This window comes from Mycobacterium sp. 155 (assembly GCF_000373905.1).
Lineage (GTDB): Bacteria > Actinomycetota > Actinomycetes > Mycobacteriales > Mycobacteriaceae > Mycobacterium.
In genome coordinates, this window is sequence record NZ_KB892705.1 from 4,199,065 (window position 1) to 4,313,947 (window position 114,883).

A 114,883-nucleotide genomic window follows, 5' to 3' on the forward strand; every position below is an offset into this window, starting at 1 on the left:
GCTGCGGCGCGGGGCGATGCTTATGGTGATTCAGGGCACAATGCCGTCAGCGTCGGATCTATGACGCATGCCTGGCTGATCACCGGCCCGCCGGGCTCGGGTCGGTCGGTGGCGGCGTTGTGTTTTGCGGCCGCACTGCAGTGCACGTCGGACGGGACACCCGGGTGCGGTCAGTGCCGTGCCTGCACGACGACGATGGCCGGTACACACGCCGATGTGCGGCGCATCGTCCCCGAGGGGCTGTCCATCGCGGTCAAGGAGATGCGTGAGATCGTCCAGATCGCCTCACGGCGTCCCGGCACCGGGCGCTGGCAGATCGTGGTGATCGAGGACGCTGACCGGCTCACCGAGGGTGCGGCAAATGCCTTGCTCAAGGTGGTGGAGGAGCCGCCGTCGTCGACGGTGTTCCTGCTGTGCGCGCCGTCGGTGGATCCCGAGGACATCGCGATCACGCTGCGCTCGCGCTGCCGGCACGTGGCGTTGACGACGCCGGGCGTGGACGCCATCGCCGACGTGCTGATCACCGGCGACGGCTTGCCCGCCGACGATGCCCGCTGGGCGGCTTCGGTCAGCGGTGGGCACGTTGGGCGGGCTCGGCGGCTCGCCACCGATCCCGAGGCCAGGGAGCGCCGGATGCGGGCACTGAGCCTGGCCCGGGACGCCGCCACACCGTCGCGGGCCTATGCGGCCGCCGAGGAGATGGTGGCGGTCGCCGAGGCCGAGGCGTTGGCGTTGACGGCTGGTCGCAACGAGACCGAGACCGATGAGCTGAAGACCGCGCTGGGTGCCGGCGGTACCGGCAAGGGCACCGCGGGCACACTGCGCGGTGCTGCCGGAGCGCTCAAGGAGCTGGAGAAGCGGCAGAAATCCCGGCAGACCCGGGCGTCACGCGACGCGCTGGATCGGGCCCTGATCGACCTTGCGACCTATTTCCGCGACGCGCTGCTGGTGTCCTCGGGAGCGGCCGGTGTGACGGCCAACCACCCGGACATGGCCGAGAAGGTCGCGGCGATGGCCGCACACGCATCACCGGACAAACTGTTGCGCTGCATCGAGGCAGTGCTGGAATGCCGCGAGGCCCTGGCTGTCAACGTCAAACCGAAGTTCGCCGTCGACGCCATGGTCGCCACCGTCGGGCAGGCCCTGCGTGGTTGAGTTGGGTCTGGGCAGGACGCTGCCGTAGACTCATGCCGCCCGTGACGATGGCTCATCGCGACGGGCAGCGCCACCTTAGCTCAGTCGGTAGAGCGATTCACTCGTAATGAATAGGTCGGGGGTTCGATTCCCCCAGGTGGCTCCATCTCTCCAGCGTGGGAGCGAACGGGCAGTGCCGTAGCACCTACCTCGGCGCCAGGAATCCAACCGGCCCGGGGGAGATGCAGACCGACAGCGCGGCGGTGTTGGCCCGCACGAGAATTGCGTCGCCGGCACCGGGCAGCCGGACGAACACCCGGTTGAGCCCCGGATGCACGGGCACCTTGGTTTCGGGTCCTTCAGGCAGGGACATGATCAGTGAACCATCGCTGTTGGCCAGGTAGTTGATCTCGGCGGTCCAATCAGCCGGCAGTAGTGGGCCGTCCAGCGGCATGCGGACGGGAGCGTCGGGCTGGACCAGGAAGCCGCAGTGCGGCGCAGGCCCTTCGGCGATGCTGCGCACCCAGGTCACGACGGCTGGTAGGAGCTCTCCCGCGCGGTCGAACATGCGGAGTTCGGTTGTCGCCGAGGCGAATTCGGGGCGCGCGCGGACGAGCGCGAACATGTGGCTGGCAAGGTTCTCCGGATAGGCCACCCGTTGCAGGATCAGCGGGTCGACCTCCTGGTCCAGCTGTGGCGCCGAGGACGCCATTGCCAGCCCCGCCTGCGCATTGGCCAGGTAGGCCGGCACCGGGCTGTCGCGCCACACCCTCAGGAACGTCGCGGTCGAGTACAGGCTGCTGCCCACGAAAGCGATGGCCACGCCCGCACATACGACTGTCCTTGCTCGTGAGGCGTCGAGCACAGGCGTCACCCGGTTCGGCGCACAGAAGCCCACCGCGGCCAGCAGAGCCAGCACCACCACGAGATCGGGCAGGTAGCGCAGCGTCTGTGCGAGCTCCAGCGCGGTGAACCGCGACGACCGCATCAGATAGATGGGTATCTGACAGGCAATCGCATAGCCCAAGGCCACCGCCAGCACAGGCCAGATCCGCTGCTTGCGAACCAGCACCGCGGCCACCGCCGCGGCAAGCACCACCCAACCCAGCGCCATAACGGCAACCGGCGGGGTGGCCCACGGCGACGCCGGCGCCCAGCGCTGCCAGGCCCAGGGTCCGCCGGCCAGGCCCGGCACGATGCCGTGCGTGAACGAGCGGCTCAGCAGATCCCAGGTCATGCCGAGGTCGAAACTCCAGCGCTTCTGATTGACGACGACGAGGTACACGCCGATCCACGCGACCGTCAGCGCCAGGCACGTCGTCCACAACCGAAGACCGCGTAGCCAGACGTCCCGAAGCCCGAACGTCGACGTCACGTGGCCCAGCAGGGCGACGACGGCGAAGGCGACGAACGGGATCACCGCGGCCTTCTCGAAGAACAGCAAGCCGCCGAGGTAGACCAGCGCACCGATCACGGCATGCCGCGCGGCTCCCGTGCGCACCAGCAGGACCGCTTCACCACACACCCAGGCCAGCGCCGCCAGCATGGGCAGCGAGTTCAGCGCGGCGGCCCACCAGGCGAACCCGGGCACGCCCAGCGGGGTGAAGAGTGCGAACGTGAGCGGCACGAGCAGCACCGGTCGCCAGCCGAGGATCGCCCACAGCGCCCTCAGCAGTGCAAGTGAAGCGAGCAATTGCAGTACCACCAGGCTCACCGCGGGCCCCACCCAGTTCAGCGGTGCCAGCCGCGTGATCACCCCGGAGACCAGGAACGCGCCGGGCATGACGTGGCCGTCGTGATCGTCGAAGAGATACCCCGCGGACAGCAGGTTCTGGGTGCCGGCGCGGCCGACGAGGATGAGGTCGTCCCAGTAGAAATAGCCGCCGAACGCGAGCACGCCTCGAACCATGAGCTGCGCCACGATCAGTGCGGCGGCGGTACGGGCGACCCAGTTCACTCTTGCCGACTGTACGGTGTCATCGTGCGGACACTGGTGACAGGCGCGGCAGGTTTTATCGGATCGACGCTGGTGGATCGGCTGTTGGCCGACGGGCACAGCGTCGCCGGTTTGGATGATCTGAGCACCGGGCGGGTGGACAACCTGCAGGATGCCGAGAACAACGCGAACTTCGAGTTCATCAAGGCCGACATCGTCGACGCCGACCTCGCGGGGCTGCTGGCCGACGTCAAGCCCGAGGTGGTGTTCCACCTGGCGGCCCAGATCTCGGTGAAGCGCTCGGTGGACGATCCGCAGCTCGACGCCACGGTCAATGTCGTCGGCACTGTCCGCCTGGCCGAGGCGGCCCGTCAGGCTGGCGTCCGCAAAGTGGTGCACACCTCGTCGGGCGGTTCGGTCTACGGCACTCCGCCGATCTACCCGACCAGCGAGGACATCGCGACGAACCCGGCGTCGCCGTACGCAGCGAGCAAGGTCGCCGGCGAGGTCTACCTCAACACGTTCCGCAACCTTTACGGCCTGGACTGCTCCCACATCGCGCCGGCCAACGTCTACGGGCCGCGCCAGGACCCGCACGGTGAGGCGGGTGTGGTCGCGATCTTCGCCCAGGGCCTGCTGGCGGGCCGCCCGACGAAGATCTTCGGTGACGGCACCGACACCCGCGATTACGTGTTCGTCGACGATGTGGTCGACGCGTTCGTGAAAGCGTCGGGCGCCGAGGGTGGCGGCCTGCGGTTCAACATCGGCACGGGCATCGAAACCTCAACGAGGGATCTGCACACCGTGATGGCCAAAGCGGTCGGGGTGCCGGACGAGCCGGAGATGCATCCGCCGCGGTTGGGGGATCTGCGTCGCTCGAAGCTCGACTCCAGCCGGGCGAAAAGCCTGCTGGGCTGGCAGCCGCAGGTCGAGCTCGCGACCGGCGTGGAGCGCACGGTTGACTTTTTCCGGACCCGGCAGACCGAATCCGCAAAAAGATTGTGAGTGCTCACTTTCTAAGCTAGCGTGGCGTTATGACCTACGACGTCATCGTTCGCGACGGTCTGTGGTTCGACGGCACCGGCGCACCGCCACAGGTCCGAACGCTGGGTATCCGTAACGGCATCGTCGCGGCGGTGTCGACGAAGCCGCTCGACGAGACCGACTGTCCCGAGGTGATCGACGCGGCCGGAAAGTGGGTTGTGCCCGGCTTCATCGATGTGCACACCCACTACGACGCCGAGGTCCTGCTCGACCCCGGCCTGCGGGAATCGGTGCGCCACGGCGTGACCACCGTGCTGCTGGGCATGTGTTCGCTGTCGACCGTCTACGCCGACAACGAGGACGCCGCCGACCTGTTCAGCCGCGTCGAGGCGGTGCCGCGCAAGTTCGTCCTAGGAGCGCTGGAACAGCACCGTAAGTGGACGAATCCGACCGAGTACATCCATGCCATCGACGCGCTGCCGCTCGGTCCCAACGTCGCGTCCATGCTGGGGCATTCCGATCTGCGCGCCTCGGTGCTCGGCCTGGACCGCGCCACCACCAGAAACGTGACCCCGACCGATGCCGAACTCGAGACCATGGCGGCCAAGCTCGGGGAGGCTCTTGAGGCAGGCATGCTCGGCATGTCGGGCATGGACGCCGCGATCGACAAACTCGACGGCGACCGGTTCCGGTCGCGTGCTCTGCCCTCGACATTCGCGACCTGGCGGGAACGCCGCAGGCTCATCAAGGTTCTGCGGGAGCATGGCCGGGTGTTGCAGAGCGCGCCCAACGTCGCCAAGGCGCAAGAGGCGCTGAACTTCTTCCTGGAGAGCAGCAGCTGGTTCGGCCGCCGCCGTGGCGTGCGGATGAGTCTGCTGGTTTCGGCCGACGCCAAGTCAGCGCCGGGCGCTGTGCATGTGCTCGGGCCGGGTACCCGGCTGCTCAACAGGATCCTGGCTGCCAAGGTGCGGTTTCAGCACCTGCCGGTGCCGTTCGAATTGTATTCGGACGGAATAGATCTGCCGGTGTTCGAGGAGTTCGGTGCCGGCACCGCCGCACTGCACCTGCGTGATCAGTTGGAGCGCAACAAGCTGCTGGCCGATCCGGAGTACCGGCGCCGGTTCCACCGGTCGTTCGACCGCCGTCGGCTCGGTCCGACGTTGTGGCACCGTGATTTCCACGACGCCACCATCGTCGAATGCCCCGATGCGACGCTGATCGGCAAGAGCTTCGGGCAGATCGCCGACGAGCGGGGCATCCACCCGCTCGACGCGTTCCTTGATGTATTAGTGAGCAACGGCGAAAGAAATGTGCGGTGGACCACCATCGTGGCCAACGCCCGGCCCAAGCAGCTCGACAAGCTGGCCAAGGAGCCGTCGGTGCACATGGGCTTCTCGGATGCCGGTGCGCACCTGCGCAATATGGCGTTCTACAACTACCCGCTGCGGCTGCTCAAGCGGGTTCGTGACGCGCAGCTGGCCGGGCGGCCGTTCCTGACCACGACGCGTGCCGTGCACCGGTTGACCGAGGAGGTGGCCGACTGGTTCGGTGTCGACGCCGGCACCCTGCGTCAGGGCGATCGCGCTGACTTCGTGGTGATCGACCCGGCCGGGCTCAATGACGAGGTGGACGCCTACCACGAGGAATCGGTACCGTTCTACGGCGGCTTGAGCCGGATGGTCAACCGCAACGACGACGCGATCGTCGCGACGGCCGTCAACGGTGCCGTGGTATTCCGCAACGGCCAGTTCCGCGAAGGCTACGGCGACACCGTGAAGTCCGGCCGCTACCTGCGTGCCCCGGGCGCCGAACGACCTGTCGCGCAATCGGTCTGAGATGGCCAGAACCCAGCAGCAGCGTCGCGAGGAGACCGTTGCCCGGCTCCTCGACGCAGGCATCGACACCATCGTCGAAGTGGGTTACGCACGCGCGTCGGCCTCGGTGATCGCCAAGCGGGCCAAGGTCTCCGACGGTGCGCTGTTCCGGCATTTTCCGACCATGAGCGACTTCATGGCGGCGACGGCTCACGAGGTGGCACGCCGTCAGCTTGAGCTGGGCAGCAAGTTGCTCGCGCAGATCCCCGCCGAACAACCGCCGTTGTATGCGGTGCTGACGATCCTGCGGGACATCGCGGGTAGCGACACCAACACCGTGTGGCACGAGCTGATGGTGGCGGCCCGCACCGACGAAAAGCTGCGGGGCACACTGCAAACCGTGCTTGCCGAGTACGTCGAGAACATCTACCAAACCGCCAAGCTCGCGCCGGGGGCCGAGCAGATCCCCGAGGATGCGTTCGCCGCGGTGCTCGCCGTCGTACTCAACACCTTCGACGGTGCTGCCATTGTTCGCCGGGTATTGCCGCAACCCGAGCTCGAGGACTCCCGGATCACGCTGTTGACGGCGCTGCTCAGCCGTCAGTAGGCACTTGGGCGTTCTGCAACGCGACCGCGCGGGCCAGCCTGGCGTACTTGAGTTCGAGGTCTTTGAACCGCAGGTAGGTCGACAGTGTCGTGAACACAAACGCGATGATCAGCACGTACTCCATGAGGTCCGTACCACGTTTGACGCCAAGCCAATTCGCGACGACCGTGGTGTCGTCGGGCCGCAGGATCGCGTAGATGCCCGCTATCACGAACAGTACGAAGCCGACCTTCACCCACGCCTTCGACCGCGCGCTGCGGCGCGAGTTCAGCAGGTACATCAGCAGTGCCAGCACGGATCCGATCAGCAGCGCCTGCATCCAGTTCACCGGGACAACCTCCTGCGTAACAGCCCGTCGAAGACGATGTTGACCCCGTTGAGCAGTGGCTGCCCCTTGGACTTCGAATAGTCGGTGTAGAGGATCTCCACCGGTTCTTCGGCCACCCGCCAATGCTTTTCGTGTGCCATGGCGATGAACTCCCCGGCATGGCTCATGCCGTTCATGGTGAGGTTCAGCTCGTCGGCGACCTTCTTGTCGAACACCCGCAGCCCGTTGTGAGCATCGGTTAGCCCGAGTGCACGGCTCTGCGGGCTCAGAGCCGCCGCGGCCCGCAGAATGATCCGCTTCAACGGCGGGGTCTGTGTGACCACACCGGCGAACCGCGTGCCGACCACCAGATCGACGTCGTCGGTGTCGAGCCGGTCGATCATCCGGATCACGTCTTTGACCTGGTGCTGACCATCGGCGTCGAACGTGGCGAACACCCTGGCGCCGGGACGGCTGCGGGCGTACTCGACACCGGTCTGGATGGCCGCGCCCTGGCCGAGGTTCACCGGGTGGGGGACGACGTGCGCGCCGGCACGCAGTGCGGCGGCGGCCGTGTCGTCGCGGCTGCCGTCGTCGACGCAAACCACGTTGGGGAAGACCGAGCGAACGTCGGAGATGACGTCACCGATGATGGTCGCCTCGTTGAAGGCGGGAATGACGATCCAGACGTCGTGGTAGCGCATGTCGATGGGCACCAAACTACTACGCGGGTGGCACTGATGCCCGGCGCAGCGCGCCCAGGTGGACGGCGATTCCCACCAGCGGCGCACACAGCAGGGCGATCACCGTGCGGGTTTGCAGGCCTACCGGCAGCAGCAACAGCGCCACCGCGGCCACCGTGGCGATGATCCAGCCCGCCGCGTAGGCGCGGTGCAGCGCGGCCGCGACGGCTGCCGCGCCGGTGAGAGTCAGCATTGCGATCGCGACGGCGGCGGCGGTCAACCAGGCCAGCAGTGCGCCTTCGGCGCGGTATTCGGGACCGAAGGCCACCACCAGCAGCCACGGGCCGAGCAGCCCGGCGGCCAGCACCCCGATCGCGCCGAGTCCGGCCACCACGGCGGCCGGCGCCAGCAGGGCCCGCAACCGGGCGTCACGCTGGTCGACGAAGTGCGCGATCAGATTGCCCTGCATCGCGGTCAGCGGTACCAGCAGCGGAGCCCGGGTCAGCGTCACCGCCAGGATCACCACGCCGCCGGCCGCGCCCAGGTCCGCCGAGGTGGCCTTGAGCAGCACGGGGAAGCCCATCACCAGGATGGCGCTGGCGCCCGCGGCCGCGATCGAGTGCGCGGCACCACGCAGGAACGTCCCCGGGCTACCAGCGGTGACCAGTCGGGCGGCCAGCCGCGTCGCGGGTGAGGCGATCAGCAGGATCAGCCAGGCCACCGCACCGGCCACGGTGGCCCACAGGAAGCCGACCAGCTGCCAGCCCAGCACGACGGTCCCGGCCGCAACGGCGACCCGGATGGCGGCATCGGTGACCATCAGCGCCCCGTACTGTGACCAGCGGTTCACCCCGGCCAGCATGCCGAGCAGGGTCGCGTGCATGCAGAACCCGGCCAGGCCCGCGCTGAGCAGCGCCACACTGAGCACGGGCGATTCGACGAAAACGTGTGGTGCCCACAGCGGCGAGGTGCCCGCGATCACCGCGGCGGCGACGACTCCCACCAGCGCGGCCACCCGCATGGGGTGCGTGCGGTGCCCCGGACCGACGTCGGGGTTGAGCGATACCGCGCGGACCTCGCGGGTGGCCTCCTGCAGCAGGCCGTTGGCGGCCCCGGTGACCAGGCCGAACGCGCCCCAGAACACGCTGAACACCGAGAAACCTGCCGGTTCGAGGGCCCTGGCGGCCAGATACAGCACGGCGTAGCCGCACAGTGCGGTGATCGCGGTCGCCGCTCCGACGGTTGCGACGCTGTGGCGCGTGACCGGGCCTGGCGATGAGCCGCTTGCGCGAAGAGAATCAGATGGCGATGAGCCGCTTGCGCGAAGAGAATCAAACGGCGATGAGCCGCTTGCGCCGCCGTCGGTCACAGCGGCGGCAGGGCTGTCGAATAAAGCCAGGCCTGCCACAGCGGCTGCAACGACTCGTCGGCGTAGCGTGCGGCCAGCCCGGTGAAGTCGTCGGTGACCGCGGTGCTGTGCCGATACTTGGTCGTCCAATCCTGCAGCAGCGCAAAGAAATTCTTGTCGCCGATGCGGCTGCGCAGCACATGCAGGGTCAGGGCGCCGCGCTTGTACACCCGGTCGTCGAACATGTCCTTGGGCCCGGGATCGGACAACAGCAGATTCTGCGGCAGGTCGGCGAGGCCGCGGTGGTAGCGTGCGGCCCAATCGGCGGCGCTTGGGCCGCCGCTGTTCTCCGACCACAGCCATTCGGCGTAGCAGGCGAAGCCTTCGTGCAGCCAGATGTCACGCCAGTGCCGCGCGGTCACCGAATTGCCGAACCACTGGTGGGCCAATTCATGGGCGATGAGCCGCTCGGCGCCGCGATTTCCATCGCAGTGGTTGGCGCCGAAGATCGAAATACCTTGGGCCTCAAGAGGTATTTCCAGGTCGTCGTCGGTGATCACCACGGTGTAGCCGGTGGCCAGCGGGTATGGCCCGAACAGTTTGACGAACAACTTCATCATCTGGGGCTGCCGCGCGAAGTCGTGGTCGAAGTCACGCTTGAGCCGGGGCGGCAGTACCGCATGCATCGGCACGGGTGACTTGGACAGCCGGTAGCTCTCGTACATGCCGATCTGCAGCGTGATCAGGTAGCTCGAGGTCGGCTCGGCCTGCTCGTAGGTCCACACGGTGTGCCCGGCGCGTACTTTGCGGGAGACCAGCTCACCGTTGGCGATCGCGAGATATGGGCTGTCGGTGCTGATCTGGATGCGGTAGCTGGCCTTGGCGCTGGGATGGTCGTCGCAGGGAAACCAGGTGGCCGCGCCGTTGGGCTGCCCGGCCACCAGGGCGCCGTTGGACAGCTCCTCGAAACCGACCTCACCCCAATGGGTGTCGATGGGGCGCGGGTTGCCGCCGTAGCGCACGAAGACGGTCATTGCGGCGCCTGCGGGTAGTGGCGCGGCCAAGGTGATCAGCAGTTTTCCGCCCGAACAACGGAACTGGGCGGGTCTGCGTCCGTTCACCGAGACCCTCGACACGTTCATGGTGGGTGCGAGGTCGAGCGTGAACGTGCGCAGCTGGGCCAGGGTCACCGCGGTGATGGTGGCCGCACCGGCCAGCCGATTGGCCGAAACCTTGTATTCGAGGTCGAGTTCGTAGCGCGACACGCGGTAGCCGAAGTTGCCGTTGGCCGGCAGGTACGGGTCGATGACGGGAGCGGGGGATGCCTTCTTCACGGCTTTCTTGACCGTCTTGTCGGAGCGCGTCACGCGGCGGTGTCCTCGGGCTTCTTGGGGGTCTTCTCGGGAGCCGAGGCGACGCGCTTCTTGCCGAACAGGTTCCACGGCGCGATCGGGTTGCCCTGCCAGCGGGTCGAAGGGGGAACTTCATCGCCGCGCATCACCAGTGAGCCGGGACCGACAGTGGCCCCGGCACCCAGCCGGGCCGCGGGCAGCGCCACGCAGTGCGGACCGAGCGTCGCGCCGTCCTCCAGCACGACGCTGTCCAACCGCATGATGCGGTCGTGGAACAGATGCGTCTGTACCACGCAACCGCGGTTCACCGTGGCCCCGGTGCCCAGGGTGACCAGATCGGCCTCGGGCAGCCAGTAGGTTTCGCACCACACGCCGCGGCCGATCGAGGCGCCGAGCCCGCGCAGCCACAGATTCATCACCGGGGTGCCGCTCGCGGCGCGGGCAAACCACGGCGCCGCAACGGTTTCGACGAAGGTGTCCGACACCTCGTTGCGCCACACGAACGACGACCACAGCGGGTGTTCGACGGCACGGATCCGGCCGATCACCAACCACTTCGCGATCACGGCGATGGCGCCGGCCACCGCACCGGCGGCCAGCAGCACCACACCGCTGGCCAGCGCGGTCCACAGATAGCCGATGCGGATCGCCGTGGCCTGCAGCGCGCCCAACACCGCGACACCGATCGCGAAGGTCACGATCACCGGGATGATGCGGCAGGTTTCCACAGTGCCGCGCATGATCTTGAGCCGGTTGGACGGATGGAACGTGAGCAGCGCGTCGGCCGCGGTTGGGTTGCGGCGCAGCCGGACCGGCGGGCTGCCCAGCCATGACGATCCCGCCTTGGCCTTGTGCGGGGCGGCGGACAGCACCGCCACCAGCCCGTCGTCGGGCACCTTGCGGCCGGGTTGGGTAATGCCCGAATTACCCAGGAAGGCCCGCTTGCCGATGGTGGCCTTTGCGACGTGGATCCAGCCGCCGCCCAGCTCGTAGGACGCCACCATGGTGTCGTCGGCCAGGAATGCGCCGTCCTGCACCTCGGTGAACTTCGGGGTGAACAGGGCTGTCGAAATCTCGGTGTCCTTGCCCACTTTCGCGCCGAGCAACCGTAGCCACCACGGTGTCAGCAGGCTGGCGTAGATGGGGAACAGATAGTTGCGGGCGGCGTCCATCAGCCGTTCGGTGGCCCATAGTTGCCAGCCGATCCGGCTGCGCACCGGGTGGTAGCCCTCGGTCAGGCGCAGCGACAGCAGTCGCACGCCGATCACCGTCAGCGTGGCGTAGACCACCAGTGCGGCCAGTGCGGCTACCGGCGTCCACGCCAGTGCGGGCAGGATCGCCGCATGGGGGGACGCGGTGCCGCGGACACCCCAGCCGATCACGGCTAGCCCGACGCCCAGCGCGGCCAGCGGCAGGCTGCCCAGCAGGATCGAGGTCACGCCGTAGACCGCCACCCACGCCGGGGCGCGGCCCGGCCGGTGGTCGGGCCATGGATGACGGGCCTTGCCGGACTTCACCGCAGGTGAGCCCCTCCAGAACTGCCCGTTCTTCACCTTGCCTATCACTGCGGAGCCGGGGGCCACGTCGGCGTTCTTGCCGACGGTAGCTCCGGGCAGCAGCGTGGTGCGTGCGCCGATGGTGGCGTCGTTGCCGATCGACACGGGCCCGACGTGGAACAGGTCGCCGTCGATCCAGTGCCCGGTCAGGTCCACCTCCGGCTCGACAGAGGCGCGGTGGCCGAGCTTGAGCATGCCGGTCACCGGGGGCGCCGAGTGCAGGTCGACGCCCTTGCCGACGTTGTTGCCCAGCGCCCGGGCGTAGTAGACCATCCACGGCGCGCCGGCCAGGTTCTCCGCACCGCTGGCGTCGGCCAGCCGTTCGGCGATCCAGACCCGCAGGTGCACGGCGCCGCCGCGGCGGTATGTGCCGGGTTCGAGCCCGGTTAACAGCATCCTCGCGAACAACACCGCGATGCCCATCCGGCCCACGGGCGTGATGAAGACGAGGAAGCCCGCCAGCAGCCACCACCAGTTCAGCGTCTTGGCCCACGGCACGATCCCCGCGGCGGCAGCAATGTTGTTCAGCAACGCCAGCCACACCACCCACTGCACTCCGGTCAGGGTGGCCAGCGGCAGCGAAAGTCCTACCTGCGCGGCCTGGGTGAGCTCCGGTGTCGGCTTGACCACACGGGTTTCCACCCGCGGTGGCGGCTTGAGCTCATCGAGGTAGCCGGCCAGCGAACCCAGCCGCGGATGGTCGTAAAGGTCGGCGACGGTCACTTGCGGATAACGCTGCCGCAGCGCGGCCACCAGCTGAGCCGCCGACAGTGAGCCGCCGCCGAGTGCGATGAAATCGGCTTCCGGGCCCTCGATCGCGGTGCCGAGGACATCGCGCCACAGTCCTGCCAGCCAGCCCAGGGTGCCGCCCAGGTCGGGGGTCTCCTGTTCGGTCTCGCCGGGCGGTGGCCACGGCAGGGCGTTGCGGTCCACCTTGCCCGACGTGCGGGTCGGTAACTCGTCGAGCAGCACCAGCCGGGGCACCAGCGCTGCGGGCAGCGCTTCCGCCAGCGTGGCACGGGCCGCCGCTAGGTCGAAGTCGGGATCGGTGCTGGCGACATAGCCGACCAGCAGTGGCGTGCCGCTGGCGGTCTTGCGTACCGCCGCCGCGCCGCCGCTCACGCCTGGCAGGTTGACCAGCGCGTTGTCCACCTCGCCCAGCTCGATGCGCCGGCCGCCGACCTTGACCTGATCGTCGGCGCGGCCCTGGAAGTAGAGGCCGTCTTTCTCCAGACGCACCAGGTCGCCGCTGCGGTAGGCGCGGGTCCAGCCCAGCGTCGGCATGGCCGCATACTTCTCGGCGTCCTTCTCCGGGTCGAGGTAGCGGGCCAGCCCCACGCCACCGATCACCAGCTCGCCGACCTCACCGAAGGAAACCTGCGCACCCTGTGCGTCCACGACCGCCAGATCCCACCCCGGCAGTGGCAGGCCGATGCTGACCGGGCTCTGCCCGTCCAGTTTGGCTCCGCAGGCGACCACGGTGGCCTCGGTGGGCCCGTAGGTGTTCCACAGTTCACGGCCGTCGACCGCGAGGCGCTGCGCGAGTTCGGGCGGGCACGCCTCGCCGCCGAAGATCAACAGCCGTACCGCCTCAAGCGCCTCGGCGGGCCAGAGCGCCGCCAGCGTTGGCACGGTCGACACCACCGTGATGTCGCGGGAGACCAGCCACGGGCCCAGATCCATGCCGCTGCGGACCAGCGACCGGGGTGCGGGCACCAGGCATGCCCCGTGCCGCCAGGCCAGCCACATCTCCTCGCACGACGCGTCGAACGCAACCGACAGGCCGGCCAGCACGCGGTCACCGGGCCCGATCAGGTTGTCCTGCAGGAACATCCGAGCCTCGGCGTCGACGAACGCGGCGGCGCTGCGGTGCGTCACCGCGACACCCTTCGGGGTTCCGGTCGAACCTGACGTGAAGATGATCCACGCGTCATCCCGGCCGAGCGGTGCCGCGGCGCGCCAGCCCCGCGACGAGCCGGCGCCGCGTACCAGGCCGGCTTCGGTGATCACGCCGACGACGTTGGCCTCGCCGAACACCAGTTGCGCGCGTTCGTCGGGATCGTCGGCGTCGACCGGCACGTAGGCCGCTCCGGCCGCCAGGGTGGCCAGGATCGCGACGTAGAGGGCATAGCTGCCCGACGGCATGCGGATCCCGATCCGGTCGCCGCGGCCGATGCCGCGCGCCGCGAGCCAGGAGACGCTGTCCTCGACGTCGGTGATCAGCTCGGCATAGGTGAGTTGTACCGAGCCGTCGTCGAGCGCCGGGGCGTCCGGGAACCGTCGCGCGGTGTCGTACAGGATGTCGACCAGCGTCCGCGGTTCGGGAGCCGCGGAGGAAAGCACGTATTGCGCAGGGATCGCATGCTTGCCCTGTGTTCCATCCGCAGCTGCCACGAGTACAAACTACTAAGCCACGGTCCCGGCAGCCCGATGAAGCGCACGGCGTGGCACACTTGTCGGTGGAGGGGAGTATTCCTTCGCCACAGTGTCGTCATCACATCGGCTGAGAATGAAGTCGGTCGGTGCTGTGGACCCGCCCTCGCGGCGGGTGGAAGAGACCTCCGGCGTTTTTTGACGACCGGAGGATTCCCGATGCAGGTAACCCAACTCGAGTGGATCATCACGCTGACCGTGACGATCACCGTGCTGTTGTTCGACGTGATGGTGATCGGGCGCAGGCCCCATGAGCCGTCAACCCGCGAGACCGCGACGTATCTGTCGATCTACCTCGGCCTGGCCGTGGCGTTCGGGGTATGGGTGTGGTTCTTCCACGGCAGTCAGTTCGGGTTGGAGTTCTTCGCCGGGTGGCTCACCGAGTACAGCCTGTCGGTGGACAACCTGTTCATCTTCCTGATCATCATGGCGAGCTTCAAAGTGCCGAGGATCTACCAGCAGCAGGCCCTGCTCGTGGGCATCATCCTCGCGCTGATCTTCCGCGGCATCTTCATCGCGCTCGGCGCGGTGGCCATCGAGAAGTTCTCCTGGGTGTTCTACATCTTCGGGGCGTTCCTGCTGTACACCGCGATCAACCTGCTCCGTGACACCGAGCACGATGACGACGCCGACAACGCCGTGGTGCGGTTCGCCCGGCGGCATCTGCGGACCACCGACCGCTGGGACGGGCTGCGGTTGTGGATCAAAGATGACGGGGCGAGATTGATGACCCCGATGTTCCTGGTCATCGTGGCGCTGGGAACCACCGACCTGCTTTTCGCGCTGGATTCCATACCTGCGATCTATGGCCTCACCCAACAGCCCTACCTGGTGTTCACCGCCAACGTGTTCGCGTTGATGGGGCTGCGCCAGCTGTACTTCCTGCTCGGTGATCTGCTCAAGCGGCTGGTCTATCTGTCTCAGGGGCTGGCCGTCATCCTGTTCTTCATCGGTGTGAAGCTGGTGTTGCACGCTCTGCACGAGAACGAGCTGCCGTTCATCAACGGCGGTGAGCCGGTGCCGGTCCCGAACATCCCCACGCTGGTGAGTCTGGGCGTGATCGTGGTGACGCTGACGATCACCACGGTGGCCAGCCTGTACAAGACTCGGGTGCGTGACCTCCGGTAACGCTACCTGGGAAATTGTCGTGCACGACTAGGTATTGTCGTGGAGTTGTCACTAAAGCAGATGGTCAGCGCGACCTGGGTGACCTCATTACATGTAAGGATGTGATGGTCCATGCGCGCACCACGGGATCCGCCGCTGGCGTCTGCTATGGCTTCCCCGCAGACCGCCGGTAGCGGGCGGCGACTGTCGTTGTTGCTCGTCGAGGACGATCGAGCCGATGCACTGTTGGTCGAGGAGTTGATCGCCGACGCCGACATCGAGTTTCTTTGGGCGCAGTCGCTTTCCGAGGCAGAACAGATGCTGGCCGGCACCCGTCCCCATTGCGTCCTGCTCGATCTGAATCTGCCCGATGCCAACGGAATCGACGCCCTGCACAAGCTGAGCGCCCTGGATTCCACCATCCCGATAATCGTGCTCACCGGCCTGCACGACGAGCATTTCGGGGTTTCGGCGGTCGCCTCGGGCGCGCAGGACTACCTCGTCAAAGGCAGGGTGGACCCGGAGATCCTGCTGCGTGCCGTGCGTTATGCGATCGAACGTAAGCGCGCCGAGCTCACCTCCGTGGCCCTGCATGCCAGTCACCTACGGGCGCAAGAGAATGCGCGACTGGAACGCGGGCTGCTCCCGTCGCCGTTGCTTCTCGACGCATCGGGTGTAGAGATCGTCACGCAGTCGCTGCCGAGCCGGCAGGACGCCCTGATCGGTGGGGACTTCTACGACGTCGTCCAGACCGCCGACCGAACTGTTCACGTGATGATCGGTGATGTCGCCGGTCATGGGCCGGATGCGGCGGCGTTGGGCGTGGCGCTACGAATCGGCTGGCGTGCGTTGACATTTGCGGGGCTGCGAGGAAACGAGCGGATGCGCCAATTGGACCGCATCCTGACCACCGAGCGTCCCGGAACCGGAGTCTTTGCGACACTGCTGAGCGTGGCGCTCGATCCCGACAGCGGCCGCTTCTCGGCGGTGCGCGCCGGTCACCCCGGAATGCTCGTGCACGGCAGGAACTCTGTCGAATGGATCGAGCCCCCAGCCGGTCCGGCGCTGGGGCTCGGTGGTCAGGAGTGGCCCGTCAACATCCTCGACCTGCCCGAGGATCGCGGTTTGTTGTTGCTCACCGATGGCCTCTTCGAGGGCCGCGTGGGGCCGGGGGATGAACGCCTCGGCGAAGCCGGATTGCTTCGGTTGGCCCGCTCATTCGCCGCGTTGCCCGGGCAAGAGTTCGTCGATGCCCTGATCGGGCAGGCCGAGAACTACGCACAACCGCATGGGGGCCTGACCGACGATATCGCTGTGATCCGAGTGCAGCGGTCGACCGGATGAGGCTTACCGTGCAGGGCTGGCTCAACATGGTGCTCGCAGCCATGGGCGTAGTCGTGCTCGCCGGTGCCTTGGCCGGGGCCGTCATGCTGCACCGAACCGACCGGGTCTCCAGCGACCTGATCAAACATATCCAGCCCGCGCAGGCCGCCGCGTACCAATTGCAGTCCGCGCTGCGGGATCAGGAGACAGCCATCCGCGGTTACGCCATCGCTGCCGACCGCCAGTTCCTTGCCCCATACAGTGAAGGCCAGGACGCTGAAACCGTTGCGGCCAGTGATATTCGGTCACTTCTGGCCGGCCGCGACGAGTTTCTCGCTGACCTCGACGCGATCGAGCGCGCCGCGCAACATTGGCAGACCACGTACGCGGCGCCGCTCATCGTCAGCGTCACGCCGGGTGAGCCCGCCATCGTCGACAACCGAACAGCCGAGCGTGGCAAAGCCGAATTCGACCGTCTGCGGGTTTTGTTCGATACCCAGAACAGTCACCTTGAGCAGGCGATGAACACCGCGGACGCCGAATTGGGTCAGATGCGGCGTTGGCGTGACGGAATCCTGATCGCTGTGATCGTCGCGTTCTTCGCCACCGCGGCACTCGTCGCGGTGTGGGTGCGCGGCGCCGTGATCCGTCCCTTGGGAGCACTGGCGGCGTCGTGCCGAAAAATCACCCAGGGCAACTTCGACGAGCGCATTGTGGTGGAGGGCCCCAAGGACATCCGGGCTATCGCCGTCGACGTCGAGGACATGCGGCGGCGGATCGTGGAGGAACTCGATGCGTCGCGATCCGCCAGGACGGCACTGGATGAGCAGGCCGAGGAGTTGAGACGCTCCAATGCCGAACTCGAGCAATTCGCCTACGTGGCATCACACGACCTGCAAGAGCCCTTGAGGAAGATCGCCTCGTTCTGTCAGCTGCTGGAGAAACGCTACGGCGACAAGTTCGACGAGCGCGGCATCGAATATCTCGGGTTCGCGGTCGACGGGGCAAAGCGAATGCAGGTGCTGATCAACGACCTGCTGACGTTTTCCCGGGTAGGGCGGCTGAACGCGACGCGCACCGAGGTGGATCTGGCAACGGTGCTCGCATCGGCCGTGAGCAATCTGACCGCGGCGATCGATGAATCGGGCGCCGAAATCGTCCTTCCACAGGAGCCGTTGCCGTCTGTCGACGGCGATCCCACATTGCTGACGATGGTGTGGCAGAACCTCATCGGCAATGCCGTCAAGTTCGGGCGCCAGGGCGTCGCGCCGCGGGTCGTGATCGACTGCCGGGCCGATGATGACGATTCATGGCTTTTCAGCGTGTCCGACAACGGAATCGGCGTCGGCGAAGAGTTCGTCGACAAGGTCTTCGTCATCTTCCAGCGATTGCACGGCCGGGATGCCTACAGCGGAACGGGAATCGGGCTCGCGCTGTGCAAGAAAATCGTGGAGTACCACGGCGGAGCCATCCGGATCGACACGTCGTATTCGGGCGGGACGCGATTCGAATTCACGCTGCCCCGAGTGGAGGGAAATCGGTAATGACATCAGGTCCAGCACGGCCGGCAATCGACATCCTGCTCGTCGAGGACGACCCGGGAGACCAACTCATCACCCGGGAAGCCTTCGAGCACAACAAGATCAACAACAACCTGTATGTCGCGCGCGATGGTGAGGAAGGACTGGACTTTCTCTACCGTCGGGGCGCGTTCGCGAACGCGCCGACCCCTGATCTGATCCTGCTCGACCTCAATCTGCCGAAGTACGACGGTAGGCAACTGTTGGAGAAGATCAAGACCGACACCGACTTGTGTCACATCCCGGTTGTCGTGCTCACGACCTCATCGGCCGAAGAGGACATCCTGCGTAGCTACAAACTGCACGCCAACGCGTATGTCACCAAACCGGTTGACCTGGACCAGTTCATGGGTGCGGTCCGGCAGATCGACCAATTTTTCGTACAGGTGGTGCGGCTCCCTCAAAGCTGAGCCGTCATAGGGTGCCGCAGGTCCCATTGCAGTTCCACCCGCGTGCCCGCCGCGGTCGAGTCGATGATCGCGCGGTCGCTGAGTGCGTACATCAGGGGTATGCCGCGGCCGCGCGCCGGATCCTTGCTCGAAGACTCACTCATCCGCCAACGGCCTTGGTCGGCAACAGTTACCGTGAGAACCGCCGCACGCGGATCGTATTCGGCATGCAGATGCATCACCCCCGGCTGCGGGGAGCTCAGATAGGCGAATTCTGCTGCGTTGGCCAATGCCTCGTTCACCGCCAGCACCACATCGCTGGACTTCACCGAGTCGAGCATCATGCGACCGTGAAGCCAGTCAGCCAGTTCGTGGCGGACGCGGGCAGCGGATTCGGGCACAGCCGTCACATCAACCTTGGTGAAGCAGGTTGGCTGCGCTTGCTCTGACATAGCGACGTGATGGCTACCCGATTGTGCCCAGGTTTATGCAGTCAGCGCTGTCAACGCCTCGTCCAGGGTCGCGTACAAATCAATGACATCGGCGACACCGACGAGCTTCAAAGGTCGACTGGTGGCCGGTCCGTCGGCTACCACTGCGAACCGCACGGCTGGTGCCAGCGCATTCCTCGCGGCGACGAGGACGCCCATGCCGGCCGAAGCCAGGAACTCCACACCACTCAGATCCACCACCACCGCCGACGGTGAGGTCTTGGTGGCAACGCCGATGGCCTCTTCGAGCTGTGGAGCCGTCAGCATGTCGACGGTCCCGGAGACGGACAGTACGGCGATCTCGCCGATTCGGCGTTCTCCGACTGCACAGCTGACCGGCCCGGCAGGACCGCCCGGACTCTCGACCGGATCTGGCTGGTTGGACATGGTCACCTCCGACGTGTTCGCGCGCCTATGGCGACAATACGAATACGACATTACAAGCACCGGCGACGGCTCGGCGGCGTGACTCCTTTCCTACCCTGGTCTTACCCGAGCCGTAGCCGTGGTCGCAGCCTCTCGGCGGTGATTTCCGTTCCCGCTTCCAGGTCGTCGGCCAGGGCATTGGCGAAGGTCACCAGGCCAGTGCCATCGACGGAGTGACGTGAGAACTGCCGATCGGCGGACAGGCGGCCGGCCGCGCGTCGCAGCAGGCTCGCCGCGCCGGTGTGATTGCCGCGCTGTACGTGGGTGATGCCGACCGCGAGTTGGGCCAGGCCCTGCCACAGCGTCCGTTCGTCGGCCGGGCCGTTCTTCCAGGCCGCTTCGAGCACCTCGTGCGCGTGGAACGCCAATCCCTGGTCCAGTAGCTCCTGGGCATAGGCGAGGCTGTCCGCCGGCGGCAGGTGAAGGTCGTCGGGGATGCGCGGAATGCCCGTGTCGCTGTGCGGAAGCGGGCGGCCCAAGGCATCGCGCGGACGCGCGCTGCGGGGTCGGCCGGATTCGTCGCGATCACGGGCTGCCATGCCTACATCATGGCAACGGCGTTACAGCAGCGCTCAATCAGTGCTGGTCTGTACGAACTTCAGTGCCCTGACTCTTTGAACCGGGCGATCGAGCGCTGCAATTCGGCCTCGGCCTCGGCGCGGCCGGCCCAGTCGGCGGCCTTGACGAACTTGCCCGGCTCGAGGTCTTTGTAGTGCACGAAGAAGTGCTTGATGGCGTCCAGCTCGAACTGCGACACGTCACCGACATCCTGGATGTGATCCCAGCGCGGATCGCCCGCCGGCACGCACAGCAGCTTGTCGTCGCCGCCGGCCTCGTCGGTCATTTTGAACATCGCGACCGGCCGGGCCTCGACGAGGCAGCCGGGGAAAACCGATTCGGTCAGCAGCACCAGAGCGTCCAGCGGGTCGCCGTCCTCGCCGAGCGTGTTCTCGAAGAACCCGTAGTCGGCGGGATAACCCATTGGCGTGAAGAGATAGCGGTCGAGCTTCACCCGACCCGTCTCGTGGTCCACCTCGTACTTGTTGCGTGAACCCTTCGGGATCTCGATGACGACGTCGAACTCCACCGTCGCGGCTCCTTCGCATCTGCGGTTCAGTCATAGGTCGTCGGGCGACGACGCGGGTCAACCCTAATCCAGCGATAGGCTTGCGCGGCGGGGTGCCTGGTCCCCGTCGATGAAAGAGCAGGAGAAATATGCGGCCCACTCGGTGGCGGCGGTCCACCCACGTGGCGGTAGGCGTCGTGATTCTTGCGGTGGTTGCTGCCGTCGTCGCCGTGGCTGCTGTCCTGTCCGGGGGGCACTCCACCGATGCTGCCGCGGCCAAGCCTGCTCCACCTGCGGCGACGGCCGATCCGGAGATCACCCCGGTCGACCTGTCCGCGGCTACGCCGACCGTCGCCGGTCTGGCCGCCGCGCTGGCGCCGGCCCTTGCCAACCCCGACCTGGGCGAGATCACCGGCCGCGTCACCGATGCCGCCACCGGAGCCCAACTGTGGGAGCAGGGCGCCGACACCCCGATGCAACCAGCGTCGGTCAACAAGGTGCTGACCACTGCGGCGGCTCTGCTCACGTTGGACCGTGAAGCGCGGCTGACCACCACCGTTGTGGCCTCCGACCAGCAGCCGGGTCTGGTGGTGCTCAAAGGCGGTGGAGACACCACGCTTTCAGCCGCTCCGCCCGGTACCGACACCTGGTACAAGGGCGCGGCCCGCATCAGCGACCTCGCTGACCAGATCCGGCAGAGCGGAGTGAAGGTCACCGCTGTCGCGGTCGACGCCAGCGCCTATACCGGGCCCACCATGGCTCCCGGCTGGGACCCTGCCGATATAGAGGGCGGGGACATTGCACCGATGGAGCCCGTGATGCTCGACTGTGGCCGGGTCCAGCCCACCACCGTGGATTCCAGGCGGACCACCAACCCGGCCCTGGACGCCGGCAAGGCTCTGGCCGTTGCGCTGAAGGTCGACCCCGCCACCGTCACGGTGTCTGCGACCCGGTTGTCCCGGTTCGGCGGCACGCAGATCGCTTCGGTGCAGTCGGCACCGCTGATCGAACGGCTGCGCCAGATGATGAATGAATCGGACAACGTGATGGCCGAATCGATCGCGCGGGAGGTCGCCGATCGGCTGCACCGTTCGCAGAGCTTCGTCGGCGGTGTGCAGTCCGTGCTCGGACAGTTGCAGAGCGCGGGGATAGACACCGATGGCGCCAAGCTCGTCGACTCCAGCGGGCTGTCGGTGTTCGACCGGCTCACCGCGAGGACACTGGACGGCGTGGTCACCGCCGCCTCGGGCACCACCGAACCCAAGCTGCGGCCACTGGTCGATCTGCTTCCGGTGGCCGGCGGCAGCGGCACGCTGTCCAACCGCTACCTCGACACCGATTCCGGGCGGGCGGCAGCGGGTTGGCTGCGGGCCAAGACAGGCTCACTGACCGGCACCAACACGCTGGCCGGCATCGTCACCGACACCAGCGGCCGGGTGCTGACCTTCGCGCTGCTGTCCAACAACGCCGGGGCGACGGGCCGCACGGCCATCGACGCCGTGGCCGCCGTGCTGCGCTCGTGTGGGTGCGGGGCATGACGCGCCCCGCCGCGCTGACTGCGGGCCGTGCCGTCGACTGGGAGTTCGCCGCCACTGTGGGCGCCAAACTGGCCCGTCCCGCCCCTGCGTTCACCGACTACACCCGCATGACCGCCATCGACCAGCTTGCAGAGAGCGCGCGCACGGCCGAGTTGCCAGTGCGTGACGTGACCGGGCTCAACGAGGGCGCCGAGGTGCCGGAGGCCCGCATCGTCGATCGTCCGGACTGGATCCGTGCGGCCACCCGGTCGATGCGGGTGATGACGGGTGGCCCCGACTGCTCTTCGCATGCGCAACATAAGCCCGGCTTCATCACCGGCCGCATCACAGGCGCACAGACCGGCGCGGTGCTGGCGTTCATCTCGTCGGGGATTCTCGGTCAGTACGACCCATTCGCGCCGAACGGCGGCGAACTTCTGCTGGTGTATCCCAACGTGATTGCGGTGGAACGCGAACTGCGCGTCACGCCGCCCGATTTCCGGCTCTGGGTGTGCCTGCACGAGGTCACCCACCGGGTACAGTTCCGAGCCAATCCGTGGCTGGTCGCACACATGTCCGAGACGCTGGCGGTGCTCACCCAGGACGTCGGCGACGATGTCGCCGCGGTGGCGGGGCGGCTGGCCAACTACGTCCGTAATCAGCGCAATGGCGTTGCGCCCGAACCGGGTTCGACGGGCGTGCTGGGATTGGTGCGGGCCGTGCAGGCAGAACCGCAGCGCGAGGCGCTCGATCGGCTGCTGGTGCTCGGCACGCTGCTGGAAGGCCACGCTGATCACGTGATGGACGCGGTAGGGCCCGCGGTGGTCCCGTCGGTCAATCTGATCCGCCGCCGGTTCGATGACCGCAGGCAACGCAAGCAGCCGCCCCTGCAGCGGTTGCTGCGGACCCTGCTCGGTTTCGACGCCAAACTCAGCCAGTACACCCGGGGTAAGGCATTCGTCGACCATGTGGTGTCCGCGGTCGGTATGGCCCGGTTCAACACCGTCTGGTCCAATGCCGAGACTTTGCCGCTGCCAACAGAAATCGACGAACCGCAGCGATGGATCGATCGGGTGCTGTAGCGGCGCTGCGGCGTGCGGTGACCACGGCCGGTGCGCAGATCGACGGCGAGCACTGGTGTGTGGCACTCTCGGGTGGCCCGGATTCGTTGGCGCTCACGGCGATTGCCGCGGCGCAGCGGCCCACCACCGCGCTGGTTGTCGATCACGGTCTGCAGGCCGGGTCGCGCGCAGTGGCGCAAACAGCGGGTGATCAGGCCGTGCAGCTGGGATGTGTTGGGGTGCAGATACTTCCGGTGGAGGTCGGCCGCGCGGGCGGGCCTGAGGCGGCGGCGCGGACAGCTCGGTACGCCGCGCTAGACACCGCCCGTGCCGGCGCGCCGGTGCTACTCGGCCACACCCTCGACGACCAGGCCGAGACGGTGCTGCTCGGCCTGGGTCGGGGATCGGGGCCTCGGTCGATCGCGGGGATGCGGCCACATGATCCGCCGTGGCACCGGCCGCTGCTCGAGGTTCGCCGCGCACTGACCCATGCGGCGTGCGATGAGCTGGGACTGACACCGTGGCAGGACCCGCACAACAGCGATGCGCGGTTCACGCGGTCCCGATTGCGCCACGAGGTCATGCCGGCGCTGCAGGACGTGCTCGGCGGTGGGGTGGTCGAGGCATTGGGGCGGACCGCCCGGGCGTTGCGGGAAGACTGCGATGCCCTCGACGAATTGGCCCGCCACGCCCTCATCGACGCGGTCACGGCAGACGGTGGGCTGGACATCACCCCGCTGATGGCTGTGCCCGACGCATTGCGCCGCCGCGTCATCCGCGAATGGCTGATCTCTGGCGGGGCCAGCGGGCTGACCGACACCCAGATCCGCGCGGCGAACCGGCTCGTCACGGCCTGGCGCGGGCAGGGCGGGGTGGCTGTCTCCTCGTCGCTGCGCAGGCAACGGCTGATTGCCGGCCGCCACGATGGGGTGCTGAGACTGCACGTCGAACCGGTGTAGCTAGGCTGTCGGGGTGCCTGTCGACTCTGCCGAGCTGTACGCGGGGGATATCAAGGCGGTGTTGTTGTCCGAGGAGCAGATCCGGACGCGCACCGCAGAGCTGGCCGAGATGATCGCCGACGAATATCGCGGCAATCTGGGCAGCGACGATCTGCTTCTCGTGACCGTGCTCAAGGGCGCGGTCATGTTCGTCACGGACCTGGCGCGCACCATTCCGCTGCCCACGCAGCTGGAGTTCATGGCCGTCAGCTCCTACGGCTCGTCCACCTCGTCGTCGGGCGTGGTGCGCATCCTCAAAGACCTCGACCGCGACATCAACGACCGTGATGTGCTGATCGTCGAAGACATCATCGACTCCGGCCTGACGCTGTCGTGGCTGTTGCGCAACCTGGCGACCCGGCGCCCGCGTTCGCTTCGGGTGTGCACGCTGCTGCGCAAGCCCGAGGCCGTTCGTACCGAACTCGACGTCGCCTACGTGGGTTTCGATATTCCCAACGAGTTCGTCGTCGGTTACGGCCTGGACTTCGCCGAGCGCTACCGCGACCTGCCCTATATCGGCACCCTCGAGCCCAAGGTGTACGAACAGCTCTGATCAGGTCAGTTCCCAGACCACCGTCACGGTGAAGTTGACGGTCTGCTGGCCTGGTTCCAGCGGTACCGAATCCATCGCCATCCGCGGCATCGGGGCCGGCGGCGCGGAGCCGGACTGTTCGGAGATCGAGATGACCTTGCCCAGGTTGAGCCCGGACAGTTGGGCGTACTGCTCGGCGCGGCTCTTGGCGTCGTTGAACGCCTGCGCACGCGCATCCTTGACCAGCTGAGAGTCGTCCTCGATCGAATAGCTCACCGAGTTGATGCGCGTGGCATCCCCTCCGGTGCTCGCGATGAGCGCGAGCAGCTGCGACGCCGCGGTGATGTCCCGGATCTTGACGTCGATGGCATTGCTGGCCCGGTACCCGGTGGTGACCGTCCCGTCGGAGTTGGTCTGCGGTTGCACGCTGACGCGCGTGGTGTTGATGTCCTTGCGGTCCACCTTGTTGCCCACCAGCGCGTCGATGACGGCCTGCTGGCGCTGGCTGGATTGGTTGAGCGCGGCGGTGACGTCCGGCGCGACGGCTTCCATCGCCACGCTCGCGGTCAGGGTGTCGGGCGTGCCCTGCACCTTGCCGGACCCGATGACGGTGACCTGGCGCGTGTCGGAGGCGCCGTGACTGTCGGGTCCAGAGGCGGCATCGCACGCCGACGCCCCGGCGACGACAAGAGCCGCCACGACGGCGACGAGGGCACGGGTCCGCAACTTCGCATTCGCAGCAATCGCCATGCCACGGACCCTACCGGCACCTCACAGCCTGCTGAAGAACTCCAGCAGCACCGCGTTGACCTCGTCGGGCCTTTCCTGCTGCAACCAGTGCCCGGCGCCCTCGATCAGCACTTCCCGGTAGTCCCCGGTGGCGACGTCGCGCACCCGGTCGCGCGGGGTGAAGCCGAGCACGGGGTCCGCGGTGCCGGCCAGAAACAGTGTCGGCGCGGTGATCGTGGGTGCGGGCGTGCTCTGGGTGAGCTCCCAGTTGCGGTCGAAGTTGCGATACCAGTTCAAGCCGCCGGTGAATCCCGTGGCGGTGAAAGCCTCGACGTAGTGCTCGAACTCGTCGGCGCTGAGCCACTCGGGCAGCGGCGGCAGGGGACGGCCCCTCAAGACATCCGGGGGAGCGCTGATGCCCTCCAGCGTGATCATGCGGCGCATCGACTCCCGCGGATCGGCATTCAGTGCGGCGTCGGCGACTCCCGGTTCCTGGAAATACAGCATGTAGAAGAAGTTGTCGCCGACCAGCTTGCGCCAGATCCGCGTCGGCGGCGCGGGCGCCCGCGGCATCGGCGGCACGCTCATCGCCACCACTGCTCGGACCCGGGCGGGATGGAAGAGCGCGAAGTTCGTCATCACCGGCGAGCCCCAGTCGTGGCCGATGACGACGGCGCGTTCGGCGCTTCCGCCGACTTCGGAGTCGAGCAGCCCGGCGATGTCGGAGGTGAGTGCGACGATGTCGTAGTCCTCGATCGCCGAGGGCCGCGACGAGCCACCGTAGCCGCGCTGATCGGGCGCCAGTACGTGATAGCCGGCCGCGGCCAGTGCCGGGATCTGGTGCCGCCACGAGTAGGCGACTTCGGGGAAGCCGTGGGCGAGCACCACCACCGGGTTGCCGCGCTCACCTGCCTCGAACACCCGCAGCGTCACGCCATTGGTATGGACTGACCGTTCGGTCGGTATGAGCACGATCTCACCCAAGCACGGCCGGTCGCCGACGGCTAGGCACCGTCGGGAACTGCTCGACGTTGGTCTAGCGGTAGCCTGAAAGCTCTCAACTGCGCACGTTGGAAGGACCGGGCCGAACTCGGCCGATTTTGATGAACCGGAAAAATGTGATCCGCACGCTGACCGCGATCGCGGTGGTGCTGCTGCTGGGCTGGTCGTTCTTCTATTTCAGTGACGACACTCGCGGTTACAAGCCCATCGACACCTCGGTGGCGATGGCCCAGATCAACGCTGACAACGTCAACAGCGCACAGATCGACGACCGCGAACAGCAATTGCGGCTTGACCTCAAGAATGGCAACGACGCCACCGAGAACAGCAAGAAGATCATCACCAAGTTCCCGACCGGTTACGCGGTGCATGTCGTCGACGCGCTGGTCGGCAAGAACGTCAAGTACAACACCATCGTCAACCAGGGCAGCTTCCTCGGTTCGCTGCTCGTCTACATGCTGCCGGTGCTGCTGCTGGTCGGCCTGTTCGTGATGTTCTCCCGCATGCAGGGCGGCGGGCGCATGGGCTTCGGATTCGGCAAATCGCGGGCCAAGCAGTTGAACAAGGACATGCCCAAGACCACCTTCGCCGACGTCGCAGGAGTCGACGAGGCGGTGGAGGAGCTCTACGAGATCAAGGACTTCCTGCAGAACCCGAGTCGCTACCAGGCACTGGGTGCCAAGATCCCCAAGGGCGTGCTGCTCTACGGTCCGCCCGGCACCGGTAAGACGCTGCTGGCCCGCGCGGTGGCCGGGGAAGCCGGAGTTCCGTTCTTCACGATTTCAGGTTCGGACTTTGTCGAGATGTTCGTCGGTGTCGGCGCATCGCGTGTGCGCGACCTGTTCGAGCAGGCCAAACAGAACAGCCCGTGCATCATCTTCGTCGACGAGATCGATGCCGTCGGTCGCCAGCGCGGCGCCGGTCTCGGCGGTGGCCACGACGAGCGTGAGCAGACCCTGAATCAGCTGCTGGTCGAGATGGACGGCTTCGGTGACCGCCAGGGCGTCATCCTCATAGCGGCCACCAACCGGCCCGACATCCTCGACCCGGCGCTGCTGCGGCCCGGCCGCTTCGACCGTCAGATCCCGGTGTCCAACCCCGACCTCGCGGGCCGCCGTGCGGTGCTCAAGGTGCATTCGGCGGGCAAGCCCATCTCGCCCGACGCCGACCTCGACGGCTTGGCCAAGCGCACCGTCGGCATGTCGGGCGCTGACCTGGCCAACGTCGTCAACGAGGCCGCGCTGCTGACTGCCCGGGAGAATGGCACCGTCATCACAGGTCCCGCGCTCGAGGAGGCCGTCGACCGCGTCGTCGGTGGTCCGCGCCGCAAGGGCCGCATCATCAGCGAGCAGGAAAAGAAGATCACGGCCTATCACGAGGGTGGGCACACCTTGGCTGCGTGGGCGATGCCCGACATCGAGCCGATCTACAAGGTGACCATCCTGGCCCGCGGACGTACCGGCGGCCATGCCGTCGCCGTGCCCGAGGACGACAAGGGCCTGATGACCCGCTCGGAGATGATCGCCCGGCTGGTGTTCGCGATGGGCGGGCGCGCTGCCGAAGAACTGGTGTTCCGCGAGCCCACCACAGGCGCGGTCTCCGACATCGAGCAGGCCACCAAGATAGCCCGGGCCATGGTCACCGAGTACGGCATGAGTTCCAAGCTCGGCGCGGTGCGGTATGGCACCGAGCATGGCGATCCGTTCCTGGGCCGCACCATGGGTACCCAGGCCGATTACAGCCACGAGGTGGCCCGCGACATCGACGACGAGGTGCGCAAGCTCATCGAGGCCGCGCACACCGAGGCCTGGGAGATCCTCACCGAGTACCGCGACGTCCTCGACACCCTGGCCGGCGAACTGCTGGAGAAGGAGACGCTGCACCGCGCCGAGCTGGAGGCGATCTTCGACGAGGTGAAGAAGCGTCCCCGACTGACCATGTTCGACGACTTCGGCGGCCGGGTGCCGTCGGACAAACCGCCGATCAAGACCCCCGGAGAGATCGCCATCGAGCGTGGTGAGCCGTGGCCACCGCCGGTTCCCGAGCCTGCTTTCAAGGCTGCCATCGCCGCCGCGTCGCGGGCCGCGGAGGCCCAGAACGGATCGGTCACCAACGGTGCGCCGGGCAACGGCGCACCCCCCGGCCCGACCCAGCCCGACTACGGCGCCCCCGCTGGTTGGCATGCACCGGGCTGGCCACCGTCACCGCAACAGCAACAGCAGCAACCCGCCGGGTATCACCCGCAGCAGGGTTACTGGTATCCGCCGCCACATCCGTCGGGATGGCAGCAGTCCCAGCCGTACCCGTATCAGCCCTACCCGCATCCCGGCCAATCGGCGGCCGCGCCGGAGCGCCCGGCGCCGCCGAACTCGAATGAGGATTCCGGCCAGGAAAAGGATCGCTGATTCGAGAACGGAGGACTTCGATGACGAAGCCCGCGACATGGTCGACGAGCACCAACAACCATCGGAACAATGCCGAAAAGGCAGATGTCCGGGTGTTCGATCAGCCGCGCGCCGAGGCTGCCGTGCGTGAGTTGCTCATCGCGATCGGCGAGGATCCGGACCGCCAGGGGCTTCTCGACACTCCGGCCCGCGTGGCCCGCGCTTATAAGGAAATGATGGCCGGGCTCTACACCGACCCGGATGCGGTGCTCAACACCACCTTCGACGAGCAACACGACGAACTCGTACTGGTCAAGCAGATTCCGATGTACTCCACGTGCGAGCATCACCTGCTGTCTTTCCACGGCGTTGCACACGTCGGCTACATTCCCGGCGAAGACGGGCGTGTGACCGGGCTCTCGAAGATCGCCCGGGTGGTCGACCTGTATTCCAAACGCCCACAGGTGCAGGAACGGCTGACCGCGCAGATCGCCGACGCACTCATGCGCAAGCTCGCGCCACGCGGGGCGATCGTGGTGGTCGAGGCCGAGCACCTGTGCATGGCGATGCGTGGCGTCCGTAAGCCGGGTTCGATCACGACGACTTCGGCGGTGCGGGGACAGTTCAAGACCGACAAGGCATCTCGGGCCGAGGCGCTGGAACTTATCCTGCGTAAGTGAAACCCACCCGTGTACAGGTGATGGGGATCGTCAACGTCACCGATGACTCTTTTTCCGACGGCGGCAAGTTCATCGACCGCGACCGTGCGGTGGCACACGGTCTGGCGCTGGCCGCAGCCGGGGCCGCGATCGTGGACGTGGGTGGTGAATCGACCCGGCCGGGTGCCACTCGGGTCGACGCGGACGTCGAGGCGACTCGGGTGGTTCCCGTGATCAAAGAGCTTGTGGGGCAGGGGATCACCGTCAGCATCGACACCATGCACGCCGGTGTGGCGGCCGCCGCGCTGGCAAATGGAGCGCAGATCGTCAACGACGTGTCAGGCGGCCTGGCCGATCCCAACATGGCTGCGGTGGTGGCCGAGGCCAAATGCCCGTGGGTCCTCATGCACTGGCGTTCGGTGAGTGCGGACCGTCCACACGCTGTTCCCGAGTACGGCGATGTGATCGCCGACGTACGCGCCGAACTGCTCACCCGGGTCGACGCCGCCGTGGCGGCCGGGGTCGACCCCGAGCGGCTGATCATCGATCCGGGTCTGGGATTCGCCAAGACGGGGCAACACAATTGGGCGCTGCTGCACGCGCTGCCGGAGCTGGTCGGCACTGGAATCCCGGTGCTAGTCGGGGCGTCGCGCAAGCGCTTCCTCGGCAGTCTGCTCGCCGGTCCTGGTGGCGATCCCCGCCCCCCGGCCGGGCGGGAGACCGCCACCGCGGTGATCTCCGCGCTGGCCGGGGTGTACGGGGCCTGGGGAGTGCGAGTGCACGACGTGACGGCGTCGGTCGACGCTTTGCGCGTGCTCGACGCTTGGCAGGCGGGAGGGCTCGGTGGCTGACCGAATCGAGTTGCGCGGCTTGAGAGTTCGCGGCAATCACGGAGTGTTCGAGCATGAGCGGCGAGACGGCCAGGAATTCGTCGTCGACATCACGGTCTGGCTCGATCTGCAGGCCGCGGCGGCCAGTGACGAGCTCGGCGACACTCTGGACTACGGCGCGCTGGCCCAGCGCGCCGCCGACATCGTCGCCGGGCCCCCGCGCAATCTGATCGAGACGGTCTCGGCTGAGATCGCCGACGCCATCATGGCCGACGAGCGGTTGCACGCCGTCGAGGTGGTGGTGCACAAACCGAACGCCCCGATCCCGTTGACGTTCGATGATGTCGCGGTGGTGGCACGCCGGTCGCGCACCGCGGACGCGAGGAGCAGGACAATCGCCGCGGACGTGAGGAGCAGAACTACCACGGCAGGCGAGGAGCACCAATGACTTCAGTGGTGCTGTCTATCGGGTCCAATCTCGGAGATCGGATGGGGCGGCTGCAATCGGTGCTCGACGGCCTGGGGTCTGCGGTGCGCGCCGTGTCACCGGTGTACGAAACCGACGCGTGGGGTGGCGTTGAGCAGGGCTCCTTCCTCAACGCGATCCTGATCGCCGACGACCCCGCGTTGGACGGGCCCGGATGGTTGCGGCGCGGTCAGGAGCTGGAGCTGGCCGCGGGACGGGTCCGCGGGCAGCGCTGGGGTCCGCGGACCCTCGACGTCGACCTCGTCACCTGTCACGACGGCGCCGTCGAGGTGATCTCGCGCGAGGATGGACTGACGCTGCCCCATCCGCTGGCCCACCTGCGCGCCTTCGTGTTGATCCCGTGGCTGGCGGTGGACCCCGACGCCGCGCTGACCGTGGCCGGGGAATCCCGCCCCGTGCAGCGCCTGCTGTTCGAAATCGACGAGGCAGAACGGGACGGCGTGCGGCTGACGGACCTGACGCTGACCCTGCGAACCGAATCCCCGGCGGACTGATGGGCCCGACCCGCAAGCGAGACCTCGCCGGCACCACCGTCGCCGTGGCCGTCGTCGGCTATCTGCTACTCAGCGGCCTCTACCGATGGTTCCCACCGATCACGGTGTGGACGGGGCTGTCCTTGCTCATCGTGGCAATCGCCGAGGCGGCGTGGGCGTTCTACGTGCGGGCCAAGATCAACGCGGGGCAGATCGGTGTCGGGGCCGGACGGCTGCACCCGCTGTCGGTCGCACGGGCTGTGGTGATCGCCAAAGCCTCCGCCTGGGTCGGCGCGATCGTGGCGGGCTGGTGGCTCGGCGTGCTGGTCTACTTGCTGCCGCGGCGGTCCGAGTTGCAGGTGGCTGCCGAGGACACCAAAGGTGTCGTGGTTGCCGTCGTCAGCGCACTGGCCCTGGTGGCTGCCGCATTGTGGCTGCAGCATTGCTGCAAGGCGCCGGAGGAACCGCCGGACAGCGGTGACACCGCCCCCGAGTGAACGGCCGGCAAAGCTTCGCGGCCGAATCGCCGTCGCGGTCGACACGCTAGGTGACCTGTGACAGGTACAGTCGGCCCATGACCGTTCTGCCCCGCGGTGCTCGGCCACGGCGCGGCGGCCGAAGGCCAGGCTGGCTGCTGTTAACAGTGTTGCTGGTATTCGCGATTTTGGCGAGTTCGGCGCTGGTGTTCACCGACCGCGTGGAGTTGCTGAAGTTAGCCGTGATCCTGGCGTTGTGGGCCGCCGTGGCGGCGGCCTTCGTCTCCGTCATCTACCGCCGTCAGAGTGATCTCGATCAAGCCAAGGCGCGCGATTTGAAGTTGGTGTACGACCTGCAGCTGGATCGCGAGATCTCCGCGCGCCGCGAGTACGAGTTGGCCGTCGAAAGCCAGCTGCGTCGAGAACTGGCGTCGGAGCTACGGGCCCAAGCCGCCGACGAGGTGGCTGCGCTGCGGGCTGAGCTTGCGGCGCTGCGGACCAATCTGGAGATCCTGTTCGACGCCGATCTGTCAGACCGGCCGGCCATCGAAACCGACAAGGACACTCCCCGCGCCGCGGGTCGCGTTACCGCCAGCCGCCTGGACGTGCCCGCGGTCGACGACACCGATGTCCACAGCCTGCGGACAGAGGAAACCCCCATCATCGATGTCCCGGCCGAGCCGCATCCACCGGAGAACGACTGGGCCGCCGCAGCGGCGGGGGGCGCACACCGGCTGTCCGCGCCGTCGCCCGAACAGTCCCGTCGCCGCCAGCCCGATGACTACCAGGAGCCGCCCCGCCAGCCGGAGCCGCCCCGCCCGGCGCCACAGGCACCCGAGCCGCGCTGGCCCGCCGGGCAGGCGCCACAGGCACCGCAACCTGCCCCGGGGCCTCAGCCTCCGCCGGCATGGGCGCCGCCACCGCCCATGCCGCCGACAGAGCCGTCACCGACCATCGACGCATCGGTCGGCCAGCATCCGTCAGCGCCGGGCAGCCCGTGGTCGCCGCCGGATGCCCCGACGCACCGGCTACCCGAGCAGGCCGACGGGTGGCAGCCCGCCCCTGCCGAAGGGCAGTGGATTCCGGCCGGTGCGCCAGGAAGCAACTGGGTTGCACCGCCGACGCCGGAGGACAGAGCACCGAGCGAGTACGTCGGTCGCCGACGGGCACCAGACCCAGGCGCCGCCGAGCCGGATGTCCCGACTGAACCTGTTGTGCCGGCTGCGCCGACTGAACCTGTTTTGCCGGCTCCGCCGGCGGGACCGCCTCGGGGCCGCCACTCCGCCTCCGCCGCCGAACCCTCCCAGCCGCCTGAGCCCGAACCCGAACCCGAGGCGGAGAACGACGAACCCAATGGTCAGCACGCTGGGGGACAATCGGTGAACGAGTTGCTGGCCCGCTTCCAGTCGGCCCCCGCCCAAGGTGGCGGTCGCAGACGTCGAGACGAGTGAGCTAGTCTGTGGCAACCGTCCGGTACCCGCAACGCGGGACTGGAACGATGAAAACTACTTCAACTTGTGAGGTCGTCTGCTATGGAGCAGTTCGACGGGCTGCGTCCGGCGCGGCTATCGGTCGGCGTCATCTCGGCCGGTCGTGTCGGGACCGCGCTCGGCTACGCCCTGGAGCGGGCAGAGCACGTCGTGGTGGCGTGCAGCGCCATCTCGGAGGTGTCCCGGCTGCGTGCCCAGCGCAGGTTGCCTGACACGGCGATCCTCCCGGTGCACGAGGTCGCCGCGCGTGCCGAACTGTTGCTACTCACCGTTCCCGACGCGGAATTGGCGGCACTGGTCGCGGGGCTGGCAACCACGGGCGCGGTGCGGCCGGGCACCATCGTTGTCCACACCTCCGGCGCCAACGGCGTCGCGGTGCTGGCGCCGCTGACCGCGCAGGGCTGTATCCCGCTGGCCATCCATCCCGTCATGACCTTCACGGGCTCTGACGAGGACATCGCGCGCTTGCCGGACACGTGCTTCGGCGTCACGGCCGCCGACGAAGTCGGCTACGCGATCGGCCAGTCGCTCGTGCTCGAGATCGGCGGTGAGCCGTTCCGTATCCGTGAGGACCAAAGGACGCAGTACCACGCCGCACTGGCGCATGCCGGCAATCATCTGGTGACGCTGGTGCTCGACGCTGTGGACGTTCTGCGCGCATCGCTGCGCGGTCAGGAACTGCTCGGCCAGGAACTCGTCGGCGACGAACCGGGTGGCCTTGCCGAACGGGTGGTCGCCCCGCTGGCCCGAGCAGCACTGGAGAACGCGCTGCAGCGCGGTCAATCCGCGCTGACCGGGCCGGTCGCACGCGGTGACGCGGCCGCCGTCGCAGCCCATCTGGACGCGATTGAAGAGCTGGATCCTCAACTGGCCCAGTCATATCGGGCCAACTCACTGCGTACAGCCCAGCGTGCCCACGCACCCGGAGAGGTCTTCGCGGTACTGGCGGAAACGAGTCGACGATGACCCTGGACATCCCACCGAAATTCACCGCGGGCGAGCTCAACGTCTACCGGAATCCCGCCGACGTTGCCGCGGTCACCCGCGTGCTGCGCGCCACCGGGCGACGGGTGGCGCTCGTGCCCACCATGGGTGCGCTGCACGAAGGGCACATGACCCTGGTCAAGGCTGCCAAGCGGGTGCCCGGAGCGGTTGTGGTGGTGTCGATCTTCGTCAACCCCCTGCAGTTCGGCGCAGGGGAGGATCTCGACGCCTACCCGCGCACCCTCGACGACGACCTGGCCGCCCTGCGTGCGGAAGGGGTCGACATCGCGTTCACGCCGACCGTCGCCGAGATTTACCCGAACGGGCCACGTACGTCCGTACACCCGGGTCCGCTCGGTGGAGAACTCGAAGGAGCCTCGCGTCCAGGGCATTTCGCCGGTGTGCTGACGGTCGTTCTGAAGCTGCTCAACATCGTCGATCCCGACAAGGCCTACTTCGGCGAGAAGGACTACCAGCAGCTGGTGCTGATCCGGCAGATGGTCACCGACCTCAATGTCGATGTGCAGATCGTCGGCGTACCGATCGTGCGCGAATCCGACGGGCTGGCCCTGTCCTCGCGCAACCGCTACCTCGACGCCGACGAACGGGAGCAGGCCACCGCGCTGTCGGCGGCGCTGCTGGCCGGGAAATACGCGGCAGCGGGCGGTGCAGGCGCAACGGTGGACGCCGCCAGGGCGGTGCTCGACGAGGTGCCTGCCATCGAGGTGGACTATCTGGAGGTTCGCGATCCGCGGCTGGGCCCCGCACCCGAGGAAGGGCCGGCTCGCGTGCTGGTGGCCGCACGCCTGGGCCGGACCCGGCTGCTGGACAACATCGCCGTCGACATCGGCGCGTCCGCGGGTATCGACGGGCACCCCCGCGTCGACGACAACCATGAATTGCCTTGGAGGAACTGATGCAACGCACGATGCTCAAATCGAAGATCCACCGGGCCACGGTGACCCAGGCCGACCTGAACTATGTCGGCTCCGTGACCATCGACGCGGACCTGATGGACGCGGCCGACCTGCTCGAAGGTGAGCAGGTGACCATCGTCGACATCGACAACGGGTCTCGGCTGGTGACCTACGCGATCACCGGCGAGCGGGGCACCGGTGTCATCGGGATCAACGGTGCCGCAGCACATCTCATCCACCCGGGCGATCTGGTGATCCTGATCGCGTACGGAGTGATGGAGGATGCCGAGGCGCGTGGGTACCGCCCACGGATCGTCTTCGTCGACGGCGGCAATCGACAGATCGACCTCGGGCATGATCCCGCGTATGTCCCTGACCTGACATTCTTGTCCTCCTCGCGTGCGGACATCTCCGAGCTCATGTCCCCGCGCTGATGCTGCTCGCCATAGACGTCCGTAACACCCACACCGTCGTCGGGTTGATCTCCGGTTCGGGAGATCACGCGAAAGTGGTGCAGCAGTGGCGGATTCGCACTGAGTCCGAGGTGACCGCGGACGAGCTCGCGTTGATCATCGACGGACTCATCGGGGATGACTCCGACCAGTTGAGCGGAGCCACCGGCCTGTCGACCGTGCCATCGGTGCTGCACGAGGTGCGCGTGATGCTCGAGCAGTACTGGCCGACCATTCCGCATGTGTTGATCGAACCGGGTGTGCGCACCGGTATCCCGCTGCTGGTGGACAACCCCAAAGAGGTCGGTGCTGACCGTATTGTGAATTGCCTTGCGGCATACCATAAATACGGTACAGCCGCGATCGTGGTCGATTTCGGCTCGTCGATCTGCGTCGACGTCGTATCTGCCAAGGGCGAGTTCCTCGGCGGCGCGATCGCCCCGGGCGTGCATGTCTCCTCGGATGCCGCCGCGGCGCGGTCGGCGGCGCTGCGCCGGGTCGAGTTGACCCGGCCCCGCTCGGTGATCGGCAAGAACACCGTCGAGTGCATGCAGGCCGGCGCGGTCTTCGGATTCGCGGGTCTGGTGGACGGTCTGGTCAGCCGCATCCGTGAGGACGTCGATGGATTCTCCGGCAGCAATGTCGCCGTCGTCGCCACCGGCCACACGGCACCCCTGGTGCTGCCGGATCTGCGTACCGTCGAGCACTACGACCGCCATCTGACGCTGGACGGCCTGCGGCTGGTCTTCGAGCGCAACCGGGACCCGCAGCGCGGACGGCTCAAGCCTGCGCGCTGACTAAGCTGGCATTTCGTGACCCAAGCCGATAGCGACGTGACGTCCGAGCACGAAGCCGACATCCCCGAGCAGTTCCGGATCCGTCAGGCCAAGCGGGAACGGTTGCTGGCCGAGGGCCGTGAGCCGTATCCGGTGGCCGTCGCGCGCACCCATACGCTGGCCGAGCTGCGCAGTGCATACCCCGACCTGGAAGCCGACACCACGACCGGTCAGGTCGTCGGAGTCGCCGGCCGGGTGGTTTTTGCCCGCAACTCCGGCAAGCTGTGCTTCGCGACGCTGCAGGAAGGCGACGGCACGCAGCTGCAGGCCATGGTCAGCCTCGCGCAGGTGGGTCAGGAATCTCTGGACGCCTGGAAGGCCGACGTCGACCTCGGTGACATCGTGTTCGTGCACGGCGAGGTGATCAGCTCGAAACGCGGCGAATTGTCGGTGCTTGCCGATTCCTGGCAGATGGCTGCCAAGGCGTTGCGTCCACTTCCTGTCGCTCATAAAGAAATGAGCGAAGAAATGCGCGTGCGTCAGCGCTATGTCGATCTGATTGTGCGCCCTGAGGCGCGCGCCATCGCGCGGCAACGGGTTGCCGTCGTTCGTGCGGTGCGCAACGCGCTGGAACGGCGCGGATTCCTCGAAGTCGAAACGCCGATGCTGCAGACCCAGGCGGGTGGCGCGGCCGCCCGTCCGTTCATTACGCACTCCAATGCGCTCGACGTCGATCTCTTCCTGCGCATCGCACCCGAACTGTTCCTGAAACGCTGCGCGGTCGGTGGTTTTGAGAAGGTTTTCGAGTTAAATCGGAACTTTCGTAACGAAGGTGTAGATTCCACGCACTCGCCGGAATTTGCGATGCTGGAGACATATCAGGCCTACGGCGACTACAACGACTCGGCCACGGTCACCCGGGAAGTTATTCAGGAGGTCGCCGACGAAGCGCTCGGCACCAGAGTAGTGCCAATGCCAGATGGCACGGTCTACGATCTCGACGGTCAATGGGAGTCGATCGAAATGTATCCGTCGCTCTCCGAAGCGCTGGGTGAGGAGATCACGCCGCAGACGTCCGTGGAGCGGTTGTGGCAGATTGCCGACCAACTCGGGGCTGAGATTCCCCGTGACCGTGGCTATGGTCACGGGAAATTGGTGGAAGAACTTTGGGAACATACTGTGGGCGACAAGTTGTGGGCGCCCACCTTCGTCAGGGACTTCCCTGTCGAGACGACACCGTTGGTGCGCGCACACCGAAGTATTGTCGGTGTCACAGAAAAATGGGATCTATACGTCCGCAAGTTCGAACTGGCCACGGGATACTCCGAGCTGATCGATCCGGTAATCCAACGTGAACGTTTCGCGGCCCAAGCGCGCGCGGCAGCTGCCGGAGATGACGAGGCAATGGTTCTCGACGAAGATTTCCTTGCGGCATTGGAGTACGCGATGCCACCGACGACTGGCACGGGAATGGGTATCGACCGGTTGTTGATGGCATTGACGGGGCTTTCAATTCGGGAGACGGTTTTGTTCCCGATTGTTCGGCGTCTCGGCAACTGAGTGAGCTGGAACCCGATCTGTTGTAATTACGCGCGTCAGTGTGGCACATTGGTCAGCGAGGCGAGATACTGACAGGTACTCACCAATGCGTAGGCAGAAGGGCTCGGTGCGGGGTAATGGCGAAGAAAGTGACCGTTACGTTGGTCGATGATTTCGATGGTTCGGCCACCGCCGATGAGACGGTCGAATTCGGTCTCGACGGCGTCACCTATGAGATCGATCTTTCCTCGAAAAATGCGACGAAGTTGCGTAACGATCTCAAACAATGGGTGGAAGCCGGGCGTCGTGTGGGTGGCCGCAGGCGCGGGCGCGCCACCAGTCCGTCGGGTCGAGGGCGCGGAGCGATCGACCGCGAACAGAGCGCGGCTATCCGGGAATGGGCCCGCCGCAATGGGCACAATGTGTCTACCCGGGGCCGGATTCCGGCCGACGTGATCGACGCATTCCACGCGGCAACGTAATAGAGAATTGTCCAAACACGGATCGGCGGTAACCGCCGGTCCGTGTTTTCGCTAGCGGCGAACGGTTCCCGTGCCACTTGCGGAAACGTTTCCCGCACCGGCAACGTTGCTCATCTGCAGCGTCGGGTACCCGGGGTAAACGCAATGCCAAGCTCCGCACCCGAAGCTGCCGCCCATTAGAGTGGACGGTAGGTACTACGTGCGGAGTGCAGCGCGTCAGTGCCGCTATGCAACGGAGAGCAGGTAACCACCGATGTTTGAGAGATTCACCGACCGTGCCCGCAGGGTCGTCGTCCTGGCTCAGGAAGAAGCCCGGATGCTCAACCACAACTACATCGGCACCGAGCACATCCTCTTGGGTCTTATTCACGAGGGCGAAGGCGTAGCCGCCAAGTCGCTGGAGTCGCTGGGCATCTCGTTGGAAGGTGTTCGCAGCCAGGTCGAGGAGATCATCGGCCAGGGTCAGCAGGCACCGTCCGGCCACATCCCGTTCACTCCGCGCGCCAAGAAGGTGTTGGAGCTGAGCCTGCGCGAGGCGCTGCAGCTCGGCCACAACTACATTGGCACCGAGCACATTCTGCTCGGCCTGATTCGTGAGGGTGAGGGCGTCGCTGCTCAGGTGCTCGTCAAGCTCGGCGCGGAACTGACCCGGGTACGTCAGCAGGTCATCCAGTTGCTGAGCGGCTACCAGGGCAAGGAGGCCGCCGAGGCAGGCACCGGCGGTCGGGGCGGCGAGTCGGGTAACCCCTCGACTTCGCTGGTTCTCGACCAGTTCGGCCGCAACCTGACCGCCGCCGCCATGGAGGGCAAGCTCGACCCGGTCATCGGCCGCGAGAAGGAAATCGAGCGGGTCATGCAGGTGCTTTCCCGCCGTACCAAGAACAACCCGGTGCTGATCGGCGAGCCCGGCGTCGGCAAGACCGCCGTCGTCGAGGGTCTGGCCCAAGCCATCGTGCACGGCGAGGTCCCCGAGACGCTCAAGGACAAGCAGCTCTACACCCTCGACCTGGGTTCGCTGGTCGCGGGCAGCCGCTACCGCGGCGACTTCGAGGAGCGCCTCAAGAAGGTGCTCAAGGAGATCAACACCCGCGGCGACATCATCCTGTTCATCGATGAGCTGCACACACTCGTCGGTGCGGGTGCCGCCGAGGGCGCCATCGACGCTGCCTCGATCCTGAAGCCGAAGCTCGCCCGCGGTGAGTTGCAGACCATCGGCGCAACCACCCTCGACGAGTACCGCAAGTACATCGAGAAGGATGCCGCGCTGGAGCGCCGCTTCCAGCCGGTCCAGGTGGGGGAGCCGACGGTCGAGCACACCATCGAGATCCTCAAGGGCCTGCGGGACCGGTACGAGGCGCATCACCGCGTCTCGATCACCGACAGCGCGATGGTGGCTGCCGCCACCCTGGCCGACCGGTACATCAACGACCGGTTCCTGCCGGACAAGGCCATCGACCTGATCGACGAGGCCGGAGCCCGGATGCGGATCCGGCGGATGACCGCTCCGCCAGACCTGCGCGAGTTCGACGAGAAGATCGCCGATGCTCGCCGGGACAAGGAGTCCGCGATCGATGCGCAGGACTTCGAGAAGGCGGCGCGGCTGCGGGATTCCGAGAAGCAACTTGTCGCTCAGCGTGCCGAGCGTGAAAAGCAGTGGCGCTCAGGTGATCTCGACGTTGTCGCCGAAGTCGACGACGAGCAGATCGCCGAGGTACTGGGCAACTGGACCGGTATCCCCGTGTTCAAGCTGACCGAGGAGGAGACCACTCGGCTGCTGCGCATGGAGGACGAGCTGCACAAGCGGATCATCGGCCAGGAAGATGCCGTCCGTGCAGTTTCGAAGGCCATCCGTCGCACCCGCGCCGGCCTGAAGGACCCCAAGCGTCCGTCCGGCTCGTTCATCTTCGCCGGCCCGTCCGGTGTCGGTAAGACCGAGCTGTCCAAGGCCTTGGCCAACTTCCTGTTCGGCGAGGACGACGCGCTCATCCAGATCGACATGGGCGAGTTCCACGACCGCTTCACCGCGTCGCGGCTGTTCGGTGCCCCTCCGGGGTACGTCGGCTACGAGGAGGGCGGCCAGCTCACCGAGAAGGTGCGCCGCAAGCCCTTCAGCGTCGTGTTGTTCGATGAGATCGAGAAGGCCCACCAGGAGATCTACAACAGCCTGCTGCAGGTCCTGGAAGACGGTCGCCTCACCGATGGCCAGGGCCGCACGGTCGACTTCAAGAACACCGTGCTGATCTTCACCTCCAACCTGGGCACGTCCGACATCTCCAAGGCCGTCGGGCTCGGCTTCACGCAGGGCGGTGGGGAGAACAACTACGAGCGGATGAAGCAGAAGGTCAACGACGAGCTCAAGAAGCACTTCCGGCCGGAGTTCCTGAACCGTATCGACGACATCATCGTGTTCCACCAGCTGACGCAGGACGAGATCATCAAGATGGTCGACCTGATGATCGGCCGGGTCGCCAACCAGCTCAAGACCAAGGACATGGCTCTGGAGTTGACCGACAAGGCCAAGGCACTGCTGGCCAAGCGTGGTTTCGACCCGGTGCTGGGTGCTCGGCCACTGCGTCGCACCATCCAGCGCGAGATCGAGGATCAGCTCTCGGAGAAGATCCTGTTCGACGAGGTCGGTCCGGGTCAGCTGGTCACGGTGGACGTCGAAGGTTGGGACGGCGAAGGTGCCGGCGAAGACGCGAAGTTCACCTTCGCGGGCAAGCCGAAGAGCGCCAGCCAGGATGGTCCCGATCTGGCCAGGGCCGCTGCGACAGCGGAATAATCGCCACGAAAATGCCCCCGCCAATGGCGGGGGCATTTTCTTATCCACATCAGAATCCAACGGGGAAAGGGCTTTTGCCATGCTCATCGTCACCACCAACGACCTTCCGGGGTGGGAAATTCAGCGGGTCTGCGGCGAGGTCTTCGGACTTACCGTGCGGTCCCGAAACGCCTTCTCTCAGATGGGCGCCGGGTTCAAGAGCATGTTCGGCGGCGAGCTGCAGGGGATGACGAAGAACCTCGCCGAAAGTCGCAACGAAGCGATGGGCCGGCTGATGAACGAGGCCCGTGCCCGTGGCGGCAACGCCATCGTCGCGATGCGCTTCGACACCACCGAGATCGGCGACACCTGGACCGAGATCTGTGCCTACGGCACCGCCGTGCAGGCCGTGCCCGTCACCGATGCCGCCAAGTACACGGCGCAGCAACTGGGGTACGGCGGCTGATACCCATATCGGGCGGTTGGGCCGCGGGTTTACGATGCTCGAGTAATCGACGGTCGAAGGAATCTGGTGAGAATCCAGAACGGTCGCGCCACTGTACACAGTCAGACCCTGACGCCGTTACCTTTTTCAACCGGGACGCGTACTCCCGAGAGGAGCACTTGGATGACCATCTCACCGCAGACAGTGTCACGTGCGGTCGACTTGTCGGCCGCAAAGGCCGCGCTGTGGCTCAGCGCCACCGCGGTGCTGGCGCTTTTGGTTTACTATTTCGTCGGCATCGACCAGGGCGCGACATCGATATTCGGTAGCGATATGCACGTCCACGAGTTCGTGCACGACGCACGCCACTTCCTCGGCTTCCCCTGCCACTAGCGGGTAGCCGACATGGAAAAAAGAATAATCATCCGCGCGACGCTCTGGGGCGCCCTCGGCGGGCTGCTGGCCTTCATCTTCGCGCGAATTTTCGCCGAGCCGATCGTTCAGCGGGCTATCGACTACGAGGGCGCCCGTGACGAGGCGCAGGAATATCTCGATCACCCGGGCGGTATGCCGGGGATGGACGAAGGTGTCGAGCTCTTCTCCCGTTCGATACAGAGCAATGTCGGCATCGGTGTCGGGATGGTCGCCTTCGGCGCTGCGATGGGCGCATTGTTCGCGGTCGCCTACTGCGTTGTCTATAACCGGTTTCCCAAGCTGTCACCCGGAACGTTGGCGCTTCGGTTGGCGGCCGCGATGTTCGTCGCGCTCTATCTCGTACCGTTCCTGAAGTATCCGGCGAATCCGCCTTCGATCGGTCATTCGGACACGATCGGTGTCAGGACGGGTCTGTATCTGACGATGGTCGTGGTGTCGGTTGTCGCCCTGGCGTTGGCAGTCGGACTGGTCGGTAAACTGCGGCCGCGCTTTGGTTCGTACGGGGCGGTGCTGCTGGCCGGTGGTGCGTTCATTGTCGTGATCGCCGTCGTGATGTTGCTGCTGCCGTCGCTGGGGCAGCTGAGTGTCAATGTCGCGCAGTACGGTAACCACGCCACCGAGACACCGCAGCCGTTGCTCGATCCGCAGGGCAAGATCGTCTTCCCGGGATTCTCGGCCGACGATCTGTTCTACTTCCGGCTCTACTCGATCGGGGCACAGGTCATTCTGTGGGCGACCATCGGTCTGGGCTTCTCACCGATGGCCGACAAGATGCTCGGGGCTCCTGCGGATTCGGCCAGCGTCGCAGCGTGAGTGAGGTCGTCCGGCTGTCACTGGTATCGCATGCGATGACCGATGCCACGGCAGCCGGACGCTTCCCCGCCGACGAGCCGCTCAATTCGCTGGGCCACCGCCAAGCCGACGCGTCGATCGAGTTCGGTCCGGTCGACGGGACCTATTGCGGCCCCGAGAAGCGGGCCCGCCAAACCGCGGACCTGCTCGGTCTGCGAGCCGAGGTAGCACCACAATTGGCGGATCTGGACTGTGGCCTGTGGCGGGGAGATGTGCTCTCCGGGGTACGTCCGGCCGAGCTGGCCATCTGGCTCACCGATCCGACCCAAGCGCCCCACGGCGGAGAAACCGTCGTCGAGCTGATCGCTCGGGTGCGCCGGTGGATGGATGCCATGGCAACCCGGCGCGGCCGAGTGGTCGCCGTCACCCACCCCGCGGTGGTCCGGGCTGCTGTCCTGGTCACGCTCGAGGCCCCGCCGAAATCCTTCTGGCGCATCGATGTTGCGCCGGTGAGCCGCACCGTGCTGCATTTCCGCGGTCACGCCTGGACGCTGCGCAGCCCGTTGAGCTAGCCCACGGGGGCCATCGCGAAGGCACGCTTGGCGATCGACCACAGCCAGCCCGCGGCCGTCGGGCTGCGGAATTGCGGCCAGTTCAACTGGAAACTCACCACCCACGGTTGCCCGGTGTGGTCCACGGCGTACCAGCTGTAGGTCAGATCTCCCGGCAGGTTGCCGCCCTTGGCGCCGACATAGGGCCACTTCGCCGGATCCAGATCGATACCGGGGAGCGCGGACAGGATCTGCTTGACGCGGGCGGCCTCGCCCACGGCCGAGGCCTGCAATGCGGCGTGCACGCGACAGATGTCCTCGGCGCTGGCGAACCATTCCAGGCCGTCGTTGGATGCCGGCGTGTGGGTGCGGTTCGGATCCGGTTCGTAGGGGCGCGAATTGGTCTGTTGCAGGAGCTGGACGCGATCCTTCGGCGAGGCCTGCCGCCACTGCTCACGCAGATTCGGTTTGCCCCAGCCGACCGAGAACACCTCGTGCATGGTCGGGAACGGCGTCATGCTGGCCGGGTCGTGGTGGCCGCCGGTGACCAGGGCGCGCTCCACCGCTGCGGTCCCCACGCGCCCGATCAACAGATCGGTGGCCATGTTGTCACTGGCCGAGATCATCTGCTGGGCTGCGGTCAGCACGGTGATCTGAGCGCCTGGCGGCAGCTTGTCCAGCCCGGCCGAACCCAGCTTCTTGCCTTCTTTGGTGATGGTCAGGTGATCGTCCCAATGCACCGTCCCGGCCTTGATGGCATCCGAAACAGCAAGCAGCACATACAGTTTGAAGATCGACGCGAGGGGCAGCGACAGGTCGGTGTTGGTGCCGGCGACCTTCTGGCACTTGCCGTCGGTGACCTTGGCCACCTGGTAGGAGTACCGCGCTCCGGATTTGGACAGCTCGGTGTCGATATCAGACCAGGTGTTGATCACCGGCGGGACGAGGTCGACGTCGAACCGGTCGACGAGGCCGGCGTCGTTGGTGCGCAGTTCGATGTCCTGCGCGACGTTGTAGGACGTCAGCACGTGCAGGGTGGCCTGTCCCGCGCCGATGTCCACAGAGCTGACCCGGAACGGACGGTCCCACCAGATCCGGTCCATCTTGGTGCCGACGTCGTCGACCTTCTCCGGACTGGCCAGAGTGCGCACTCCGACCGGCCCGATGGGCCAATCCGAGTTCAGCATGTCCATCGTCTGCTTGGCGCGCAGTCCGGGCGGGGTGTTGGTGTCTATATGGGCGCCGTATGAGATCCCGGCCGCCGGTGCGGCACCTTGTGAACAGCCACAGGCCAGGGCAGCGGTGAGCGCGACGACGGTTGTCAGACCGATCGCCCGCCGTGCCGCCCTGCCTCGGCTATGCCTGGGTGCCGGTCCCCGCAACGTCCAACACAACCTCGAACTCCAGCAGGGACGCCCCGGTTGCCACGGGGTTCTTGTGTTCACCCTTGTGGGCCTCGATGGCGGGGCCGGATGCCCACGCCTGGAACGCCTCTTCGGACTCCCACTGCGTCACGACGAAGTAGCGGTCTTCACCCTTGACCGGGCGCAGCAGCTGGAAGCCAAGGAACCCCGGCTGGCTGTCGACGGCGTGTGCACGGTGCGCGAACCGCTTCTCCAGTTCCGGGCCTGCATTGGGCGGCACTTCGATGGCGTTGATCTTCACGACTGGCATGGGCTTCAGGCTACCGTGACCGCCCGGCAGGATAACGACATGGTCACAGAACTTCTGACCCACCGCGGTGGTCGCGGTGAACCCATAGTGCTGGTGCACGGGCTGATGGGTCGTGGCGGTACCTGGGCCCGTCAACTGCCGTGGCTGACCGAGCTGGGTGCGGTATACACCTACGACGCGCCGTGGCATCGCGGGCATGATGTGCCCGACCCGTATCCGATCAGCACCGAGCGGTTTGTCGCAGACCTGGGTGATGCTGTCGCGGAATTGGCGGAGCCGGCGCGGCTGGTGGGTCATTCGATGGGTGCGTTGCATTCGTGGTGCCTGGCCGCAGTCAGGCCGGAGCTCGTGCGCTCGGTCGTGGTGGAGGATATGGCTCCGGACTTCCTGGGGCGTACCACCGGCCCGTGGGAGCCGTGGGTGCACGCGTTGCCGGTCGAATTCGGCTCGGCGCAGGAGGTTTACCGGGAGTTCGGCGCCGTGGCGGGTCAGTACTTTCTGGAAGCGTTCGATCGGACCGCCACTGGTTGGCGGTTGCACGGCCGGCCGCAGTGGTGGCTGGACATCGCCGCAGAGTGGGGCACCAGGCAGTACTGGCAGCAGTGGCGAGCGGTGCGGGTGCCGACACTGCTGATGGAAGCTGAGACTTCTGTCGCACCTCCGGGTCAGATGCGGACCATGGCCGAAAGTGGTTACCGGACAACATATCTGTATGTACCTGAGTCGGGTCACCTGATCCACGACGAGCGGCCGGAGACATACCGTCGGGCCGTCGGCGGGTTCCTATCGTCGCTCGCCTGAGGCGCCCGCGGACGGCCAGGACGGATGCTGCTCGAAGCGGGTGCGCACGGCATCGATGTCCTGTTCGGCTCGCTGGGTGTCGTAGTCCGCCAGCCGGCCCGCCATGGGTGCGTAGGTCCGAAACTGATCCGGTTGAATGCGCAGAATGCCGCCGCGGTGCGCCGCCCAGCCCAGGGCCGTTGCGACCACAAACGGTGAGGCCATGATCAAGAAGGCGAGTGTAACGGTCATGGCAGTAATTTTCGTTAGGTCGATATCCAGCCAGCAAGTGGCAGTACTGACACCTTTCGGTAAGATACTGCCATGATCAAAAGCGTCTCCGCGCTGGTGCTCGATGGCCTGGCCGTCTTCGAATTCGGGGTGATCTGCGAGGTTTTCGGGATCGACCGCTCGGCCGACGGGGTCCCGAACTTCGACTTCAAGGTGTGCGGCCCGGAAGCTGGGAAGCCGGTGCGGACCTCGATCGGTGCCTCGCTGACACCTGATCACGGTCTGGATGCCCTGATCGGCGCGGATCTGGTGGCTATCCCGGCGATCGCGAGCACCGACTACCTGCCGGAGGCGCTGGCCGCGGTGCGCACGGCCGCCGACGCCGGGTCGATGATCCTGACCGTGTGCTCAGGAGCGTTTCTGGCGGGCGCGGCCGGATTGCTCGACGGACGCCCGTGCACCACGCACTGGATGCACGCCGACGAGCTGGCGCGCAGGTATCCGACCGCGCACGTCGATCGCAACGTGCTGTTCGTGGACGACGGCAATCTGATCACCAGTGCGGGCACGGCCGCGGGCATCGACGCGTGTCTGCATTTGGTTCGTCGTGAGCTCGGCAGCGAGGTGACCAACAAGATCGCCCGCCGCATGGTGGTTCCGCCGCAGCGCGACGGTGGTCAGCGACAGTTCATCGACCAGCCCATCCCGGTGCGATGTTCGGATAGTTTTGCGCCGCACCTGGATTGGATCATCAGCAACCTGGAGAAGCCGCACACGGTCGGTACGCTCGCCAAGCGGGCGGCCATGTCCACGCGTACCTTCGCGCGGCGTTTCGTCGAGGAGACCGGGACCACGCCGATGCAGTGGATCACCGATCAGCGCGTGCTCTACGCGCGCCGTCTGCTCGAGGAGACTGACGTGGATCTCGATTGGGTCGCCGGGCGGGCCGGGTTCGGTTCCGCGACCCTGCTGCGCCACCACTTCCGCCGCGTGATCGGCGTGACGCCGTCGGATTACCGTCGCCGGTTCGCTAGTTGACTTCGTACCGGGCGTCGTCCTTGTTCGAGGTGCACCACAGCCTGACGATGACGTCTTGCGGTTCGGTGCCCCAGTTCGTGGCCGATCCGCCGGCGTGTGCCCCGATACCCATTGACCCACTGTGGCATTCAACCGATCGGCGGTGAACCGAGCCGTCAATCCGATGCAGGTTATTTCGATAACATCTGCTGAATCTGAGCCGCGACCAGCCCGACGTCTTCGTTGGCTTCCCGTAGGCCGGTGAGCACATCGGGGTAGGTGGCGCCGCTCATCGACAGGTCGAATACCAGACGGCGACCGTCGTCGGTGGTCATGAATCCGGCGAGGCTCTGCACATTGAACAGCGCACGCCCCGTCACTGGGTCCACAACCGCGACCGTCCCGGTCTTCGCCTGCACCTTGCCTTTCGCGGGACTGTTCGCGCCCACCGCGGCGATGGTGCCGCTTTCGCCCAGTACCGGCTGGCCCGAGACGAGCGCCGGCCCCCACGGTTGCGCGGCTGCCCACTTGACCCAGTTGGTCATCTGTCTGGGTGTCGTCGAGGCCGGGTAAGCGCCCTCGCCGTCGGTGAGCACCACGGCGTCGGACATCAGTCCCGCGTTGTTCACAACGGTGCGAATGGATTTCAGGCCATCGGCGCAGTCGGTGGATCCAGACTTGGTCGCCAGCAGACACAACATCGCGTTGGCTCCGGTGTTGTAACTGGTTCGAAGGATCATTGACCCGAAAGCCGCTAGCGGAGGTGATTGCAGCGCTGCCAATCGACGGTCGGCGGAATAGCTGCCCGCGGCCGGTAGACGAGCCTGATCGTTGGGCCCGACGGCCGACGCGGTGACCGCAACGCCCGCTCGGTTCAGTGCTTCGATGAACAACCCACGTGCCCAGGTGCCGGCGTCGGGCACCCGATAGATCGTCAGCTGCGGCTTGCCCGCCGGTATGGACCCGCTCACCACCAGGTCGCGGGGATTCGCCGGGTCTGCGCTCACGTCGAGATTCGAGGGTGTGTCGGCGTCGGCCGTCGATACCGTCGATCGCACGGTGAATACCGTTGTGGGTGGATAAGTTTCGACGGTGGCCGGCTGACCGCCGGCGGCCGGAGTTACCTCGATGTCGAGCAGGTTGTCGTTGACGAAGATGGGTGGGACGGCGCCTTCATGCCCCTCGGTCACCTTCCAGAGTCGCGTATCGACGATGACGTCCCCCGCAATGTTTCTGACGCCGTTGGCGGCGACCTGTCGCGCCAAGTCATCGAGGCCGGCCAGCGGGTTGTCGGTGACCTTCGCCGCATTTGGTGCGATATCGCCATAGACATGGTCGATATGGGTGGCGTCGAAGGCGTCGTCGACGCGGCCGCTGAGCCCGCCGCGGCCACCCAGAGCGAGATCACCGGAAGCGACCAGGATCACGTCCCCTCGCACTACACCGTCGACTGTCTGAGAGGTGGCATAAACGGGGGTGGTGAGGCGAGCGTCCGGACCGAAGATGTCGTATACCGTGCCGATGGTGAACTGCTTGGCCGTCGAGCCGGTGAGCACCATCTCATCGGGTCGCTGGATCAACAACACTTCGCCGGAGTCACGGTCGGCCACGTAGTACGACCACCGCGCGGTGGCGTATGCCGGTTTCTCCGTGATCTTTTGCGCGGCCTCGGGCAACATTTCGCCCGCCGGGGCACCCGCGGTCCCGGTGTTGCAGGCCGTGACCGCCGCAACCAGGAGTATCACCGCACCGAACCGACCGATCGTACGGATCAAGGTGTCCGCCCTTCGTATATTGCGGAGTCGGTTACTGTACAGCTTCCTTGCCCGCGAGCCTGTCGGATGTGCAGTGCGCGATGGTATGGACGTCTCGACCTTGCCGCGCTCCGTATCCTCCCGCCCGGGCGCGTAATCGCGGTTGATCAGGTAGGGGGCGGGTTGGTTGGCGTGGCCGTCCACCAGGGCCACCAAATTGGTCGGCCGTGCACTGGCTAATTCGTCGGCACGGGAGCAGATCTCGCGGGACTCGGTAACCCGGACGCTGAGTCCGACTCACCCGTCGAACCTCAGATGTTTTCGCCCTCGCCCGCCAAGGCGAACCGGCCATCGGGCGTCTGCTCCACCAGGCCGTCGACCAGCAGTGAGTCCAGCGCCCTGTCGCGCTGCGCGGTATCAGTCAGCCAGGCCACGTCCAGCTGTCCGCGGGTGACGGGGGAATCGTTGGTGCGCAACACATCCAGTAATCTCCCGCGGGCCTGGCGGTCGGTTCCGGCGTAGCGCTGCGCCTTGCGGACGGGGCCCGTCGGCGATGGGTAACCCGTCGTGCGCCAAAGACACACACTCAGGGGGCAGGTCCCGCATCGCGGGGTCCGCGCGGTGCACACCGTCGCGCCGAGTTCCATCAATGCGGCCGAGAACACTGGTGCCGCGTCCGAGTCGGGCAGCAGCACGGACACGTCGTCGAGGTCCCGCACGCTCGCCGGCGAGTCGGCCCGGCCGTGCACCGCCCGTGCCACCACCCGGCGCACGTTGGTGTCGACCACCGGCACCCTGGCTGCGTATGCGAAGCACGCAACCGCCCGCGCGGTGTAGGCCCCCACCCCCGGCAGGCTCAGCAGCGTGTCGACATCTGCGGGCACCACGTCGCCGTGCTCGGCGGCGATGGTGACGGCACATTCGTGCAGGCGTTTGGCCCGGCGCGGGTAGCCGAGCTTGCCCCAGGCCCGCAGTACCTCGCCGACCCCGGCTGCCGCGGTGGCCGACGGGGTGGGCCACCGCTCGATCCAGGCCAGCCAGATCGGCTCAACGCGCGAAACCGGCGTTTGCTGCAGCATGAACTCGCTGACCAAGATCTGCCAGGCAGTGACCCCGGACCTGCGCCACGGGAGGTCTCGCTGAGCTTGCTGGTACCAGGCCAGCAGCTCTTCTGACTCGATGGTCATATCCGACTCGGGCACAATGACGCCCATGCCCAATTCGAATCCGGTGTCGGCGTGGAAGGCACTCAAGGACGGTAACGCGCGCTTTGTCGCGGGCGAGCAGCAGCATCCCAGCCAGGACATCGCACGACGGACGAGCCTGGCCCACACCCAGAAGCCCACCGCGGTGGTGTTCGGCTGCGGCGACAGCCGGGTCGCCGCCGAGATCCTGTTCGACCAGGGGCTCGGCGACATGTTCGTGGTGCGCACCGCAGGCCACGTCATCGACAACGCGGTGCTCGGCTCGATCGAATACGCGGTCTCCATCCTCGATGTGCCGCTGATCGTGGTGCTGGGTCATGACAGCTGCGGCGCGGTCAAGGCCGCGCTCGCCGCGCTCGACGAGGGCCAGGTGCCCGGCGGTTATGTGCGCGACATCGTCGAGCGCGTGACACCATCGATCCTGTTGGGTCGCCATGCCGGTCTGGAGCGGGTCGACGAGTTCGAGGTCCAGCACGTCAAGGAGACCGTGTCACAGCTGCAGATGCGGTCTGCGGCGATTGCCCAGGGTGTCGCGGCGGGCACCCAGGCGATCGTCGGCGCGACTTACCACCTGGCCGACGGCCGGGTGGAGTTGCGCCACTATGTCGGCGATATCGGCCAGGTCTGACGCGCAAAGACCGGCGCGACACGCCGGGCCGCCTCGGGCAGCTGGAGATTACCTGGGCTTACCGTGAAGGTCGTGTTGGATCTGGAACCACGGGGCCCACTGCCTGCGGAGATTTACCGGCGACGTAGGGCGCTGGCCATCGGGATCGGGGTGGCGGCCGTTGCGGTGGTCGTCGCGATCGTCGCGGTGGTCGTGAGCAACAGCTCAGGCGCCGAATCCAAGTCCGCGGAACAATCGACCCCGGCCCCCACCGCGACGGCCGCCGCGCCGACTCCGTTGCCGGGGGAGAACCCCCAGGTCAAGACGCCGGTGCAGCCGCCTGCACAGCACGCTCCGCCTCCGACGGCGACCCCGACCGCGGCAGTCACGCCGCCGCCGGTGCTCAAGGAAGGCGACGACTGCCCGGATTCGACTCTGGCTGTCAAGGGCATCACCAGCCAGCCGGAGTACGTGGTCGGCGATCAGCCGAAGTTCACCATGGTCGTCACCAACATCGGCCTCGTGGCCTGCAAGCGCGACGTCGGGGCAGCCATTCTGGCCGCCTACGTCTACTCGCTGGACAACACGCGGCTGTGGTCGAATCTCGACTGCGCGCCATCCAACGAAACCCTGGTCAAGACCTTCAACCCGGGCGAGCAGGTCACCACTGAGGTGACCTGGACCGGGATGAGTTCGGCACCCCAGTGCCCGCTGCCGCGGCAGCCCATCGGGCCGGGTACCTACAACTTGATGGTGCAGTTGGGCAATCTGCGATCGGCGCCCGTACCGTTCGTCCTGTCGCCCGCGAACCCGCCGCAACCCGCCGAGGGCGCTCCGCCGGCTCCTGCTGCTCCTGCCCCGGAACCGGGTAACTGATCCGTTCAGGCCAGCCGGTCGGCGATCGTCGACTCGGCCAGCACGGACAGCCCCTCCCGGATGTGGCGGGCCCACATCGACCCGATACCTTCCACCGACTGCAGATCGTCGGCACTGGCGGCAAGCAGCCCCTGTAGCGACCCGAACGACCGGACCAGCAGATCGACGTGGGCGAACTGGAGTCGCGGGATGCCGGCCATGGCCCGGTAGCCGCGCGAGCTCATCGCGGAATCCTGCGCCTCTGCCGTCGACGGATAGCCGAACACTCGCGCCAGCGTGGTGAAGTCCAGCAGCTCACTGTCGGTCAGGGCGTCGAGATCTTCCAGGGTGGCGCTGACCTGTGCGGCCGTCGGTGGATCCGGATTGGCGTGGTAGTCCCGCACGATCAGTTCCCTGGCCGTGTCGTTGTCGCCGACGAGCTCGTCGAGCTGCAGCTTGAGCTGGCGGCCGTCGGTGCCGAGTTCGACGACGTCGGCGTCGATCTCGAGGCTGATCCGACGCACCATCTCCAGCCGCTGCACCACCGTCATGACGTCGCGCAACGTCACGAAGTCCTCGATCTCGGCCGTGGAGAGCTGCTTGCTGACCTCGTCGAGCCGGCCCTTGTAGCGCTCCAGGGTGGCGACGGTCTGGTTGGCGCGCGACAGGATGGTCGCCGACTCGGGGACGACGTGCCGTTCCCCGGCCACATAAACCGTCACGATGCTCATCGAATGGCTGACCGACACCACCGGGTAACCGGTCTGGATCGCCGTGCGCTCGGCCGAGCGGTGCCGCGTACCGGACTCGTCGGTCGGGATCGACGGGTCGGGCACCAGTTGCACGTTGGCTCGCAGGATGTGGCTGGCGTCGCTGGACAGCACGACCGCGCCGTCCATCTTCGACAGCTCGCGCAGCCGGGTCGGCGCATAGCGGATGTCGAGCTCGAACCCGCCGTCGCAGATGGCCTCAACGCTGTCGTCGTAGCCCAGCACTATCAGCGCACCCGTTTTTCCACGCAGGATGCGCTCCAGGCCGTCGCGCAGCGGCGTACCGGGTGCCAGCCTGCCTAACGTCTCGCGCAGTGTCGGACGGGCCAGCTGCACCACGTTGCGGCCGGCCCTGCCAGTGGACATCACAGCCATCGGCCCTCCTAGGGTCGGCCGTTATTCTCCGCGATCTCCCGGACCGCCCGCAATGCGGTCCCGATGTTGTCGACTGCGATGACCCGCATCCCGGCCGGTGTGTCGGTGATCCCGGCTGGCACGACCGCGGTGTTGAAGCCCAGCCGGGCGGCCTCTGCCAGTCTGCGATCCAGCCCGTTGACCCGGCGGAGATCACCGGCCAGGCCCACTTCGCCGATGGCGACCACGTCCATCGGCAGCGGCAACTGGTAGCAGGACGACATGATGGCCATCGCGACCGCCAGATCAGCCGACGGGTCGGTCAACCGCATGCCACCGACAGTCGCCACGTACAGGTCGCTGCGCGCGAGCGGAAGGGCGCTGTGGCGCTCCAGCACTGCGCTGATCATCGCGGCACGGGCCGAGTCGATACCGCTGACCGTTCGTCGCGGCGGGCCTTCTGTCGGGTTCGACAGGGCCTGCACCTCTCCGATCATCGGACGCTTGCCGTCGAGCGTGACCGTCACCGCGGTGCCTGGTACGGGTGCGGTGCGCTGATCCAGGAACAGCCCCGACGGATCGCTGACGCATTCGATTCCGTTGTCATGCATCAGGAAACAGCCGACCTCGTCGGCGGCGCCGAACCGGTTCTTGACCCCGCGCACGATTCGCAGCGACGATGCGCGGTCACCCTCGAAGTGCAGCACGACGTCGACCAGATGCTCGAGCGACCGCGGCCCGGCGATGGCACCGTCCTTGGTGACATGGCCCACGAGGATGAGAGCCACCGAATGCCCCTCGGCGGTCGATTTCGCGTAACTGGTCAGTGCCGTCGTCACCGCCCGCACCTGCGTCACCCCGCCGGTCACGCCGTCCACTTCGGTGGTGGACATGGTCTGCACCGAATCGATCACCACGAGGCTCGGGCGCACCTGGTCGATGTGACCCAGCGCGATCTGCAGATCGGACTCGGCTGCCAGGTACAGCTCGTCGTGAGTGCAGCCGGTGCGCTCGGCCCGCAGCCGGATTTGTCCGGCGGACTCCTCCCCGGACACGTAGAGGACGCGGCGGCCCTCGTGTGCCCAGCGGTTGGCCACCTCGAGCAGCAGCGTGGATTTGCCGATTCCCGGATCACCGGACAGCAGCGTGACCGATCCAGCGACCAGCCCGCCGCCCAGTACGCGGTCGAGTTCGCTGACCCCGGTCGGGCAGTGCCGGGTGGCGCTGGCGTCGACGGCGGTGATCGGTACTGCAGGGGAGGCCGGTGCTACCGAGCGACGGGCCGCTGCACCGCCCCTGCTGCCGGGGAAAGCCAGCACGGCAACCTCATCGACGGTGCCCCAGGTGCCGCAGTTCGCGCAGCGTCCCACCCATTTCGGGGTGACGTGCGCGCATTCCGAACACCGGTATTGCGAACGTGCTTTCGAACCGGCCACGCCGTGACACTAGCGGCTGTCACCGACATCCCTGGGTAACCCAGCGGCGAAGAACCTAGTGGTGTTCGCCCGATTCGCCCTCGGCCTGATCGGCATCGCCGGTCGTGTCGCGGCGCGGCTGGTCACCCGCCGAGATCGGAACGGCCACGGTGGTCTCGCCACGTTCGAAGTTGAACGTGAAGTTGTACAGCAGGCCGTTGGTGACCGGCTTGGTCAGGGTCACCTTGGCGGTGACGGCGTCGGCCGCCTCGACCTGCTCCAGCGGCGCGGCCTGCCCGTCGGGCTCACCGACCACCAGCACGCCATTGGCCGGCACAGTGGTGTCGCCGGTCAGTGTGACGTCGCCGATGTCGGAGGTGATCGACGTCAACTTGTTGTCGTTGTCGGCCGACCCGTTTGCCGCCACGAACAGCAGCTCGGCCGGCGAACCCGGCTGAACGTAGTCCGTCTGCTGCGGCGCCCGCAGGTGGACGTTACGCAGTGAGACCTGGCCGGCCTGGGCGTTGACGCCGTTGACCGCCGGTTCCTGGGTGGCCGTCTGGGAGACCTGCCCGGAACCACACGCGGTGAGGGCGGCTGCGGCAGCCAGGCCGCACGCGGCCACGCCGACCGAGGCACGCAATGTGAAGCGGTTCACTCAAGCCTCCTGAAATGGGTCGCCATACTTCGACTATGCAGAGTAGTAGGTGGAGGTCGCGGGCGGAACCACGAGGGTTGAGAACACCCGAATCACGTGGCGCAGTGGCTGTTTGGTTGCACGATTTCGTCGCCCTGTCAACCCCTATCCTTCACCTGCGGTGCCCCTGACCTGCGCTGTTGGTCGGCGTGTGAGCAAGGCCCGTGTTAGCATGTAAGGGCGAAAGGGGCTCGAATCAGATGATTTTCAAGGTCGGAGACACCGTTGTCTATCCACACCACGGTGCTGCGTTGATCGACGCGATCGAAACCCGAACCATCAAAGGCGAGCAGAAAGAATATCTCGTCCTGAAGGTCGCCCAGGGGGATCTCACCGTTCGAGTGCCTGCAGAGAACGCCGAATATGTCGGTGTGCGCGATGTGGTCGGGCAGGAAGGCCTCGATAAGGTATTCCAGGTGCTGCGGGCGCCGCACACCGAAGAGCCGACCAACTGGTCGCGCCGCTACAAGGCCAATCTGGAGAAGCTGGCCTCGGGCGATGTGAACAAGGTGGCCGAGGTCGTCCGTGATCTGTGGCGCCGCGACCAGGAGCGCGGCCTGTCCGCGGGCGAGAAGCGGATGCTGGCCAAGGCCCGGCAGATTCTGGTCGGTGAGCTCGCGCTGGCGGAGAACACCGATGACGCCAAGGCCGAGACCATGCTCGACGAGGTTCTGGCTGCCGCGTCCTGACGGCGTAGTGAAAACGGTAGCCGTCGTCCCGGCCGCCGGCTCAGGTGAGCGGTTAGGCGCGGGTAGGCCGAAGGCCTTCGTCAAATTGGGCGGTAAGCCCCTGCTGGAGCATGCTCTCATCGGCTTGCGCGCGTCGGGGGTGGTCGATGATGTTGTCGTCGCGGTTCCACCCGCGCTTACCGATCAGGCCAAGCTGATTTTCGGTGGAGCGGCCAAGATCGTGGCGGGCGGCATCGACCGCACCGAGTCGGTCCGGCTGGCACTGGAGGCCGCGGGCGATGCCGAATTCGTACTGGTACACGACGCGGCCAGGGCTCTGACCCCGGCCGCGTTGATCGTCCGCGTCGTACGCGCGCTCGAGGCCGGGCACAGTGCTGTCGTCCCGGGCCTGCCGCTGACCGACACCATCAAGGCGGTCGACGCCAACGGTGTGGTGCTCGGCACGCCGGAGCGGGCCGGTCTGCGCGCGGTTCAGACGCCTCAGGGCTTCCGCACCGATGTGCTGCGTCGCGCCTACCTACAGGCACCTCGGTCTAATTCGCTCCTCGCGTCCGCGGTCGGTGGTCTCACCGACGACGCCTCGCTTGTCGAACGGATCGGAACGCCGGTGCAGATCGTCGACGGCGACCCGGTGGCGTTCAAAATCACCACCCCCATGGATCTCCTGCTGGCCGAAGCCGTGCTGGCGCGCGGCGGATCGATCGGAGCGTGATGATTCCACGAGTCGGGTTGGGCACCGATGTTCATCCGATCGAGCCGGGGCGGCCCTGCCGGCTGCTTGGGCTGTTCTTCGACGGCGCCGACGGCTGCGCCGGACACTCCGACGGCGACGTCGCTGCGCACGCCCTGTGTGATGCGCTGTTGAGCGCGGCCGGGCTCGGAGATGTCGGCGGGGTGTTCGGTACCGACCAGCCGCAGTGGCGCGGTGTGAGTGGCGGGGACATGCTGCGGTACGTGCGCGGTTTGCTGGCCGACGCCGGCTTCACGGTGGGCAACGCGGCGGTCCAGGTGATCGGCAACCGGCCCAAGGTCGGTCCGCGCCGCGACGAGGCCCAGCGGGTGCTGGGCGAGCTGGTAGGCGCACCGGTCTCGGTTTCGGCCACCACCACCGACGGTCTCGGGCTGACCGGCCGTGGTGAGGGTCTGGCGGCCATTGCCACCGCTCTTGTGTTTTCTGATCCTCGAGTGCGCGGGTAGGTATCAGCTGAAGAGGCCGGTAAGCTGGCGCGTCGTGACCGACCGTGCCGGGCTCCGGCTGTACGACACCATGGCTGGTGCCGTACGTGATTTCGTGCCGTTGCGCCCAGGGCACGCCTCCATCTACCTGTGCGGTGCCACGGTGCAGGGCCTGCCCCACATCGGGCATGTCCGCAGTGGCGTCGCCTTCGACGTCTTGCGGCGCTGGCTCGCCGCCAACGGCTATGACGTCGCCTTCATCCGCAACGTCACCGACATCGACGACAAGATCCTCAACAAGGCCGCCGACGCCGGCCGGCCGTGGTGGGAGTGGGCGGCGACCTTCGAGCGTGTGTTCACCGCTGCCTACGACGCGTTGGGGGTGCTGCCGCCGTCGGCTGAACCCCGCGCCACCGGGCATATCACCCAGATGGTCGAGCTCATCGAGCGATTGGTCGACAAGGGCCATGCCTATGCGGCTGACGGCGACGTGTACTTCAACGTGCTGAGCCTGCCGGGCTACGGCAAGCTGTCGGGCCACCGTATCGACGATGTGCACCAGGGTGAGGGTGTCGCGACCGGTAAACGCGATCAGCGCGACTTCACCCTGTGGAAGGGCGCCAAGCCCGGTGAGCCGTCCTGGCCTACGCCTTTCGGCCGCGGCCGTCCCGGCTGGCATACCGAATGCGTCGCGATGTGCGAGGCCTATCTCGGTGCGGAGTTCGACATTCACGCAGGCGGAATGGACCTGGTGTTCCCGCACCACGAGAACGAGATCGCCCAGGCCAACGCCGCCGGGGATGGTTTTGCGCGGTACTGGCTGCACAACGGCTGGGTCACCATGGGTGGCGAGAAGATGAGCAAATCGCTCGGCAACGTCTTGGCGATTCCCGCTGTGCTGCAACGGGTTCGGGCTGCCGAGCTGCGGTACTACCTGGGCAGCGCGCACTACCGGTCGATGCTCGAGTTCTCCGAGACAGCGCTGCAGGACGCAGTCAAGGCCTACTGCGGTATCGAGGATTTCCTGCACCGCGTGCGCAACCGGGTCGGCATGGTGACCGTCGGCGAGTGGACGCCGAAATTCGCAGCCGCGCTCGATGACGATCTCGCGGTGCCGATCGCGCTCGCCGAGGTGCATGCCGCGCGCGCCGAGGGCAACCGGGCGTTGGACGTCGGCGATCACGACGGCGCGATGGCCCAAGCCCGGGCCATCCGGGCGATGACGAGCATCCTCGGCTGCGATCCGCTCGACGAACGGTGGGAGTCGCGCGACGAGGCGTCGGCCGCACTTGCCGCAGTCGACGTCCTGGTGCAATGGGCATTGACAAGCCGGACCGAAGCGCGGGAACGGCGGGATTGGGCCGCCGCCGACGCGATCCGGGATCGGCTCAAGGAGGCTGGTATCGAGGTCACCGATACCTCCGACGGCCCTCAGTGGTCGCTGTTCGACGGGACGAAATAAATGGCCGGCAATTCGCAGCGACGTGGCGCCATCCGCAAGGCGGGCACGAAGAAGGGCCCGACCGTCGGGTCCGGCGGGGTGCGCCGCCGTGGGCTTGAGGGACGAGGGGCGACGCCGCCGGCCCACATGCGGCCCAACCACCCGGCTGCCAAAAAAGCCGCGAAGGCGGCCCGCCAGCAGCAGGGCCGGCACAAGAAGACCGATGACACCGAGCTGGTGCTCGGCCGCAATCCGGTGGTGGAATGCCTCCGCGCGAAAGTCCCGGCCACCGCACTGTTCATCGCGCTGGGCACCGAGGCAGACGAGCGGCTGACCGAATCCGTGCAGATGGCCGCGGACCGCGGGATCTCCATCCTGGAGGTGCCGCGCACCGACCTGGACCGGATGAGTTCCAATGGGCTGCACCAGGGGTTGGCCCTGCAGGTTCCGCCGTACGTCTACGCGCATCCCGACGATCTGTTGGCGACGGCAAAAACCGAAGGTGCGCCCGCCCTGTTGGTGGCGCTGGACAACATCTCCGACCCACGCAACCTTGGCGCGATCGTGCGTTCCGTGGCCGCCTTCGGTGGACACGGTGTGGTGATCCCGCAGCGACGCTCAGCATCGGTGACGGCGGTGGCGTGGCGGACGAGCGCGGGGGCCGCGGCCCGGTTGCGCGTGGCCCGCGCCACGAATCTCACTCGCACACTGACGAGTTGGGCCGATGCCGGCCTGCAGGTGGTGGGTCTGGACGCCGGTGGCGACACCACGCTGGATCAACTCGACGGCACCGGGCCCATGGTCGTGGTGGTGGGTTCGGAAGGAAAAGGCTTGTCGCGGCTGGTGCGGGAGACCTGTGACTCGGTGGTGTCCATCCCGATGGCCGGGCCGACGGAATCACTGAACGCCTCGGTGGCCGCCGGTGTGGTGCTCGCCGAGATCGCCCGCCAACGCCGCGGCTGATCCGAGCTCAGAGCCCGCAGAGGCGCAGTCCGGCCCACAGTCCGAGCACCGCCGCCACCAGTGTCAACGGCACCGTACACAACCCGACGCGGCTGAATTCATCGAAGCGGGCCGTCACGCCATGTTGATGAACCACGTTGCGCCACAGCAGATTCGACAGTGACCCAACATAGCTGAGGTTCGGCCCGACGTTGACGCCGATCAGCACGGCCAGCACTGCCGCCGGCCCCGACGCCGCCACCAGTGGCAGCAGCACCAGCACGGCCGGCAGATTGTTGACCAGATTCGCAAGTATCGCCGCCGCCGCTGCGAAGCCCAGCAGCGCCGGAAGTGAGTTACCGACGGGCAGCAGCCCACGCATGACGTCGCCGAGACCGTTATGGACAACTGCGTCGACCACCACACCCAGGCACAGCACGAACGCGAGGAACGGAACGTTGACCGCACGTGCGATACCGCGCACGGAGCTACGCCGCTGGATCAGGCCGCGGACACCGAGCACGAGCGCGCCTGCCAGCGCGGCCCAGGCCGGGGACAGGTCGAACAACGAGGTGACCACGAAACCCGTCAGCGTCAAACCCAGCACCGCGAGCACGAACACCGGAACTTCGGGGGGTGGGGGAGTCACCTTGGCCGCGGGGCGGCTCAGCTCACGACGGAAAAGCCAACGCAACACGACGAATTCGACCGCGATACCGGCCAGCCACGGCGCTGCCATGACGGCGCTGAACTGGGTGAAGGACAGCCCGGCCACAGCGAAGGCCAGCAGGTTGGTCAGGTTGGACACAGGGAACACCAACGACGCGGTGTTGGCCAGGTGCGCTGTGGCGTACGCGTGCGGCCGAGGTGTGATGCCCAGCGTGCGGGCCGTGGTCAGCACCACCGGCGTGAGTAGCACAACGGTCGCGTCGAGGCTCAGCACAGCGGTAGTGGTGGCGCCTATGAGAAACACCCGGGTCAGTAATCGGCGCGGATCACCCGTGCTGGCACGGGCCATGAGCGTGCCGGCCGCGTGGAACAGCCCTTCGTCGTCGCACAAATGCGCCAGCACCAACACGGCTGCCAGGAATCCCACCACGGGCAGCAGCCGGTTCACCTCGGTCAGTACGTCCTGCGGCGAGATCACTCCGAACGCGATCAACAGTCCGGCCGCCGGAACCGCCACGACCGCCTCGGGCCAGCCTTCCGGCTTCGCGAGTGCGAACACCAGGACGAGAGCGAGCAGCAGCAGAGCTAGGCCCACGGGTGGACCCTGCCGGGTTTGAGCCGCATGCTCCCACCCTAGGGGCGATCTCTATCCGTAACGACGGCGGAACTTCTCCACCTGACCGGCCGAGTCGATGTGGCGTTGCGATCCGGTCCAGAACGGATGGGAGTCCGAGCTGACGTCGACCACGATCAGCGGGTACGTCTGGACACCCGCCGCCGTGGGCCATTCGACGGTCCGCTCGCTGGTGGCGGTGGACCGGGTCAGAAATCGGGTGCCGGTCGCAGCGTCCTGGAACACCACCGGGTGGTAGTCGGGGTGGATGCCGGGTTTCATCGCGATTCTCCTTCGTGGTGTCCGGGTTGGGCGGTTTCTTCGGCGGCTGTCTCGCACGGCTCCTCGTGCCAGTCGCCGAACGGGTCTGGATAGTGCGCCCAATCCTCGGGATTGCTCAGTTCGTCGTCGGTGAGCAGCGCGCCCCGCAGGCCCCCGAGGATCTCGTCGGGACGGGCGCCGCACACCAGCACCGCCAGTGAGTTGTGCCGGTCCCCGAATCGCTCGTCCCAGACGACGGCCGCCAGCGCCCCGCGCTGCGGGTCGACATAGGCGCGCTCACTGGAATCCATTGCTGCCAGCCATTTTCCAGCGTTGCTGACTCGCATGCCGCCACCCGCGGATTCGATATACATGACCTCGGCCGAGCGGTTGGCCAACCAGACCCGACCGCGCGTGCGCACCACGCCGTCGAGCAGCAGGTCCAGCACGGCGTGCAGGCGCTGCGGGTGAAATGGCCGCCGTGCGGTGAATTCGACGATGCCGACTTCGCCGTCGCGATCCAGCGGCGGTTCGCCGACCAGGAGCGGATCGTGTGGCGCGATAGGGCGACCGCGGGGGCTGTCGGGTTCGAGGTGGGCCAGCGCCAGCTCGACCCGATCGGGCCCGACCGTGATGCGGGCCCGCGGTGCGAGCCGGCGCAGTACCGCCAGCGTGCTGGCATCGGGTTCGGTGAGCACCAGCACGTCGGCGAGTTCGGCCTGGCCGACCACGACCTGCGCGACGGTGCGTCCGTCGTCGAGTTCGTCCTCGCCGATGGCCTCCGAGAGCCAGGATGCGGCGTCGATACAGGTGACGACGCCTTCGACGCGGACATCGCGGGACGCCGGGCCGTCGATGTAGCCGGGGCCGACGCGCACGCGGATGTTTTCGATGGCCCAGCACACCGGTTCGGGTTCGAGCCACTCCATCAACTGCACGACGATCCGCTGGACGTCGCTGCGTCGGTGCAGACGACGCAGCAGCACCAGTAGGTCGTCGCGAACGGTGCACGAGACACAGCCGTGCGCGAGTTCCAGTGGCCAATCGGATGTTCCGGATGTGGGACCGCCCCGCCCGCCAGGCGGGTCCATTGCCACCGTCCGCACCACGACCTGGCCGTCAAAGCGGTGCCGCACCAGCACCGTGCCCGGATTCCGGATCAGCTCCGCGACGACGCTGTCGGTATCGCCCTGGCCCGCGACCAGCACAACAGGGGTTCGCACCTCGCCTCCCAACGATTGGTGAAAATGATTATCATTATGATTAAGTCAGATTACCCCACCACGAAGGAGGCTCATGTCGGCCCACTGCCAAGTCACCGGGCGCAAGCCCGGGTTCGGCAACACCGTGTCCCACTCACACCGTCGCAGTCGTAGACGCTGGGATCCGAACATCCAGAACAAGACCTATTACCTGCCCTCGGAAGGGCGTCGGATCCGGCTGCGGGTCAGCGCCAAGGGCATCAAGGTGATCGACCGCGACGGCATCGAAGCAGTGGTCGCCAGGCTGCGCAGCAGCGGAGAGAAAATCTGATGGCGCGCACCGATATTCGTCCGATCGTCAAGCTACGGTCCACGGCGGGCACCGGCTACACGTATGTCACCCGCAAAAACCGCCGCAACGATCCCGACCGCATCGTGCTGCGCAAGTACGACCCGGTGATCCGTCGGCACGTCGACTTCCGGGAGGAACGCTGATGGCCAAGCGATCCAAGATCGTCAAGAACGAGAAGCGCCGAGAGTTGGTGGAGCGCTACGCCGAACGTCGCGCTGAACTCAAGGAGATCATCCGCAATCCGGCGAGCTCGCGCGAGCAGCGGGCCGCGGCGGTCTCGACGCTGCAGCGCCTTCCGCGGGACTCCAGCCCGGTGCGGCTGCGCAACCGCGATGCTATCGATGGCAGGCCCCGCGGCCATCTGCGCAAGTTCGGACTGTCGCGCGTGCGGGTCAGGGAACTGGCGCATCGCGGCGAGCTGCCCGGTGTGCGGAAGTCGAGCTGGTGATGGCGAAAAAGAACTCCAAGAAACGGGCGCCCGCACCCGAACTCAAGAAGCCCCGGCGCAATCAGCTGGATGCGCTCGGCGTCACCCGGATCGACTACAAGGACGTGCAGCTGCTCCGGACCTTCATCAGTGAGCGCGGCAAGATCCGGTCACGGCGTGTGACCGGCCTGACGCCGCAACAGCAGCGCCAGGTCGCCACCGCGATCAAGAACGCCCGGGAGATGGCACTGTTGCCGGTGGCGAGCCCGCGGAGTTAGTCAGTAGGCGTACTGGTGTGGTGGCGGGTCGGTGCGCGCCGCGGTCTGCACGGTCATGGTCGGGATGGTGCGTCGGCCCGAATCGTTCTGCCCCGCAGGCACGCTGCCTTCGACCGTGACCCAAGTGTTCTCCGGGTAGCCCGTCAGGGGTTCGGCAGCCGGGCCGTCGAGCCCGATGCGGGCCAGTTGCGCATCCGCCGCACAGCAGATGATGACGATGCGGGCGAGGTAGGTGTGATCGCCGTCGTGCATGGTGAAGCCCGTGACCTTGATGGTCCGGTTGTCGAGCGTGCCTGCGGTGTCCTGGGCGATGCGGATGAGCACATCGGGCAGCGAGAGTTCCGGAGTCCCGCCGTCGGGCAGTGGCGGGAATGGCCGCCGCAGTATGTCGGTGGACACCGTGGTGACCGACGCCGCGTCCGGCCGGATCGGCGGCGGGACCACGAAGGCGAGCAGGGCGATCGGAATGAGCAGGAGCCAGGCCGTGCCCCTGGAGTGGGCGTGGTCGTGCTCGGGATCATGCTGATCGGCGGGCCCGTGCCGGATGTCGCGCACTATCGCTGCCAACGCCAGCACGATGAGCAACACCGCGGTGGCGATCAGATACGGCAGCAGGGTCGGCTTGACGTAGCGGGTGAAGCTGCCGGTGGCGACGATGAGCGCGGTGCTGACCCCGATCAGTAGCAGCAGCGCGTTCTCGGTCTCACGGCTCATTGCGCGCCCAGCACGAGCAGCCCGATCCCGGTCCCGACCAGGGTCGCCACCACGAAGGTGGCTGGGGAGAACCGGACGGCGAACGCCCGGCCGAACATGCCGGCCTGCATCGCGAACAGCTTGAGGTCGACGGCGGGCCCGACCACCAGGAACACCAGCCGCGGCAACAACGGCAACATGGTCAGGCTGGCCGCGACGAACGCGTCGGCCTCCGAACACAGCGCCAGCACCACGGCCAGCAGCGCCATGGTGACCACGCCGAGCACCAGATGCCCGGCCAGGTGCTCATATACCCAGGCGGGGACCAGCACGTGCAGCGCACCCGCGGCGGCCGCGCCGATGACCAGGTAGGAGCAGGCGGTGAGAAAGTCATGGCGGGCGGCTTCGATGAATACCGTCCACTTCGAGCCGTCGTCGTGGTGGGGCCGGGGTAGCCGCCTGGTGATCCATTCGGGTTTGCCGAACCGGGACCACGCCGCACCCATGATGAGTGCCGTCAGCAGTGACGCCGCGCATCGGGCCGCCACCATCTGCGGGTGACCCGGAAACGCGACCGCCGTCGCGACCAGCACCACGGGGTTGATGGCCGGAGCCGCCAACATGAACGTCAGTGCGGCCGCACCGAGCGTGCCGTCGTTGAACAGGCGGCGCGCCACGGGTACCGATCCGCATTCACAGCCGGGGAGCGCGGCACCGCCCACGCCGGCAGCGAGAATTGCGACGCCGGTGCGCCGCGGCAGCCAGCGGGTCAACCGCTCGGGCGTGACGAAAACCGCGATCAACCCGCTGATCACCACACCGAGTGCGAGGAAGGGCAGCGCCTGTACGAACACCCCGCAGAACACCGTGGCAGCGGTCGCCACCTTCGGGGTCCGCTCGACGAAGTCCCGCGCCGGGCCGCCGGCCAGGGCCAGTGCGATGATGCCGACGACGAGGACGGGCATGGACCCCAACCGCTTTCGCGTCGCCGTCGCGCTCGTCGCCACGGCGGTCATCATGCCAGCTCTGGCTGTGAACCCGCCGGTCCCACTACCTGTAATGACAATCATTTTCGATCATGGGTGCTTCGGGCTAAGCTGGCCAGATGATTTGGCATGGCTTGCTGGCGAAGGCGGCGACGACGGTGATCACCGGAGCGGTCGGAGTGGCTGCGTACGAGGGATTGCGTAAGGCGGTCGCAAAAACACCGGTCCGAGAGGCCGCGGTGACCACGACCACGTGGGCTTTGCGCGGTGCGCGCAAGGCCGAAGAGGGCGCGGAAGCCGCCCGTCTGAAGGTCGGAGACGTGGTCGCGGAGGCGCGGGAACGGATCGGTGAGGAAGTGCCGCCTCCCGCAGCGGCCGAGATCAATCACGACCACGATCACTGATCGCTGTGGCAGCCGTGGACGTGCTGTCCGATGCCGCGGGCAGAATGCGCGTGTCGGCCCCGTGGATGTGCAGGGATGCCGTGCGCGCGGTGGCGATCGAGGACACAGTCGGCGAGGTGTCCGGTGTACGTGCGGTGCATGCGTATCCGCGGACGGCGTCGGTGGTGGTCTGGTACTCGCCGAAGCGGTGTGACCGCGCTGCGGTGGTGGCGGCCATCTCCGCAGCTGCGGACGTGGAGCGCCGTCTTGTTCCGGTTCGCGTCCCGCACTCCGCCGATATCCACAACGCCGATGTTGTGCGGATGGCTATCGGCGCTACGGCTTTGGCGCTGTTGGGTATTCGTCGTTACGGGTTTCGCCGCCCACCATTGCTCGGACCAACCAGTCGAATGTTCGCCACCGGGGCGACGATCTTCACCGGCTATCCATTTCTGCGCGGTGCGCTGCGGACCCTGACCGGTGACCGCACCGCCGGCACCGACATGCTCGTGTCGGCCGCAACGGTCGCCAGCCTGGTGCTCCGCGAAAATGTGGTGGCGCTGACCGTCCTGTGGCTGCTCAACATCGGAGAGTACCTCCAAGATTTGACGCTACGGCGCACCCGCCGCGCGATCGCCAATCTGCTTCAGGGCACGCAGGATACGGTTTGGCTTCGGCTCCCCGACGGAACCGAGGTCGAGGTTGCCGTTGACACAGTGCGTATCGGCGACGAGGTGGTCGTGCACGAACAAGTGGCGATCGCGGTCGACGGCGTCGTCAGCGATGGGGAGGCGATCGTCGATCAGTCGGCGATCACCGGAGAGAATCTCCCGGTCGCTTTGATGCCTGGGAGCAAGGTCTTCGCAGGCTCGGTTGTCGTTCGCGGACAGCTGGTGGTGAAAGCCGAGGCCGTCGGCAAACATACGACGATCGGCCGGATCATCAGTCGGGTCGAAGAGGCCCAGCAGGACCGGGCGCCTATCCAGACGATCGGTGAGAACTTCTCGAGGCGTTTCGTGCCGGCATCGTTCCTGCTTTCGGCCGCAACGCTCATAGTCACCAGAGACGTACGGCGGGCGATGACCATGCTCCTGGTTGCCTGCCCCTGTGCGGTAGGTCTGTCGACGCCGACCGCGATCAGTGCGGCGATCGGCAATGGCGCCCGCCGCGGGATCCTGATCAAGGGTGGCTCGCATCTTGAGGAAGCCGGCCGGGTTGACGCCGTGGTGTTCGACAAGACCGGCACACTGACTCTCGGCCGTCCCATCGTGACCAATGTGGTTGCCTTTCAAAAGGAATGGGAACCCGAGCAAGTCCTGGCCTACGCCGCCAGCTCGGAGATCCACGCCAAGCACCCGTTGGCCGAGGCGGTCATCCGATCGACCAAGGAGAGGCATATCGAGATTCCTCCGCATGAGGAATGCGAGGTTCTGGTCGGTCTGGGAATGCGTATCAGGGCCGACGGGCGCACTCTGCTGCTGGGCAGCCCGTCGTTGCTACGGCAGGAAAAGGTTCGCGTGACCAAGCGGGCGGTGGAGTGGGTGGATGAGCTGCGCCGCCGGGCCGAGACGCCGTTGTTGCTCGCGGTGGACGGCAGGCTGGCGGGACTGATCAGCCTGCGTGACGAGGTGCGCCCGGAGGCTGCCGCGGTGTTGGAGAGGTTGCGGGCCAGTGGGGTGCAGCGCGTGGTGATGATCACCGGCGACCATCCCGACGCGGCTGCCGCGGTGGCAGCCGAACTGGGCATCACCGAGTGGCATGCCGAGGTCATGCCCGAGGACAAGCTCAAACTGGTACGCGAACTGCGCGAGCAGGGATATACCGTCGCTATGGTGGGCGACGGTGTCAACGACGCGCCGGCGTTGGCGGCAGCCGACATAGGCATCGCGATGGGCCTGGGCGGAACCGATGTCGCGGTCGAAACCGCCGATGTCGCTTTGGCAAGTGATGATCTGCACCGGTTGTTGGATGTCCGAGGACTCGGCGGGCGGGCGGTCGACGTCATCCAGCAGAACTACGCCATGGCCATCGCGGTCAACGCGATCGGTCTGCTGATCGGTGCGGGCGGCGCGCTCTCGCCTGTGCTCGCGGCTGTGCTCCACAACGCGTCGTCGGTTGCGGTGGTGGCCAACAGTGCCCGACTGATCCGCTATGAGTTGACTAGCTGAACGCCCTGAGCGTGACACCCGATGCCGTCAAGCACTCTCGTACGGCAACCGCGATCTGCACCGCGCCTGGTGAATCACCGTGTACGCAAACGGATTCTGCGGTAATGGCAACCGTCGAGCCGTCGACGGCCCGCACCTGCCCGGCGCTGACCATGGCGAGGGTCCGCTTGGCGATCTCGGCCGGATCGTGCAACACCGCACCGGGCTGGCGGCGCGACACCAGCGTGCCGTCGGGCTGGTAAGCACGGTCGGCGAAGGCCTCGGCAACCGTCCGTAAGCCCAGCTGCGCCGCCTCGGCGAAGAACGCCGATCCGGACAGGCCAAGTACCGGCAGCGCGGGGTCGACGGCGTACACCGCAGCGGCGACGGCGGCCGCCTGATCGGTGTGGCTGACGATCGTGTTGTACAGCGCGCCATGCGGTTTGACGTAGCTGACCGATGTGCCTGCCGCGTGGGCGATGGCCTGTAGGGCCCCGATCTGATAGATCACCTCGGCGGTGAGTTCCTCGGGCGCGACGTCGATGAACCGCCTGCCGAAGCCGGCCAGGTCCCGGTAGCTGACCTGCGCTCCGACCCGTACGCCGCGGTCGGCGGCCGCGCGGCACGTGCGCAGCAGCAACGCCGGGTCTCCGGCGTGAAAGCCGCACGCCAGGTTGGCGCTCGTGACGACGCTGAGCATGGCCTCGTCGTCCCCGAGCTGCCACACCGAAAAACCCTCACCCAGATCGGCGTTGAGGTCGACAGTCGCGCCCACGGCTCCAGCTTAGGGGGCGTGTACGTGCGTGACGCTCCACTCCGGTAATGGATCGGGGTAGCGCAGCCACGCCTGTTCGCCGAGGGCCAGCTCGTCGTCGGTCAGCAGCGCGCCGCGCAGCAGGGCGTCGAGCCCGTCACGGTCGATGCGGATACCGATGAACACGATTTCCTGACTTGCCGGTACCTCGGTGCGCGACCAGAACTGAGCGGGCTCGATGACGAGGTTAGGGCCGGCCTGCGACCAGATCGCGGCGATCGCCGGCCTGCTGGCGATCCAGCAGAAACCCTTGCTGCGCAGCAGGCCGGTGATCTGATCGAGCGCCGCCGCCAGCCGCTGGGGGTGAAACGGCCGGTCGGAGCGAAACGTCATCGAGCCGATGCCGTACTCCTCGGTCTCCGGCGTGTGTCCGCCGGCGATCTCTTCGTCCCAGCCTGGTGCCGCCGCGGCGGCGATCGGATCGAACAGGCCGGTGTTCATTACTTCGTCGAGGTCGACGACGCCGTGGTCAGTGTGTATGAGTCGGGCCTTGGGATTGAGCCGGCGCACTACCGCCTCGACTGCTCCGAGCCGCTGTTCGCCGACCAGATCGGTCTTGTTCAGCAGGATGACGTCGGCGAATTCGACTTGATCGACGAGCAGGTCGGCGACGCTGCGTGCGTCGCCCGGTCCCGCGGTCATCTCGCGGGCGGCCAGCGCTTCGCCTCTGGCCAACTCGGTCAGGAACGTCGACGCGTCGACGACTGTCACCAACGTGTCCAATCGAGCCAGTGCACCCAGGCTGAAGCCGTCCTCGAATTCCCAGCTGAACGTCGCCGCGACCGGCATGGGTTCGGAGATGCCGGTCGACTCGATCACCAGATGGTCGAACCGGTTCTGCCGGGCCAGCTCACCGACGGCCTCGATGAGGTCCTCGCGCAGCGTGCAGCAGATACAGCCGTTGGTGAGTTCGACGAGCTTCTCCTGGGTGCGATCGAGGTGTCCCTGCCCGGCGACGAGGGCCGCGTCGATGTTGACCTCGCTCATGTCGTTGACGATGACCGCGACGCGTCTGCCGTCACGGTTGGCCAGGATGTGGTTGAGCAGCGTGGTCTTGCCTGCGCCGAGGAAGCCGGACAGGACCGTGACGGGTAGCAAGGGGGTCATCAAGCTCCTTAATGAAAATGATTTTCAATACGAGATGATCCGGGAGTGCGCGGATTAATGCAAACGGTTATCGTTATCGCCGTGAACCTCACCTTGCCCCGCACACTGCGCGCCACGGCCGCCGCTGTGTTGCTCGCCGCACCCTTCGCTCTGGCCGCCTGCTCCGGCTCCGGCACCGAGACCGCTTCGTCGACAAGCGCCGCCGCCGCGGGTGACTGCCCGACCACGCCGGTTGACGTCGTCGTCAGCGTCGATCAGTGGGGCGACATAGTCTCCGACCTCGGCGGGGCCTGCGCCAAGGTCACGACCGTGTTGGCCAGTTCGTCGGTCGACCCGCACGACTATGAGCCCTCGCCGTCGGACGCGGCCAAGTTCGCCGGTGCCCAACTGGTCGTCATCAACGGCGGCCACTACGACGAGTGGGCGGCGAAGCTGGCCGCGAGTTCGGCGGCGAGTGCGCCCGTCGTCAACGCCATCGATCTCGACCGCGGCGAGGGCGCCGGCGTCAATCCCCACGCCTGGTACCGTCCGGCCACTGTGACGGCCGTTGCCGATGCAGTCACGGCCAAGCTGAGCGATCTGGCACCGCAGGCCAAGGACTATTTCCAGGGCCGGCGCTCGGCATTCACCGACCAGATGAAGCCCTACAACCAGCTCATCGACACCATCAAGACCAAGGGTGCGGGCAAGACCTACGCCGCCACCGAAACCGTGTTCGACGACATGGCCGGCGCCCTCGGGCTGTCTGACCGCACGCCCGAGGGCTATCAGGTGGCGTCGTCCAACGAGACCGATCCCTCACCTGCCGACCTGGACGCCTTCTTGCGGCTGCTGAGTGACAAGGGCGTCGACGTGCTGATTTACAACACTCAGACCGAAGGGTCGGTGCCAGAGCAGATCCGTACCGCTGCCGAGAAGGCAGGAGTTCCGGTGGTCGAAGTCACCGAAACGGTGGCGCCGGGAGCGAAGTCGTTCGAGGCTTGGCAGGTGGACCAACTCACCGCTCTTGCCAAAGCCCTTCAGATCCAGACGTGACACCAGACTCCAACCGCGGACCGGCAGCCGATCCGCCCGCACTGATCTTCAACGATGTCAGCGTGGTGCGCGGCGGACGGCTGATCTGGTCGGAAGGCACCTTCGAGATCCCGGCCGGTGGCATCGTCGCGCTGATCGGGTCGAACGGCTCTGGCAAATCGACCATGCTCCAGCTCGTGCTGGGCCTACTGCCGACGGCATCGGGTTCAGTGCGGGTGCTGGGCGGTAAGCCAGGGGAGAACAACGATCTGATCGGCTATGTGCCGCAGGACTATGTCGCGGGTGCGGGGGAGGCGATCCGGGCCAGGGACGCGGTGATGCTCGGGCTCACCGGGCGTCGCTGGGGACTGCGTCGCACGACTCGGGCCGACATGGCCAGGGTCGACGACGCGCTGCGGTGGGTCGAGGCCACCGATTTCGCCGACCGGCGGCTCGCGCAGCTCTCCGGCGGGCAGCGACAGCGCATCGCCCTGGCTAACGCCCTTGTGGGACATCCGAAGATGCTCATCCTCGATGAACCGTTGGCGGCGCTGGACCTGCGTAACCAGCATGAGATCGTGGGCCTGCTGGCCCGTCTGAACGCCGATCTCGGTGTGACGATTCTCGTTGTCGCCCACGACCTCAACCCACTGCTGTCGGTCCTCGACAGTGCCATCTACCTGCTCGACGGTCATGCTCACTACGCTGCGATCGACGAGGTGGTCGACGCCGATCTGCTGACCCACCTGTACGGCACGAAGGTTCAAGTGGCCAACACCCTGCAGGGCAAGATGTATATGAGGAGCGGGCAGTGACTGTTCTCGCGCTGGGCTACCAGCAGAACTGGTGGCAGATCCTCACCTCGGCGTTCATGCGCAATGCACTGATCGGTGGCACGTTGGTGGCGCTCGCCGCCGGGCTCATCGGCTACTTCATCATCGTGCGGAACACGGCGTTCGCCGCCCACGCCCTGGCCCACATCGGCCTGCCCGGGGCGACCGGAGCCTTCCTACTGGGGTTGCCGGTCGGATTCGGGCTCGGGGTGTTCTGCGTCGGCGGGGCGCTGGTCATCGGGGCACTCGGGAAACGGGCCGGGGACCGTGAGGTAGCGACCGGCACCGTGCTGGCACTGGCCACCGGATTCGGGCTCTTCTTCAACTCGCTGGCCACCAAGAACTCATCCACCATGACCAATGTGCTGTTCGGGAATCTGCTGGCGATCACCGGTGAGCAGTTGTTGACTTTCACGGCGCTGCTGGCACTGCTGGCCGCCACGATGGGATTCATCTACCGTCCACTGCTGTTCGCCTCGGTCAACGCGCCGGTGGCCGAAGCCAAGGGGGTGCCGGTCAAGGCGCTGTCGATCCTGTTCATGGCACTGCTCGGAGTCGCGGTCACCATGGCGGTGCAGGCCGTTGGCACGTTGCTGTTGTTCGCGCTCGTCGTCACTCCGGCGGCGACGGCGATCATGCTGACCGCCAGGCCGTTGGCGGCGATGGGGATTTCGACGGGCATCAGCCTCGTGTCGGTCTGGGTGGGGTTGGCGGTATCGGCGGTGTTCAACATGCCGCCGAGCTTCCTGATCGTGACCATCGCCTGCGGATGCTGGCTCGCGGTGTGGCTCGCGGCGCGTGCCGCACGCGAGACCGGGGCGTTGATCGGCTAGCCTCAGAAAGCATGCCTAGGAGTCCCCATCCGCCGCGGCGGGCGACCCTGGCCTCACTGGCTGCGGAACTCAACGTCTCCCGCACCACGATCTCCAACGCCTACAACCGCCCTGATCAGCTGTCGGCGGACCTGCGGGAGCGCATCTTCGACGCCGCCAAGCGTCTCGGCTACGCGGGGCCCGACCCGGTGGCGCGATCGTTGCGCACCCGCAAGGCCGGGGCGGTCGGGCTGATGATCACCGAGCCGCTCAATTACTCGTTCAGTGATCCCGCCGCACTCGACTTCGTTGCCGGACTGGCCGAATCGTGTGAGGCGGCCGGTCAGGGCCTGCTGTTGGTGGCGGTCGGGCCGAACCGCACGCTCGACGAGGGTTCGGCCGCGGTGCTGTCCGCGGGTGTCGATGGCTTCGTGGTGTACTCCGCGTCCGACGACGACCCGTACCTGCCCGTGGTGCGGCAGCGTCACCTGCCGATGGTGGTGGTCGACCAGCCCAAGGATGTGCCCGGGGTGTCACGTGTCGGCATCGACGATCGTGGTTCCATGCGCCGGCTGGCCGAGCACGTCCTGGAACTCGGCCACCGCGACATCGGTCTGCTCACCATGCGGTTAGGGCGCGACTGGCCCCACCCGAGCGGTAAACCGGCGCCGGCACCGCCGGATCGAGTGCTGACCCCGCATTTCCATGTGCAGCGCGAGCGGATCCACGGGGTGTACGACGCGATGAGCGCCGCCGGGCTGGCCCCGGAATCGCTGACGGTCGTGGAGAGCTACGAGCACCTGCCGACCTCGGGAGGCGCTGCGGCCGAAGTGGCGCTTGCGGTCAATCCATTGATCACCGCGCTGATGTGCACGGCCGACGTGCTCGCCCTGTCGGCGATGGATTACCTACGCGCACACGGCATTTACGTTCCCGGGCAGATGACCGTCACCGGGTTCGACGGGATTCCCGACGCGCTGCGCCGCGGCCTGACCACAGTCGTGCAGTCCAGTGTCGAGAAGGGCCGGCGCGCCGGCCAGTTGCTGCACAACCCACCGCGATCCGGGCTTCCGGTGATCGAGGTGCTCGACACCGAGGTGGTGCGCGGCCGGACGTCCGGCCCGCCGGCTTAGCCGCGACGCGCGTCGAACAGGTATTTCAGGGCTGCCGCAACGTCTTCCGGAAGTTGCACCCGGTAGCCGGCCAGGGTTTCGCCCGGGCCGACCTTGACACCGACGTCGCCGTCGCGCATGCGCCGAAACGCCTTCTCGTCGGTCACGTCATCGCCGAAGTACACGACCGCCGACGCGTCGAACTCCTTGCGCAGGATGTCGATCGCCTCGCCCTTGTCCGTCGAGATCACCGCGAATTCCAGCACGGCCTTGCCTTCGGTCAACTCGGCCGGCCAGGCCCGCGCCGTCGCGCGGGCCTGTGCCAGGGCGGCTTGGGCGTCGCCGGGCGCGGCATTGCGGACGTGCAGCGCGACGCTGGCGGGTTTGACTTCGACGGCCACCCCGGACTTATCGGCGGCGATCGCCTCGAGCTCGGCGGTGATGGTGGCGAGTAGGGCCGTGTCGATCCGATGGGCGAAGCCGGTGTCGAACTCGGCGCCGTGACTGCCGATCATGTGCACCGTCGCGGGCATACCCGACAGCTCGCGCAGCACGCTCAGCGCCCGCCCGGAGATCAGGGCCGTAGCGGTGCCGGGCAGCGCGGCAAGCTCGACGAGCGTGGCTGCGGCATCGGGCAGCGGGCGCGCGTCGGCCGGATGGTTGACGATCGGGGCGAGGGTTCCGTCGAAATCGGAGGTGACCAAGAGCCGCGGGGTGTGCGCTACCCGGGCTAGCGCGTGCCGAAGACCGCTCACCCGTCAAATCTTAGGTTGGTCTCCGTCGCCGATCAGCAGTCGCACGGCCAGGTCCAGCCGCTTGGCGACATCGGTCGCCGAGGCGCGTCGGGTCAGCCAGGCCAGCAGGTTGGACAGCCACACATCGGAGATCACCCGGGCGATGTGGTATTGGTCCTCGGTCGGCTCACCGTCACTCATGGCGCGCGCGAACATCGAGTCCATGAGCTTGCCCACGTGGTCCACCTCGCCGGCCGCCGAGGCGTCGGCGAATACGAAAGCCCTGGTCATAGCCTCGGTGAGGAGCGGATTGCGTTGCATGGCCCGGTTCAGCTTGCCCACCATGATGGTCAGCCGCTGATACGGAGTGCCCCCGGTCAGCACGGTGCGGTCTGTTTTGGCATCGATGCGCTCGAGCTCGCGGCCCAGCGCGGAGACGAGCAGGTGGACCTTCGACGGGAAGTAGCGGTACAGCGTGCCGACCGCGACATCGGCCCGTTCGGCGACCGCCCGCATCTGGACAGCCTCGTACCCGCCTTTGGATGCGATGGCCAGGGTGGCGTCGAGGATGCGCTTGCGACGCTCCCGCTGTGCTTCGGTACCGAGTTCGGACTCGGCGAGAACCGCCACGGTCATGACCTCACGCGGTCGTGAATCCGACTCGGCGAACGGCTCGTTGCGCGCTGACTGGGATAAGCCGGACATGTCGTTGGCGACTCCTTTGTACCGCGTACTTCGTCGGAGACAATACGCACGACGGTCTGCTTTTCCACGTCTTGTCGGTTCGGCATCGACGTGTCCTGCTCCGTTCCCGGTCGACTTGGCGGGCCGAACATTGTCGCCATTAGAACACGTTCTAGTAGAGTCCGAATGCCTGCGGTGGGCCGCAACGACCGAGCCCCCCTCCTTCCGGAGGGGGGCTCGGTTTATGTTGTGGTGCTTAGTTCTTGGCGTGCTTCGGAGAGCTCTTCTTGGAGGAGCTCTTGTGAGTGCTCTTGTCGTCGCCGCCCTTGTTCTTGGACGATTCGGTGTTCGACGAATCAGCGTCCGCGGAGTTCGACTTGGTCTCGTTCTTGGCCGAATTGTTGGTCGTCGACCGGTTCTTGAACCGGTTCTGCCACGAGCTGTTGGAGGTCGTGTTGTTCGCGGCCGGCTTGGCAGTGTCGTCAGCCTTGGTGCTGTCAGCCTTCTCGGTGTCAGCAGCAGGCGTGACCTTCACGCTGTGGGTGCCCCAGGTGCTACGGCGCTCTTGCTTGACGGCGCGGAGGCCGGTCTTCTCGCTCTTGTCGCCATCGTCGGAGCCCTTGGCTTCATCACTGGCTTTATCGGCGCTGGCGGTGGATTCCTCTTCGGCGCTGAGCTGCTGGACGTTGACCGTGACCGACTTATTGGTCTGGCCGAACAGACCCGACAGCCCCGCCAGGGCGGTTGTGTTGTTCGTGGTGGCGGCTTCGGCTTCGGCCTCTGGGGCGATGGCGTCGGCGATCTTCTTGGGGATCGTCTGGAAGAACGCCGCGATCGGACCATCAGGCGTGCAAGAGCCCGTGCAACTGCCCCTGGAGGACAGCAGACCGGCCCACGGGGCGATGGTGTCGCCGTCGTTGTAGTCGAAGCCGTTGAGGAACGTGTCGGCTAGCACGGCGGGTAGGTCGACCAGTGAGCTGAGTGCTGTGGTGGGGTCGCCGTCCTCAGTCGAGCTGCTCACGTCCCCAGCCGCACGCGACAGCTGGAATAGCACGCCGCTCAGCGGGGCATACAGAGACTGGAAACCGCCCTTGAACAGGGTGTCCGAGTTGGCCAGGACGCCGACCACGGCGGCGAAGTCCAGCGCCATCTGCTCAGGGACACCCACGTTATTCGAGTTGGAGAGCAACACCGAGAAGACGGGCTTCATGAGAAGGTTGTCGGATCCGCGCAGCACGAGGTTGTTCAGAGCGTCGTAGGCAGCGCCGATGTCGTTGCCTTGCAGGGCAGTCTGGAAGTCGTTGAGGTAGTCCGCACCACCCTTCTTGGTGACATTTCCGTCGGCATCTACTTCATGACGGTTCCAGAAGGCTTCGAACGAGGCGGGAACCGTGTTGGCCATGTTGGCAATGGTCTGCAGGTAACCCGACTGGTTGTCCCCGATCTGGCCCAGCGCCGGGAAAAGCGCCCAGCTATCGGCGAGGTTGGTGATGTTCGACGCGGTGTTGTCGAACAGCTGACCGTAGGCATCCAAGGGTGAGCTGGTGGCGTCGGTGGCTGCGGCGAGCTGGACCGCGCGCTGCTGCGCTTCGATCAGCGCCGGGCTCGAGGCCACCGGGGTGATGGCGATGGCACTGGCGCCAAGGGCGGCGACACTTGCGGCGACGATTTTGTTCTTGCGGCTGGACGATTCTGTCCCGACCGCTGCCGGGGCGGTAGGCCCGGCGCTGAGTGCTTGTTGCACGGAAATCTCCTCTTTGAAATGGCTGCGGCCTTCCTGGGGCCGCGATGGGAGGTTAGCTGAGAGTTACCTGAAGAACAATAGGTATGCCTAACCTAACATTATAGAGGATTTAAGAGTGCCTGATCAGGCGCTGAAGGATCGTCAGCCGAGGTCGGGGCGGTTTCCGGGGTCGCCGTCCGTTGTCCGATGCCAAGCATCAGCTGAGCCGCACCTAAGAAATTATCAGGTAAGGCTAACCAGATGTGGGCTACGTTTCTGATGTTCGGTATTGATTGATTGATCAAATAAATGAGTGGCGAACTATGGCGCGCCGAAGGCAAGGTTGCGTTCCTCGCCGGCGCCGCACGGGACAGGGACGACGAGGTTCAACGGAGTTCACAACGACAGGGTGACGGTTCCGCCCCGGGGGTCAGCTGACTGCAGGATGCTCGACGGGACCCGGAACACCCGTCCTGGCGATGCCGGCCAGGGCAGCGTCTTACGGCCGATCACCCGGCCATCTTGGCGGGCAACCACTTTGGGAACACGCACGAACGCATCGGTCCACAGCAGCAGCCGTCCACGCGCCGGTGCGGGGTCGCCGGGGCGCAGCAAGGTGGGCGCGACCCAGCGCAGCGGTGCATCGGCTTGGATGCGGATGGCCTCCTGCGACGGTCGGTGGCCGTCGAGGTAGTGGCGCACCTGGGCGGCCACGTGGCGGCCGTCGAGCGCCGCGATATCGGCGGTGTCGACCGGATGCAGCAGGTTACCGATCGCGAAGACACCGTCGCGGCTGGTGCGCAGGGCGGTGTCGACGACGGGACCCAGCGTGCCGGCGTCGATGTCCAAACCGCCGGAGCGGGCCAGCTCGTGGTCGGGAATCCAGTCGCCGGTGAAAACCACGGTGTCGCAATCGATCACCCGACGATCACCGGTGTCGATGTTCTCGATCTCCACACCCCGCACCACGGGCTTGCCGATGATGCGGGTGATCCGCGTGCGGGTGGTGATGTCGACGCCAAGCAGGGGAGTCCGACCGGCGAGGTTGAACACCGCATACGACTCGGGCGTGGGGTACTCGGTGGTCATCAGCGCGGTTTGGCAACCGGCATGTTTGAGGGTGAGCACCGCGGAGTAGCTGACCAGTTCGGCGCCGACCACCACTGCGCGGCGACCGACCTTGCCGTGCTTGAGGTGAACGACGTTCTGCAGGTGACCGGTGGTGTACACGCCGCTCGGCCGGTCGCCCGGGATCATCCGCGCCGGGCGGGGACGTTCACGGGCCCCGGTGGCCAGGATGACCGCGCGCGCGTCGAGGCGTTCCCTACCGACCGGCGAGGTGATGTCCAGCGACCGGTCGCCGGCCCAGCCGGTGACCATGGTGTTGGTGCGAATCGTGGCCCCGGCGGCGGTCGCGTTTGCCACCAGTCGGCGCGCGTAGGCCGGTCCGCTGATGAACGTCTTCATGTCGCGCATACCGTAGCCGGGATGATCGCTGTGCCGGGGAATGCCGCCGGCCGCTGATTCCCGTTCCAGCACTACGACATTGAGCGATGTGTCGCGGGCGAGTGCGGCGGCCGCAGTAAGTCCGGCGGGGCCGCCGCCGATGATCGCGACGTCGGTGGTGCTCATGCGTTTTGCTCCTGTTGCTTCTCGAAAATGGTCTGCACTTCGGCGCCGCAGAAGAACGCCTGGCAGCGACCGTTCATGACGCGGGTACGGCGGCGCAGCCCGTCCAGTCCGGCGGGCGGGACGACGGAGTGGCACGCGTCGCGCAACTCTCCCTCGGTGACGCGTTCGCAGAAGCAGACGATCCGCCCGTATGCCGGGTCGGCTGCGATTCTCTCGGTCTGCTGATAGGGCCGGGGGAAGGCCTCACCGAGATTGGGCATCTCGGGCGGATCCGGCAGGGTCGGCCTTGGGGTCAGCTCCATCCCTGCTGAGATCAGTTGGTCGCGAACATGTTCGGCGATGGCCATGCCCGCGGTCAGGCCCGTGGAGCGAATGCCGCCGACCAGTAGATAGTGCTGGTGCGGGTCGGCCTCGATCAGATAGTCGCCGTGGTCGATGGCGGCGCGCAGCCCTGCGTAGGTGGCGGTGACCTCCTCGTCGAGCAGCCGCGGCATCAGGGCACGGCCCTTCTCCAAAAGGAATTCGAAACCGCTCTCCGAGGTTCCGGTTGCGGTGCGGTCCTGCAGGTCCTCGGAGGTGGGCCCGAGCATGACGTTGCCGTAGATGGTGGGACTGATGAGCACGCCCTTGCCGCGGGCCGTGGGCACCGGCAGCACGATCTTGTCGACGAGCGGGCGGGCCAGCTTGTCGTACACGATCAGCTCGCCGCGGCGAGGTGTGACGGTGAACCGCGAGTGGCCGAACAGGCCGTCGATCACGTCGGCGCCCAATCCCGCGGCGTTGACCACCCAGCGCGCGGTGAGGGGGCCGGCGCTGGTGTGCAGGGTCGTGCCGTCGGGTGTGACGTCAACCCGTTCCACGCGGTGGCTGCGCAGTAGCGTGGCACCCCGGTTGACCGCGTCGGTCGCAAGCGCGAGGTTGACCGTCCACGTGCATATGATGGATTCGTCGGGCACCGTCAGACCGCCCAGCGCACCCGGCCCGAGGTTCGGGACCGCTGTGTAAACCGCTGCGGCGTCCACGATTTCGCACTTGTCGTAGCCATTGGCCACGGCCTTGTCCCGCAGACCGGGGAGCGCCTCGAGCTGCTCGGAATCCCATGCCACCAGGATGGCGCCGGTGTGCTCGACCGGGATGCCGGTGTGCTTGGCATACTCGGAGAGCAGTTGGTAGCCGCGGCTGACCATGGCCGATTCCAGCGTGCCGGGTTTGGCGTCGAACCCGGTGTGCAGGATCGCGGTGTTGGCCTTGCTGGTGCCGTCGCCCACATCGTCGCGGGCTTCCAGCAGGGCGACGGACAGTTGGTATCCAGACAGCTCCCGTGCGATCGCCGATCCGACGATGCCGGCGCCGATGATCACGACGTCGTAGGCGGTGTTCATGAGGTCTCCTGGGAATAGGTGGTGGCTGCCAGTTCGCGCCATTCGGAACGGAATTCGTCGGCACGGGCCGGTTGCCAACTGGGTTCGTAGCTCGCCGACGGGGTCCATGACGTGACCACTTCCGACACCGTCCCGCCGGGCTGCAGGCTGAGCGCGGCCAGTGCCGCGGCACCGAGCGCGGTGGCATGGGCCGACGGGTAGACGTCCACGGGCACCTGCAGAATGTCGGCGACTGCCTGCATCAGCACCTTGGACTGGGTGAGCCCGCCGTCGGCCCGCAGCCTGGTCAACGGATTGGAGTCGGTGGCGATGGCCGAGGCAAGTTCGGCCACCTGCGCGGCGATGCCCTGCAGCACCGCCAATACGATGTGACCGCGGCCGGTCGACAACGACATGCCTGAGATCGTCGCGGTGGCTGCCGATTTCCACCATGGCGCGGCGAGGCCGGCCAGGGCGGGTACACACAGCACCCCGTTGGCGTCGGCCGTGGCAACCGAGTCCATCTCCTCCGCACCGCCGATGATGCCCAGCGAGGACAGCCACTTGACCGCCGACGCCGCGGTGTAGACCTGCCCGTCAACGCAGAAGGTGTCCTGGTCGCCAATTCGCCAGGCCACCGATGAGGTCAGCCCGGCCGTGGAGTGCACCGGGGTGTCGCCGGTGTTGGCGAGCAGGAAAGCGCCGGTTCCGAAGGTGCACTTGGCCATTCCCGGTTCGAGACAGCCTTCGGCGAGCAGCGCCGCCTGCTGGTCGACCACGACGCCACCGACGGGCATCTCGCTGCCGAATGCCGTTGTGGTACCGATGACCTCGTCGTTGCCCACGATGGCGGGCAGCTGCTCGCTTTCGAGACCGAAGAGCCCGAGCAGCTCGCGGCTCCAGTTCCGCGCGCCCAGCTCGACGACCAACGACCGGCTGGCGGTGGTTGCGTCGGTGACGAAGGCACCGGTCAGCTGGTGCAGTAGCCAGGTGTCCGATGTGGTGACGACGCCGCCGGTTTCGACGTGGCGGCGCAGCCAGGCCATCTTCGGTGCCGAAAAATACGAGTCGAGCACCAATCCTGTTCGAGCGGCGAATAATTCACGGTGTTCACGCAACGCCGCGCACAGCGGTTCGGCGCGGCGGTCCTGCCAGACGATCGCGGCGGTCAGCGGGCGTCCGGTGTCCGGGTCCCACGCCAACACAGTTTCTCCCTGGTTGGCCAACGACACCGCGTCGATCGGGCAGCCCGCCTGTTGGACCGCTGCATGGCCGGCGTCGAGTACCGACTCCAGCAGCTCGCCGGGGTCTTGTTCGACGCCACCGCCGTCGAGGTAGCGCGGGTGCACCGGGACCTCGGCCAGCCCGACCACACCGTCGGAGCCGTCGACGACGATGGCCTTCGTTCCCGATGTGCCTTGATCGATTGCCAGGACGGTCATTACGACGCATCCTCGAATTCGGCGTCGATCGAGGACATCTCGGGCATCTTCAGGCCGTGCCTGCCGCGCGTGACGAGCAGGTAGCACAGGTAGAGCGCGCCGAGCGCCACCATGACCACCGCATACAGCCAAGGATCCCGGAACGAGGCATCGCGGAACAGGGAAAGCACGAATACCAGCCACACCACGGCCACCACCAGAACCGGTGTCTCCCAGCGGCCCAGGGTGAACCCCTTGCTCGGCGGCAGCTTGCGCCGGGTCGCGATGTACAGCGCCACCGTGATGGCGTAGATGATGGCGGGCAGCAGAGTGGCTGCCGAGAACAGCTTGAACAGGGCGTCGGTGCTCGTGGAGAACAGGCCGAGGATGACTGCAGAGATCGCGGTCATCGTCATGGTGGCGTTGAGCGGCGTCTTGAACCGCGGCGAGATCTTGTGCAGCACCTGCCAACCGGGGAACCGCTGATCCCGCGACATCGCCCACACCAGCCGGACCCCGCTCATCAGGATGACCAGACCGCACGCGAAGATTGCGATGGCCACCAGCACCAGCAGCGCGGTGCCCACGAACGATCCGAGGATGTCCCGGATGACGTCGGCGATGGGAGTGCCAGACTGGGCCAGCGTGGTCGGATCGTTCACCGCGGCCGTCACCACCAGTAGGAACAGGAAACCCAGCACACCCGACGCCAGCACGGCTTGCCACATGGCGCGGGGAACGACGATTTCCGGCTTCTTGGTCTCCTCGGCGAGGTTGGCCGCGGATTCGAAGCCCACGATGGTGAACGCGCCCAGTAGGAAGCCCAGCATCCACGGCCCGGCCGACGTGGCGGTACCGAAGCTCCAGTACCCGTCGGCCGGAATGTCGCCGCGGGAGAACAGGTTTCCGACCGAGAGCTTGTGGGCGATCACCCCGACGATGAACAGCAGTACCACGAGCGCCACCATGCCGATCAGTTCGGCGGTGACGGCGAAGTTGTTGACCCGCTCGGTCCACTTCGTCGACAGGCCGACCAGCAGCCCCTGTAGCACGAGGATCCCGGCGGTGATCAAGAAGGCGGTGGCGGGAGTGCCGGTGAAATCGAACAAGGCGGGCACCACGGTGGCGGCCACTGTGTAGTCCACGGCCACCACCACGATGGCCAGGAACGTGAACGAGATCCACCCGGTGATCCAGCCCAGTACGGGGTTGGCCAGCCGCGACACCCATTGGTAGGCGTAGCCGGTGACGGGGATGCGTGCCGCCAGGGACCCGATCAGCAGCGCGACGGCCAGCTGGCCGACGACCACGATGGGCCAGGTCCAGATCCCCATCGGCCCGGAGCTGGTGAGCACGCTGCCGTAGGTGGTGAAGATGCCGGTGGCGATCGAGACGAAGGCGAATGCCACCGCGAAGGATGCGAACCGGCCCGTCGATCGTTCGAGGGTCTCGGTGTAACCGAATTCGGTCACCCTGCTGTCGCCGGGTGGTGTGGAAGAATCTGTCATCGGATCGGGCTTTCTGACTGGAATTGACTGTTTCGGGACAAGGGCTCGGTCCGCGGGCGGCGCTGCAACGCCGCCCGCACCCATTTCAGGCACCAGGGCCTGCGGTGAGAACGACACCTCCCGTCTCCTCTATGGCTGCTGCAACAGCCGGTGCGGTGTTCTGATCGGTGATGAGGCCGTCGACGGCGGCGAGCTCGCACACTCGGTAGGGCGCGACCAGCCCGAGCTTCGACGAGTCGGCGAGGATGTAGCTCGACGCGCTGTTGGCGATGATGGTCCGCCGGACGTCGATCTCGTCGAGATGGAAGTCGGTGAGCCCGGCCGTGGCGTCGACTCCACCCGAACCGAGCAGCGCGATGTCGGCGAAGACGTCGGCGAAGAAAGCCTTGGTGTGGGCGTTGGAGCAGGCCAGATCGCCCGCGCGGACCTTCCCGCCGGCCAGCAGCACGTCGATTCCGGGCCGGTCGGCGAGCTCGACGGCAACCGGCAGCGACGGGGTGATCACCGTTCCGGTGAAGCCGCGCGGGATGGCCTGAGCGACGGCGACGGCAGTGGTGCCGATGTCGAGGATGACGGTCTGCCCGTTCTTGAGCAGCCCGACGGCAGTGCGCGCCAGTTGCGCCTTGGCCTCGTGCCGGATGATCGACCGCTCGGTGAACGACGGCTCGATCACCCTCCTCTCGGTGACTGCGGCGGCTCCGCCGTGGACGCGTCGCACGGCGCCACGCTCCTCGAGGAAGGCCAGGTCACGACGGATCGTCTCGGCGGAGACGCCCAGCCGACGGACCAGCTCGTCGGTACTCACGGCCTGAGCGGTGCCGACCGCCTCGATGATGGCCTCATGCCGTTCAACCGGCAGCACGATCGACCACTTCTGTGTGGTTTTGACCGTTCATGACGATAATTGTGGAGTGTTGCGTGGCTCACGTCAACCCATGGCGAGGTTGACTACGGGCAGAGCGTCCCGCAGGAATACTGACGAAGAACTGTAAGCACGGCCACAATTTGAAGAGTCAATGATCCACGTCACGAGGAGTCGCCGATGAGCGCGCCTATTCCGACCGGATTGCGACGTGTCGTCGTCGCGTCGATGGCCGGCACGGTGGTCGAGTGGTACGAGTTCTTTCTCTACGGAACCGCCGCCACTCTCGTCTTCAACAAGGTGTTCTTCGCCCAGGGCGGCAACGATCTCGACGCCATCCTGGCCGCGTTCATCACCTACGCAGTCGGCTTCATCGCGCGGCCGCTAGGCGGCATCGTCTTCGGTCACTACGGCGACAAATACGGCCGCAAGAAACTGCTGCAGTTCAGCCTGCTGCTCGTAGGTGCGTCGACTTTCTTGATGGGCTGCCTGCCGACGTACGGCCAGATCGGCTATCTCGCCCCGGCCCTGCTGGTGATCCTGCGGTTCGTGCAGGGCTTTGCGGTCGGTGGGGAATGGGGTGGTGCGGTGCTGCTGGTCGCCGAGCACAGTCCCAGCCGCACCCGCGGGTTCTGGGCGAGCTGGCCGCAGGCCGGCGTGCCTGTCGGCAACATTCTGGCGACCATCGTGCTGCTGGTGCTCTACGGCGGGTTGTCGGCCGCGGACTTCCTGTCGTGGGGCTGGCGCGTGGCGTTCTGGCTGTCGGCCGTCGTGGTGCTGATCGGCTACTACATTCGCACCAAGGTCTCCGACGCCCCCATCTTCATTGCGGCGCAACAGGAAGCCGAGCAGATCAAGGAGAGTTCGTTCAGCGCCGTCGAGGTGCTCAAGCGGTACCCGCGCGGTGTGCTGATCGCGATGGGGCTGCGCTTCGGCGAGAACATCATGTACTACCTGGTGGTCACCTTCTCCATCACCTATCTCAAGGAACAGGTGCACTCCGATACCAGCGACATCCTGTGGTGGCTGCTCATCGCGCACATGGCCCATCTGGCGGCGATCCCGACGGTCGGTCGGCTCTCGGACCGGTACGGGCGGCGGCCGGTGTACTTCGTCGGGGCCGCCGCAGCGGTTTGCTGGGGCTTCATCGCCTACCCCATGATGGACACCGGCAAGTATTTGCCGGTGGTCGCGGCGGTCACACTCGGGCTGGTGATCCATGCGTTCATGTACGCGCCGCAACCGGCGATCATGGCTGAGATGTTCCCGACGCGGATGCGTTATTCCGGGGTGTCTCTTGGCTATCAGGTGACTTCCATCGTGGCCGGGTCGTTGGCGCCGATCATCGCGGTCTGGCTGCTGCGCCAATACGACTCCTGGGTGCCGATCGCGGGGTACCTGGCCGGGGCCTCGCTGATCACCTTGATTTCGGTGGTGTTCGCGCGGGAGACCAAGGGGATCGACCTGGTCGAGATCGATGCTGCTGACGCAGAGCGGACACTGGCATGACCGATCTAAGCGGACGTACAGCGCTGGTCACCGGTGCGGCGAGCGGGATCGGCGCGGCATGCGTGCGGGCATTGGCCGCGCGCGGTGCGACCGTCACGGTGGCCGACATCGACGCCGCCGGGGCCGCCGCCGTGGCCGCGGAGGTCGGTGGAAAGTCTTGGGTGGTGGACCTTCTCGACGTCAGAGTGCTCGAAACCCTGCGGTTGGACTTTGACATCCTGGTCAACAACGCCGGAGTCCAGAGCATCAACCCGATCGACGCGTTTCCGCCGGAGAAGTTCCGGACGCTGCTCGTCCTGATGGTCGAAGCGCCGTTCCTGCTCATCCGGGCCGCGTTGCCGCACATGTACGCGACCGGTTTCGGACGGATCATCAACATCTCCTCGGTGCACGGGCTGCGTGCGTCGGAATACAAGGCCGGATACGTCACCGCCAAGCACGCATTGGAGGGCCTGTCAAAGGTGACCGCGCTGGAAGGCGGTCCGCACGGTGTCACCAGCAACTGCGTCAACCCCGGATATGTGCGGACCCCGCTGGTCGCCAAACAGATCGCCGACCAGGCGCGCATCCACGGTATCCCCGAGGACGAGGTGGTGGCCAAGGTGCTGCTGAAGGAGAGCGCGATCAAGCAACTGGTCGAGCCCGAAGAGGTTGGCTCGTTGGTAAGTTGGCTCGCGTCGCCGGACGCCAGGATGGTGACCGGGGCGTCGTACACCATGGACGGTGGTTGGACGGCACGATGAGCACCGCGGACGCGAGGAGCAAAATGAGCACCGCGCCTCAATGGGAGCCGACGCCGGCCGACATCGACTCCGCGCAAGTCACGTTCTTCGCACGATTCGTGGCGGCGCGGGCAGGCCGCGAACTGGCCGATTACCACGATCTGTGGCAGTGGTCGGTCGATGAACCCGCAGACTTCTGGGGTGCGCTGTGGGACTACTTCGACCTCGGTGAGCGGCCCGCCGAGGTGCTCACAGGTGAGACGATGCCGGGGGCGCGCTGGTTCGGCGGGGCCCGGCTCAACTACGTCGACCAGATTCTCCGCAACGCCCGCACCGACCGTCCCGTGATCCTGACGGTCGCCGAGGGCGGTGCCGTCACCGAGCTGTCCTGGTCCGAATTGCTGGCGCGCACCGCGACTTTCGCGAACACCCTGCGCTCGCTGGGGGTGCTGCCGGGGGACCGGGTAGCCGGCTACCTGCCGAACATCGCCGAGGCCATCATCGCGTTTCTCGCCACCGCGAGCATCGGGGCGATCTGGAGTGCGTGCGGGCAGGACTACACCGCGAAGGCTGCGCTGGACCGGCTCGGCCAGCTGGAGCCGACGGTCCTGGTGACCGCGGACGGTTATCGGTTCGGCGGCAAGGACCACGACAAGTCCGCTGATATCGTCGCGCTGCGAGCCGGGCTGCCGACGCTCAAGGCGGCCGTGCTGGTCGCGCGGCTGGGTTCGGCCCGGAGTGACTGGGTCGATTGGGAGTCGGCTAGTGCGCCTGGCGACGCCGAGCTGGCCACCATCGCAGTCGATTTCGATCACCCACTGTGGATCCTGTACTCGTCCGGGACCACGGGGCTGCCCAAGGGTATCGTCCACGGGCACGGCGGCGTTCTGGTGGAGCACCTCAAAGCCGTTGCATTGCAGAGTAATATCGGCCGCGACGACACGTTCTTCTGGTACACCAGCCCCAGCTGGATGATGTGGAACTTCCAGGTGGCCGGCTTGCTGGTGGGGGCCACCATTGTCTGTTACGACGGCAGCCCGACCTATCCGCAGGCCGACGCACTGTGGAGTATCGCGGCCACGATCGGTGCCACGGTTCTCGGCACCAGCCCCGGTTATGTGCTCGCCTGCGCGAAAGCCGGGTCGGTTCCCCGCAAGCAGCACGACCTGTCGGCGCTGCGAGCTGTCGGTATCACCGGCTCCTCGTTGCCGCCGTCGTCGGGACTGTGGCTGCGGGACAACGTCGGTGAGCGAGTCCAAGTGAACTCGATCAGTGGCGGCACCGATGTGGTGTCGGCGTTCATCGGCGGCGTTCCGACCGTTCCGGTATGGCCGGGAGAGTTGTCTGCGCCGTTCCTCGGCGTCGCGCTCGACGCCTGGGACGAGGCGGGCAATCCCGTGCGCGGCGAGGTGGGCGAACTGGTGATCACCAAACCGATGCCGTCCATGCCACTCTTCTTTTGGAATGATTCCGACGGATCCCGTTATCGCGAAGCCTATTTCGAGATGTTCCCCGGTGTGTGGCGGCACGGCGACTGGATCACCATCACAGATCACGGCAGCATCGTGGTGCACGGCCGCTCAGACTCGACTCTGAACCGGCACGGTATCCGGATGGGTAGTGCCGACATCTACCAGTCCGTCGAACGACTGCCGGAGATCGTCGAGGCCTTGGTGATCGGCGCCGAGCAACCCGACGGCGGCTATTGGATGCCGTTGTTCGTGGTGCTGGCCGACGGGGTCGAACTCACAGACGAGTTGCGTGACCGCATCAAGCAGACCATCCGCACCGAGGTGTCACCCCGCCACGTGCCCGACGAGATCATCGTCGCCCCAGGCGTTCCGCACACCCGGACCGGAAAGAAGCTCGAGGTGCCGATCAAGAAGCTGTTCCAGGGCGCCGATCCCGTCAAGGTCGTCGAGCGCAGCGCCGTGGACAACCCGGATCTGCTGGATTGGTATGTCACGCAGCGTCGAACGTGACCACGTCGATACTCAATTGGCCCTCGATCACGCTCACCGTTCTCACCGGCGGTCCCGGTAGCGGCGGGGCGGTCGACCGGTAGACCGCCCCGGTCGGAGTCACGAACTCAGCGCCGTGCACGCCGTCGATCTCACTCGTGGTGACCGACCAGCCGGGTGCTTCCTTGGCGTAGTTGCACGCTTCGCACGCGCCGAGCCCATTGCGCGCGCTCGTCGGACCACCTTGGTGTTTCGGCACCGCATGGTCGTGATGGCGAATCGGCGCATCGCAGTAGGGAGTCCGGCAGGTCTGGTCCCTCAGGTCGAGTAGTGCCGCCAAGCCTTTCGGGAAAAGTCGTGCTTGCGACTCCATCGCGACCAACTGTCCGCTTCGGGGATGCCGATACAGGCGTCGCAGGGTCGCCTTCACCTGGGCGGCGGCGTCGCTGATCAAGGCACGCGCGAAACCCGCGGGGACGGGCCCGTAGCCGCCGACCCATGCGGGGGCGTGGTCGTCACCGGCCAAGGTGGTATCCGCCATCACCAGGTTCAGCGCGATCGGCACAGGTTGTGCTGCCGGCCTGCCGGTAACCCGTTCGAACACTGTGTCCGCCATGATCTGTCCGCGTGAGCGTTCGTCGAATGTGGTGTCGGCGGCGCGCTTCAAGGCCGCATACACCGCGACCCCCTGGTGGACCGGCAGCAGCACGGTCACGTACGTCATCGTGTCCGGTGCCGGCCTGATCGTCACACACCGGTCTTCGGCGGCCTTGGCCGAACGCTCGACGACCGCAGCGACATCCAGATTCGCGGCGATCTTTTTGGCCTCGGCGGTGATCCGCGAATTACCCCAACCCTCCAGGCGGGACACGTCTGCGCATAGCTCGGCGTCCAACCGGCGTCGGTGTTCGATGCTCAGACAGGCCGATTCGCGCACGATCAGGGTGGCCCGCCATTCCGACAACGCGCCGCACTCCAAAGCTGCCAGGGTGTATGGCATTTCGTGGACGAGGGCCTGGGCCATGCCCAGATGGGTGCCGCCGCAGACGGGAGCATCGTGGCGTGCCAACGCCACCTCACTGGCCAACCCGCGGCCCCGCCGCTTGGCCGGCACACCGGCGACAGCCTCGGCGGCGCGACGTTTGGCGGCCCACAACGCGGTTGCCCGCGCCTGCGCGGCGGCTGCGGCCGACTTCAGCCGTTCGAAGGTCTCGACCTGGGCGCGCAGCTCATTTTCGCTGGCGGCGAGATCGACTTCGAACAAACTTTCGAACACAATTCGATGCTACTCGAGGCTGCCGACAACTTCTGGGCTCAGCTCCGCACCCACGGCCCGATCCGGCGCAGCGCCTCTTCGATGTCGCTTGTCGGTCCGGCGAACGACAGCCGGACGTAGGAACCGCCCCGGGTGGTGTCGAAGTCGATGCCGGGTGTGATCGCAACCCCGGTGTCGGCCAACAACTTTGAGCAGAAGAACAACGAGTCGTCGGTGAGGTCGCTGACATCGGCGTACACGTAGAACGCGCCGTCGGTCGGTGCCAGCCGGTCGATCCCGATGGCGCGCAGTCCATCGAGGAGCAGCCCGCGATTGTCGGCGTAGTGGGCCAGTAGCCCGTCGGCCTCGGCGAGTGACTCGGGCGTGAACGCCGCCACCGCGGCATGTTGAGCGAGCGCGGGCGGGCAGATGTTGAGATTGCCGGTGAGGCAGTCCACCGCGCGGCGGAGTTCCTCGGGCACCAGCAGCCAGCCCAGCCGCCAGCCGGTCATCGCGAAGTACTTCGAAAAGCTGTTGACCACCACGGCATCTCGGGAGGTCTCCCAGGCGCAGCTGGTCGCGGGCGCATCGTCGTAGACCAGGCCGTGGTACACCTCGTCACTGATCAGCCGCACGCCCGAGTCCTCGCACCACGTGGCGATCGCGGCGAGCTCAGCGGGTGCGATAACGGTCCCCGTAGGATTCGCGGGGCTGGCCACGATCACACCGGCGACCGCCGGATCCAACTCTTCGAGCATGGAAACCGTGGGCTGGAACCGGGTCTCCGGGCCGCACGGAATCTCGACGACTTCGCAGCCGAGCGCGGTGAGGATGTTGCGGTAACACGGGTACCCGGGGCTGGCGATCGCCACCCGATCCCCGACGTCGAAACACGCGAGGAACGTCAGCAGGAATCCGCCGGACGATCCGGTGGTGAGCACGACGTCGTCGACGCCGAGGTCGAGGCCGTACTTGCGGTACGACGCGGCGATCTGGGCACGCAATTCCGGGATCCCCAGCGCGACGGTGTAGCCCAGCCGGTTGCCATGGATCGCCGCAACAGCGGCCTCGCGCACCGCGGTCGGCGGCCCCGCGCTGGGCTGACCGGCCGACAGGTTGACCAGGTCACCATGGGTGCGCTGACGTTCGGCGGCGGCCAGCCACACGTCCATCACGTGGAACGGCGGGATACCTGCGCGCAATGAGACATCCATCTCAGCCAGGCTAGAACATCGCCATCGTCGAGCGCCTCTGGTCCCACCGCCTGGTGCCCGACATCTGCTGAGGGCTCGGTCGGACCCTAAGGTTCAAGGCATGAGTGACTCCGGCGACGAAAGTTTTCTGACCGTCGTCGTCGCGCTCGGCGCCAACGCATTGATCGCCGTCGCCAAGACCCTGGCCGCGGTGGTCACCGGGAGCGCTTCGATGCTGGCAGAGTCCGCTCACTCGTGGGCGGATACCGGCAACGAAGTGTTTTTGCTGATCGGCACCCGCAAGTCGAACAAACCTGCCGACGCCGAACACCGGCTCGGTTACGGCAGGGCCGGCTACATCTGGTCGATGTTCGCGGCCTTCGGGTTGTTCACCGTGGGTGCCGTGGTGTCGATCTGGCACGGGATCCAGTCGCTGAGCGAGGAAGCCGCGGCCACGTCGTACGGCTGGGCGTACGCGGTGCTGGCGGTGTCCTTCGTATTGGAGGGAACCTCGTTCCTGCAGGCGCTTTCACAGACCCGCTCGGGCGCGGTGCAGCGGCGGATCCATCCGCTGCGCTACATTCGGGTGACATCCAACCCCATGCTGCGCGCGGTCTTCGCCGAGGATCTGTCGGCCCTGATCGGCATCGTGATCGCGACGAGCGGCATCCTGGCCCATCAGCTCACGGGGAATGCGCTGTGGGACGCGATCGGCTCCATCCTGGTCGGTCTGCTGCTCGGCTGCGTCGCACTGTTCCTCATCGGACGCAACATGGACTTCCTCACCGGCGAGGCGGTCACCCCACTTGCCCGCAACAATGTGCTGCGTGCGCTGCGGGACCATCGCGACGTCGAACGGATCAGCTACCTGCATATGGAGTGGGTCGGTGCTGATCGCATCTACCTTGTCGCCGCGGTCGACCTGGTCGGTGACGCCGCCGAATCCAATGTTGCCGCTCGGCTCAGCACCATCGTCGACGCGCTGCAGGCCCGCCCGGAGATCGTGCGGGCAGTGCTGACCCTCACCCGGCCGGGCGACACCACTGACCTGCTGCCCGGTGAGCTGCCTGACTGGTACCGCTGAGTCAGGTTGAATTGGGGTGTGGCCGAAACCAATCCTCAGATCGTCAGCGCCAGCCGGGAGATCGCTGCCCCGGCGGCGACCATCTTCGAACTGATCGCCGACCCCGCCCAACAACCACGCTGGGACGGCAACGACAACCTGGTGCAGGCCGAGGCCGGGCAGCGGGTGCATGCGGTAGGGGACGTGTTCACCATGACCCTCACGACGGGCGGTGTGCGCGAGAACCACATCGTGGAATTCGAGGAGGGTCGACGGATCGCGTGGCGGCCGTCGGAGGTCGGCGCCGAGCCGCCGGGGCACCTGTGGCGCTGGGAACTCACGCCGCTTGACGACGGGCATACCAACGTCACCCACACTTACGACTGGACAGCGCTGACCGACCAGAAGCGGTTGGTGCGGGCCCGCGCCACCACGGCGGACAAGCTGCTGGGCTCGATCGACCGGCTCGCCGCCATCGCCGCGGAGGGCTAGCGCCCGGCTGCGAATTCCCGCAGCGACTCCACCTGCCCGGCATCCAATGACGGGCGAACGGTTTCGCGGGCCGCCGCGACGTCCGCGGCGGTGACGTCGGCTGCGTCGATCGAGCGTCGCATCGCCGTCAGCGCCGCCTCCCGCAGCAGCGCCGAGCAGTCGGCGGCACTGTAACCGTCCAACTCGGTGGCGAGCGCGTCCAGATCGACGTCGGTGGCCAGCGGAATGGATCTGCCTGCGGTACGCAGGATTTCGCGGCGGGCATCGACGTCGGGCGGTTCGACGAATACCAGCCGCTCGAGCCGGCCCGGCCGCAGCAATGCGGGGTCGATGAGGTCGGGCCGGTTGGTCGCACCGAGCACGATGACGTCGCGCAGTGGATCGATACCGTCGAGCTCGGTCAGTAGCGCGGCCACCACGCGGTCGGTCACTCCGGAATCCACACTCTGTCCCCGCCGTGGTGCCAGCGCGTCGATCTCGTCGAGGAACACCAGCGACGGCGCAGAATTGCGGGCCCGGGCGAACAGTTCGCGGACGGCCTTCTCCGACGAGCCGACCCATTTGTCCATCAGCTCAGCACCTTTGACGGCATGCACCGATAGCCGGCCCGAGCTGGCCAGTGCCCGCACCAAAAACGTCTTGCCGCAGCCCGGCGGGCCGTACAGGAGTACGCCGCGCGGCGGCTGCACACCCAGCCGCGCGAAGGTGTCGGGATGCTGCAGCGGCCACAGCACCGCTTCGGTCAGGGCCTGTTTGGTTTCGACCATGTCGCCGACGTCGTCGAGGGCGATCGATCCGACCGAGACCTCCTCGGACGCCGACCGTGACAACGGCCGGATCACCGTGAGCGCCCCAGCCAGATCCTCTTGTCCCAGCACCGGTTCCGCGCCGTCCGCGCTGGCCCGTGCCGCGGCCCGCAGTGCCCCCTCACGCACCACGGCGGCCAGGTCGGCGACCACGAAACCCGGTGTGCGGTCGGCGATCTCGTCGAGATTCAAATCGGCGGACGGCACGCCGCGCAGCAGCACCTCCAGCAGGGCCTTGCGGGTCGCGGCGTCGGGCAGGCTCAACCCGAGCTCACGGTCGCACAGGTCGGGTTCGCGCAACCGCGGGTCGACGGACTCCGGCCGGGCCGAGGTGGCGATGAACGCCACCCCGCGGGTGGCCACGGCGTTGCGCAGCTCGGTGAGGATCAGGGTGGCCACCGGATCGGCCGGCCGATCGGTGCTGGCCGGCAGCAACGCGTCGACGTCGGTGATCAACAGCACGCCGCCGCCGTCGCGCACGGCCTGCACCGCGGCCGCCACGCGCTTGAGCCGGTCCTCGGCGTGCAGCGCACCAACCTCGGGTCCGTCCAACTCGACCAGCCGCCGGGATACGCACACCACTCGGACCATGGTGGCTTTGCCGACCCCGGCGGGTCCGGACACCAGGACACCGAGATTGGCCGTGGCGCCCAGGGTTTCGAGCAGCTTGGGTTCATCGAGAGAAAGCTTGAGCCACTCGGCCAGCTTGGCCGCCTGGATGTGCTTGCCCTTCAGGTCGTCGAAGCTGACCGCCGCTTTGCCCTGCGCGGGGCTGACGGTGTGCCGGCCTGCCGACTCGGGGGCCGCTGTGGCACCGCCAACCGGCGCCGTGGCGAGCCCATCACCCCACGACACCACTGAATTCGGTTGCACGCTCACCGGTCCGGAAGGGTCCACCCCGGTCACAGTCAGCAGTTCGGAGGTCCAGGTGATGCCCACCGAGGAGGCCAGCGCGCCGGTGGCTGCCGACGTCGACGTGCCAGGACCGAGGTCGCGGGGCAACAGCGACACCGTGTCACCGACCGTCATCACCTTGCCCAGCAAGGCCATCCGCAGGGTGGCCGACGAGATCGACTGGGTGGCCAGCTTCGACCCGGACACCGTCACCGAGCGGGCCCCGTACACCGTCACCGGGGACACCATCACGGTGGCGTCTTCGCGCAGCCCGGCGTTGGACAGCGTGACGTCGTCGAGCAGCGCGGTGCCGGTTGGGGTGCCGACCGGGGCGATCCCGGCCACCGCCGCGGTGGTGCGCGAACCGGTCAGCGATACCGCGTCCCACTCGCGCAGTCCGAGCGCGGCAAGGACTTCGGGGTGTAACCGCACCACGCCGCGGCGGGCGTCGAGCGCGGAGGTGTTCAGCCGGGCGGTCAGCTGTAGGTGGCTGGTCACCTCGGGGGCTTCCGCAGCCCTAGACGTGCCATCGAGCGCCGGTGCGGTTGGGCCCGGCGGATGGCCCGCCGCTGAGCGCGGCGCTGCCGAGGCTTGTCGTCCCATGATTCCGGATGGGCGGCCACCCAGTGTTTGGTGCGTACCGCAAACGGGATGTGGATCACGTAAGCCACGATGATCACCAGGATCACGATGTAGCCGTAGAACACCGAGGCCGCCACCCCGATCGCCACCAGTACCAGCAACGGCGCGACCATGTTCGGCGGCACCGTGAAGGTGTGCACCTTGCGCATCGGAATGCGACTCACGACCAGCAGTGAGACGCCGATCATCCAGACGATCACCACCCACTCCGCGGCGACGCTGTCCCACCAGGCGCCCGGGAACTGCATCTTGGCCGCCAGCGGGCCGATCGCGCCGATCGCGCCGGCCGGGGCGGGCATGCCGACGAAGTACTCCTTTTCATAGGCGGGCTGGTCCACGTCGAGCAGTGCGTTGAACCGCGCCAGCCGCAGCACTATGCACACCGCGTACAACAGCACGACGATCCAGCCCTGTTGGGAGTGCGACAGCAGCGTCGCGTACACGATGAACGCCGGTGCCACACCGAAGTTCACCGCGTCGGCCAGCGAGTCGATCTCCTCGCCCATCTTGGAGGTGGCCTTGAGCATGCGAGCCACCCGACCGTCGAGGGCGTCGAGGATCGCCGCGGCCGCCAAGAAGGCCATGGCCTGTGTCGGCAGACCGTCCAGGGCCATCTTGACCGAGGTCATGCCCAGGCAGATGGCCGCGACGGTCAGGGTGCTCGGCAGCATCCGGACCGGCCTCGCCGGCGATTTGATACGGGCTCTGATCATGACAAACCCGCGATCACGCCAGCTCCGCCAATACGGTTTCCCCGGCCAACGCCCGCTGGCCCTGGCTGACAAGCAGTTTCGATCCCGCGGGCAGGTAGGTGTCCAGGCGTGAGCCGAACCGGATCAGCCCGTAGGTTTCGCCGATGGCGAGTTTGTCGCCGACCCGCGCATCGCACACGATCCGGCGGGCGATGAGACCGGCGATCTGCACCGCGATCACCTGGACCCCGTCGGGCGTGCGGATGACGACGCTGTTGCGCTCGTTGTCTTCGCTGGCGGCCTCCATTTCCGCGGAGTGGAACCGTCCCGGGCGGTGCTGCACGGCCACCACCTCACCGCCGATGGGGGCGCGCTGCACATGTGCGTCGAGCACCGACAGGAAGATGCTGACCCTCGGTAGCGGGGTTTCCGGCAAACCCAACTCGGCCGGTGGCACGGCGTCCTGGATCAGGCACACCAGCCCGTCGGCCGGTGAGACCACCACACCCGGCCGGGTCGGTGGCACCCGGGGCGGATGCCGGAAGAAGGCGGCATTCGCGCCGGCGGCGAGCAGCCCGGCACGCCGTATCCAGCGGTGATTGCGTCCGATCGCGGCGACCGCGAGGCTCGCGCCGACGAACGGCAGACCCGCGGAATGCATGGGCGGAACGCTGGATCGCACCAGCGCCGCAAGGCGTTCTGGACCGGATTGGAGGTCGGGGCGTCTGGCCATCGGGAGGATTCTACGTGCGCCGGGTTATCTGAGGTCCCAGACCGGAACCGGTGCTCCGGCGGCCAGTTCGGTGACGTCCTCGTCGATCTCCACCAGACAGTTCGCCGAGGCCAGCCAACGCAGGTGGTGTGACCCCGGAGGCCCGTAGCTGGTCACGGTATCGCCGGTCAGCACACCACGGCGGAACTGCCGTTTTCCGCGCGGCGAGGTCAGATCCTCACTGAGGAACGCGGCGCGTCGCGGTCGGTCCGGCCTGGGATGGCCCATCGCCGCGCGCAGCGGGCCGCGGATGAACACCTCGAAGGACACCAGGGCGCTCACCGGGTTGCCGGGCAACGTGACGATAGGGGTGCCGTCGACCGAGCCCGAGCCCTGCGGCATGCCGGGCTGCATGGCCACCTTCACGAACTCGACCTGTTCGGACAGAGCATCTTTGACCACCTCGTAAGCCCCGGCGCTCACTCCGCCCGTGGTGATGATCAGATCGACCTCGGCGGCATGCGCGGCCAGGGTGGCGCGGAACGTCTCGACGTCGTCGACGGACATCGGTGCGACGGTCACCTCGGCACCGGCGTCGCGGACCGCCGCAGCCAGCATCACCGCGTTCGATTCGTAGATCTGGCCGGGCAGCAGCGGGATGCCGGGCGCCACCAGCTCGGTACCGGTCGACATCACCAAGACCCGCTGCCGCGGAACCACGGGGAGGTTGGGCAGCCCCAGTGCGGCGGCCAGACCGAGTGCCGCGGGGGTGACCGCCTGCCCGGCCTGCAGGACTGTGGCGCCCGCCATGACGTCCTCACCGGCGATGCGGATGTGCTGCCCGGGCCGCACCGAGGCCCGGATGGTCACAGTGTCGGTGGCACCGTCGGTGGCCTCCACCGGGACCACCGCGGTGGCGCCGGCCGGCACCGGGGCGCCGGTCATGATCCGGTGCGCGGCACCGGGTTTGAGCGTCAGCGGATCGGTACGCCCGGCCGGGATGTCCTCGGCGACCGGCAGCCGCACCGGGTGCTCGGCGGTGGCACCGACCAGGTCGGTGGCGACGACGGCGTAGCCGTCCATGGCCGAGTTGTCGAACCCGGGCAGCGACAGCGGCGCGACGACACTGGCGGCCAACACCAAACCCAGCGTGTCCGCGAGTGGTAGTTGTTGTGGCACACGGGTTTTGAACAGACCGGCGATGGTGCTCTGATGTTCTTCGACGGTGCGCACGGGTAACACGATACTTTCGTCGCCTACGGCCGCGCCCGAGCCTGGTGATGGAATCGCCGTCGACGGACCTTCAGCGAGCTCCATTCACCGAGAGAGACACCCGCCGCGAGCGCAGTGCTGATCGCCAACGCCCCCAAGACCGAGGAGAATCCCACGTAAGTCTGCTCGTTCAGAATCGCGTAGATGCCGTGGAGCAGGGACAGGCCCGGCAGCAGCGGAGTGATACCCGAAATCGACACGAGCAGCGGTGGGGCGAGATGGCGGCGCTCCATCAGTTGCCCGACCAGGCCGACCGGAACCGCGGCGATGAACGACGATGTCACGGGACCCAATCCCATGCTCAGCCCGATTAGATAACCGACGATGGCGGTGGCGCCGCCGAACGCCGCGGCCACCGCTGCCTTGCGTTCGGCGTAGCAGGCCAGGGCGAACGCTGCCGCACTGGCCGCGCCGAATGCCACCCGCACGGGCATTTCGGCCAGCGCGGGCGGTGCGGTCGCGCCCATGTCGATGGCCGGCGCCCCGAACCGGTTGGCGAGGTGTAGGACCAAGGCCACCCCGGCGATCGTCGCGGCGGTCAGCATGAGCAACTCGAAGAAGCGGCCCGCGGCGGTCACAGGTGCACCGGCGATGACGTCGCCGACCGAGCCCACCAGCGACAGGCCGGCGAGGATCACCACCAGGCCGGCCGCGATGGCCACAGTCGGTTCGAACGGCACGCCTTTCTTGAGGCACAGCCAGAAGATCACCAGCGGTGGCGCGGTCGCGATCACCCCGCCGATCGCGTACTGGAAGAAGAACGGGAGACCCTGCTTGTTCAGGTGGCGGTTGACGCGGTCGATCAACATGGTGCTCAACGCACTGACCAGACATACCAGCAGGCTGCCGCCCAAGGTTCCCGCGGTCGCGAATGCCAGTGCGCCCCACGCGAGGGTCGCGACCCAGCGCTTGTAGGGATGCGGGGCGGTGATGATGGCGTCCAGCTCGGCGTGCGCATCCGCTGGGCTCAGCTTCTGCGCGGTGATGCGCCGGATCAGCCGGCCGAGCGCCGCCAGCCGACTGAAGTCCATGGACCTGGAGTGGACGATGTGCATCGAGCTGGCCGGCGGCAGCGTGGGCCCGCGGTACACCGCGATGTGTATCGCCGTGTTGATGACATCGACTTCGCAGTGCTCGATCCCGTACGCGGACACGACTTTGGTGACCTGGTGCCCAGTGGCAACCGCCGGTGTCCCCGACGCCATCAGGACCGATCCGAGGGTGCCAGCGAGGTCGAGCACCGCGCCGACGCGCGCATCGTAGAAATCGTCGGGTGCTTTCCGGTCGGGTTTGATCAGAGGGAAACTGTCGGTCGGTGCCTCGGTCTCCCGGACGATCCGGCTCAAGATTCTGCGTTGACGAGCCCGCCGCTGAGGCTGGCCCGCAGGATCACCGGTCAACGGCAAGAACTCCTTTTTGGTACATGTGGGTCGCCTGCCGGAGCTACACCGGGTAGCTCACGCCGGTCAGCTCCTCCGACACTGTCCACAACCGGCGCTGCAGGTCCACATCGTGCGACTGCTTGCTGGACTGGACGAGCTTCGGGTAGCCGCGCAGCTCGCGGAATCCGGACGGACCGTAGTACTGGCCGCCGCGCACCGCCGGATCGGTCGCCGCTCGCAGCGTGGCCAGGGCTCCCGTGAGTGCGCTGTTGGTGACCAGAGCCGTGAGTTGGCTGACACCCGGTAGCCCGGCGCCGGGAATGTGGCGCGTGAGTTCTGTGTCGGAGATCCCCGGGTGGGCGGCCACGGCGATGGTGGGCTCGTTCTTCGCGGCGAGCCGACGCTGCAGTTCGTAGGTGAACAGCAGATTCGACAGCTTGGACTGCCCGTAGGCGGCCACCCGGTTGTAGCTGTGTTCCCACTGCAGATCGTCGAAGTGGATAGCGGCCTGAATGCGGTGGGCAATGCTGGCAACTGCGACGACGCGCGAGCCGTCGACCGGCAGCAGATGGTCGAGCAGCAGCCCCGTCAGAGCGAACGCGCCCAGATGGTTGGTGCCGAACTGCAACTCGAAGCCGTCGACGGTGGTCTGCTTCGGCGGATACATCACGCCGGCGTTGTTGATCAGCAGATCGATACGCGGATATGCGGCCCGCAGTTCGTCGGCGGCAGTACGCACCGAGTCCAGCGAGCCCACGTCCAGCTGCTGCAGCTTGAGGTCGGCTTTCGGAGTCGACGCGGTGATACGGTCGACGGCTTCGCGGCCCTTGTCCAGGTTGCGCACCGCGATCACCACATGCGCGCCCTTGCCGGCCAGCACGCGCGCGGTCTCATACCCCAGGCCGGTGTTGGAGCCGGTGACGATGGCGATCCGGCCCGATTGGTCGCTGACGTCGGCCTCGGTCCACTTCGCGGTGGCGCTCATGGGTAAAACTCTACGGAGTATTCGGGCATGCTCGACGTATCGATCGCATGACGCTTCTGATCCAGAACATCCGCCGAGCGTTTATTGTCGCTGCATGGCGATCGGTGGCGTGCTTTTCGACATCGACGGCGTGCTCGTCACGTCGTGGCAGCCGATTGCCGGGGCTGCCGAAACACTGCAGGTGCTCAGCGACCATCAGATAGCCCGGTCCTATCTGACGAATACCACCACCCGTACCCGCGCGCAGATCGCCGAGTTGCTGGCCGGCGCGGGCATGGAGGTCGACGCCGGCGAGGTCATCACTGCCGCGGTCCTCACCGCCGACTACGTGCGTGACCGGTATCCCGATGCCCGATGTTTCCTGGTCAACAACGGACAGATCGACGAGGACATGCCCGGTGTCGACCTGGTGTATTCGAGTGAATTCACCGGGCCGCGAGCCCCCGAGACACCCGACGTGGTGTTGCTCGGCGGCGCCGGGCCGGAGTTCAGCCATCTGACGCTGAGCTGGGTCTACGACTGGATGGCCCAGGGTGTTCCGGTCGTCGCCATGCACCGCAGTACCTCGTGGAACACGGCCGACGGACTGCGGGTGGACACCGGCATGTATCTGATCGGCATGGAGGAGACCTCCGGCCGCAAGGCGATCGCGGTGGGCAAGCCCGCACCGGAAGGATTTCTCGCCGCGGCCAACCGGCTCGGCCTCGATCCCGAAGAGATGTGCATGATCGGCGACGACCTCAACAACGACGTACTGGCCGCACAGGTAGTCGGCATGACCGGGGTGCTGGTACGGACCGGCAAGTTCCGTCAGAACACGTTGGACCGTTGGGCTGCAGACGAATTCGCGATGCAGCCCAACCATGTCATCGACTCGGTGGCCGGCCTGCCGGAGCTGCTCGGGCTGTAAGAGCGCGCACGTCAGGCCTTGAGGGTGCGGACCGCCTCGATACGCTCCTTGAGCTGCTGCGTGGTCGCCGCGGCCACGGGCGGTCCACCGCAGATGCGGCGCAGCTCGTTGTGAATCCAGCCGTGCGGCTTGCCGGTGCGGTGGTGCGCGATGGTCACCAGCGCGTTCAGTTCCCGGCGCAGATCCCGCAATTGGCCATGCGTGGTGCGTGACGGCGGCGGGCCGCCCGCTGCCGCTGCTTCGGCTGTGCGCTTGGTGAGTTGCTCATCCTGCCTGCGGCGCAACAGGTCTCGCATCTGCTCGGCATCGAGCAGGCCGGGGATGCCGAGATAGTCGGCCTCTTCGTCGCTGCCGGCGGGCGTCGCCGTGCCGAAGGAGGAGCCGTCGAAGATGACCTGATCCAGCTCGGCGTCCGCGCCGAGGGACTCGAAGCCGTTCTCCAGTTCGTCCTTCTCGTCTTTGCGTTTCTCGGCGGCTTCCAATGCCTCGTCATCGAGCCCGTCGGACTCGCGGTGCGGCTTGCCCAGCACATGGTTGCGCTGGGCTTCCATCTCGCTGGCCAGCAGCAGCAGGTTGGGCACCGATGGCAGGAAGATGCTCGCGGTCTCGCCCGCACGGCGTGATCGCACGAACCGACCGATGGCTTGGGCGAAGAACAGCGGCGTCGACGCACTCGTCGCGTACACACCGACCGACAGGCGCGGCACGTCGACACCCTCCGACACCATGCGCACCGCGACCAGCCAGCGGCTGGTGCCTTCTGAGAACCGGCTGATGCGGTCCGACGCGCCCGGATCGTCGGAAAGCACCACGGTCGGAGCTTCGCCGGTGATCTTGGTGAGCAGGTCGGCGTAGGCGCGGGCCGTGGTCTGGTTGGTGGCGATGATCATGCCGCCGGCATCGGGCACGTGCCGGCGCTTCTGCTGCAACCGCGTGTCGGCCGCGGCGATGACGGCGGGCATCCATTCCCCGGCCGGGTTCAGCGCGGTCCGCCAGGCTCGCGCGGTCTGCTCGGCGGTCAGTGGTTCACCGAGGCGGGCCGCATGTTCCTCGCCGGCGCTGTCACGCCAGCGGGCCTCGCCGGAGTAGGCCAGGAACACCACGGGCCGCACCACGCCGTCGGTCAGCGCGTCGGAATAGCCGTACACGTGGTCGGCCTGGGAGCGCTGGAAACCACTCTCGTCGGGCTCGTAGGTGACGAACGGGATGGGGCTGTCGTCGCTGCGGAACGGGGTGCCGGTCAGGGCGACGCGTCGGCTGGCATCGCTGAAGGCCTCGCGCATCGCGTCGCCCCAGCTCTTCGAGTCACCGCCGTGGTGGATCTCGTCGAAGATCACCAGCGTCCTGCGATTCTCGGTGCGCACCCGGTGCCGAGTGGGGTGGCTGGCCACCTGGGCGTAGGTGACGACGACGCCGTGGTACTCGGACGAGGTCTGCGAGTCTGAGTTGCTGAACTTCGGGTCGAGGGCGATGCCGTTGCGCGCGGCCGACTGCGCCCACTGGATCTTGAGGTGTTCGGTGGGCACCACCACGGTGATCGCGTCGACCGTGCGGTCGCCCAGCAGCTCGGCCGCGATCCGCAGCGCAAACGTCGTCTTGCCTGCGCCGGGAGTGGCGACCATCAGATAGTCACGAGGTTTGCTGGTCAGATACCGCACCAGCGCCTTGCGCTGCCAGCCCCGAAGTGCCTGGGTGCTGGGCGCCGCATCAGCCCGCACCCGAGGACTCCTCTCAGTCGGAAAGCAGTCTAGGCCAGTGCGTTCCGTCGGCGCATATCCCCAGGAGCCGCGTCGGACGGCACGGTTCGGCACCTCGCAGCCAATCCACAGTTTTCCGGCATGTGGGGCCCAAATCTGCACACCTACCATCCGGACTGTGATCACCAGGCGGGGATTTCTCGCCGCCACCGCGGCAACCGCCGTCGGCTCACTGGCCGCCCTCGGTTCATTGGCCAGCGCCGGTGCGCCGCGCGCCTGGGCCAACCCGGTGCCACCTGACCCCGGCAGCATCGCGAGTCTCAACCGCGGTCGGGTCCCGAGGCGGTGGGGGACCGCACTGCCCGGCATCATGACGTCGTTCACGCCAACCGGTCGGCAGGTCGCCCTCACCTTTGACGCCTGTGATGGCGCATGCGATGACGCGTTGCTCAACACCCTGCAGGACCACGGTGTGCCCGCGGTGCTGTTCTTCAACTGTCGGTGGATCGACCGCAATGCAGACCGGGCCGCGCAACTGGCGGCCAATCCGCTGTTCCAGATCGGCAACCACGGCACCCGGCATGTTCCGCTGTCGGTCACCGGTCGGTCGGCCTACGGGATCGCCGGCACCCGGTCGGTCGACGAGATCGTCGACGAGGTGTGGCGAAACCATCAGCGGCTCACCGCGCTGACCGGCAGAGCACCCGTCTGGTTCCGGCCCGGCACCGCGTACTACGACGACGTGGCCGTCGACATCGTTCACCAGCTCGGCGAGCAGCCACTCGGTTTCACGGTCAACGGCGACGCCGGCGCGACGGCATCGGCTGCGAGGGTCCGTAGCAATCTGACGTCGGCGACGCCGGGGTCCATCGTGATCGCGCATATGAACCACCCGAACTCGGGCACCCACATCGGCATCGCCGACGCGATCCCGCAGATGCAGGCCGCCGGTTGGCAGTTCGTCACACCGTCGTGACGCCTTGGCGGCTCGGATAGCCACGCCCGTCCGGAGTAGCCGGCTGGTACGCGCGCTGAGGCGCACTGCGCGCTTTAGGATGGCCACGGCGGCAACATTGAAGGGCGGCGCCGGGTGCAGCGGACTCCATCCATAGTGGGTGTGGTGGGCGGTGACGGCCTTATCGCGAGATTCGGCGATGTCGTCGCGTACGTCGGTGATCAGGGCGAACAGGCGGCGGCAGTACTGGCCGCTGTCGAGTCGGCATCCCACGGGCCGCGTCCAGGTATGGCGGTGGCCGAACGGATAGCACCCGCCGTGTTCGGGGTAGTAGCTCGCGATGTGCCGTGTGGGATCGTCGCAGCCGTCAGCGAAGGCCTGTTGGTGTTGCTGCACGGTGCGGTGACCGCCGACATCGAGACCCCGCGAGGCAAGCAGTGCCTGTCTGGCAGCAGTGGGCCGGCCTGGGTCCAGACGACGCTGCCCGATCCGGTGCTCAATGTGGTGCTGCATGGCAGCCGGCATCGGGGCGCTCGAATGATTCCGCACACCGATCTGCGGGAGGGCGTGGTTCCGGGCGGCGGTTTCGCGGCGATACACGACGAGGCCCCGATCGCCGCACCCGCGCCGGCGCAGATCGTCGCTACCGAACGCATACCTTCGGCGGCAGACCTCGGCCGGACCGCACAGTTCAGCGGCCCGGAAGCACCGGCGCATACCGCAGCCGTCGACCTTCGGGGCGGTGCCTTGATCACCGAGGACGGCGCGATATACCCGTTGGACCGGCCCTATGCGATCGGACGGGCTCCGCTCGCCGACGAGTCCGTGCGCACCGCGATGGCGTCACCGATCGTCGTCCCCTACGACCCGTACGTATCGCGCGTGCACGCATACGTCACGGTGGCCGACGGCACGGTGTTCGTCACCGACGCGGGTACGCACGCGGGGACCTTCATCGCCGCCCCCGGCGCGAAGGACTGGACGCGGGTGGGCACCGCGCCGGCCCGGCTCGAGCCAGGGTGGAGCATGCGGATCGGGGGCTGGATCGCCACGTTCCAGCCGTGACCGCGGCACCCTCAGCGTACGGGCGACGGGCGCTCGGCGAGCACGCTCCAGTCCCCGGCCCGCAGCGCCGCGTAGGCGTCGCGGCTCACCTCGGCACCTGACCGAACCGCCTTCTGCGCGCTAGTCACGTCCGCGGGATGGTGGCCCAGGACGGTGGCGCCCACCGCACGCCCGTCGGACAGCACCAATCGACGGTAGGACGGTACCTCGGGTCGGTCGATGACGATGACATCGTCGGTTCCGGATGCCTCCACCTGACCAGTCGAGAACAGCTCCAACCCAACACCTTTCAGGATCGTCGCGGGTGTCTCAGCCGTCAGGACGATGTCGCCGCCGAGCGCGTTGACTGCGGCCGCTTCCGCTTGCTGGACGGCAATCGGCCACAGCCCCAGCACCTTTCCGTTGTGTTCGGCGACGTCACCGGCGGCGTAGATCCACCGCACCCGCGTCCGCATGTGGTCGTCGACCAGCACGCCGCGCCCGACCGGGATTCCCGCGTCACGGGCCAGGTCCACGTTCGGGCTGATCCCGGTCGCGGCGAGGAATAGCTCGCAGGTCAATGTGCGGCCGTCCTTGAGCACCGCGCCCGTCACCGCGGGCGTGCCGACGAGCCGGTCCGTCTCGGCGCGGTGGATCACGGTGATTCCCGCCCTGGCGAAATGCATTTCAACGATCTCCGAACAGCGGGCGTCGAGCTGGCGGCTGAGTAGCCGGGCGCCGCGCTCGAGCACTGTGACGTGCAGACCGAGAAGATGCAGGGCATAGGCGGCCTCGAGTCCCAGCAGGCCCCCGCCGGCAACCACCGCCCGCCGACAGCCGTGCTGTTGGACATACGAACGCAGCCGCATCGCATCACCGGCCTGCCGGAGCGCGAAGCTTCCGGGTCGGTGCAACCCGTGGATCGGCGGTGTTGTCGCACTGGAACCCATCGCCAGGATCAGCCGATCGTAGGGCAGTGTTTCGCCCGTGCCCAGCAACACGCGCCTGCCCCGGATATCGATGCGCCGCGCCAGCGTGTTGAGCCACCCATGCACCTGGTGGTCGTCGAACCATTGTTCGGGCAACAGATACAGACCCTGCATGGCCGTGCGGCCGTACACAATCCGTGAAATGCCCATTCGGTTGTACAGCATGTGCGGCTCTTGCCCGACAAGGTGGATCTCGCAGTCGGGATGGCCGCGGCGGACGAAGTCGGCGGCGGTGATGCCGGCGATGCCCCCGCCGATGATCACTACGCTGACGATCGAGCGGTCATAGCGAGTCGAGCTCGTCCCGCGTCCGTCACCGGGTTCCGGTGTGAGCGAGACGGTCACGGTGCCCGAGCTGATCCGGGCGCAACACGCCATCCGGGTGGACTTGCCCAAGCCGAGGCGTCGCAACGTGTTGAGCTCATCCTGGTCGGGGCCCGACAGACACGAGGCGCCGTCGAGAATGGCCACCGGGTCAGCGCCGCACACTCCCATCCGGCAGCCGGCCTCGATCGGCTGACCGTTGGCCTCGGCCGCGTCGAGCACACTCATTCCCGGATCGACGGGCACCGCGTCGCCGTCGGCTTCGAACCGGACCGCTGCTCCACTGTCGACGGGTGCGCTGGTATCCGGTTTGGAACGCCGCAACAGAACTGGTGCCTGCCGCATTCCCGCCGTCCAGGCGAACTGCAGCTCCACGACCCGGGTGCGCGCGATCCAGAGCAGCGTCAGTGCGGCGATGAGCGCGCTGATCCCCCAACGCAGCCAGCCGACCTCCATCCCGGTCACGGTCCTGAACGAGGCGGCCAGGACGGGGCCGGCGAACCAGTAGAAGATGTTGAGCGCCGCGGCGGCGTAGCCGATAGCGACCATTGCGGGGCTCAGCGGCGAAACCGCCTCGACCGCATAGAAAGACCCGACACTGACCAATACGAACAGTGCGAGCAGCGAATACCTCTCCAGCGGGTGCATGCCCGCGTCGCCGACGGCGGTGAAGAAGCCGAGGATGAACCCGGGCAATGCGGCGATGAACAGCTTGCGCGGCCCGGTCCATCCCCGGTCGGTGTCGTTCAGGTCGGCCTGGTAGGCCGCGCGCGGTTTGAAGTCATAGCAGTTCTTCGCGCAGCCAACGCAACTCGGGCAGTGACTGTTGGCCACCGTGATGTACGGGGTCTGGCCGTAGGCGCGCTGCACCGGGAACAGCGGGCAAATGCTGCTGCACCAGCCACTCTTGCCTTTGAAGACGTAACCTCCGGCGAACGCCACCGCTGCCACCACCGTCAGCACGGCACCAGTGGCGACACCGCTGTGGTCCAGACCCATCAACCGAGACCCCGCGATCCCGAAGAACAGTGCCATCGCGATCAGAAATCCGCGGTTGCGCAACCAGTCCGGTGGATCGAGAGCGCGGCCGAAACCAAGGACTCGCGGGATCTGGTTGGTCGCGGCGAGGGGACAGATGTTGCGCCAGAAGCCCGGCGCGACGAGGAAAAGTAGCGGTAACAACGGCACAACCACGCCGAAGAAAACGAACAGGCCGACGGATGGATACACGAAAAGTGTTGCGATCAGCGCGAAGTACCCGACAATGCTGAGGACGCGGATGGCTTGCCACACGCGCAGCGGTAACCGCGCCGGCAGTTCGGTGTATGCCGGAAAGAGGTCACGCTCCCCGGTGGGGTCGATGCCGAGCACCCTCTCTGCCACGGCGACGATCGGCGACGGCGGGGTTTCGGGGGCCGGCGGCGGGGGCGGCGAGACGGCGACGAGGCCGAGGCGCGTCGCGTCGTAGTCCGGCGGGATCACCGGACGCTCGGCGGTGGCGGGCGCGCCAGGCGCCGACAGCACGATGATCTCGGACTGCCCGAGCCGCAGGACGTCGCCGGTGGACAGCGTGGCGCGGCCGGTCAATCGGATGCCGTTGAGCGTGGTCCCGTTGCGGCTGTCGAGATCGATCACCGACAAGGCTGTCGGGCTGGGCACCACCCGCAAATGCTCGCGTGAGACTCCTTCGTCGGTGAGATTCACACCGGCACAGTCCCTGCCGAACATTATCGGGCCGGTGAGCGCGAGCCGCCGCGGCGGCCGACCCCGCTCCCGGATCTCGATCAACGGCTTGCGTCGGCTCATTGCACCGCTCGTTCCCATGATGCTGGTTTGCTAGATCGTACGTGTGGCGGGGCAACGGCGGCATCCGAACAGGGCTATCCAGTCGCCGATAGCGCTATAGACTTCCGGCATGCCATTGGCACCTGGTGACGCATTCGCGGGATTCGCGATCCAGCGGCTGCTCGGGGCAGGCGGAATGGGCGAGGTCTATCTCGTCGACCATCCGAGATTGCCCCGTCGCGAAGCACTCAAGATTCTGCCGTCGACCGTCACGGCCGACACCGAGTTTCGTCTACGGTTCAATCGGGAAGCCGATGTTGCCGCCGCGCTGTGGCATCCGCACATCGTTGCTGTGCACGACCGCGGTGAATTCGATGGCCAGCTATGGATCTCGATGGACTATGTCGAGGGGATCGACGCGGCTGCGCTCGTGCGGGATCATTTCCCGACCGGTGTGCCCACGCCCTTTGCGACGGAGATCATCGACGCCGTTGCCGAGGCGTTGGACTATGCCCACGAGCGCGGCCTGCTCCATCGCGACGTCAAGCCGGCGAACATTCTGCTCAGCGACTCCGATCCTGCGGCGCGCGGGCGTCGAATACTGTTGACCGACTTCGGAATTGCGCGCCGAATGGACGATGCCAGCGGGCTGACCGCGACGAATATGACGGTCGGCTCCATCGCCTATGCGGCGCCCGAACAGCTGATGGGCTCGTCGTTGGACGGGCGCGCCGACCAATACGCCCTGGCCGCCACCGCTTTCCACCTGCTCACCGGGAAGGCGCCGTTCGACAACTCCAATGCCGCGGTGGTCATCAGCAGCCATCTCTCGGCGCCGCCACCGCTGTTGGCGGACCGCAGGCCCGACCTGGCGCATCTGGACCCGGTGATATCCCGAGGCATGGCCAAGAATCCCGCGGATCGGTTCGCGAACTGTCATGAGTTCGCCCAAGCGCTGAGCAGCCAGGTCGAAGCGGCGCCGCCGGTAGACCATGCCACGATGGTGGCTCCGCTGGCCGCGGAGTATCCCGCCGACCAGGTGACGCAGGCCGCGCGTCCGTCGGTTCCGCCGTCACCGACGTCACCACCGCCCGCTGTAGCCGCGAAATCCGGCGGACGGCGCATATGGATCGCCGCCGCCGTGCTCGCCGCCGTACTCGCGGTGGTTGGTGGTGTGATCCTGATACCGCGGTTGACCGGCACGGACGCCGCGCAGCCGTCTGGGTCGGAAACTCAGACGTCGGGGGTGTCGACGGCAGAACCGACCTCGATCGCGGCCAAATCGACGGAAGCTGCAGCACCATTGGTCACTGCGGCCGACGTGTCGCGGTTACTGCTGACGGACAATATGCTCAGCACCGTTGTCGGCGCGCGGGTCGACACCGTCGACACGTACAGTGCGCCCTTCGACACCACCGGTGTGATCGAGCCCGCCGAGTGCGCCGGAGCGGTGCTCACCGGCTCGGGCATGGTCTACGACCACGTCGGCTACCTCGCGTTGCGTCAAGTGGTCGCCTTCCCACCCGAAGGGAATCCGTCGAACGTGTTCGTCGAGCAAACAGTTGTGCTGGCGCCCACCGCGGACATAGCGGCGCAGGTCCGCGCCAACTCGCAACGGCAGTGGCAGAACTGCTCGGGCACGGTTGTCACGAATAGCGACCCGCACTGGACCACCACACCGCGAGACGTGCAGGTCCGAGGGGATCTGATCGTGCTCGATCGCCCTGTAGGCGAATACACGGTGCCGAACTATCGGTGTCAGCACACCATGGGCGTCTGGTCCAATGTCATCGCTGAGGCATTGGTGTGCAACGACACCGACATCGGCGAGCAGTCGCAGACCATCGTGGAACGGATCCTGGCCGCCGCGGCCAAAGCCTGACGCGGGTGGGTCCCAGATGGCTTGGTCCGGTCGTGGTCGCGAACTTGATACCAGAGACGATTAAGCCCAGAGTGAGCGTCCTTGCACTCGCCCAGGTTGAGTGCTAAGAATGCAGTTGGCACTCTCGATTAGTGAGTGCTAGGTCGGGACGGTGAGGCCGGGGCCGCACCTGCGGGAGCACACCCCAGTCGTCCGTCGCGGGCACTAAACCCGACCACAGAACGTGCGATCCCCTAACCGGAGGAATCACTTCGCAATGGCTAAGACAATTGCGTATGACGAAGAGGCCCGTCGCGGCCTCGAGCGGGGCCTGAACGCCCTCGCCGACGCGGTAAAGGTCACGCTGGGCCCCAAGGGTCGCAACGTCGTCCTGGAGAAGAAGTGGGGCGCCCCCACGATCACCAACGATGGGGTTTCCATCGCCAAGGAGATCGAGCTGGAGGACCCGTACGAGAAGATCGGCGCTGAGCTGGTCAAAGAGGTCGCCAAGAAGACCGACGACGTCGCTGGCGACGGCACCACCACCGCCACCGTCCTGGCCCAGGCCCTGGTTCGCGAAGGTCTGCGCAACGTCGCTGCCGGCGCCAACCCGCTCGGTCTGAAGCGCGGCATCGAGAAGGCCGTCGAGAAGGTCACCGAGACGCTGCTGAAGAGCGCCAAGGAGGTCGAGACCAAGGAGCAGATCGCTGCCACCGCCGGTATCTCGGCCGGCGACCAGTCCATCGGCGACCTGATCGCCGAGGCCATGGACAAGGTTGGCAACGAGGGTGTCATCACCGTCGAGGAGTCCAACACCTTCGGCCTGCAGCTGGAGCTCACCGAGGGTATGCGCTTCGACAAGGGCTACATCTCGGGTTACTTCGTGACCGACGCCGAGCGTCAGGAAGCCGTCCTGGAGGATCCCTACATCCTGCTGGTCAGCTCCAAGGTGTCGACCGTCAAGGACCTGCTGCCGCTGCTGGAGAAGGTCATCCAGTCCGGCAAGCCCCTGCTGATCATCGCCGAGGACGTCGAGGGCGAAGCCCTGTCGACCCTGGTGGTCAACAAGATCCGTGGCACCTTCAAGTCCGTCGCCGTCAAGGCCCCGGGCTTCGGTGACCGCCGCAAGGCCATGCTGCAGGACATCGCCATCCTCACCGGTGGCCAGGTCATCAGCGAAGAGGTCGGCCTCTCGCTGGAGACCGCCGATGTCGCGCTGCTGGGCCAGGCCCGCAAGGTCGTCGTGACCAAGGATGAGACCACCATCGTCGAGGGCGCTGGCGACAGCGATGCCATCGCCGGTCGCGTGGCCCAGATCCGTGCCGAGATCGAGAACAGCGACTCCGACTACGACCGCGAGAAGCTGCAGGAGCGCCTGGCCAAGCTGGCCGGCGGTGTTGCGGTGATCAAGGCCGGTGCTGCCACCGAGGTGGAGCTCAAGGAGCGCAAGCACCGCATCGAGGACGCCGTCCGCAACGCGAAGGCCGCCGTCGAGGAGGGCATCGTCGCCGGTGGCGGCGTGGCCCTGCTGCAGTCGGCTCCGGCGCTGGAGGAGCTGAAGCTCACCGGCGACGAGGCCACTGGCGCGAACATCGTCCGCGTCGCGCTGTCGGCTCCGCTGAAGCAGATCGCCTTCAACGGTGGGCTCGAGCCCGGCGTTGTCGCCGAGAAGGTCACCAACGCCAAGCCGGGTGTGGGGCTCAACGCCGCCACCGGCGAGTACGAGGACCTGCTCAAGGCCGGCGTTGCCGACCCGGTGAAGGTCACCCGCTCGGCGCTGCAGAACGCGGCGTCCATCGCGGCGCTGTTCCTCACCACCGAGGCCGTCGTCGCCGACAAGCCGGAGAAGGCCGCCGCACCTGCGGGCGACCCGACCGGTGGCATGGGCGGTATGGACTTCTAAGTCCTGCTCTTTTACGGGAAAGCCCGGCTCCTTTTGGGAGCCGGGCTTTTTCGATTCTGCAGCGCTACGCGGCGTTCTTGTCGTCGCTGGTATCGGTCTTTGGCTTGGCGGTCTTCGAAGTGCCGGGGTGGGGGAGTGATTTGGCGGCATCTCGCAGTGACGGCATCTTCGGCAGGCCCGAAGACCGTTGTGATGCAGACAGTTTCGGTGGCTTCAGGGTCTTCTTGAGGTCGGTTCGAACGCCGGTCTTGACGTCGGTGGCAGCCGGCGCCTCGGATGCGGTCGCGGCGGGTTTCGTCAGCGAGGGCAGTGCCAGCGGGATCAACCGCGCCGGCTTCTCGGAAGGCGTTGAATTGATCTGTGCGGCAGTAGCATTCGTGGGTGCTTGGACCTGAGTCGGTTCGGTGGCGATCCCGGTGTGTACGGCCGGCGGTGGGTCCTGGAAGTTGTTGACACCCTGCTGGGCCGCGCCCGGCAGAGCCTGGGCGGCCTCGATGACCTTTTGTGGCGGCGTGATGAAACTGAACTGCGTCGCAGTGGCGGGGCTGGTGGTGCGGTCGTAACCCATGTCGACGACCGTCCGCACGACGGGCTCGACGGCGTCGATGCCACCCTGCGACACGCCCAGCACGTCAGCGGCTTGGCGCAGGGGCATCAGCAGCGGCAGGTGATCGGTGTGGATCACATAGTAGGTGGTGGTAGCCTCGCCGTCCTGGTTGACGACGGTCTTGGTGGAGCCATCCGAGTAGTGGTAAGTCGTTGTGTCGCCGTTCGTTTCAATGCTCACTGCGTTGGCGTCGGAATACTGGCTCATGTCGATGTTGTCGTAGTTGGCGTCAGGATGCACATACACCACCGCCGCCGCTGCGTTCGCCAGTGACAACGGGTTGAAGTACGCCGGGAAGTCGCCGTAGGGGTCGTACTCCCGAGTGATGTCGGTGGTCGTGAACTGATCCGGGCCCACCGCGCCGGTGGACTGGATGTCCGCCAAAGGCACGTAGAGCCAAGGGAATCGGGCGAAGATGCCCCCGTTGGGCTTGTTGGCGTTGGCGATGAGGACGAACTCGAGGTTCGCCGGCGCATTGTCAGGGTCCGTGTTGAGCTCCTGCCGCTGCTTGTTGGCCACTACGGCACCGAGGGAATAACCGACGACGACAATGTGATCGTCAGGGGTGTTGGGCGAGCCCGAATTCGCGATTGCCGCGCCGAGTTGGCCGTTACCGTCATTCACCGACTGCGCAAAGGTCGGTGCCGTGAGTCCGCTGACCGGCCAGATCGATGCCAAATACTCGACACCGTTCGCGTCGCTGTACTGCCCGTCGAGCTTGTTCTTGATGTTGCTGCTGGACGGGTCGTCGTTGCCGCCCACCCCGATCACATAGTTCGCCAAAGTCGCGGCGATGGTCGGGCTGTTCAGCGCGACCGGGGTGATGAGTACACAGCTGGCGGCGACCGCCGCAGTACCCGCGACAGACCGACGAGCTGACCGCTCGTTACGCGCATGACGACCAGACATACAGACCCTCCCGCATATGCCCGCCGCGCCGAGGGCAAAGCCATGACGCGTTGGTGATGAGACAGTAACGGCCGACTCACCCCGCTGCAATGCGATTCGGGCAAACTCGTAGCGGGAGGTATTTCCGTGGTCAACTAGATGGGGTGCCGCGAGATATGGCTAACTCGGGGCGCAGATCTCCGGAGATCGGAACTACTCAGCTTTTTTCGAGCGGCACGCAGTCGTGCAGGCAGCCGCTGGGAGCCGAGGGTGCTTCGGGTTCTGCTTTGCGGTGCAGCACCGCGCGGTTGGGAACAACGCGCACGTCGTCGCCGCTCAGTTCACCGGTGCCGTCGACGATCAGGGAGTAACCACCGGGCTCGCGGGGTGGCCAGATCACCGTGACAGCCGCGTGTTCGGCCAGATTGGCGCGGGTGTGGCGGCCGGCAGCGCCGACCTGGATGACGCTGTCGACCAGCACGGGGTCGACGGCCACGGTATGTGCCCGGAAGTCCTCGCCGACGGTGATCAGATAGGCGAACGTGAAGTCGGCCATCGCCTCGGCCAGTTGATCCAGATCCACCTTCACAGTCATGACGCGGCCACCGATATCCCGTCGTTGCTCATCCAACCAACGTACGACGATCGTCGGCGCAGGGGTCAAGGGGGCGCGCCGGGTAGCGTCGCTGTCATGACCTCTGCCGAATCCGATGCCGTCCGCGAACTGTTGCGCGATGCCTTCTCCCGGCTGATCGAGCACGTCGACGATCTCACCGATGGGCTCAGCGACGAAGCCGCGACCTATCGCCCGACGCCGCAGGCGAACAGCATCGCCTGGCTGATCTGGCACAGTGCCCGCGGCCAGGATCTGCAGCTGTGCGACATCGCGGGGTTCGAACAGGTGTGGTTCCGCGACGGGTGGGTGGATCGTTTCGGTCTCGACTTGCAGCGCGACGACATGGGCTACGGCCACAGCGCCGCCGACGTCGCGAAGGTGCGCGCCCCCGCACACCTGCTGGCCGGCTACTACCGGGCCGTGCACAAGGTGACGCTGGAGTACATCGCCACCGTCACGCCCGTCGAACTGAGCCGCATCGTCGATACCCGCTGGAATCCGCCGGTGACTGCGAGCGTGCGGTTGGTCAGCATCGTCGATGACTGCGCACAGCACCTGGGTCAGGCCGCGTATCTGCGCGGCATGACCGGGTGATCGCCCGGTGGTGGCCGCCGATCGGGCTGGCGGTCATGCTGTTGCTGGGCTGGGCCATTGGCCAGGGGCCGACCGGGATCGACACCTGGTTCCAGCGGCTGGGCTGGGAGATGGGGCGGTACCGCAACGTGTTTCTGCTGTTCACGTATCCGCCGGCGGTGGCGCTGGTCTTAGTGGGCGTGATCGCGGTGACGTTGCGCCGAAGACAGTGGCGGCTGGCGATCGCGATGCTGCTCAGCCCGCCGCTGGCCATCGTTGCCGTACAGCTGTGTAAGCGGATGTTCGGCCGCGAGAAGGGCGGTTCGTTGTGCTATCCGAGCGGCCACACCACATTCGCGGTGGTGGTGTTCGGCCTGCTGGTGGTCGCGGCGGGTGTCGCGGTGTGGGCGGTGGTCGTCGCGGCTTCCTTGGCTGTGCTGGCCATGTTCGGCCAGGCCATCACGTATCACTACTTCACCGACACCGTCGGCGCGATGCTGTTCTCGACGTCGGTGGTGTGCCTGGTGGCCTTGGTGGCCCGGCGTGATCGGCAGACCGCGTCAGCAGTTAGCTGAGAGCGCGGCCCGGGGCGCAGGCTCGATGAGCCGAACCCGCACTTGACAGGTGTCAACCCTGCTGCGACGTGGGTCACAAATGATGGTTAACATTGCCCCATGACCGCGACGCCTCATGTCGATCGGCCGGCTCCGTTCACTGGATTCGGCACCATCCACAGCCCCGCGACCGGTGCGGTCGCCGGCCGGGTGCGCTGGACCGATGCGGTCGACGTGCCGCGGATCACCGCCGGGCTGCGCGAGGCGCAGCGCGAGTGGGAGGCCCGCGGCGCCAAGGGGCGTGCCAAGGTACTGGCTCGCTACGCCGTGTGGCTGGGGGAGCACCGCGACGAGATCGAGAAGCTGCTGATCGCCGAGACCGGCAAGTCGGCGGTCGACGCGGCTCAAGAGGTGCCGCTGCTGATCGTGATCCTGTCGTACTACATCAAGACGGTCGAGAAGGCCATGGCGCCTGACGTCCGTCCGGCACCCTTACTGTTCTTGTCGGTCAAGAAGATTACCGTCCACTACCGGCCCCGCCCTGTGGTCGGCATCATCGCGCCGTGGAACTACCCTGTCGCCAACGCGATGATGGACGCGATCGGTGCCCTGGCCGCCGGATGCGCTGTGCTGCTCAAGCCGTCTGAGCGCACCCCGCTTACCGCCGAGGTGCTGCTGCGCGGCTGGCTGGATTCCGGCGCCCCCGAGGTGCTGGCGCTGGCCCAGGGTGCCCGTGAGGTGTCCGAGGCCGTCATCGACAACTCCGACTACATCCAGTTCACCGGCTCTAGCGCCACCGGCGCCAAGGTGATGGAGCGCGCCGCCCGTCGGCTCACCCCCGTAAGCCTCGAACTCGGCGGCAAAGATCCGATGATCGTGCTGGAGGACGCCGACATCCAACTCGCGGCCAACGCCGCGGTGTGGGGCGGAATGTTCAACGCCGGCCAGACCTGTGTGTCCGTCGAGCGGGTCTACGTGCTCGAGCCAATCTACGACCAGTTCGTGGCCGCCGTAGTGCGTGCCGTGGAGAAACTCAAGATGGGCTCCGGCGAGGGCTACCACTTCGGCTCGCAGATCGACGACAGCCAGGTCGCGATCACCGATCGGCACGTCAGCCAGGCCGTCGCAGCGGGCGCCAAGGCGCTGACCGGCGGCAAGCGGCGGGATGGGGAAGGTAGCTTCTATCCGCCGACGGTGCTGGTCGACGTCGACCACTCGATGTCGTGCATGACCGAGGAGACCTTCGGCCCGACCCTGCCGATCATGAGGGTGAGCTCCGTCGAGGAAGCCGTGCGGCTGGCCAACGACAGCCAGTACGGGCTGAGCGCCTCGGTGTTCTCCCAGGACATCGACCGGGCGAAAGCAATTGCCCTGCAATTGGATTGCGGCGCGGTCAACATCAATGACGTGATCTCCAACCTGATGTGCACCACCGCCCCGATGGGCGGCTGGAAGACCTCCGGTATCGGCGCCCGGTTCGGCGGTGTCGATGGCGTGCGCAAGTTCTGCAAACAGGAGACCGTCGTGGTGCCCCGCACGAGAAAGGTCGCGGGCGGCAGCTACTACAACAACTCCCACAAGGCGCTGGCCCGGATGAACAAACTGGTGACCTGGCTGGCGCTCGCGCGCCCCCGGCGAGTCGCCAAGTAATCCGAACGCGACGCCACCTGGCGTTCATCCCGCAGTCACCTGTCTGTACGACGAGCTGGCTACTTTCGGCGGGTGACCACTCTGGATAACTCTGTTGTTGAAGGCTATGCCGTCCGCGACGACGATGACGACGACCCCGAGCTGCTGCTTCTGCCCAGCGGCGAGGTGGTCGACACGTGGCGCGAGGGCTACCCGTACGACGAGCGGATGAAGCGGGCCGACTACGAGGAGCAGAAGCGGCTGCTGCAGATCGAGTTGCTCAAGCTGCAGAAGTGGAGCCAGGGCAACGGGCTTCGGCACGTCATCGTGTTCGAGGGCCGGGACGCCGCGGGCAAGGGTGGCACTATCAAGCGGTTCATGGAGCACCTCAACCCGCGCGGTGCCCGGGTCGTCGCGCTGGAGAA

General features: G+C 66.8%; 110 protein-coding genes, 1 tRNA gene and 1 riboswitch (2 of these 112 running past the window's edge). Of the genes, 64 read left to right on the plus strand and 47 right to left on the minus strand.

The window, feature by feature from the left end; genetic code table 11:
* Positions 1-1,155 carry the 3' portion of a DNA polymerase III subunit delta' gene (locus B133_RS0119995; RefSeq protein WP_018603577.1) on the plus strand. It extends 66 nt beyond the left edge of the window, so 1,155 of the gene's 1,221 nt are visible here — the last part of the coding sequence; the start codon falls outside the window, past its left edge; its stop codon occupies positions 1,153-1,155.
* A 69-nt stretch (positions 1,156-1,224) separates the two neighbouring features.
* Positions 1,225-1,300, plus strand: a tRNA-Thr gene (locus tag B133_RS0120000).
* Positions 1,301-1,339: 39 nt separating this feature from the next.
* On the opposite strand, the gene B133_RS0120005 is transcribed toward B133_RS0120000, so the two are convergent.
* Positions 1,340-3,091, minus strand: a complete 1,752-nt coding sequence (locus B133_RS0120005; RefSeq protein WP_018603578.1) for a hypothetical protein — start codon at positions 3,089-3,091, stop codon at positions 1,340-1,342.
* Between the two features lie 24 nt (positions 3,092-3,115).
* Here B133_RS0120005 and B133_RS0120010 point away from each other — a divergent pair, with 24 nt between their 5' ends.
* From B133_RS0120010 to B133_RS0120020, 3 genes are read left to right on the plus strand one after another with little or no spacing between them, the layout of a single operon-like run.
* Complete coding sequence (locus tag B133_RS0120010) at positions 3,116-4,075, plus strand: GDP-mannose 4,6-dehydratase (RefSeq protein ID WP_018603579.1); 960 nt, start codon at positions 3,116-3,118, stop codon at positions 4,073-4,075.
* A 29-nt stretch (positions 4,076-4,104) separates the two neighbouring features.
* Positions 4,105-5,889, plus strand: coding sequence for an amidohydrolase family protein (locus B133_RS0120015; RefSeq protein WP_018603580.1), 1,785 nt, complete (start codon positions 4,105-4,107; stop codon positions 5,887-5,889).
* A 1-nt stretch (position 5,890) separates the two neighbouring features.
* Positions 5,891-6,475 carry a TetR/AcrR family transcriptional regulator gene (locus B133_RS0120020; protein WP_026256667.1) on the plus strand — a complete coding sequence of 195 codons (585 nt, stop codon included), beginning with the start codon at positions 5,891-5,893 and terminating at the stop codon, positions 6,473-6,475.
* Here B133_RS0120020 and B133_RS0120025 read toward each other — a convergent pair.
* Genes B133_RS0120025 through B133_RS0120045 form a run of 5 tightly spaced genes read right to left on the minus strand, consistent with a single transcriptional unit; the run spans position 6,462 to position 14,115 of the window.
* Positions 6,462-6,803, minus strand: coding sequence for a DUF2304 domain-containing protein (locus tag B133_RS0120025; RefSeq protein WP_018603582.1), 342 nt, complete (start codon positions 6,801-6,803; stop codon positions 6,462-6,464). The two genes, B133_RS0120020 and B133_RS0120025, sit on opposite strands and share 14 nt — an antisense overlap.
* The gene (locus tag B133_RS0120030) at positions 6,800-7,486 is read right to left on the minus strand and encodes a glycosyltransferase family 2 protein (RefSeq protein ID WP_018603583.1); all 687 of its coding nucleotides are present in this window, start codon (positions 7,484-7,486) and stop codon (positions 6,800-6,802) included. Before B133_RS0120030 ends, B133_RS0120025 begins: the two co-directional genes overlap by 4 nt.
* A 19-nt stretch (positions 7,487-7,505) precedes the next feature.
* On the minus strand, positions 7,506-8,834 hold the full coding sequence (locus tag B133_RS0120035) for a hypothetical protein (RefSeq protein ID WP_018603584.1): 1,329 nt from the start codon (positions 8,832-8,834) through the stop codon (positions 7,506-7,508).
* Positions 8,831-10,180: a M1 family metallopeptidase gene (locus B133_RS0120040; RefSeq protein WP_018603586.1), complete on the minus strand. Its 1,350-nt coding sequence runs from the start codon at positions 10,178-10,180 to the stop codon at positions 8,831-8,833. The genes B133_RS0120035 and B133_RS0120040 overlap by 4 nt, the downstream gene beginning before the upstream one ends.
* A complete protein-coding gene (locus B133_RS0120045) occupies positions 10,177-14,115 on the minus strand; it encodes a Pls/PosA family non-ribosomal peptide synthetase (RefSeq protein WP_018603588.1) in 3,939 nt (1,312 codons plus the stop codon). Before B133_RS0120045 ends, B133_RS0120040 begins: the two co-directional genes overlap by 4 nt.
* A gap of 198 nt (positions 14,116-14,313) precedes the next feature.
* Between B133_RS0120045 and B133_RS0120050 the strand changes: the two genes are divergently transcribed.
* The 4 genes from B133_RS0120050 to B133_RS0120065 all read left to right on the plus strand — a co-directional run bounded on the left by B133_RS0120050 (position 14,314) and on the right by B133_RS0120065 (position 18,574).
* On the plus strand, positions 14,314-15,282 hold the full coding sequence (locus B133_RS0120050) for a TerC family protein (RefSeq protein ID WP_018603590.1): 969 nt from the start codon (positions 14,314-14,316) through the stop codon (positions 15,280-15,282).
* Positions 15,283-15,393: 111 nt separating this feature from the next.
* On the plus strand, positions 15,394-16,605 hold the full coding sequence (locus B133_RS0120055) for a PP2C family protein-serine/threonine phosphatase (protein WP_026256670.1): 1,212 nt from the start codon (positions 15,394-15,396) through the stop codon (positions 16,603-16,605).
* Positions 16,602-18,128 carry a CHASE3 domain-containing protein gene (locus tag B133_RS0120060; protein WP_018603592.1) on the plus strand — a complete coding sequence of 509 codons (1,527 nt, stop codon included), beginning with the start codon at positions 16,602-16,604 and terminating at the stop codon, positions 18,126-18,128. Before B133_RS0120055 ends, B133_RS0120060 begins: the two co-directional genes overlap by 4 nt.
* Entirely contained in the window at positions 18,128-18,574 is a 447-nt protein-coding gene (locus tag B133_RS0120065) for a response regulator (protein ID WP_018603593.1), read from the plus strand. The genes B133_RS0120060 and B133_RS0120065 overlap by 1 nt, the downstream gene beginning before the upstream one ends.
* Here the strand turns inward: B133_RS0120065 and B133_RS0120070 are convergent.
* The 4 genes from B133_RS0120070 to B133_RS0120085 form a co-directional block, all read right to left on the minus strand.
* A complete protein-coding gene (locus B133_RS0120070; protein WP_026256671.1) occupies positions 18,565-19,005 on the minus strand; it encodes an ATP-binding protein in 441 nt (146 codons plus the stop codon). The two genes, B133_RS0120065 and B133_RS0120070, sit on opposite strands and share 10 nt — an antisense overlap.
* Before the next feature lie 33 nt (positions 19,006-19,038).
* Positions 19,039-19,431, minus strand: a complete 393-nt coding sequence (locus tag B133_RS0120075; RefSeq protein WP_018603596.1) for an STAS domain-containing protein — start codon at positions 19,429-19,431, stop codon at positions 19,039-19,041.
* 101 nt (positions 19,432-19,532) lie between these two features.
* Entirely contained in the window at positions 19,533-20,009 is a 477-nt protein-coding gene (locus tag B133_RS0120080) for a DUF309 domain-containing protein (RefSeq protein WP_018603598.1), read from the minus strand.
* Between the two features lie 59 nt (positions 20,010-20,068).
* Positions 20,069-20,557, minus strand: a complete 489-nt coding sequence (locus B133_RS0120085; RefSeq protein ID WP_018603599.1) for an inorganic diphosphatase — start codon at positions 20,555-20,557, stop codon at positions 20,069-20,071.
* A gap of 128 nt (positions 20,558-20,685) precedes the next feature.
* On the opposite strand from B133_RS0120085, the gene dacB (B133_RS0120090) reads away from it, so the two are divergent.
* From dacB (B133_RS0120090) to hpt, 4 genes are read left to right on the plus strand one after another with little or no spacing between them, the layout of a single operon-like run.
* Positions 20,686-22,074, plus strand: a complete 1,389-nt coding sequence (gene dacB / locus B133_RS0120090; protein ID WP_018603600.1) for a D-alanyl-D-alanine carboxypeptidase/D-alanyl-D-alanine-endopeptidase — start codon at positions 20,686-20,688, stop codon at positions 22,072-22,074.
* Positions 22,071-23,135, plus strand: a complete 1,065-nt coding sequence (locus B133_RS0120095; RefSeq protein ID WP_026256672.1) for a zinc-dependent metalloprotease — start codon at positions 22,071-22,073, stop codon at positions 23,133-23,135. Before dacB (B133_RS0120090) ends, B133_RS0120095 begins: the two co-directional genes overlap by 4 nt.
* Positions 23,114-24,073, plus strand: coding sequence for a tRNA lysidine(34) synthetase TilS (gene tilS / locus B133_RS0120100; protein ID WP_018603604.1), 960 nt, complete (start codon positions 23,114-23,116; stop codon positions 24,071-24,073). The genes B133_RS0120095 and tilS overlap by 22 nt, the downstream gene beginning before the upstream one ends.
* A 13-nt stretch (positions 24,074-24,086) precedes the next feature.
* On the plus strand, positions 24,087-24,665 hold the full coding sequence (gene hpt, locus B133_RS0120105) for a hypoxanthine phosphoribosyltransferase (protein WP_018603606.1): 579 nt from the start codon (positions 24,087-24,089) through the stop codon (positions 24,663-24,665).
* Here hpt and B133_RS0120110 read toward each other — a convergent pair whose 3' ends face one another.
* Entirely contained in the window at positions 24,666-25,394 is a 729-nt protein-coding gene (locus B133_RS0120110) for an SIMPL domain-containing protein (protein WP_018603607.1), read from the minus strand. It lies immediately after the preceding gene.
* Between the two features lie 21 nt (positions 25,395-25,415).
* Entirely contained in the window at positions 25,416-26,345 is a 930-nt protein-coding gene (locus B133_RS0120115) for an alpha/beta fold hydrolase (RefSeq protein ID WP_026256673.1), read from the minus strand.
* 131 nt (positions 26,346-26,476) lie between these two features.
* Here B133_RS0120115 and ftsH point away from each other — a divergent pair, with 131 nt between their 5' ends.
* From ftsH to B133_RS0120205, 18 genes are all read left to right on the plus strand, one after another.
* Positions 26,477-28,780, plus strand: coding sequence for an ATP-dependent zinc metalloprotease FtsH (gene ftsH, locus B133_RS0120120; RefSeq protein ID WP_018603609.1), 2,304 nt, complete (start codon positions 26,477-26,479; stop codon positions 28,778-28,780).
* Positions 28,781-28,800: 20 nt separating this feature from the next.
* On the plus strand, positions 28,801-29,439 hold the full coding sequence (gene folE, locus B133_RS0120125; protein WP_018603610.1) for a GTP cyclohydrolase I FolE: 639 nt from the start codon (positions 28,801-28,803) through the stop codon (positions 29,437-29,439).
* The gene (folP, locus tag B133_RS0120130) at positions 29,436-30,269 is read left to right on the plus strand and encodes a dihydropteroate synthase (RefSeq protein ID WP_018603611.1); all 834 of its coding nucleotides are present in this window, start codon (positions 29,436-29,438) and stop codon (positions 30,267-30,269) included. Before folE ends, folP begins: the two co-directional genes overlap by 4 nt.
* Positions 30,262-30,696: a dihydroneopterin aldolase gene (folB, locus tag B133_RS0120135; RefSeq protein WP_018603612.1), complete on the plus strand. Its 435-nt coding sequence runs from the start codon at positions 30,262-30,264 to the stop codon at positions 30,694-30,696. The genes folP and folB overlap by 8 nt, the downstream gene beginning before the upstream one ends.
* Entirely contained in the window at positions 30,693-31,229 is a 537-nt protein-coding gene (folK, locus tag B133_RS0120140; protein ID WP_026256675.1) for a 2-amino-4-hydroxy-6-hydroxymethyldihydropteridine diphosphokinase, read from the plus strand. The genes folB and folK overlap by 4 nt, the downstream gene beginning before the upstream one ends.
* Positions 31,229-31,705: a DUF3180 domain-containing protein gene (locus tag B133_RS0120145; RefSeq protein WP_018603614.1), complete on the plus strand. Its 477-nt coding sequence runs from the start codon at positions 31,229-31,231 to the stop codon at positions 31,703-31,705. Before folK ends, B133_RS0120145 begins: the two co-directional genes overlap by 1 nt.
* A gap of 77 nt (positions 31,706-31,782) precedes the next feature.
* Complete coding sequence (locus B133_RS0120150) at positions 31,783-33,135, plus strand: DUF6779 domain-containing protein (protein ID WP_081618257.1); 1,353 nt, start codon at positions 31,783-31,785, stop codon at positions 33,133-33,135.
* A gap of 81 nt (positions 33,136-33,216) precedes the next feature.
* Positions 33,217-34,140 carry a Rossmann-like and DUF2520 domain-containing protein gene (locus B133_RS0120155; RefSeq protein ID WP_018603616.1) on the plus strand — a complete coding sequence of 308 codons (924 nt, stop codon included), beginning with the start codon at positions 33,217-33,219 and terminating at the stop codon, positions 34,138-34,140.
* Complete coding sequence (gene panC, locus B133_RS0120160) at positions 34,137-35,075, plus strand: pantoate--beta-alanine ligase (RefSeq protein ID WP_018603617.1); 939 nt, start codon at positions 34,137-34,139, stop codon at positions 35,073-35,075. Before B133_RS0120155 ends, panC begins: the two co-directional genes overlap by 4 nt.
* A complete protein-coding gene (gene panD / locus B133_RS0120165; protein ID WP_018603618.1) occupies positions 35,075-35,509 on the plus strand; it encodes an aspartate 1-decarboxylase in 435 nt (144 codons plus the stop codon). The genes panC and panD overlap by 1 nt, the downstream gene beginning before the upstream one ends.
* A complete protein-coding gene (locus B133_RS0120170) occupies positions 35,509-36,324 on the plus strand; it encodes a type III pantothenate kinase (RefSeq protein ID WP_018603619.1) in 816 nt (271 codons plus the stop codon). The genes panD and B133_RS0120170 overlap by 1 nt, the downstream gene beginning before the upstream one ends.
* Before the next feature lie 36 nt (positions 36,325-36,360).
* Positions 36,361-37,863 carry a lysine--tRNA ligase gene (gene lysS / locus B133_RS0120175; protein WP_036419451.1) on the plus strand — a complete coding sequence of 501 codons (1,503 nt, stop codon included), beginning with the start codon at positions 36,361-36,363 and terminating at the stop codon, positions 37,861-37,863.
* Positions 37,864-37,979: 116 nt separating this feature from the next.
* Positions 37,980-38,324 carry a histone-like nucleoid-structuring protein Lsr2 gene (lsr2, locus tag B133_RS0120180; RefSeq protein ID WP_018603621.1) on the plus strand — a complete coding sequence of 115 codons (345 nt, stop codon included), beginning with the start codon at positions 37,980-37,982 and terminating at the stop codon, positions 38,322-38,324.
* Between the two features lie 253 nt (positions 38,325-38,577).
* Positions 38,578-41,106: an ATP-dependent protease ATP-binding subunit ClpC gene (gene clpC1, locus B133_RS0120185; RefSeq protein WP_018603622.1), complete on the plus strand. Its 2,529-nt coding sequence runs from the start codon at positions 38,578-38,580 to the stop codon at positions 41,104-41,106.
* 79 nt (positions 41,107-41,185) lie between these two features.
* The gene (locus B133_RS0120190) at positions 41,186-41,551 is read left to right on the plus strand and encodes a YbjQ family protein (protein WP_018603623.1); all 366 of its coding nucleotides are present in this window, start codon (positions 41,186-41,188) and stop codon (positions 41,549-41,551) included.
* Positions 41,552-41,679: riboswitch (cobalamin riboswitch) on the plus strand. It abuts the gene before it with no gap.
* Positions 41,680-41,713: 34 nt separating this feature from the next.
* Positions 41,714-41,923, plus strand: coding sequence for a CbtB-domain containing protein (locus B133_RS0120195; RefSeq protein ID WP_018603624.1), 210 nt, complete (start codon positions 41,714-41,716; stop codon positions 41,921-41,923).
* Positions 41,924-41,935: 12 nt separating this feature from the next.
* Positions 41,936-42,778: a CbtA family protein gene (locus B133_RS0120200; protein ID WP_018603625.1), complete on the plus strand. Its 843-nt coding sequence runs from the start codon at positions 41,936-41,938 to the stop codon at positions 42,776-42,778.
* A complete protein-coding gene (locus tag B133_RS0120205; RefSeq protein ID WP_018603626.1) occupies positions 42,775-43,329 on the plus strand; it encodes a histidine phosphatase family protein in 555 nt (184 codons plus the stop codon). Before B133_RS0120200 ends, B133_RS0120205 begins: the two co-directional genes overlap by 4 nt.
* Here B133_RS0120205 and B133_RS0120210 read toward each other — a convergent pair.
* Both B133_RS0120210 and mhuD read right to left on the minus strand, forming a co-directional pair.
* Complete coding sequence (locus tag B133_RS0120210; protein WP_026256676.1) at positions 43,326-44,690, minus strand: serine hydrolase; 1,365 nt, start codon at positions 44,688-44,690, stop codon at positions 43,326-43,328. The genes B133_RS0120205 and B133_RS0120210 overlap by 4 nt on opposite strands.
* Entirely contained in the window at positions 44,665-44,982 is a 318-nt protein-coding gene (mhuD, locus tag B133_RS0120215) for a mycobilin-forming heme oxygenase MhuD (RefSeq protein WP_026256677.1), read from the minus strand. The genes B133_RS0120210 and mhuD overlap by 26 nt, the downstream gene beginning before the upstream one ends.
* A 39-nt stretch (positions 44,983-45,021) precedes the next feature.
* Here mhuD and B133_RS0120220 point away from each other — a divergent pair, with 39 nt between their 5' ends.
* Complete coding sequence (locus tag B133_RS0120220; RefSeq protein ID WP_026256678.1) at positions 45,022-45,783, plus strand: alpha/beta fold hydrolase; 762 nt, start codon at positions 45,022-45,024, stop codon at positions 45,781-45,783.
* On the opposite strand, the gene B133_RS0120225 is transcribed toward B133_RS0120220, so the two are convergent.
* Positions 45,766-46,014 carry a hypothetical protein gene (locus B133_RS0120225; protein ID WP_018603632.1) on the minus strand — a complete coding sequence of 83 codons (249 nt, stop codon included), beginning with the start codon at positions 46,012-46,014 and terminating at the stop codon, positions 45,766-45,768. The two genes, B133_RS0120220 and B133_RS0120225, sit on opposite strands and share 18 nt — an antisense overlap.
* A 72-nt stretch (positions 46,015-46,086) precedes the next feature.
* On the opposite strand from B133_RS0120225, the gene B133_RS0120230 reads away from it, so the two are divergent.
* Positions 46,087-47,031, plus strand: a complete 945-nt coding sequence (locus B133_RS0120230) for a GlxA family transcriptional regulator (RefSeq protein ID WP_018603634.1) — start codon at positions 46,087-46,089, stop codon at positions 47,029-47,031.
* 170 nt (positions 47,032-47,201) lie between these two features.
* Here B133_RS0120230 and dacB (B133_RS0120240) read toward each other — a convergent pair whose 3' ends face one another.
* Together dacB (B133_RS0120240) and B133_RS0120245 are read right to left on the minus strand one after the other, a co-directional pair.
* Positions 47,202-48,785, minus strand: coding sequence for a D-alanyl-D-alanine carboxypeptidase/D-alanyl-D-alanine-endopeptidase (dacB, locus tag B133_RS0120240; protein WP_157625924.1), 1,584 nt, complete (start codon positions 48,783-48,785; stop codon positions 47,202-47,204).
* 290 nt (positions 48,786-49,075) lie between these two features.
* On the minus strand, positions 49,076-49,951 hold the full coding sequence (locus tag B133_RS0120245; protein WP_026256679.1) for an A/G-specific adenine glycosylase: 876 nt from the start codon (positions 49,949-49,951) through the stop codon (positions 49,076-49,078).
* A gap of 25 nt (positions 49,952-49,976) precedes the next feature.
* Between B133_RS0120245 and B133_RS0120250 the strand changes: the two genes are divergently transcribed.
* Positions 49,977-50,597 (plus strand): carbonic anhydrase, encoded by a 621-nt coding sequence (locus tag B133_RS0120250; protein WP_018603638.1) that lies wholly within the window; start codon positions 49,977-49,979, stop codon positions 50,595-50,597.
* 72 nt (positions 50,598-50,669) lie between these two features.
* Positions 50,670-51,452, plus strand: coding sequence for a hypothetical protein (locus tag B133_RS0120255; RefSeq protein ID WP_026256680.1), 783 nt, complete (start codon positions 50,670-50,672; stop codon positions 51,450-51,452).
* Positions 51,453-51,457: 5 nt separating this feature from the next.
* On the opposite strand, the gene disA is transcribed toward B133_RS0120255, so the two are convergent.
* From disA to B133_RS0120270, 3 genes are read right to left on the minus strand one after another with little or no spacing between them, the layout of a single operon-like run.
* Positions 51,458-52,567, minus strand: coding sequence for a DNA integrity scanning diadenylate cyclase DisA (disA, locus tag B133_RS0120260; protein WP_369751501.1), 1,110 nt, complete (start codon positions 52,565-52,567; stop codon positions 51,458-51,460).
* Between the two features lie 17 nt (positions 52,568-52,584).
* Positions 52,585-53,991: a DNA repair protein RadA gene (radA, locus tag B133_RS0120265; RefSeq protein ID WP_026256681.1), complete on the minus strand. Its 1,407-nt coding sequence runs from the start codon at positions 53,989-53,991 to the stop codon at positions 52,585-52,587.
* Between the two features lie 55 nt (positions 53,992-54,046).
* The gene (locus B133_RS0120270) at positions 54,047-54,628 is read right to left on the minus strand and encodes a hypothetical protein (RefSeq protein WP_018603642.1); all 582 of its coding nucleotides are present in this window, start codon (positions 54,626-54,628) and stop codon (positions 54,047-54,049) included.
* 239 nt (positions 54,629-54,867) lie between these two features.
* Here B133_RS0120270 and carD point away from each other — a divergent pair, with 239 nt between their 5' ends.
* From carD to rlmB, 5 genes are read left to right on the plus strand one after another with little or no spacing between them, the layout of a single operon-like run.
* Positions 54,868-55,356 carry an RNA polymerase-binding transcription factor CarD gene (gene carD, locus B133_RS0120275; protein WP_018603643.1) on the plus strand — a complete coding sequence of 163 codons (489 nt, stop codon included), beginning with the start codon at positions 54,868-54,870 and terminating at the stop codon, positions 55,354-55,356.
* A 7-nt stretch (positions 55,357-55,363) separates the two neighbouring features.
* Positions 55,364-56,068, plus strand: coding sequence for a 2-C-methyl-D-erythritol 4-phosphate cytidylyltransferase (gene ispD / locus B133_RS0120280; protein WP_018603644.1), 705 nt, complete (start codon positions 55,364-55,366; stop codon positions 56,066-56,068).
* On the plus strand, positions 56,068-56,553 hold the full coding sequence (gene ispF / locus B133_RS0120285; protein WP_018603645.1) for a 2-C-methyl-D-erythritol 2,4-cyclodiphosphate synthase: 486 nt from the start codon (positions 56,068-56,070) through the stop codon (positions 56,551-56,553). Before ispD ends, ispF begins: the two co-directional genes overlap by 1 nt.
* A gap of 34 nt (positions 56,554-56,587) precedes the next feature.
* Positions 56,588-57,994: a cysteine--tRNA ligase gene (gene cysS / locus B133_RS0120290; protein WP_018603646.1), complete on the plus strand. Its 1,407-nt coding sequence runs from the start codon at positions 56,588-56,590 to the stop codon at positions 57,992-57,994.
* Positions 57,995-58,936: a 23S rRNA (guanosine(2251)-2'-O)-methyltransferase RlmB gene (gene rlmB, locus B133_RS0120295; protein WP_018603647.1), complete on the plus strand. Its 942-nt coding sequence runs from the start codon at positions 57,995-57,997 to the stop codon at positions 58,934-58,936.
* Positions 58,937-58,943: 7 nt separating this feature from the next.
* Here rlmB and B133_RS0120300 read toward each other — a convergent pair whose 3' ends face one another.
* From B133_RS0120300 to mrf, 3 genes are read right to left on the minus strand one after another with little or no spacing between them, the layout of a single operon-like run.
* Positions 58,944-60,179 (minus strand): SLC13 family permease, encoded by a 1,236-nt coding sequence (locus B133_RS0120300; protein ID WP_018603648.1) that lies wholly within the window; start codon positions 60,177-60,179, stop codon positions 58,944-58,946.
* Between the two features lie 51 nt (positions 60,180-60,230).
* Positions 60,231-60,479, minus strand: coding sequence for a type B 50S ribosomal protein L31 (locus B133_RS0120305; RefSeq protein ID WP_018603649.1), 249 nt, complete (start codon positions 60,477-60,479; stop codon positions 60,231-60,233).
* Entirely contained in the window at positions 60,476-61,681 is a 1,206-nt protein-coding gene (mrf, locus tag B133_RS0120310) for a ribosome hibernation factor-recruiting GTPase MRF (protein ID WP_026256683.1), read from the minus strand. The genes B133_RS0120305 and mrf overlap by 4 nt, the downstream gene beginning before the upstream one ends.
* 73 nt (positions 61,682-61,754) lie before the next feature.
* On the opposite strand from mrf, the gene rpmB reads away from it, so the two are divergent.
* Genes rpmB through rpsR form a run of 4 tightly spaced genes read left to right on the plus strand, consistent with a single transcriptional unit; the run spans position 61,755 to position 62,717 of the window.
* The gene (gene rpmB / locus B133_RS0120315) at positions 61,755-61,991 is read left to right on the plus strand and encodes a 50S ribosomal protein L28 (RefSeq protein ID WP_018603651.1); all 237 of its coding nucleotides are present in this window, start codon (positions 61,755-61,757) and stop codon (positions 61,989-61,991) included.
* A complete protein-coding gene (gene rpmG, locus B133_RS0120320) occupies positions 61,991-62,155 on the plus strand; it encodes a 50S ribosomal protein L33 (protein ID WP_018603652.1) in 165 nt (54 codons plus the stop codon). The genes rpmB and rpmG overlap by 1 nt, the downstream gene beginning before the upstream one ends.
* Positions 62,155-62,460, plus strand: a complete 306-nt coding sequence (rpsN, locus tag B133_RS0120325) for a 30S ribosomal protein S14 (RefSeq protein WP_018603653.1) — start codon at positions 62,155-62,157, stop codon at positions 62,458-62,460. The genes rpmG and rpsN overlap by 1 nt, the downstream gene beginning before the upstream one ends.
* Positions 62,457-62,717, plus strand: coding sequence for a 30S ribosomal protein S18 (rpsR, locus tag B133_RS0120330; RefSeq protein WP_085974208.1), 261 nt, complete (start codon positions 62,457-62,459; stop codon positions 62,715-62,717). The genes rpsN and rpsR overlap by 4 nt, the downstream gene beginning before the upstream one ends.
* On the opposite strand, the gene B133_RS0120335 is transcribed toward rpsR, so the two are convergent.
* The gene (locus B133_RS0120335; RefSeq protein ID WP_018603655.1) at positions 62,718-63,431 is read right to left on the minus strand and encodes a TIGR03943 family protein; all 714 of its coding nucleotides are present in this window, start codon (positions 63,429-63,431) and stop codon (positions 62,718-62,720) included.
* Positions 63,428-64,426, minus strand: coding sequence for a permease (locus tag B133_RS0120340; RefSeq protein ID WP_026256684.1), 999 nt, complete (start codon positions 64,424-64,426; stop codon positions 63,428-63,430). Before B133_RS0120340 ends, B133_RS0120335 begins: the two co-directional genes overlap by 4 nt.
* Before the next feature lie 89 nt (positions 64,427-64,515).
* On the opposite strand from B133_RS0120340, the gene B133_RS0120345 reads away from it, so the two are divergent.
* Together B133_RS0120345 and B133_RS0120350 are read left to right on the plus strand one after the other, a co-directional pair.
* The gene (locus B133_RS0120345) at positions 64,516-64,800 is read left to right on the plus strand and encodes a DUF1490 family protein (protein ID WP_018603657.1); all 285 of its coding nucleotides are present in this window, start codon (positions 64,516-64,518) and stop codon (positions 64,798-64,800) included.
* 44 nt (positions 64,801-64,844) lie between these two features.
* Positions 64,845-66,947 (plus strand): cation-translocating P-type ATPase, encoded by a 2,103-nt coding sequence (locus tag B133_RS0120350; RefSeq protein WP_198291093.1) that lies wholly within the window; start codon positions 64,845-64,847, stop codon positions 66,945-66,947.
* Here the strand turns inward: B133_RS0120350 and B133_RS0120355 are convergent.
* Complete coding sequence (locus B133_RS0120355; protein ID WP_018603659.1) at positions 66,940-67,701, minus strand: LamB/YcsF family protein; 762 nt, start codon at positions 67,699-67,701, stop codon at positions 66,940-66,942. The genes B133_RS0120350 and B133_RS0120355 overlap by 8 nt on opposite strands.
* Before the next feature lie 9 nt (positions 67,702-67,710).
* Complete coding sequence (locus B133_RS0120360) at positions 67,711-68,847, minus strand: GTP-binding protein (protein ID WP_018603660.1); 1,137 nt, start codon at positions 68,845-68,847, stop codon at positions 67,711-67,713.
* A 57-nt stretch (positions 68,848-68,904) separates the two neighbouring features.
* Here B133_RS0120360 and B133_RS0120365 point away from each other — a divergent pair, with 57 nt between their 5' ends.
* From B133_RS0120365 to B133_RS0120380, 4 genes are read left to right on the plus strand one after another with little or no spacing between them, the layout of a single operon-like run.
* The gene (locus B133_RS0120365) at positions 68,905-69,882 is read left to right on the plus strand and encodes a metal ABC transporter solute-binding protein, Zn/Mn family (RefSeq protein ID WP_018603661.1); all 978 of its coding nucleotides are present in this window, start codon (positions 68,905-68,907) and stop codon (positions 69,880-69,882) included.
* Positions 69,879-70,676: a metal ABC transporter ATP-binding protein gene (locus B133_RS0120370; RefSeq protein WP_018603662.1), complete on the plus strand. Its 798-nt coding sequence runs from the start codon at positions 69,879-69,881 to the stop codon at positions 70,674-70,676. Before B133_RS0120365 ends, B133_RS0120370 begins: the two co-directional genes overlap by 4 nt.
* A gap of 56 nt (positions 70,677-70,732) precedes the next feature.
* Positions 70,733-71,527, plus strand: a complete 795-nt coding sequence (locus B133_RS0120375) for a metal ABC transporter permease (protein ID WP_232423379.1) — start codon at positions 70,733-70,735, stop codon at positions 71,525-71,527.
* 11 nt (positions 71,528-71,538) lie between these two features.
* The gene (locus tag B133_RS0120380; protein ID WP_018603664.1) at positions 71,539-72,639 is read left to right on the plus strand and encodes a LacI family DNA-binding transcriptional regulator; all 1,101 of its coding nucleotides are present in this window, start codon (positions 71,539-71,541) and stop codon (positions 72,637-72,639) included.
* Here the strand turns inward: B133_RS0120380 and otsB are convergent.
* The 8 genes from otsB to B133_RS0120420 form a co-directional block, all read right to left on the minus strand.
* On the minus strand, positions 72,636-73,373 hold the full coding sequence (gene otsB / locus B133_RS0120385; RefSeq protein ID WP_018603665.1) for a trehalose-phosphatase: 738 nt from the start codon (positions 73,371-73,373) through the stop codon (positions 72,636-72,638). The genes B133_RS0120380 and otsB overlap by 4 nt on opposite strands.
* 3 nt (positions 73,374-73,376) lie before the next feature.
* Positions 73,377-73,982, minus strand: coding sequence for a cholesterol catabolism transcriptional regulator KstR (gene kstR, locus B133_RS0120390; RefSeq protein ID WP_198291095.1), 606 nt, complete (start codon positions 73,980-73,982; stop codon positions 73,377-73,379).
* 310 nt (positions 73,983-74,292) lie between these two features.
* Entirely contained in the window at positions 74,293-75,780 is a 1,488-nt protein-coding gene (locus B133_RS0120395) for a hypothetical protein (protein ID WP_018603667.1), read from the minus strand.
* Between the two features lie 375 nt (positions 75,781-76,155).
* On the minus strand, positions 76,156-77,391 hold the full coding sequence (locus tag B133_RS0120400) for an NAD(P)/FAD-dependent oxidoreductase (RefSeq protein ID WP_018603668.1): 1,236 nt from the start codon (positions 77,389-77,391) through the stop codon (positions 76,156-76,158).
* Positions 77,388-78,773: an FAD-dependent oxidoreductase gene (locus B133_RS0120405; RefSeq protein ID WP_018603669.1), complete on the minus strand. Its 1,386-nt coding sequence runs from the start codon at positions 78,771-78,773 to the stop codon at positions 77,388-77,390. Before B133_RS0120405 ends, B133_RS0120400 begins: the two co-directional genes overlap by 4 nt.
* A complete protein-coding gene (locus B133_RS0120410) occupies positions 78,770-80,194 on the minus strand; it encodes an FGGY family carbohydrate kinase (RefSeq protein WP_018603670.1) in 1,425 nt (474 codons plus the stop codon). Before B133_RS0120410 ends, B133_RS0120405 begins: the two co-directional genes overlap by 4 nt.
* Complete coding sequence (locus B133_RS0120415) at positions 80,194-81,681, minus strand: amino acid permease (RefSeq protein WP_026256686.1); 1,488 nt, start codon at positions 81,679-81,681, stop codon at positions 80,194-80,196. The genes B133_RS0120410 and B133_RS0120415 overlap by 1 nt, the downstream gene beginning before the upstream one ends.
* Before the next feature lie 85 nt (positions 81,682-81,766).
* A complete protein-coding gene (locus B133_RS0120420) occupies positions 81,767-82,543 on the minus strand; it encodes a DeoR/GlpR family DNA-binding transcription regulator (RefSeq protein WP_018603672.1) in 777 nt (258 codons plus the stop codon).
* A gap of 180 nt (positions 82,544-82,723) precedes the next feature.
* Here B133_RS0120420 and B133_RS0120425 point away from each other — a divergent pair, with 180 nt between their 5' ends.
* Genes B133_RS0120425 through B133_RS0120435 form a run of 3 tightly spaced genes read left to right on the plus strand, consistent with a single transcriptional unit; the run spans position 82,724 to position 86,756 of the window.
* A complete protein-coding gene (locus B133_RS0120425; protein ID WP_018603673.1) occupies positions 82,724-84,052 on the plus strand; it encodes an MFS transporter in 1,329 nt (442 codons plus the stop codon).
* Positions 84,049-84,795, plus strand: a complete 747-nt coding sequence (locus tag B133_RS0120430; RefSeq protein WP_018603674.1) for a 3-hydroxybutyrate dehydrogenase — start codon at positions 84,049-84,051, stop codon at positions 84,793-84,795. Before B133_RS0120425 ends, B133_RS0120430 begins: the two co-directional genes overlap by 4 nt.
* Positions 84,796-84,818: 23 nt before the next feature.
* Positions 84,819-86,756 (plus strand): acetoacetate--CoA ligase, encoded by a 1,938-nt coding sequence (locus B133_RS0120435; protein WP_018603675.1) that lies wholly within the window; start codon positions 84,819-84,821, stop codon positions 86,754-86,756.
* On the opposite strand, the gene B133_RS0120440 is transcribed toward B133_RS0120435, so the two are convergent.
* Entirely contained in the window at positions 86,737-88,011 is a 1,275-nt protein-coding gene (locus B133_RS0120440) for a DUF222 domain-containing protein (protein ID WP_018603678.1), read from the minus strand. The two genes, B133_RS0120435 and B133_RS0120440, sit on opposite strands and share 20 nt — an antisense overlap.
* 38 nt (positions 88,012-88,049) lie before the next feature.
* Entirely contained in the window at positions 88,050-89,204 is a 1,155-nt protein-coding gene (locus B133_RS0120445) for a pyridoxal phosphate-dependent aminotransferase (RefSeq protein ID WP_018603680.1), read from the minus strand.
* A 100-nt stretch (positions 89,205-89,304) separates the two neighbouring features.
* Between B133_RS0120445 and B133_RS0120450 the strand changes: the two genes are divergently transcribed.
* Both B133_RS0120450 and B133_RS0120455 read left to right on the plus strand, forming a co-directional pair.
* Entirely contained in the window at positions 89,305-90,267 is a 963-nt protein-coding gene (locus B133_RS0120450; protein WP_018603681.1) for a cation diffusion facilitator family transporter, read from the plus strand.
* 18 nt (positions 90,268-90,285) lie between these two features.
* On the plus strand, positions 90,286-90,738 hold the full coding sequence (locus tag B133_RS0120455) for an SRPBCC family protein (RefSeq protein ID WP_018603682.1): 453 nt from the start codon (positions 90,286-90,288) through the stop codon (positions 90,736-90,738).
* Here B133_RS0120455 and B133_RS0120460 read toward each other — a convergent pair.
* The 6 genes from B133_RS0120460 to B133_RS0120485 all read right to left on the minus strand — a co-directional run bounded on the left by B133_RS0120460 (position 90,735) and on the right by B133_RS0120485 (position 98,123).
* The gene (locus B133_RS0120460) at positions 90,735-92,936 is read right to left on the minus strand and encodes an AAA family ATPase (RefSeq protein ID WP_018603683.1); all 2,202 of its coding nucleotides are present in this window, start codon (positions 92,934-92,936) and stop codon (positions 90,735-90,737) included. The genes B133_RS0120455 and B133_RS0120460 overlap by 4 nt on opposite strands.
* Complete coding sequence (gene pssA / locus B133_RS0120465; RefSeq protein ID WP_018603684.1) at positions 92,933-93,793, minus strand: CDP-diacylglycerol--serine O-phosphatidyltransferase; 861 nt, start codon at positions 93,791-93,793, stop codon at positions 92,933-92,935. Before pssA ends, B133_RS0120460 begins: the two co-directional genes overlap by 4 nt.
* Before the next feature lie 13 nt (positions 93,794-93,806).
* On the minus strand, positions 93,807-94,505 hold the full coding sequence (locus B133_RS0120470; RefSeq protein ID WP_026256687.1) for a phosphatidylserine decarboxylase: 699 nt from the start codon (positions 94,503-94,505) through the stop codon (positions 93,807-93,809).
* A gap of 24 nt (positions 94,506-94,529) precedes the next feature.
* A complete protein-coding gene (glp, locus tag B133_RS0120475; RefSeq protein WP_018603689.1) occupies positions 94,530-95,717 on the minus strand; it encodes a gephyrin-like molybdotransferase Glp in 1,188 nt (395 codons plus the stop codon).
* A 23-nt stretch (positions 95,718-95,740) separates the two neighbouring features.
* Positions 95,741-97,102 (minus strand): threonine/serine exporter ThrE family protein, encoded by a 1,362-nt coding sequence (locus B133_RS23065; RefSeq protein ID WP_018603691.1) that lies wholly within the window; start codon positions 97,100-97,102, stop codon positions 95,741-95,743.
* A gap of 97 nt (positions 97,103-97,199) precedes the next feature.
* The gene (locus B133_RS0120485) at positions 97,200-98,123 is read right to left on the minus strand and encodes an SDR family NAD(P)-dependent oxidoreductase (protein WP_018603693.1); all 924 of its coding nucleotides are present in this window, start codon (positions 98,121-98,123) and stop codon (positions 97,200-97,202) included.
* 94 nt (positions 98,124-98,217) lie between these two features.
* Between B133_RS0120485 and B133_RS0120490 the strand changes: the two genes are divergently transcribed.
* Entirely contained in the window at positions 98,218-99,033 is an 816-nt protein-coding gene (locus tag B133_RS0120490; RefSeq protein ID WP_018603695.1) for an HAD-IIA family hydrolase, read from the plus strand.
* An 11-nt stretch (positions 99,034-99,044) separates the two neighbouring features.
* Here the strand turns inward: B133_RS0120490 and B133_RS0120495 are convergent, their stop codons facing one another.
* Entirely contained in the window at positions 99,045-100,751 is a 1,707-nt protein-coding gene (locus tag B133_RS0120495) for a DEAD/DEAH box helicase (protein ID WP_018603696.1), read from the minus strand.
* 157 nt (positions 100,752-100,908) lie between these two features.
* Here B133_RS0120495 and B133_RS0120500 point away from each other — a divergent pair, with 157 nt between their 5' ends.
* Positions 100,909-101,706, plus strand: a complete 798-nt coding sequence (locus tag B133_RS0120500) for a polysaccharide deacetylase family protein (RefSeq protein WP_018603698.1) — start codon at positions 100,909-100,911, stop codon at positions 101,704-101,706.
* 114 nt (positions 101,707-101,820) lie between these two features.
* Positions 101,821-102,750, plus strand: coding sequence for an FHA domain-containing protein (locus B133_RS0120505; protein WP_157625927.1), 930 nt, complete (start codon positions 101,821-101,823; stop codon positions 102,748-102,750).
* A gap of 11 nt (positions 102,751-102,761) precedes the next feature.
* Here the strand turns inward: B133_RS0120505 and B133_RS0120510 are convergent, their stop codons facing one another.
* Positions 102,762-105,848 carry an FAD-dependent oxidoreductase gene (locus tag B133_RS0120510; RefSeq protein WP_018603701.1) on the minus strand — a complete coding sequence of 1,029 codons (3,087 nt, stop codon included), beginning with the start codon at positions 105,846-105,848 and terminating at the stop codon, positions 102,762-102,764.
* A gap of 109 nt (positions 105,849-105,957) precedes the next feature.
* On the opposite strand from B133_RS0120510, the gene B133_RS23925 reads away from it, so the two are divergent.
* Entirely contained in the window at positions 105,958-107,709 is a 1,752-nt protein-coding gene (locus tag B133_RS23925) for a serine/threonine-protein kinase PknH/PknJ (protein WP_018603704.1), read from the plus strand.
* Positions 107,710-107,965: 256 nt separating this feature from the next.
* The gene (gene groL / locus B133_RS0120520) at positions 107,966-109,591 is read left to right on the plus strand and encodes a chaperonin GroEL (RefSeq protein ID WP_018603705.1); all 1,626 of its coding nucleotides are present in this window, start codon (positions 107,966-107,968) and stop codon (positions 109,589-109,591) included.
* A 64-nt stretch (positions 109,592-109,655) separates the two neighbouring features.
* On the opposite strand, the gene B133_RS23075 is transcribed toward groL, so the two are convergent.
* Positions 109,656-111,107: a PE-PPE domain-containing protein gene (locus B133_RS23075; protein ID WP_018603707.1), complete on the minus strand. Its 1,452-nt coding sequence runs from the start codon at positions 111,105-111,107 to the stop codon at positions 109,656-109,658.
* Between the two features lie 196 nt (positions 111,108-111,303).
* Positions 111,304-111,681: a hypothetical protein gene (locus tag B133_RS0120530; RefSeq protein ID WP_018603709.1), complete on the minus strand. Its 378-nt coding sequence runs from the start codon at positions 111,679-111,681 to the stop codon at positions 111,304-111,306.
* Between the two features lie 96 nt (positions 111,682-111,777).
* On the opposite strand from B133_RS0120530, the gene B133_RS0120535 reads away from it, so the two are divergent.
* The 4 genes from B133_RS0120535 to ppk2 form a co-directional block, all read left to right on the plus strand.
* On the plus strand, positions 111,778-112,296 hold the full coding sequence (locus B133_RS0120535; RefSeq protein WP_018603711.1) for a mycothiol transferase: 519 nt from the start codon (positions 111,778-111,780) through the stop codon (positions 112,294-112,296).
* On the plus strand, positions 112,293-112,850 hold the full coding sequence (locus tag B133_RS0120540; protein WP_018603713.1) for a hypothetical protein: 558 nt from the start codon (positions 112,293-112,295) through the stop codon (positions 112,848-112,850). The genes B133_RS0120535 and B133_RS0120540 overlap by 4 nt, the downstream gene beginning before the upstream one ends.
* A gap of 99 nt (positions 112,851-112,949) precedes the next feature.
* Positions 112,950-114,479 carry an aldehyde dehydrogenase family protein gene (locus B133_RS0120545; RefSeq protein ID WP_018603714.1) on the plus strand — a complete coding sequence of 510 codons (1,530 nt, stop codon included), beginning with the start codon at positions 112,950-112,952 and terminating at the stop codon, positions 114,477-114,479.
* Between the two features lie 72 nt (positions 114,480-114,551).
* Positions 114,552-114,883: the beginning of a polyphosphate kinase 2 gene (ppk2, locus tag B133_RS0120550; RefSeq protein WP_018603716.1), read on the plus strand. The gene runs 538 nt beyond the window's last position; the window shows 332 of its 870 coding nt (coding positions 1-332); it begins with the start codon at positions 114,552-114,554; its stop codon lies beyond the right edge, outside the window.

Excerpts from the sequence above, each read along its gene's own strand:
- B133_RS0120335 (WP_018603655.1), bottom strand. The coding sequence starts at position 63,431 with ATGAGCCGTGAGACCGAGAACGCGCTGCTGCTACTGATCGGGGTCAGC.
- B133_RS0120345 (WP_018603657.1), top strand. The coding sequence starts at position 64,516 with ATGATTTGGCATGGCTTGCTGGCGAAGGCGGCGACGACGGTGATCACC.
- ftsH (WP_018603609.1), top strand. The coding sequence starts at position 26,477 with ATGAACCGGAAAAATGTGATCCGCACGCTGACCGCGATCGCGGTGGTG.
- B133_RS0120530 (WP_018603709.1), bottom strand. The coding sequence starts at position 111,681 with ATGACTGTGAAGGTGGATCTGGATCAACTGGCCGAGGCGATGGCCGAC.
- B133_RS0120410 (WP_018603670.1), bottom strand. The coding sequence starts at position 80,194 with ATGACCGTCCTGGCAATCGATCAAGGCACATCGGGAACGAAGGCCATC.
- B133_RS0120150 (WP_081618257.1), top strand. The coding sequence starts at position 31,783 with ATGACCGTTCTGCCCCGCGGTGCTCGGCCACGGCGCGGCGGCCGAAGG.
- ispF (WP_018603645.1), top strand. The coding sequence starts at position 56,068 with ATGATTCCACGAGTCGGGTTGGGCACCGATGTTCATCCGATCGAGCCG.
- B133_RS0120170 (WP_018603619.1), top strand. The coding sequence starts at position 35,509 with ATGCTGCTCGCCATAGACGTCCGTAACACCCACACCGTCGTCGGGTTG.
- B133_RS0120195 (WP_018603624.1), top strand. The coding sequence starts at position 41,714 with ATGACCATCTCACCGCAGACAGTGTCACGTGCGGTCGACTTGTCGGCC.
- B133_RS0120360 (WP_018603660.1), bottom strand. The coding sequence starts at position 68,847 with ATGACCCCCTTGCTACCCGTCACGGTCCTGTCCGGCTTCCTCGGCGCA.
- B133_RS0120070 (WP_026256671.1), bottom strand. The coding sequence starts at position 19,005 with ATGTCAGAGCAAGCGCAGCCAACCTGCTTCACCAAGGTTGATGTGACG.
- panC (WP_018603617.1), top strand. The coding sequence starts at position 34,137 with ATGACCCTGGACATCCCACCGAAATTCACCGCGGGCGAGCTCAACGTC.
- lsr2 (WP_018603621.1), top strand. The coding sequence starts at position 37,980 with ATGGCGAAGAAAGTGACCGTTACGTTGGTCGATGATTTCGATGGTTCG.
- folK (WP_026256675.1), top strand. The coding sequence starts at position 30,693 with ATGACTTCAGTGGTGCTGTCTATCGGGTCCAATCTCGGAGATCGGATG.
- B133_RS0120080 (WP_018603598.1), bottom strand. The coding sequence starts at position 20,009 with ATGGCAGCCCGTGATCGCGACGAATCCGGCCGACCCCGCAGCGCGCGT.
- B133_RS0120230 (WP_018603634.1), top strand. The coding sequence starts at position 46,087 with ATGATCAAAAGCGTCTCCGCGCTGGTGCTCGATGGCCTGGCCGTCTTC.
- B133_RS0120250 (WP_018603638.1), top strand. The coding sequence starts at position 49,977 with ATGCCCAATTCGAATCCGGTGTCGGCGTGGAAGGCACTCAAGGACGGT.
- B133_RS0120020 (WP_026256667.1), top strand. The coding sequence starts at position 5,891 with ATGGCCAGAACCCAGCAGCAGCGTCGCGAGGAGACCGTTGCCCGGCTC.
- B133_RS0120485 (WP_018603693.1), bottom strand. The coding sequence starts at position 98,123 with ATGAGCGCCACCGCGAAGTGGACCGAGGCCGACGTCAGCGACCAATCG.
- B133_RS0120060 (WP_018603592.1), top strand. The coding sequence starts at position 16,602 with ATGAGGCTTACCGTGCAGGGCTGGCTCAACATGGTGCTCGCAGCCATG.
- B133_RS0120075 (WP_018603596.1), bottom strand. The coding sequence starts at position 19,431 with ATGTCCAACCAGCCAGATCCGGTCGAGAGTCCGGGCGGTCCTGCCGGG.
- B133_RS0120450 (WP_018603681.1), top strand. The coding sequence starts at position 89,305 with ATGAGTGACTCCGGCGACGAAAGTTTTCTGACCGTCGTCGTCGCGCTC.
- B133_RS0120445 (WP_018603680.1), bottom strand. The coding sequence starts at position 89,204 with ATGGATGTCTCATTGCGCGCAGGTATCCCGCCGTTCCACGTGATGGAC.
- B133_RS0120015 (WP_018603580.1), top strand. The coding sequence starts at position 4,105 with ATGACCTACGACGTCATCGTTCGCGACGGTCTGTGGTTCGACGGCACC.
- groL (WP_018603705.1), top strand. The coding sequence starts at position 107,966 with ATGGCTAAGACAATTGCGTATGACGAAGAGGCCCGTCGCGGCCTCGAG.
- B133_RS0120050 (WP_018603590.1), top strand. The coding sequence starts at position 14,314 with ATGCAGGTAACCCAACTCGAGTGGATCATCACGCTGACCGTGACGATC.
- tilS (WP_018603604.1), top strand. The coding sequence starts at position 23,114 with ATGGATCGATCGGGTGCTGTAGCGGCGCTGCGGCGTGCGGTGACCACG.
- B133_RS0120365 (WP_018603661.1), top strand. The coding sequence starts at position 68,905 with ATGCAAACGGTTATCGTTATCGCCGTGAACCTCACCTTGCCCCGCACA.
- B133_RS0120340 (WP_026256684.1), bottom strand. The coding sequence starts at position 64,426 with ATGACCGCCGTGGCGACGAGCGCGACGGCGACGCGAAAGCGGTTGGGG.
- B133_RS0120245 (WP_026256679.1), bottom strand. The coding sequence starts at position 49,951 with ATGACCATCGAGTCAGAAGAGCTGCTGGCCTGGTACCAGCAAGCTCAG.
- rpsN (WP_018603653.1), top strand. The coding sequence starts at position 62,155 with ATGGCCAAGCGATCCAAGATCGTCAAGAACGAGAAGCGCCGAGAGTTG.
- B133_RS23925 (WP_018603704.1), top strand. The coding sequence starts at position 105,958 with ATGCCATTGGCACCTGGTGACGCATTCGCGGGATTCGCGATCCAGCGG.
- B133_RS0120375 (WP_232423379.1), top strand. The coding sequence starts at position 70,733 with ATGCGCAATGCACTGATCGGTGGCACGTTGGTGGCGCTCGCCGCCGGG.
- B133_RS0120435 (WP_018603675.1), top strand. The coding sequence starts at position 84,819 with ATGAGCACCGCGCCTCAATGGGAGCCGACGCCGGCCGACATCGACTCC.
- B133_RS0120055 (WP_026256670.1), top strand. The coding sequence starts at position 15,394 with ATGCGCGCACCACGGGATCCGCCGCTGGCGTCTGCTATGGCTTCCCCG.
- B133_RS0120095 (WP_026256672.1), top strand. The coding sequence starts at position 22,071 with ATGACGCGCCCCGCCGCGCTGACTGCGGGCCGTGCCGTCGACTGGGAG.
- B133_RS0120430 (WP_018603674.1), top strand. The coding sequence starts at position 84,049 with ATGACCGATCTAAGCGGACGTACAGCGCTGGTCACCGGTGCGGCGAGC.
- mhuD (WP_026256677.1), bottom strand. The coding sequence starts at position 44,982 with ATGCCAGTCGTGAAGATCAACGCCATCGAAGTGCCGCCCAATGCAGGC.
- B133_RS0120380 (WP_018603664.1), top strand. The coding sequence starts at position 71,539 with ATGCCTAGGAGTCCCCATCCGCCGCGGCGGGCGACCCTGGCCTCACTG.
- rpmG (WP_018603652.1), top strand. The coding sequence starts at position 61,991 with ATGGCGCGCACCGATATTCGTCCGATCGTCAAGCTACGGTCCACGGCG.
- B133_RS0120190 (WP_018603623.1), top strand. The coding sequence starts at position 41,186 with ATGCTCATCGTCACCACCAACGACCTTCCGGGGTGGGAAATTCAGCGG.
- B133_RS0120030 (WP_018603583.1), bottom strand. The coding sequence starts at position 7,486 with ATGCGCTACCACGACGTCTGGATCGTCATTCCCGCCTTCAACGAGGCG.
- B133_RS23075 (WP_018603707.1), bottom strand. The coding sequence starts at position 111,107 with ATGTCTGGTCGTCATGCGCGTAACGAGCGGTCAGCTCGTCGGTCTGTC.
- disA (WP_369751501.1), bottom strand. The coding sequence starts at position 52,567 with ATGTCCACTGGCAGGGCCGGCCGCAACGTGGTGCAGCTGGCCCGTCCG.
- rlmB (WP_018603647.1), top strand. The coding sequence starts at position 57,995 with ATGGCCGGCAATTCGCAGCGACGTGGCGCCATCCGCAAGGCGGGCACG.
- B133_RS0120510 (WP_018603701.1), bottom strand. The coding sequence starts at position 105,848 with ATGAGCCGACGCAAGCCGTTGATCGAGATCCGGGAGCGGGGTCGGCCG.
- B133_RS0120155 (WP_018603616.1), top strand. The coding sequence starts at position 33,217 with ATGGAGCAGTTCGACGGGCTGCGTCCGGCGCGGCTATCGGTCGGCGTC.
- clpC1 (WP_018603622.1), top strand. The coding sequence starts at position 38,578 with ATGTTTGAGAGATTCACCGACCGTGCCCGCAGGGTCGTCGTCCTGGCT.
- B133_RS0120470 (WP_026256687.1), bottom strand. The coding sequence starts at position 94,505 with ATGGCCAGACGCCCCGACCTCCAATCCGGTCCAGAACGCCTTGCGGCG.
- B133_RS0120145 (WP_018603614.1), top strand. The coding sequence starts at position 31,229 with ATGGGCCCGACCCGCAAGCGAGACCTCGCCGGCACCACCGTCGCCGTG.
- pssA (WP_018603684.1), bottom strand. The coding sequence starts at position 93,793 with ATGATCAGAGCCCGTATCAAATCGCCGGCGAGGCCGGTCCGGATGCTG.
- B133_RS0120220 (WP_026256678.1), top strand. The coding sequence starts at position 45,022 with ATGGTCACAGAACTTCTGACCCACCGCGGTGGTCGCGGTGAACCCATA.
- B133_RS0120065 (WP_018603593.1), top strand. The coding sequence starts at position 18,128 with ATGACATCAGGTCCAGCACGGCCGGCAATCGACATCCTGCTCGTCGAG.
- B133_RS0120535 (WP_018603711.1), top strand. The coding sequence starts at position 111,778 with ATGACCTCTGCCGAATCCGATGCCGTCCGCGAACTGTTGCGCGATGCC.
- B133_RS0120200 (WP_018603625.1), top strand. The coding sequence starts at position 41,936 with ATGGAAAAAAGAATAATCATCCGCGCGACGCTCTGGGGCGCCCTCGGC.
- B133_RS0120305 (WP_018603649.1), bottom strand. The coding sequence starts at position 60,479 with ATGAAACCCGGCATCCACCCCGACTACCACCCGGTGGTGTTCCAGGAC.
- rpmB (WP_018603651.1), top strand. The coding sequence starts at position 61,755 with ATGTCGGCCCACTGCCAAGTCACCGGGCGCAAGCCCGGGTTCGGCAAC.
- B133_RS0120545 (WP_018603714.1), top strand. The coding sequence starts at position 112,950 with ATGACCGCGACGCCTCATGTCGATCGGCCGGCTCCGTTCACTGGATTC.
- B133_RS0120405 (WP_018603669.1), bottom strand. The coding sequence starts at position 78,773 with ATGAACACCGCCTACGACGTCGTGATCATCGGCGCCGGCATCGTCGGA.
- carD (WP_018603643.1), top strand. The coding sequence starts at position 54,868 with ATGATTTTCAAGGTCGGAGACACCGTTGTCTATCCACACCACGGTGCT.
- panD (WP_018603618.1), top strand. The coding sequence starts at position 35,075 with ATGCAACGCACGATGCTCAAATCGAAGATCCACCGGGCCACGGTGACC.
- dacB (WP_018603600.1), top strand. The coding sequence starts at position 20,686 with ATGCGGCCCACTCGGTGGCGGCGGTCCACCCACGTGGCGGTAGGCGTC.
- B133_RS0120415 (WP_026256686.1), bottom strand. The coding sequence starts at position 81,681 with ATGACAGATTCTTCCACACCACCCGGCGACAGCAGGGTGACCGAATTC.
- B133_RS0120490 (WP_018603695.1), top strand. The coding sequence starts at position 98,218 with ATGGCGATCGGTGGCGTGCTTTTCGACATCGACGGCGTGCTCGTCACG.
- B133_RS0120110 (WP_018603607.1), bottom strand. The coding sequence starts at position 25,394 with ATGGCGATTGCTGCGAATGCGAAGTTGCGGACCCGTGCCCTCGTCGCC.
- B133_RS0120350 (WP_198291093.1), top strand. The coding sequence starts at position 64,845 with ATGCGCGTGTCGGCCCCGTGGATGTGCAGGGATGCCGTGCGCGCGGTG.
- folE (WP_018603610.1), top strand. The coding sequence starts at position 28,801 with ATGACGAAGCCCGCGACATGGTCGACGAGCACCAACAACCATCGGAAC.
- B133_RS0120225 (WP_018603632.1), bottom strand. The coding sequence starts at position 46,014 with ATGACCGTTACACTCGCCTTCTTGATCATGGCCTCACCGTTTGTGGTC.
- B133_RS0120425 (WP_018603673.1), top strand. The coding sequence starts at position 82,724 with ATGAGCGCGCCTATTCCGACCGGATTGCGACGTGTCGTCGTCGCGTCG.
- B133_RS0120400 (WP_018603668.1), bottom strand. The coding sequence starts at position 77,391 with ATGAGCACCACCGACGTCGCGATCATCGGCGGCGGCCCCGCCGGACTT.